Source organism: Peiella sedimenti (genome assembly GCF_030504955.1).
GTDB classification, from domain to species: Bacteria; Pseudomonadota; Alphaproteobacteria; order Caulobacterales; family Caulobacteraceae; genus Brevundimonas; species Brevundimonas sedimenti.
This window is the reverse complement of sequence record NZ_JAUKTR010000006.1, coordinates 107,529-214,796: the sequence shown is the minus strand read 5'-3', so window position 1 is coordinate 214,796 and position 107,268 is coordinate 107,529. Positions and strand designations below refer to the sequence as shown.

The 107,268-nt window shown below is 67.9% G+C and carries 130 protein-coding genes, 2 tRNA genes and 2 pseudogenes (2 of these 134 running past the window's edge); 59 read left to right on the top strand and 75 right to left on the bottom strand.

Going from position 1 to position 107,268, the window contains the following annotated elements; translation table 11 throughout:
* The 5 genes from Q0812_RS13650 to dnaG all read right to left on the bottom strand — a co-directional run.
* Positions 1–146: the beginning of a serine hydrolase domain-containing protein gene (locus Q0812_RS13650; RefSeq protein WP_302110905.1), read on the bottom strand. 1,405 nt of this gene lie to the left of the window's left edge; the window shows 146 of its 1,551 coding nt (coding positions 1–146); it begins with the start codon at positions 144–146; its stop codon lies off the left edge, out of view.
* Positions 147–268: 122 nt separating this feature from the next.
* The gene (locus Q0812_RS13645) at positions 269–1,627 is read right to left on the bottom strand and encodes a sensor histidine kinase (protein ID WP_302110904.1); all 1,359 of its coding nucleotides are present in this window, start codon (positions 1,625–1,627) and stop codon (positions 269–271) included.
* A complete protein-coding gene (locus Q0812_RS13640) occupies positions 1,621–2,307 on the bottom strand; it encodes a response regulator transcription factor (protein WP_302110903.1) in 687 nt (228 codons plus the stop codon). Before Q0812_RS13640 ends, Q0812_RS13645 begins: the two co-directional genes overlap by 7 nt.
* A 55-nt stretch (positions 2,308–2,362) precedes the next feature.
* Positions 2,363–4,294 carry an RNA polymerase sigma factor RpoD gene (gene rpoD / locus Q0812_RS13635; protein ID WP_302110902.1) on the bottom strand — a complete coding sequence of 644 codons (1,932 nt, stop codon included), beginning with the start codon at positions 4,292–4,294 and terminating at the stop codon, positions 2,363–2,365.
* Between the two features lie 67 nt (positions 4,295–4,361).
* A complete protein-coding gene (gene dnaG / locus Q0812_RS13630) occupies positions 4,362–6,197 on the bottom strand; it encodes a DNA primase (RefSeq protein WP_302110901.1) in 1,836 nt (611 codons plus the stop codon).
* Positions 6,198–6,426: 229 nt separating this feature from the next.
* Here dnaG and Q0812_RS13625 point away from each other — a divergent pair, with 229 nt between their 5' ends.
* Entirely contained in the window at positions 6,427–6,696 is a 270-nt protein-coding gene (locus Q0812_RS13625; RefSeq protein WP_302110900.1) for a hypothetical protein, read from the top strand.
* Here the strand turns inward: Q0812_RS13625 and Q0812_RS13620 are convergent.
* Positions 6,693–7,406 carry an HAD family hydrolase gene (locus tag Q0812_RS13620; protein ID WP_302110899.1) on the bottom strand — a complete coding sequence of 238 codons (714 nt, stop codon included), beginning with the start codon at positions 7,404–7,406 and terminating at the stop codon, positions 6,693–6,695. The genes Q0812_RS13625 and Q0812_RS13620 overlap by 4 nt on opposite strands.
* A gap of 71 nt (positions 7,407–7,477) precedes the next feature.
* Here Q0812_RS13620 and Q0812_RS13615 point away from each other — a divergent pair, with 71 nt between their 5' ends.
* The 5 genes from Q0812_RS13615 (at position 7,478) to Q0812_RS13595 (ending at position 13,203) form a co-directional block, all read left to right on the top strand.
* Entirely contained in the window at positions 7,478–8,194 is a 717-nt protein-coding gene (locus tag Q0812_RS13615) for an SDR family NAD(P)-dependent oxidoreductase (protein WP_302110898.1), read from the top strand.
* A 36-nt stretch (positions 8,195–8,230) separates the two neighbouring features.
* A complete protein-coding gene (locus tag Q0812_RS13610) occupies positions 8,231–9,238 on the top strand; it encodes an aromatic ring-hydroxylating oxygenase subunit alpha (RefSeq protein WP_302110897.1) in 1,008 nt (335 codons plus the stop codon).
* The gene (locus tag Q0812_RS13605; RefSeq protein WP_302110896.1) at positions 9,235–10,518 is read left to right on the top strand and encodes an amino acid permease; all 1,284 of its coding nucleotides are present in this window, start codon (positions 9,235–9,237) and stop codon (positions 10,516–10,518) included. The genes Q0812_RS13610 and Q0812_RS13605 overlap by 4 nt, the downstream gene beginning before the upstream one ends.
* A 42-nt stretch (positions 10,519–10,560) precedes the next feature.
* Complete coding sequence (gene carA / locus Q0812_RS13600; RefSeq protein ID WP_302110895.1) at positions 10,561–11,730, top strand: glutamine-hydrolyzing carbamoyl-phosphate synthase small subunit; 1,170 nt, start codon at positions 10,561–10,563, stop codon at positions 11,728–11,730.
* A gap of 111 nt (positions 11,731–11,841) precedes the next feature.
* Complete coding sequence (locus tag Q0812_RS13595) at positions 11,842–13,203, top strand: S41 family peptidase (RefSeq protein ID WP_302110894.1); 1,362 nt, start codon at positions 11,842–11,844, stop codon at positions 13,201–13,203.
* Here Q0812_RS13595 and Q0812_RS13590 read toward each other — a convergent pair.
* From Q0812_RS13590 to Q0812_RS13570, 5 genes are read right to left on the bottom strand one after another with little or no spacing between them, the layout of a single operon-like run.
* Complete coding sequence (locus Q0812_RS13590) at positions 13,200–13,700, bottom strand: hypothetical protein (RefSeq protein ID WP_302110893.1); 501 nt, start codon at positions 13,698–13,700, stop codon at positions 13,200–13,202. The genes Q0812_RS13595 and Q0812_RS13590 overlap by 4 nt on opposite strands.
* Positions 13,697–14,215, bottom strand: coding sequence for a hypothetical protein (locus Q0812_RS13585; RefSeq protein WP_302110892.1), 519 nt, complete (start codon positions 14,213–14,215; stop codon positions 13,697–13,699). The genes Q0812_RS13590 and Q0812_RS13585 overlap by 4 nt, the downstream gene beginning before the upstream one ends.
* A gap of 38 nt (positions 14,216–14,253) precedes the next feature.
* Positions 14,254–14,790 carry a YybH family protein gene (locus tag Q0812_RS13580; protein ID WP_302110891.1) on the bottom strand — a complete coding sequence of 179 codons (537 nt, stop codon included), beginning with the start codon at positions 14,788–14,790 and terminating at the stop codon, positions 14,254–14,256.
* The gene (locus Q0812_RS13575) at positions 14,787–15,152 is read right to left on the bottom strand and encodes a DUF1801 domain-containing protein (RefSeq protein WP_302110890.1); all 366 of its coding nucleotides are present in this window, start codon (positions 15,150–15,152) and stop codon (positions 14,787–14,789) included. Before Q0812_RS13575 ends, Q0812_RS13580 begins: the two co-directional genes overlap by 4 nt.
* Positions 15,153–15,162: 10 nt before the next feature.
* Complete coding sequence (locus Q0812_RS13570) at positions 15,163–15,717, bottom strand: hypothetical protein (RefSeq protein WP_302110889.1); 555 nt, start codon at positions 15,715–15,717, stop codon at positions 15,163–15,165.
* A 111-nt stretch (positions 15,718–15,828) separates the two neighbouring features.
* On the opposite strand from Q0812_RS13570, the gene Q0812_RS13565 reads away from it, so the two are divergent.
* The 6 genes from Q0812_RS13565 (at position 15,829) to Q0812_RS13540 (ending at position 22,195) form a co-directional block, all read left to right on the top strand.
* Positions 15,829–16,296, top strand: a complete 468-nt coding sequence (locus tag Q0812_RS13565; protein ID WP_302110888.1) for an Lrp/AsnC family transcriptional regulator — start codon at positions 15,829–15,831, stop codon at positions 16,294–16,296.
* A gap of 113 nt (positions 16,297–16,409) precedes the next feature.
* A complete protein-coding gene (carB, locus tag Q0812_RS13560; protein ID WP_302110887.1) occupies positions 16,410–19,709 on the top strand; it encodes a carbamoyl-phosphate synthase large subunit in 3,300 nt (1,099 codons plus the stop codon).
* 19 nt (positions 19,710–19,728) lie between these two features.
* Complete coding sequence (locus Q0812_RS13555) at positions 19,729–20,403, top strand: glutathione S-transferase family protein (RefSeq protein ID WP_302110886.1); 675 nt, start codon at positions 19,729–19,731, stop codon at positions 20,401–20,403.
* A gap of 36 nt (positions 20,404–20,439) precedes the next feature.
* Positions 20,440–20,634: a hypothetical protein gene (locus Q0812_RS13550; RefSeq protein WP_302110885.1), complete on the top strand. Its 195-nt coding sequence runs from the start codon at positions 20,440–20,442 to the stop codon at positions 20,632–20,634.
* 113 nt (positions 20,635–20,747) lie between these two features.
* The gene (greA, locus tag Q0812_RS13545; RefSeq protein WP_302110884.1) at positions 20,748–21,221 is read left to right on the top strand and encodes a transcription elongation factor GreA; all 474 of its coding nucleotides are present in this window, start codon (positions 20,748–20,750) and stop codon (positions 21,219–21,221) included.
* Positions 21,212–22,195 (top strand): mitochondrial fission ELM1 family protein, encoded by a 984-nt coding sequence (locus Q0812_RS13540; RefSeq protein ID WP_302110883.1) that lies wholly within the window; start codon positions 21,212–21,214, stop codon positions 22,193–22,195. Before greA ends, Q0812_RS13540 begins: the two co-directional genes overlap by 10 nt.
* Here Q0812_RS13540 and Q0812_RS13535 read toward each other — a convergent pair.
* The gene (locus Q0812_RS13535) at positions 22,192–22,446 is read right to left on the bottom strand and encodes a glycine zipper domain-containing protein (RefSeq protein WP_302110882.1); all 255 of its coding nucleotides are present in this window, start codon (positions 22,444–22,446) and stop codon (positions 22,192–22,194) included. The genes Q0812_RS13540 and Q0812_RS13535 overlap by 4 nt on opposite strands.
* A 77-nt stretch (positions 22,447–22,523) precedes the next feature.
* On the opposite strand from Q0812_RS13535, the gene trxB reads away from it, so the two are divergent.
* Positions 22,524–23,525, top strand: a complete 1,002-nt coding sequence (gene trxB, locus Q0812_RS13530; protein ID WP_302110881.1) for a thioredoxin-disulfide reductase — start codon at positions 22,524–22,526, stop codon at positions 23,523–23,525.
* On the opposite strand, the gene Q0812_RS13525 is transcribed toward trxB, so the two are convergent.
* From Q0812_RS13525 to Q0812_RS13510, 4 genes are all read right to left on the bottom strand, one after another.
* Positions 23,526–24,482 (bottom strand): aldo/keto reductase, encoded by a 957-nt coding sequence (locus Q0812_RS13525; RefSeq protein ID WP_302110880.1) that lies wholly within the window; start codon positions 24,480–24,482, stop codon positions 23,526–23,528. It lies immediately after the preceding gene.
* A 55-nt stretch (positions 24,483–24,537) separates the two neighbouring features.
* On the bottom strand, positions 24,538–24,945 hold the full coding sequence (locus Q0812_RS13520) for a response regulator (protein ID WP_302110879.1): 408 nt from the start codon (positions 24,943–24,945) through the stop codon (positions 24,538–24,540).
* A 10-nt stretch (positions 24,946–24,955) separates the two neighbouring features.
* The gene (locus Q0812_RS13515; RefSeq protein WP_302110878.1) at positions 24,956–26,887 is read right to left on the bottom strand and encodes a PAS domain-containing protein; all 1,932 of its coding nucleotides are present in this window, start codon (positions 26,885–26,887) and stop codon (positions 24,956–24,958) included.
* An 83-nt stretch (positions 26,888–26,970) separates the two neighbouring features.
* Positions 26,971–28,008 carry a cell wall hydrolase gene (locus tag Q0812_RS13510; RefSeq protein ID WP_302110877.1) on the bottom strand — a complete coding sequence of 346 codons (1,038 nt, stop codon included), beginning with the start codon at positions 28,006–28,008 and terminating at the stop codon, positions 26,971–26,973.
* Between the two features lie 240 nt (positions 28,009–28,248).
* Here Q0812_RS13510 and Q0812_RS13505 point away from each other — a divergent pair, with 240 nt between their 5' ends.
* The 9 genes from Q0812_RS13505 (at position 28,249) to Q0812_RS13465 (ending at position 38,002) form a co-directional block, all read left to right on the top strand.
* Positions 28,249–31,881, top strand: coding sequence for a PAS domain-containing protein (locus tag Q0812_RS13505; RefSeq protein WP_302110876.1), 3,633 nt, complete (start codon positions 28,249–28,251; stop codon positions 31,879–31,881).
* 92 nt (positions 31,882–31,973) lie between these two features.
* Complete coding sequence (gene nadA, locus Q0812_RS13500) at positions 31,974–33,047, top strand: quinolinate synthase NadA (protein ID WP_302110875.1); 1,074 nt, start codon at positions 31,974–31,976, stop codon at positions 33,045–33,047.
* Positions 33,044–34,540 carry an L-aspartate oxidase gene (locus Q0812_RS13495; RefSeq protein WP_302110874.1) on the top strand — a complete coding sequence of 499 codons (1,497 nt, stop codon included), beginning with the start codon at positions 33,044–33,046 and terminating at the stop codon, positions 34,538–34,540. The genes nadA and Q0812_RS13495 overlap by 4 nt, the downstream gene beginning before the upstream one ends.
* Positions 34,537–35,391 carry a carboxylating nicotinate-nucleotide diphosphorylase gene (gene nadC / locus Q0812_RS13490; protein WP_302110873.1) on the top strand — a complete coding sequence of 285 codons (855 nt, stop codon included), beginning with the start codon at positions 34,537–34,539 and terminating at the stop codon, positions 35,389–35,391. Before Q0812_RS13495 ends, nadC begins: the two co-directional genes overlap by 4 nt.
* 48 nt (positions 35,392–35,439) lie before the next feature.
* Positions 35,440–36,795: a hypothetical protein gene (locus tag Q0812_RS13485; RefSeq protein WP_302110872.1), complete on the top strand. Its 1,356-nt coding sequence runs from the start codon at positions 35,440–35,442 to the stop codon at positions 36,793–36,795.
* 64 nt (positions 36,796–36,859) lie between these two features.
* Positions 36,860–36,936, top strand: a tRNA-His gene (locus tag Q0812_RS13480).
* 122 nt (positions 36,937–37,058) lie between these two features.
* The gene (locus Q0812_RS13475; protein WP_302110871.1) at positions 37,059–37,310 is read left to right on the top strand and encodes a hypothetical protein; all 252 of its coding nucleotides are present in this window, start codon (positions 37,059–37,061) and stop codon (positions 37,308–37,310) included.
* Between the two features lie 59 nt (positions 37,311–37,369).
* Positions 37,370–37,558: a type II toxin-antitoxin system HicA family toxin gene (locus Q0812_RS13470; protein ID WP_302110870.1), complete on the top strand. Its 189-nt coding sequence runs from the start codon at positions 37,370–37,372 to the stop codon at positions 37,556–37,558.
* A gap of 18 nt (positions 37,559–37,576) precedes the next feature.
* On the top strand, positions 37,577–38,002 hold the full coding sequence (locus tag Q0812_RS13465) for a type II toxin-antitoxin system HicB family antitoxin (protein WP_302110869.1): 426 nt from the start codon (positions 37,577–37,579) through the stop codon (positions 38,000–38,002).
* Between the two features lie 66 nt (positions 38,003–38,068).
* Here the strand turns inward: Q0812_RS13465 and Q0812_RS13460 are convergent, their stop codons facing one another.
* The 39 genes from Q0812_RS13460 to Q0812_RS13270 form a co-directional block, all read right to left on the bottom strand.
* Entirely contained in the window at positions 38,069–38,395 is a 327-nt protein-coding gene (locus Q0812_RS13460; RefSeq protein WP_302110868.1) for a hypothetical protein, read from the bottom strand.
* Positions 38,295–38,618 (bottom strand): hypothetical protein, encoded by a 324-nt coding sequence (locus Q0812_RS13455; protein ID WP_302110867.1) that lies wholly within the window; start codon positions 38,616–38,618, stop codon positions 38,295–38,297. The genes Q0812_RS13460 and Q0812_RS13455 overlap by 101 nt, the downstream gene beginning before the upstream one ends.
* Complete coding sequence (locus Q0812_RS13450) at positions 38,615–39,193, bottom strand: glycoside hydrolase family 19 protein (protein WP_302110866.1); 579 nt, start codon at positions 39,191–39,193, stop codon at positions 38,615–38,617. The genes Q0812_RS13455 and Q0812_RS13450 overlap by 4 nt, the downstream gene beginning before the upstream one ends.
* Positions 39,194–39,221: 28 nt before the next feature.
* On the bottom strand, positions 39,222–39,503 hold the full coding sequence (locus Q0812_RS13445) for a hypothetical protein (protein ID WP_302110865.1): 282 nt from the start codon (positions 39,501–39,503) through the stop codon (positions 39,222–39,224).
* On the bottom strand, positions 39,500–39,922 hold the full coding sequence (locus Q0812_RS13440) for a hypothetical protein (RefSeq protein ID WP_302110864.1): 423 nt from the start codon (positions 39,920–39,922) through the stop codon (positions 39,500–39,502). Before Q0812_RS13440 ends, Q0812_RS13445 begins: the two co-directional genes overlap by 4 nt.
* Entirely contained in the window at positions 39,922–41,529 is a 1,608-nt protein-coding gene (locus Q0812_RS13435; protein WP_302110863.1) for a tail fiber domain-containing protein, read from the bottom strand. The genes Q0812_RS13440 and Q0812_RS13435 overlap by 1 nt, the downstream gene beginning before the upstream one ends.
* Positions 41,529–41,906, bottom strand: a complete 378-nt coding sequence (locus Q0812_RS13430; RefSeq protein WP_302110862.1) for a hypothetical protein — start codon at positions 41,904–41,906, stop codon at positions 41,529–41,531. The genes Q0812_RS13435 and Q0812_RS13430 overlap by 1 nt, the downstream gene beginning before the upstream one ends.
* A gap of 22 nt (positions 41,907–41,928) precedes the next feature.
* Complete coding sequence (locus tag Q0812_RS13425; RefSeq protein ID WP_302110861.1) at positions 41,929–44,736, bottom strand: phage tail protein; 2,808 nt, start codon at positions 44,734–44,736, stop codon at positions 41,929–41,931.
* Entirely contained in the window at positions 44,736–45,158 is a 423-nt protein-coding gene (locus Q0812_RS13420; RefSeq protein ID WP_302110860.1) for a DUF6950 family protein, read from the bottom strand. The genes Q0812_RS13425 and Q0812_RS13420 overlap by 1 nt, the downstream gene beginning before the upstream one ends.
* Positions 45,158–45,784: a hypothetical protein gene (locus tag Q0812_RS13415; protein WP_302110859.1), complete on the bottom strand. Its 627-nt coding sequence runs from the start codon at positions 45,782–45,784 to the stop codon at positions 45,158–45,160. The genes Q0812_RS13420 and Q0812_RS13415 overlap by 1 nt, the downstream gene beginning before the upstream one ends.
* Positions 45,784–46,392 (bottom strand): hypothetical protein, encoded by a 609-nt coding sequence (locus Q0812_RS13410; protein ID WP_302110858.1) that lies wholly within the window; start codon positions 46,390–46,392, stop codon positions 45,784–45,786. The genes Q0812_RS13415 and Q0812_RS13410 overlap by 1 nt, the downstream gene beginning before the upstream one ends.
* Complete coding sequence (locus tag Q0812_RS13405; protein WP_302110857.1) at positions 46,389–49,046, bottom strand: tape measure protein; 2,658 nt, start codon at positions 49,044–49,046, stop codon at positions 46,389–46,391. Before Q0812_RS13405 ends, Q0812_RS13410 begins: the two co-directional genes overlap by 4 nt.
* Before the next feature lie 221 nt (positions 49,047–49,267).
* Entirely contained in the window at positions 49,268–49,741 is a 474-nt protein-coding gene (locus tag Q0812_RS13400) for a hypothetical protein (RefSeq protein ID WP_302110856.1), read from the bottom strand.
* Positions 49,741–50,373, bottom strand: a complete 633-nt coding sequence (locus tag Q0812_RS13395; RefSeq protein WP_302110855.1) for a hypothetical protein — start codon at positions 50,371–50,373, stop codon at positions 49,741–49,743. Before Q0812_RS13395 ends, Q0812_RS13400 begins: the two co-directional genes overlap by 1 nt.
* Positions 50,373–50,780 carry a hypothetical protein gene (locus Q0812_RS13390; protein ID WP_302110854.1) on the bottom strand — a complete coding sequence of 136 codons (408 nt, stop codon included), beginning with the start codon at positions 50,778–50,780 and terminating at the stop codon, positions 50,373–50,375. The genes Q0812_RS13395 and Q0812_RS13390 overlap by 1 nt, the downstream gene beginning before the upstream one ends.
* 937 nt (positions 50,781–51,717) lie before the next feature.
* Positions 51,718–52,170 (bottom strand): gene transfer agent family protein, encoded by a 453-nt coding sequence (locus tag Q0812_RS13385; protein ID WP_302110853.1) that lies wholly within the window; start codon positions 52,168–52,170, stop codon positions 51,718–51,720.
* Positions 52,170–52,601 (bottom strand): phage tail tube protein, encoded by a 432-nt coding sequence (locus Q0812_RS13380; RefSeq protein WP_302110852.1) that lies wholly within the window; start codon positions 52,599–52,601, stop codon positions 52,170–52,172. Before Q0812_RS13380 ends, Q0812_RS13385 begins: the two co-directional genes overlap by 1 nt.
* 49 nt (positions 52,602–52,650) lie before the next feature.
* The gene (locus Q0812_RS13375) at positions 52,651–53,061 is read right to left on the bottom strand and encodes a DUF3168 domain-containing protein (protein WP_302110851.1); all 411 of its coding nucleotides are present in this window, start codon (positions 53,059–53,061) and stop codon (positions 52,651–52,653) included.
* Positions 53,058–53,474 carry an HK97-gp10 family putative phage morphogenesis protein gene (locus Q0812_RS13370; RefSeq protein WP_302110850.1) on the bottom strand — a complete coding sequence of 139 codons (417 nt, stop codon included), beginning with the start codon at positions 53,472–53,474 and terminating at the stop codon, positions 53,058–53,060. Before Q0812_RS13370 ends, Q0812_RS13375 begins: the two co-directional genes overlap by 4 nt.
* Entirely contained in the window at positions 53,467–53,823 is a 357-nt protein-coding gene (locus Q0812_RS13365; protein ID WP_302110849.1) for a head-tail adaptor protein, read from the bottom strand. Before Q0812_RS13365 ends, Q0812_RS13370 begins: the two co-directional genes overlap by 8 nt.
* Positions 53,810–54,013 carry a hypothetical protein gene (locus Q0812_RS13360; RefSeq protein ID WP_302110848.1) on the bottom strand — a complete coding sequence of 68 codons (204 nt, stop codon included), beginning with the start codon at positions 54,011–54,013 and terminating at the stop codon, positions 53,810–53,812. Before Q0812_RS13360 ends, Q0812_RS13365 begins: the two co-directional genes overlap by 14 nt.
* The gene (locus Q0812_RS13355) at positions 54,013–54,423 is read right to left on the bottom strand and encodes a hypothetical protein (RefSeq protein WP_302110847.1); all 411 of its coding nucleotides are present in this window, start codon (positions 54,421–54,423) and stop codon (positions 54,013–54,015) included. Before Q0812_RS13355 ends, Q0812_RS13360 begins: the two co-directional genes overlap by 1 nt.
* A 33-nt stretch (positions 54,424–54,456) precedes the next feature.
* Positions 54,457–55,005, bottom strand: coding sequence for a head-tail connector protein (locus Q0812_RS13350; protein WP_302110846.1), 549 nt, complete (start codon positions 55,003–55,005; stop codon positions 54,457–54,459).
* Position 55,006: 1 nt separating this feature from the next.
* Positions 55,007–55,351 carry a hypothetical protein gene (locus tag Q0812_RS13345; protein WP_302110845.1) on the bottom strand — a complete coding sequence of 115 codons (345 nt, stop codon included), beginning with the start codon at positions 55,349–55,351 and terminating at the stop codon, positions 55,007–55,009.
* Positions 55,352–55,534, bottom strand: a complete 183-nt coding sequence (locus Q0812_RS13340) for a hypothetical protein (RefSeq protein ID WP_302110844.1) — start codon at positions 55,532–55,534, stop codon at positions 55,352–55,354. It abuts the gene before it with no gap.
* A gap of 58 nt (positions 55,535–55,592) precedes the next feature.
* Positions 55,593–56,825, bottom strand: a complete 1,233-nt coding sequence (locus tag Q0812_RS13335; protein WP_302110843.1) for a phage major capsid protein — start codon at positions 56,823–56,825, stop codon at positions 55,593–55,595.
* Positions 56,826–56,858: 33 nt separating this feature from the next.
* Positions 56,859–57,518 (bottom strand): HK97 family phage prohead protease, encoded by a 660-nt coding sequence (locus Q0812_RS13330; RefSeq protein ID WP_302110842.1) that lies wholly within the window; start codon positions 57,516–57,518, stop codon positions 56,859–56,861.
* A 9-nt stretch (positions 57,519–57,527) separates the two neighbouring features.
* A complete protein-coding gene (locus Q0812_RS13325) occupies positions 57,528–58,742 on the bottom strand; it encodes a phage portal protein (protein WP_302110841.1) in 1,215 nt (404 codons plus the stop codon).
* The gene (locus Q0812_RS13320; RefSeq protein WP_302110840.1) at positions 58,739–60,556 is read right to left on the bottom strand and encodes a terminase large subunit; all 1,818 of its coding nucleotides are present in this window, start codon (positions 60,554–60,556) and stop codon (positions 58,739–58,741) included. The genes Q0812_RS13325 and Q0812_RS13320 overlap by 4 nt, the downstream gene beginning before the upstream one ends.
* Positions 60,507–60,767, bottom strand: coding sequence for a hypothetical protein (locus Q0812_RS13315; protein ID WP_302110839.1), 261 nt, complete (start codon positions 60,765–60,767; stop codon positions 60,507–60,509). The genes Q0812_RS13320 and Q0812_RS13315 overlap by 50 nt, the downstream gene beginning before the upstream one ends.
* Before the next feature lie 1,896 nt (positions 60,768–62,663).
* Positions 62,664–63,272 (bottom strand): transcription termination/antitermination protein NusG, encoded by a 609-nt coding sequence (nusG, locus tag Q0812_RS13310; RefSeq protein WP_302110838.1) that lies wholly within the window; start codon positions 63,270–63,272, stop codon positions 62,664–62,666.
* The gene (locus Q0812_RS13305; protein WP_302110837.1) at positions 63,269–63,808 is read right to left on the bottom strand and encodes a hypothetical protein; all 540 of its coding nucleotides are present in this window, start codon (positions 63,806–63,808) and stop codon (positions 63,269–63,271) included. The genes nusG and Q0812_RS13305 overlap by 4 nt, the downstream gene beginning before the upstream one ends.
* A gap of 164 nt (positions 63,809–63,972) precedes the next feature.
* Entirely contained in the window at positions 63,973–64,560 is a 588-nt protein-coding gene (locus tag Q0812_RS13300) for an MT-A70 family methyltransferase (RefSeq protein WP_302110836.1), read from the bottom strand.
* On the bottom strand, positions 64,557–65,966 hold the full coding sequence (locus tag Q0812_RS13295) for a replicative DNA helicase (RefSeq protein ID WP_302110835.1): 1,410 nt from the start codon (positions 65,964–65,966) through the stop codon (positions 64,557–64,559). The genes Q0812_RS13300 and Q0812_RS13295 overlap by 4 nt, the downstream gene beginning before the upstream one ends.
* Complete coding sequence (locus Q0812_RS13290; protein ID WP_302110834.1) at positions 65,963–66,208, bottom strand: hypothetical protein; 246 nt, start codon at positions 66,206–66,208, stop codon at positions 65,963–65,965. The genes Q0812_RS13295 and Q0812_RS13290 overlap by 4 nt, the downstream gene beginning before the upstream one ends.
* A complete protein-coding gene (locus tag Q0812_RS13285; protein ID WP_302110833.1) occupies positions 66,205–66,687 on the bottom strand; it encodes a GcrA family cell cycle regulator in 483 nt (160 codons plus the stop codon). Before Q0812_RS13285 ends, Q0812_RS13290 begins: the two co-directional genes overlap by 4 nt.
* The gene (locus tag Q0812_RS13280) at positions 66,687–66,872 is read right to left on the bottom strand and encodes a hypothetical protein (RefSeq protein WP_302110832.1); all 186 of its coding nucleotides are present in this window, start codon (positions 66,870–66,872) and stop codon (positions 66,687–66,689) included. Before Q0812_RS13280 ends, Q0812_RS13285 begins: the two co-directional genes overlap by 1 nt.
* Complete coding sequence (locus Q0812_RS13275; RefSeq protein WP_302110831.1) at positions 66,872–67,297, bottom strand: hypothetical protein; 426 nt, start codon at positions 67,295–67,297, stop codon at positions 66,872–66,874. Before Q0812_RS13275 ends, Q0812_RS13280 begins: the two co-directional genes overlap by 1 nt.
* 60 nt (positions 67,298–67,357) lie before the next feature.
* The gene (locus Q0812_RS13270) at positions 67,358–67,633 is read right to left on the bottom strand and encodes a hypothetical protein (RefSeq protein WP_302110830.1); all 276 of its coding nucleotides are present in this window, start codon (positions 67,631–67,633) and stop codon (positions 67,358–67,360) included.
* A gap of 59 nt (positions 67,634–67,692) precedes the next feature.
* Here Q0812_RS13270 and Q0812_RS13265 point away from each other — a divergent pair, with 59 nt between their 5' ends.
* From Q0812_RS13265 to Q0812_RS13240, 7 genes and pseudogenes are all read left to right on the top strand, one after another.
* The gene (locus Q0812_RS13265) at positions 67,693–67,938 is read left to right on the top strand and encodes a hypothetical protein (protein WP_302110829.1); all 246 of its coding nucleotides are present in this window, start codon (positions 67,693–67,695) and stop codon (positions 67,936–67,938) included.
* Between the two features lie 375 nt (positions 67,939–68,313).
* Positions 68,314–68,982: a helix-turn-helix domain-containing protein gene (locus Q0812_RS13260; RefSeq protein ID WP_302110828.1), complete on the top strand. Its 669-nt coding sequence runs from the start codon at positions 68,314–68,316 to the stop codon at positions 68,980–68,982.
* 202 nt (positions 68,983–69,184) lie between these two features.
* The gene (locus Q0812_RS13255; protein WP_302110827.1) at positions 69,185–69,559 is read left to right on the top strand and encodes a hypothetical protein; all 375 of its coding nucleotides are present in this window, start codon (positions 69,185–69,187) and stop codon (positions 69,557–69,559) included.
* 1 nt (position 69,560) lies between these two features.
* A pseudogene (locus Q0812_RS13795) lies at positions 69,561–69,650 on the top strand (hypothetical protein); the annotation flags it as partial.
* 87 nt (positions 69,651–69,737) lie between these two features.
* Complete coding sequence (locus Q0812_RS13250) at positions 69,738–70,112, top strand: thermonuclease family protein (RefSeq protein ID WP_302110826.1); 375 nt, start codon at positions 69,738–69,740, stop codon at positions 70,110–70,112.
* A gap of 143 nt (positions 70,113–70,255) precedes the next feature.
* Positions 70,256–70,567 carry a hypothetical protein gene (locus Q0812_RS13245; protein WP_302110825.1) on the top strand — a complete coding sequence of 104 codons (312 nt, stop codon included), beginning with the start codon at positions 70,256–70,258 and terminating at the stop codon, positions 70,565–70,567.
* 20 nt (positions 70,568–70,587) lie between these two features.
* Positions 70,588–70,782 carry a type II toxin-antitoxin system HicA family toxin gene (locus Q0812_RS13240; protein ID WP_302110824.1) on the top strand — a complete coding sequence of 65 codons (195 nt, stop codon included), beginning with the start codon at positions 70,588–70,590 and terminating at the stop codon, positions 70,780–70,782.
* A gap of 36 nt (positions 70,783–70,818) precedes the next feature.
* On the opposite strand, the gene Q0812_RS13235 is transcribed toward Q0812_RS13240, so the two are convergent.
* Positions 70,819–71,100 (bottom strand): HIRAN domain-containing protein, encoded by a 282-nt coding sequence (locus Q0812_RS13235; protein ID WP_302110823.1) that lies wholly within the window; start codon positions 71,098–71,100, stop codon positions 70,819–70,821.
* Positions 71,101–71,421: 321 nt separating this feature from the next.
* On the opposite strand from Q0812_RS13235, the gene Q0812_RS13230 reads away from it, so the two are divergent.
* The 18 genes and pseudogenes from Q0812_RS13230 to Q0812_RS13150 all read left to right on the top strand — a co-directional run bounded on the left by Q0812_RS13230 (position 71,422) and on the right by Q0812_RS13150 (position 81,382).
* On the top strand, positions 71,422–71,736 hold the full coding sequence (locus Q0812_RS13230) for a hypothetical protein (protein WP_302110822.1): 315 nt from the start codon (positions 71,422–71,424) through the stop codon (positions 71,734–71,736).
* Positions 71,736–71,942: a hypothetical protein gene (locus Q0812_RS13225; protein ID WP_302110821.1), complete on the top strand. Its 207-nt coding sequence runs from the start codon at positions 71,736–71,738 to the stop codon at positions 71,940–71,942. Before Q0812_RS13230 ends, Q0812_RS13225 begins: the two co-directional genes overlap by 1 nt.
* On the top strand, positions 71,942–72,679 hold the full coding sequence (locus tag Q0812_RS13220) for a bactofilin family protein (protein ID WP_302110820.1): 738 nt from the start codon (positions 71,942–71,944) through the stop codon (positions 72,677–72,679). The genes Q0812_RS13225 and Q0812_RS13220 overlap by 1 nt, the downstream gene beginning before the upstream one ends.
* Positions 72,679–72,864 carry a hypothetical protein gene (locus Q0812_RS13215; protein WP_302110819.1) on the top strand — a complete coding sequence of 62 codons (186 nt, stop codon included), beginning with the start codon at positions 72,679–72,681 and terminating at the stop codon, positions 72,862–72,864. The genes Q0812_RS13220 and Q0812_RS13215 overlap by 1 nt, the downstream gene beginning before the upstream one ends.
* Positions 72,864–73,088: a hypothetical protein gene (locus Q0812_RS13210; RefSeq protein ID WP_302110818.1), complete on the top strand. Its 225-nt coding sequence runs from the start codon at positions 72,864–72,866 to the stop codon at positions 73,086–73,088. The genes Q0812_RS13215 and Q0812_RS13210 overlap by 1 nt, the downstream gene beginning before the upstream one ends.
* Entirely contained in the window at positions 73,088–73,246 is a 159-nt protein-coding gene (locus Q0812_RS13205) for a hypothetical protein (protein ID WP_302110817.1), read from the top strand. The genes Q0812_RS13210 and Q0812_RS13205 overlap by 1 nt, the downstream gene beginning before the upstream one ends.
* Positions 73,247–73,429: 183 nt before the next feature.
* The gene (locus Q0812_RS13200; protein ID WP_302110816.1) at positions 73,430–74,191 is read left to right on the top strand and encodes an ERF family protein; all 762 of its coding nucleotides are present in this window, start codon (positions 73,430–73,432) and stop codon (positions 74,189–74,191) included.
* Positions 74,188–74,823, top strand: coding sequence for a lambda exonuclease family protein (locus Q0812_RS13195; RefSeq protein WP_302110815.1), 636 nt, complete (start codon positions 74,188–74,190; stop codon positions 74,821–74,823). Before Q0812_RS13200 ends, Q0812_RS13195 begins: the two co-directional genes overlap by 4 nt.
* Positions 74,820–75,170 (top strand): hypothetical protein, encoded by a 351-nt coding sequence (locus tag Q0812_RS13190; protein ID WP_302110814.1) that lies wholly within the window; start codon positions 74,820–74,822, stop codon positions 75,168–75,170. The genes Q0812_RS13195 and Q0812_RS13190 overlap by 4 nt, the downstream gene beginning before the upstream one ends.
* The gene (locus tag Q0812_RS13185) at positions 75,160–75,972 is read left to right on the top strand and encodes a Lar family restriction alleviation protein (protein WP_302110813.1); all 813 of its coding nucleotides are present in this window, start codon (positions 75,160–75,162) and stop codon (positions 75,970–75,972) included. The genes Q0812_RS13190 and Q0812_RS13185 overlap by 11 nt, the downstream gene beginning before the upstream one ends.
* A gap of 251 nt (positions 75,973–76,223) precedes the next feature.
* Positions 76,224–76,784 (top strand): hypothetical protein, encoded by a 561-nt coding sequence (locus Q0812_RS13180; RefSeq protein WP_302110812.1) that lies wholly within the window; start codon positions 76,224–76,226, stop codon positions 76,782–76,784.
* The gene (locus Q0812_RS13175; protein WP_302110811.1) at positions 76,781–77,206 is read left to right on the top strand and encodes a hypothetical protein; all 426 of its coding nucleotides are present in this window, start codon (positions 76,781–76,783) and stop codon (positions 77,204–77,206) included. The genes Q0812_RS13180 and Q0812_RS13175 overlap by 4 nt, the downstream gene beginning before the upstream one ends.
* Entirely contained in the window at positions 77,199–77,495 is a 297-nt protein-coding gene (locus Q0812_RS13170) for a hypothetical protein (protein WP_302110810.1), read from the top strand. Before Q0812_RS13175 ends, Q0812_RS13170 begins: the two co-directional genes overlap by 8 nt.
* A 1-nt stretch (position 77,496) precedes the next feature.
* Positions 77,497–78,174: a hypothetical protein gene (locus Q0812_RS13165; protein WP_302110809.1), complete on the top strand. Its 678-nt coding sequence runs from the start codon at positions 77,497–77,499 to the stop codon at positions 78,172–78,174.
* 564 nt (positions 78,175–78,738) lie between these two features.
* Positions 78,739–79,221 (top strand): annotated as a pseudogene (locus Q0812_RS13790) (DNA cytosine methyltransferase); the annotation flags it as partial.
* A 118-nt stretch (positions 79,222–79,339) separates the two neighbouring features.
* Entirely contained in the window at positions 79,340–79,930 is a 591-nt protein-coding gene (locus Q0812_RS13160; protein ID WP_302110808.1) for a hypothetical protein, read from the top strand.
* 31 nt (positions 79,931–79,961) lie between these two features.
* Positions 79,962–80,264, top strand: a complete 303-nt coding sequence (locus Q0812_RS13155) for a hypothetical protein (protein ID WP_302110807.1) — start codon at positions 79,962–79,964, stop codon at positions 80,262–80,264.
* A 14-nt stretch (positions 80,265–80,278) separates the two neighbouring features.
* A complete protein-coding gene (locus tag Q0812_RS13150) occupies positions 80,279–81,382 on the top strand; it encodes a tyrosine-type recombinase/integrase (RefSeq protein WP_302110806.1) in 1,104 nt (367 codons plus the stop codon).
* A gap of 143 nt (positions 81,383–81,525) precedes the next feature.
* On the opposite strand, the gene Q0812_RS13145 is transcribed toward Q0812_RS13150, so the two are convergent.
* The 15 genes from Q0812_RS13145 to Q0812_RS13075 all read right to left on the bottom strand — a co-directional run bounded on the left by Q0812_RS13145 (position 81,526) and on the right by Q0812_RS13075 (position 91,650).
* Positions 81,526–82,278, bottom strand: coding sequence for a M48 family metallopeptidase (locus Q0812_RS13145; RefSeq protein WP_302110805.1), 753 nt, complete (start codon positions 82,276–82,278; stop codon positions 81,526–81,528).
* A 125-nt stretch (positions 82,279–82,403) separates the two neighbouring features.
* Positions 82,404–83,153, bottom strand: a complete 750-nt coding sequence (locus tag Q0812_RS13140; RefSeq protein ID WP_302110804.1) for an energy transducer TonB — start codon at positions 83,151–83,153, stop codon at positions 82,404–82,406.
* Between the two features lie 20 nt (positions 83,154–83,173).
* Positions 83,174–83,608 carry a biopolymer transporter ExbD gene (locus Q0812_RS13135; RefSeq protein WP_302110803.1) on the bottom strand — a complete coding sequence of 145 codons (435 nt, stop codon included), beginning with the start codon at positions 83,606–83,608 and terminating at the stop codon, positions 83,174–83,176.
* Between the two features lie 5 nt (positions 83,609–83,613).
* Positions 83,614–84,516 carry a MotA/TolQ/ExbB proton channel family protein gene (locus tag Q0812_RS13130; RefSeq protein ID WP_302110802.1) on the bottom strand — a complete coding sequence of 301 codons (903 nt, stop codon included), beginning with the start codon at positions 84,514–84,516 and terminating at the stop codon, positions 83,614–83,616.
* Between the two features lie 299 nt (positions 84,517–84,815).
* Positions 84,816–84,891, bottom strand: a tRNA-Phe gene (locus Q0812_RS13125).
* Positions 84,892–84,964: 73 nt separating this feature from the next.
* Positions 84,965–85,132, bottom strand: coding sequence for a DNA gyrase inhibitor YacG (locus tag Q0812_RS13120; RefSeq protein WP_302110801.1), 168 nt, complete (start codon positions 85,130–85,132; stop codon positions 84,965–84,967).
* A gap of 3 nt (positions 85,133–85,135) precedes the next feature.
* The gene (locus tag Q0812_RS13115) at positions 85,136–86,179 is read right to left on the bottom strand and encodes a S1 domain-containing protein (RefSeq protein WP_302110800.1); all 1,044 of its coding nucleotides are present in this window, start codon (positions 86,177–86,179) and stop codon (positions 85,136–85,138) included.
* Positions 86,176–86,757 (bottom strand): Maf family protein, encoded by a 582-nt coding sequence (locus tag Q0812_RS13110; protein WP_302110799.1) that lies wholly within the window; start codon positions 86,755–86,757, stop codon positions 86,176–86,178. Before Q0812_RS13110 ends, Q0812_RS13115 begins: the two co-directional genes overlap by 4 nt.
* Positions 86,758–86,761: 4 nt before the next feature.
* Positions 86,762–86,980, bottom strand: a complete 219-nt coding sequence (gene infA, locus Q0812_RS13105) for a translation initiation factor IF-1 (protein WP_302110798.1) — start codon at positions 86,978–86,980, stop codon at positions 86,762–86,764.
* Between the two features lie 84 nt (positions 86,981–87,064).
* Positions 87,065–87,523 carry a UPF0262 family protein gene (locus Q0812_RS13100; protein ID WP_425281575.1) on the bottom strand — a complete coding sequence of 153 codons (459 nt, stop codon included), beginning with the start codon at positions 87,521–87,523 and terminating at the stop codon, positions 87,065–87,067.
* Positions 87,516–87,962: a DUF2948 family protein gene (locus tag Q0812_RS13095; RefSeq protein WP_302110796.1), complete on the bottom strand. Its 447-nt coding sequence runs from the start codon at positions 87,960–87,962 to the stop codon at positions 87,516–87,518. Before Q0812_RS13095 ends, Q0812_RS13100 begins: the two co-directional genes overlap by 8 nt.
* On the bottom strand, positions 87,959–89,254 hold the full coding sequence (gene murA, locus Q0812_RS13090; protein ID WP_302110795.1) for a UDP-N-acetylglucosamine 1-carboxyvinyltransferase: 1,296 nt from the start codon (positions 89,252–89,254) through the stop codon (positions 87,959–87,961). The genes Q0812_RS13095 and murA overlap by 4 nt, the downstream gene beginning before the upstream one ends.
* 62 nt (positions 89,255–89,316) lie before the next feature.
* Complete coding sequence (gene gatA, locus Q0812_RS13085) at positions 89,317–90,795, bottom strand: Asp-tRNA(Asn)/Glu-tRNA(Gln) amidotransferase subunit GatA (RefSeq protein ID WP_302110794.1); 1,479 nt, start codon at positions 90,793–90,795, stop codon at positions 89,317–89,319.
* A gap of 3 nt (positions 90,796–90,798) precedes the next feature.
* A complete protein-coding gene (gene gatC / locus Q0812_RS13080) occupies positions 90,799–91,086 on the bottom strand; it encodes an Asp-tRNA(Asn)/Glu-tRNA(Gln) amidotransferase subunit GatC (protein ID WP_302110793.1) in 288 nt (95 codons plus the stop codon).
* Positions 91,087–91,158: 72 nt separating this feature from the next.
* Positions 91,159–91,650, bottom strand: coding sequence for a hypothetical protein (locus tag Q0812_RS13075; RefSeq protein WP_302110792.1), 492 nt, complete (start codon positions 91,648–91,650; stop codon positions 91,159–91,161).
* A 73-nt stretch (positions 91,651–91,723) separates the two neighbouring features.
* Here Q0812_RS13075 and ruvX point away from each other — a divergent pair, with 73 nt between their 5' ends.
* The 6 genes from ruvX to dprA all read left to right on the top strand — a co-directional run bounded on the left by ruvX (position 91,724) and on the right by dprA (position 97,280).
* Positions 91,724–92,200, top strand: coding sequence for a Holliday junction resolvase RuvX (gene ruvX / locus Q0812_RS13070; protein ID WP_302110791.1), 477 nt, complete (start codon positions 91,724–91,726; stop codon positions 92,198–92,200).
* Positions 92,197–93,120, top strand: coding sequence for an AEC family transporter (locus Q0812_RS13065; protein ID WP_302110790.1), 924 nt, complete (start codon positions 92,197–92,199; stop codon positions 93,118–93,120). The genes ruvX and Q0812_RS13065 overlap by 4 nt, the downstream gene beginning before the upstream one ends.
* A gap of 72 nt (positions 93,121–93,192) precedes the next feature.
* Entirely contained in the window at positions 93,193–94,182 is a 990-nt protein-coding gene (locus tag Q0812_RS13060) for an aspartate carbamoyltransferase catalytic subunit (RefSeq protein ID WP_302110789.1), read from the top strand.
* On the top strand, positions 94,179–95,468 hold the full coding sequence (gene pyrC / locus Q0812_RS13055) for a dihydroorotase (protein ID WP_302110788.1): 1,290 nt from the start codon (positions 94,179–94,181) through the stop codon (positions 95,466–95,468). The genes Q0812_RS13060 and pyrC overlap by 4 nt, the downstream gene beginning before the upstream one ends.
* A 67-nt stretch (positions 95,469–95,535) precedes the next feature.
* Positions 95,536–96,192 (top strand): glycerol-3-phosphate 1-O-acyltransferase PlsY, encoded by a 657-nt coding sequence (plsY, locus tag Q0812_RS13050; protein WP_302110917.1) that lies wholly within the window; start codon positions 95,536–95,538, stop codon positions 96,190–96,192.
* Entirely contained in the window at positions 96,189–97,280 is a 1,092-nt protein-coding gene (gene dprA / locus Q0812_RS13045) for a DNA-processing protein DprA (protein WP_302110787.1), read from the top strand. Before plsY ends, dprA begins: the two co-directional genes overlap by 4 nt.
* Here dprA and Q0812_RS13040 read toward each other — a convergent pair.
* A complete protein-coding gene (locus Q0812_RS13040) occupies positions 97,266–97,442 on the bottom strand; it encodes a hypothetical protein (RefSeq protein ID WP_302110786.1) in 177 nt (58 codons plus the stop codon). The genes dprA and Q0812_RS13040 overlap by 15 nt on opposite strands.
* A gap of 153 nt (positions 97,443–97,595) precedes the next feature.
* Between Q0812_RS13040 and topA the strand changes: the two genes are divergently transcribed.
* A complete protein-coding gene (topA, locus tag Q0812_RS13035) occupies positions 97,596–100,184 on the top strand; it encodes a type I DNA topoisomerase (protein ID WP_302110785.1) in 2,589 nt (862 codons plus the stop codon).
* On the opposite strand, the gene mutY is transcribed toward topA, so the two are convergent.
* Positions 100,181–101,200: an A/G-specific adenine glycosylase gene (mutY, locus tag Q0812_RS13030; protein ID WP_302110784.1), complete on the bottom strand. Its 1,020-nt coding sequence runs from the start codon at positions 101,198–101,200 to the stop codon at positions 100,181–100,183. The genes topA and mutY overlap by 4 nt on opposite strands.
* A gap of 22 nt (positions 101,201–101,222) precedes the next feature.
* On the opposite strand from mutY, the gene Q0812_RS13025 reads away from it, so the two are divergent.
* From Q0812_RS13025 to Q0812_RS13005, 5 genes are all read left to right on the top strand, one after another.
* On the top strand, positions 101,223–101,768 hold the full coding sequence (locus tag Q0812_RS13025; RefSeq protein WP_302110783.1) for a DUF721 domain-containing protein: 546 nt from the start codon (positions 101,223–101,225) through the stop codon (positions 101,766–101,768).
* Between the two features lie 67 nt (positions 101,769–101,835).
* Positions 101,836–103,020 carry an MBL fold metallo-hydrolase gene (locus Q0812_RS13020; protein ID WP_302110782.1) on the top strand — a complete coding sequence of 395 codons (1,185 nt, stop codon included), beginning with the start codon at positions 101,836–101,838 and terminating at the stop codon, positions 103,018–103,020.
* 17 nt (positions 103,021–103,037) lie between these two features.
* The gene (locus Q0812_RS13015) at positions 103,038–103,631 is read left to right on the top strand and encodes a DNA-3-methyladenine glycosylase I (protein ID WP_302110781.1); all 594 of its coding nucleotides are present in this window, start codon (positions 103,038–103,040) and stop codon (positions 103,629–103,631) included.
* Positions 103,628–104,254, top strand: a complete 627-nt coding sequence (locus tag Q0812_RS13010) for a ribonuclease HII (protein ID WP_302110780.1) — start codon at positions 103,628–103,630, stop codon at positions 104,252–104,254. Before Q0812_RS13015 ends, Q0812_RS13010 begins: the two co-directional genes overlap by 4 nt.
* A gap of 44 nt (positions 104,255–104,298) precedes the next feature.
* A complete protein-coding gene (locus Q0812_RS13005; RefSeq protein ID WP_302110779.1) occupies positions 104,299–105,384 on the top strand; it encodes a PA0069 family radical SAM protein in 1,086 nt (361 codons plus the stop codon).
* A gap of 6 nt (positions 105,385–105,390) precedes the next feature.
* Here the strand turns inward: Q0812_RS13005 and guaA are convergent, their stop codons facing one another.
* Entirely contained in the window at positions 105,391–106,944 is a 1,554-nt protein-coding gene (guaA, locus tag Q0812_RS13000; protein WP_302110778.1) for a glutamine-hydrolyzing GMP synthase, read from the bottom strand.
* Positions 106,945–107,268, bottom strand: partial view of an RsmB/NOP family class I SAM-dependent RNA methyltransferase gene (locus tag Q0812_RS12995; RefSeq protein ID WP_302110777.1) — the end only. 930 nt of this gene lie beyond the right edge of the window; 324 of the gene's 1,254 nt are visible here — the last part of the coding sequence; its start codon lies off the right edge, out of view; it ends in the stop codon at positions 106,945–106,947.

Sequence of the window (107,268 nt, the reverse complement as noted above, 5' to 3'; positions counted from 1 at the left end):
GGGGTGCTCAGGTTGGGAGCGACGGGCGTCTGAGCGACCGCCGGAGCAGGCGGCGCGGCCTGGGCCGAGGCCGAGGCCGGGGCGGCGCAGATCAGGGCGGCGGCCACGAGGCCGGTTACGACGGAGGAGCACTGGGACTGGGACATTCGACGTTCACCTGTTTGAAGGCCCCGGCCGCGTTGAGCCAGGGAGAGGCGGCACGCTAGAACGCGCGCCTGTCGGCGACCTGACGCGGCGACGGCTTTCCCCGCCAGCTTGGCGACAGGCTTCAGCCTTTGCGGGCGCTTCCGCCGGTGGCGGCGCCCCCAGCCGGGAACTGCAGGCGGAATGTCGTCTGCCGACCTTCGCGCCGCCAACTGACCTCACCGCCCAGTCCGCGCATGATTTCGCGGGTCAGGTGCAGGCCCAGACCCGAGCCGGCCGCTTCCCCGCCCCGGGCGAAGGCCTCGAAAAGCCGGGGCTGGACCGCTTGAGACACTCCGGGCCCCTCGTCGCGAACCTCAAGGCCGGCCTCATCGACCACCACCCGGATTTCTCCGCGGCCGCCTGCGTGGGCGATGGCGTTGCCGACCAGATTTGTGATGGCCCGCTCTACGGCCACCGGATCTCCGAGAACCTCCACGGCACGGCCCGGCGTCTCCAGCTCCAGCTCGTAGCCGGCGTCCATGGCCACGGGGGCCAACGCCGCGGTGACGCTCCGGGCGGCCTCAGCCAGATCGAGCGGCCGCCGGTCGGTCGCCTGTAGCGACAGGCGCTCCAGGGCCAGCATCTGTTCCGTGACGCGGGTCAGGCGATCCACCTCCGCCCGCAGCGCCTCGCGCTCGGGGCCGGGCTCGCCCACGGAGTCGACGCGCAGGGACAGCACGGCCAGCGGCGTGCGCAGTTCGTGCGCTACGTTGGAGATCAGGCGCTTGCGACGGCCCAGCTCCGCCTCCAGGCGGTCAAGGGCCCCATTGAGTGCGCGGGCCAGAGGCTGAAGCTCCATCGGCGTGCGCATCTCGTCCAGGCGTCCGATCCCGTCGGGGCCGATCAAGGCCGCATCCTCGATCACAGGCCGCAGGGCGCGAGACAGGAGCGGTATGGCCAGGAGCACGGCGACTAGGCCCATCACCGCGAAGCCGGTCAGCAGGGCGAGGGCGGGACCCAGGGAAAATGTCCGCAGCACATCCATGCGCGTCACGGTGCTGGGGTCCACGCCGCCCACGGCCAGCAGGATCGTACGGCCCCCGATCCGCTCCTGGGCGATGACGGCGTTCGCAAGAAGCGTCCCCGCCCCTCCCCGGGCCTGCGCCTCTGACCCTGTCGCGGGCGCCAGTCCGAACAGAACCAGGGCGGGGTCCGGCGGCCTGCCCAGGACGATGGACTGTTCCCGGTCCGCTCCGACCAGCCAAAGGCCGGGATTGCGGGCGGCCAGCGAGGCGAAGGCGCCGTCTGTGGGCATGACCCACCGACCCTGCTCGAACCTCAGCTCCATGGCGGCCAGTTCCTGGCCCACATCCGCGCCGCCCTCAGCGGTCTTCCGGCCGGAAAGGATCCCGAGGCCGAGGCCGAGGAAGATCGCCAGCACATGGACCGCGATGAGGGCCGCTACGGCGCGCACCGCCAGGGACCGGGGCCACCTCAACACGGGCGCAACATGTAACCGACGCCGCGGATGGTGCGCAGCTCCACACCGGCGTCTTCGGCCTCAAGCCGGCGGCGCAGGCGCGAGACCTGGGTCTCAAGCGCATTGCCCGAGACCTCCTCGTCCAGTCCGTAGACTTCCGCTTCAAGGTGCGCCCGCTGCACCACCCGGCCCGATCTGCAGATCAGGACCTGCAGCAACGCCAGTTCGCGGCGCGGCAGGGGCAGCGGCTTGCCGGCCAGGCGCACGTCGCGCGTATGGGGATCGAAGCTCAGCCGGCCGGCCGCCACCAAGGCCGGGCCGCCCTCTTCGACGGGGCGGCGCCAGGCCGCCCGGACACGGGCATGCAGTTCCGCCACAGAGAAGGGCTTCACGAGGTAGTCGTCGGCGCCCGCGTCCAGGCCCTCGACCCGGTCGGCCACCTCGTCGCGCGCGGTGATGAACAGGATAGACGGACGGGGACTGCGTGAGCGCGCCGCCGCCACGAGGGTCAGGCCGTCGCCGTCGGGCAGGCCGCGATCCAGCAGGATGAGGCGATAGGCGCGCTGCAGGACCGCCTCGAAGGCGTCGGCCAGCGTTCGCACATGGTCGACCGGCCAACTGGCCTGGCCCAGCGCCGCCACCAGCGCCGCCGCCAGGGCCGGGTCGTCTTCCACCAGCAGGATGCGCGCGGCGTCGGTCACAGCTCACCCTAGCGCGGAAACCTGTCGCCGGCCTGACGTCAGGGATGACGCGGCGCTAGCTGTCCAGGAAGCTGCGCAGCTTTCGGCTGCGGCTGGGATGCTTAAGTTTGCGCAGAGCCTTGGCTTCAATCTGCCTGATACGCTCGCGAGTTACGCTGAACTGCTGACCCACTTCCTCAAGGGTGTGGTCGGTGTTCATGCCGATGCCGAAGCGCATGCGCAGCACCCGCTCCTCGCGCGGCGTCAGCGAGGCCAGCACGCGGGTGGTGGTCTCGCGCAGGTTCGACTGGATCGCCGCGTCGATGGGGAGGACGGCGTTCTTGTCCTCGATGAAGTCGCCCAGATGGCTGTCTTCCTCGTCGCCGATGGGCGTCTCGAGGCTGATCGGCTCCTTGGCGATCTTCAGGACCTTGCGCACCTTCTCCAGCGGCATGGCCAGCTTTTCGGCCAGCTCTTCCGGGGTCGGCTCGCGGCCGATCTCGTGCAGCATCTGGCGGCTGGTGCGGACGATCTTGTTGATCGTCTCGATCATGTGCACCGGGATGCGGATGGTGCGGGCCTGGTCGGCGATCGAGCGGGTGATCGCCTGCCGGATCCACCAGGTCGCATAGGTCGAGAACTTGTAGCCGCGGCGGTACTCGAACTTATCGACGGCCTTCATCAGGCCGATGTTGCCTTCCTGAATGAGATCAAGGAACTGTAGGCCGCGGTTGGTGTACTTCTTGGCGATGGAGATCACGAGGCGCAGGTTGGCCTCGACCATCTCCTTCTTGGCCTGACGGGCCTCGCGCTCGCCCTTCTGCACCGTCTGAACGATGCGCCGATAGTCGTCGATAGGCAGGCCGGCCTCGGTGGCGATGGTGGCCACATCCTGGCGGATGTCGGAAATCTGATTGGCTTCGTTCTCGCTGAACTTGGTCCAGCGCACGCCCAGGGCCTTCACGTCCTCGGGCCAGGCCGGATTCAACTCCTGGCCGAAGTACGCTTTCAGGAACTCAGGCCGCGAGATGCCGTAGCTGTCGGCCAGGCGCAGCAGGCGCCCTTCCGACTGCATCAGCCGCTTGTTGATGGCGTAGAGCTGCTCGACCAGGGCCTCGATGCGGGCGTTGTTCAGCTTGAGCGTCTTCAGGCGGCCCGAGATTTCGCCCGCCAGCGTCTCATAAGCCTTGCGGTCCTTCGGCGACAGGTCGGCGCCTTGCAGGCGCGCCTCGACCAGCTTGTCCTGCAGCTTGCGGAACTTGCCGAAGTCAGCGGCGACGGCGTCCAGCACCGCCATGACGCCTTCGCGTAGCTCGGCCTCCATGGCCGAGATGGAGAGGCCCGCCCCATCATCGAAGTCGTCGTCGTCAGACTCCTCGCCTTCCGCCTCGGCCTCCGCTTCGGCCGGCTCTTCCTCTTCGGCGGCCGCGCCTTCGCTGGGCTGCTCGCCGCCCTGGCCGCCGCCGTAGGTCTGCTCCAGGTCGATAATCTCGCGCAGCAGAATGCGGCCCTCGGCCAGCTCCTGACGCCAGACCATGATGGCCTCGAAGGTCAGGGCGCTCTCGCACAGGCCCCGGATCATGGTGTCGCGGCCGGCCTCAATGCGCTTGGCGATGGCGATTTCGCCTTCGCGGCTGAGCAGCTCGACGGTACCCATTTCGCGCAGGTACATGCGCACAGGATCGTCGGTGCGGTCGTAGGCCGGCTTGGACGGCTCGGCCGCCGGCAAGGCGTCTTCACGCGTGGCCAGCTCGCCGCCCTCCCCCTCTTCGGGGGCCTCGTCGGCCTCGACCACGTTCACGCCCATCTCGGACAGCATGGCCAAGGTGTCCTCGATGGCGTCGGGAGACACCTCCTCTGAGGGCAGCACCTTGTTCAGCTCGTCCATGGTGACGTAGCCGCGGGCCTTGGCCTGCTTGATGAACTTCTTGACCCCGGCGTCCGTCAGGTCCAGCAGCGGCCCGTCGGTCTGGGTCTCGGTCTCGGGGGTTTCGGCCTGTTGGCTCATCGCATCCTTCGTGTCGGTCGCCCGCCGCGACCGCTATGCAATTTTCGTGCGGGAAGCGGAGGGCCTCTTATGACCCGCCGTCGTCCCAGATGGTTCCCGCGCCGATCGCACGCTTCAGGGCGTCACGCTCGGCCTTGAGAGTGGGAAGAGCTCTGTAGCCGTCCGCGTCGGACTTCGAAGACTCAATGGCTTCCTCCAGAGCCGCAAGGCGGCTCAGAGCGTCGAACGCAAGCGACCATTGACCATGTGCGACGGCGAGGGGTCCGTCTGTGGCCAGGAAGGGCGCGCCGGATTTTACCGCCGCCTTCTCGACCTCACGCATCAGCACCTGATGGCCAGAGCCGGCCAGATGGCGACGAAGCATCGCGCTGTCAAGGGTTTCAGCGTCAAGGCGCAGGCGAACCAGCTCTGCGATCAGTTGATCCAGCCGCTCGTCCCCCAAGCCCGAACGGGTCAGGGTCTCCAACCGGTCGTCCAGCACCTCGGGATGATCAATCGCGTAAGAGACGATGGCGGCAGGCAGCGGTTCGAGCGCGGCCGTCAGCGCGGCCTGGGCGGCCTTGCCCTCTGTGGTCTGGCCCAGCTTGGGCGCGGGCGCGTTCCAGCCGCCCCTGCCCTGCGGACGGGATGCGCGCGGGAATGCCTGGTCGAAGCGCTCGAACAGGGCGGCTCGATACTGCTCGGCCAGGTCCGCGTCCTGCAGACGGCGGGCCGCCTCACGCAGGCGCTGCTTGAAACCCGCCCGTTGTTCCGGCGTGGCCAGGGGTTCGGCCTCGGCCTCCTTGCGGAACAGCATGTCGATCAGGGGGACAGTCTGGTCCACCGCCGCCCGCAGGGCCGCCGCCCCTTTGTCACGCAGCAGATCGTCGGGGTCCTGCCCTCCGCCCAACAGAGCGAACCGGAAGGATTTGCCGGGCTTCAGCTCCGGCAAGGCCCGGTCAATGGACCGGAACGCCGCGCGCAGCCCCGCGCCATCGCCATCGAAGCAAAGCGTCGGTTCGGGATGCAGACGCCAGAGCAGCCGCATCTGGTCCTCAGTCAGGGCCGTGCCCATCGGCGCCACGGCGGCGATGCCCGCACGTTGGCAGGCGATGACGTCCATGTAGCCCTCGACCACGACCAGGGGGGCCTCGCCCCCCCCGCCCAGCAGGCGACGCGCGTCAAACAGACCGTAAAGGTGCGAACCCTTGTGGAAGAGGCTGGTCTCCGGGCCGTTCAGGTACTTGGCGCGCGCATCCGGGTTCATGGCCCGCCCGCCGAAGGAGATCAGCCGCCCGCGGCCATCGGTGATGGGAAAGATGATGCGGTCGCGGAAACGGTCATAGGGCGCGCCGCCGTCCTCCGGCTCGATCAGCAGGCCCGCCTCCACCAGATCGGCCGGGCGGGCGCCGCGTTGCACTAAGGCGTCCTTCAGTCCCGTGCGGTCAGCCGAGGCATAGCCCAGGCGAAAGCGGCTCCACTGGTCCTCGGGCAGGCCCCGCCGGGTCAGATACTCGCGGGCGGCGCGCCCCGGGGGACGGCGCAGATTGGCTTCGAAGTACTTGGCGGCAAGATCGAGCCAGTCCTGCAGCCCCTGACGGCGCTCGGCTCGCTCGGCCTCCCGCGGATCCTCGGCCGGCAGTTGCATCCCGGCTTCGGCGGCGAGACGCTCGACCGCCTCGCGGAAGCTCAGGCGCTGGGTCTCCTGCAGAAACGAGATGACGTCGCCATGCTTGCCAGAGCTGAAGTCGTGGTAGAAGCCCTTGTCGTCATTGACGAAAAAGGACGGCGTCTTTTCCTTCGAGAAGGGCGATAGGCCAGCCCACTCGCGACCTTGGCGCTTCAGTTTCACGGTGCGGCCGATCACCTCCGAGGGCCGGAGGCGGCTTTTCAGTTCCTCGATGAAGCGGTCGTCAAATCGCACGGCCCTCTTCTATCCGCCGGCCGCCGTGGGCGCGAGCCTTGGCGCCGACCGTCCCCAGCCGCACGTTAACCCTTATGGCGCCTTAGCCATAATCCATGGAATATACGACGTAATTCCGCCGCTCGAAGGAACTATCCACAGGGCCTGTGGTTAACTACGTCCAGGAATGACGACACGCCCGGCCAGACTGCCCGCAGAAGCGAAGCATTCGGCCAAGAGACTGAAGACCATGTTCATTTCCCCTCTGAAAGAGAGCGCCGTCCTCCCCTCCGGCCCCGACCCCGTGGCCACACCAGGATCGCCGCGAATCGAGTCGCTGAGCGCCCGCGCCCTGCACGCGCGCCTGTTGTCGAACGCCGCCGCCCGGCGCCTCCGCGCCCTGGAGCGTGAGGCGGCCGAGCGGCTGGAAGACGCCCGCTACTGGAAATCAGCCTGCCCGGTGGCCCTGGCCAAGGCGGCGGCCCTGCGCGAGACGGACGCCTTCCCCGCCCTCCCCTAGCCGATCATTGCCGCCGCCTTCAGCCAGTCAGGGACCTGGCTGATCCGCTCAAGCGTGGCGTAGCGTGGATGATCCTGCGGCGGATCGGCCAGCTCATGCGCCCAGGTGATCTCATAGGGGATGTGGATCGCCCAGCTTCCAGCCTCCAGCGCCGGCAGCACGTCGGAACGCATGGAATTCCCGACCATGCAGGCGTGGGCCGGACCGGTTCCATGACGGCTGAACACCGCCCGATAGGTCGCCGCCGTCTTCTCGCTGACGATTTCCACCGCGGCGAACAGTTCGCCCAACCCTGAGGCGGCCAGCTTTCTCTCCTGATCCATCAGGTCGCCCTTGGTCACCAGCACGAGGCGGTAGTCCGCGGCCAGTTCCGTTAGAGTCTCGGTCACGCCCGGCAGCGGCTCGACCGGCTGGGACAGCATCTCGCGGCCCGCCGCCAGAATCTCGGCGATGACGCGCGGCGGGGCTTCGCCGTCGCACAGCTCCATGGCCGTCTCGATCATCGACAGGGTGAAGCCCTTTATGCCGTAGCCATAGAGCCGCAGATTCCGAGCCTCTGTCGCCGACAGACGCGCCTCCAGATCCTCGGGATCGGCGCGGTCCGACAGCAGTTCGCAGAAGCGCTGGTGCGTCAGGCGGAACAGCGTCTCGTTGTGCCAAAGGGTATCGTCGGCGTCCAAGCCAAGGGTCGTGATCAGAGTCGCACTCATGTCCCGGGCATACCCAGACCTGGAGCCGGCGCAACCCTGATCCGCGCACGCCCGGCTCACGTAGGGCGGCCATGAGCCTTTCAGTGGTGATTGGAGCAAGCGGCGGCATCGGCGGGGCGATGGCGGAACAGCTGATCGGGCGCGGACCGGTGCTGGCCCTCGCGCGCCGGCCGCCCAATCCAGCGCCTGGCATTGAGATCGGTCGCCTCGACCTGCTGGACGAGGCCAGCATCGCGGACGCTGCAGGTCAGGCGTCCGAAATGATCCAGCGGTTGGGCGTTTCCCTGGCGCGGGTCGTGATCGCCACAGGCGTCCTGCACAGCGGCCGGCGGCCGGAACGGTCCTGGCGGGAGTTGGATGAGGGCCACCTGCTCCGAGATTTCCGCATCAACTGCGTTGGGCCTGCGCTGGTGGCCAAGCACTTCCTGCCCCTGGTCGACCGTGATCAGCCGTTCGTGTTGGCGGCCCTGTCTGCGCGCGTGGGCAGCATTAGCGACAATCGGCTGGGCGGCTGGCACGCCTATCGCGCGTCCAAGGCCGCGCTGAACCAGATTCTCCGCACCCTGGCGGTAGAGGCGGCGCGGACGCTCCCGCAGGGCGTCATCGTCGGCCTGCATCCCGGCACGGTGAACACGCCGCTGTCCCAGCCCTTTCAACGCAGCGTCGCGCCCGAGAAGCTGTTCACGCCCGCGTTCGCCGCCGAGCGCCTGATCGCGGTGATGGACAGGCTGACGCCAGAGCGATCCGGGGGCTGCTATGCCTGGGACGGCCAACCCATCCCGGCCTAGTTGACCGGAGGCGTCTCGTGGCGCCACCTCAGCGCCATGCAGCGGACCCTTCCGGCACGGCTCTACGGCGACCCTGAGGCTTATGCCCGTGAACGCGTCCATGTCTTCGGGCGGGCCTGGCTCTTCCTGGGTCATGAGGCCGAGGCGCCGGAGCCCGGCGACTGGATCGCCGCCGATATCGCCGGACATCGTTTGATGGCCGTACGCGGCAAGGAGGGCGCGGTGCGCGCCTTCCACAACGTCTGCCGCCACCGCGCCGGACCGCTGGTCGAGGGCGAACGCGGAAACTGCGGCGCCGAGCTGACGTGCCGCTACCACGGATGGCGCTATGCGCTGGACGGGCGGCTGCGCGCCGCCGTCGGCTTTGGCCCCACCGAGGGTTTTGATCCGCGCGAGTTCGGCCTCATGGCGCTCAGGCTGGGGACCTGGCGTGGGCTCGTGTTCGTGACTCTTGATCCCGACGCGCCGCCCCTGGCCGAGACGGTGAAGCCCCTTGAGCGCCTGCTCACGGCAAAGGGGCTCGATCTTCCGTCGCCGGCGCTGCGCCGTAGTCACCGCATCGGCTGCGACTGGAAGGTCTACGCCGAGAATTATCTGGAGAGCTATCACATCGCGACCGTGCACCCCCAGATGGCGGCAGAGCTTTCGGACGCCGAGTACCTGGTCAGGGTCGAGGGGGATCTCGTGGTTCAGGAGGCCGTGGCCGATCTGGCCGACCGCGACACGCCCCAGGCTGGGGTGTGGGGCTGGCTGTGGCCGAACCTCGCCGTCAACGTCTATCGCGACGGCGCCATGGTCGAGCGTATGGTCCCCGATGGGCCGGGCCGCACACGCCTCGACTACCTTTTTCTCAACGACGGCGGCGAAGCGGCGCTGGGCGGGAGCCTGGCGGCCTCGGACCGTGTCACGGCGGAGGACGCCCTGATCTGCGAGGCGGTTCAGACCAACCTCAGCGCGGGCGCTTATGATACGGGGGTGCTCAGCCCCACTCATGAGGCCGCCGTCGCCTGGTTCCAGGCGCGGCTGGCGGAGATCCATCAATGACCGTGAAGAAGCTGGGCTGGGGTCTCGCTGGGCTCGTAGTAGCCGGCAACATGATCGGCTCGGGCCTCTACCTGCTGCCCGCTACGCTCGCGTCGACAGGCAGCTCCAGCCTCCTGGGCTGGCTGGTGGCGGGCTTCGGCGCCGTCATACTGGCCCTGGTTTTCGCCGCGCTTGGCCGCGCCATGCCAGGCGCGGACGGCCTGTCGGGCTTCGTCGAGCGCGGGCTGGGACGCTTCTTCGCCTTCCAGACGTCACTGGCCTTCTGGGCCGCCTGCCTGATCGGCAACGTGGCGGTGGCGGTGGCGGCGACAGGATACCTCGCCTTCTTCTTCCCGGCGCTGCGCACGCCGGTAGGCGGCACGCTCAGCAATCTGGCGCTCATCTGGTTGACCACCGGCGCCTACATTCTCGGCGCCCGCGTACTGGCCGGCCTGGCGGCTGGTGCGCTGCTGATCGGCCTGGCGCCGATCGCGGTGGCGGTCGTGGCGGGGGTGATCGCCTTCGACCCGGACCTGTTCGCCGCCTCGTGGAGCCCGTCCGGCCAACCCTTGACGCAAAGCGTGCCCGCGTCCCTCGCCCTGATCTTCTGGGCCTATCTGGGACTTGAGAGCGCTGCGGCCATCTCGGCCAAGGTCAAAAACCCCGCGAGGGACGTGGGCTTGGCGTCCATCTCAGGCGTCGCTCTGGCGACCGCCGTCTACGTGGCGGCCACGGCCGTTATCTTCGGGGTGATCCCCGTCGCCGACCTGGCGCGGTCTACAAGTCCCTACGCAGACCTGATCGCCCAGGTCTTCGGCGCCTCAATCGGCGCCATCGCCGCCGCCTGCGCGGTCATCAAGGCCACCGGCACCCTTGGGGGCTGGGTCATGCTGGGCGGCGAGACCGCCCGCGCCGGCGCGCGCCAGGGGTTCCTGCCCAGCGGCCTGGGCCACGGTGAGAAGACGCCCATCCAGACCCCGCTTCTGAACGCAGGCATCATGTCCATCGCCGCCATCGTCTCGGGCCAGCCGACGCTTGGCGAACAGTTCGGCCTCTTGATCGGCGTGACCTCTGTGCTGACGCTGGTGGTCTACGCCTTCTGTTGCGTTTCGCTGTGGCGTGGGTCTGCCCGTCCTGCGGACAAGGCGCTGGCTGCCCTTGGCCTCCTTTTCGCAATCGCCGCCGTAACGGCGGCCGCGTCAGGATACATTTGGCCCACGCTCGGGTTTTTCGCCCTGACCAGCGCCGCGTGGCTGTATGTCCGCAAGGTCCAGGTTGACCGCGCGAGCGCATCTCCCTAGCTACACGGCCGTTTGCCCGCCGCTCGCCCTGAAGGAGACGCCATGACGATCGAACTTCCCAAGGGCGTCACCGGCGTTCTGGTGCTGGCCGACGGCACGGTCTTTCCTGGGCACGGCTGCGGCGCGATCGGCCAGGCCGCGGGCGAGGTCTGCTTCAACACCGCCATGACGGGCTATCAGGAGATCCTGACCGACCCCTCCTACATGGCCCAGATCGTCACCTTCACCTTTCCGCACCAGGGCAATACCGGCACGAACGTCGAGGATATCGAACAGATCGGCGGCGCGGCCGAGACCGCGGCGCGGGGCGCCATCTTCCGCAGCCTGCCGACGCCGCCCGCGAACTGGCGGGCCGACTCAGACCTGAACGCCTGGATGAGCCGCCGGGGCGTCGTGGGGCTGGCGGGGATCGACACGCGCGCCCTGACCCGCCGCATCCGCGAGGCCGGCATGCCGCACGCGGTCATCGCCCATGATGCTCAGGGCGCCTTCGACATCCCCGCCCTGGCGGAACAGGCCCGCAGCTGGAGCGGCCTCAGTGGCCTCGACCTGGCCAAGGAGGCCACCACGCGCCAGACCTTCACCTGGGACGAGGGCCTGTGGGCCTGGCCCGAGGGCTACGCCAAGCCTGAGGATCGCCCCTTCGAGGTCGTGGTTATGGACTATGGGGTGAAACGCAACATCCTGCGCTCACTGGCTTCGACGGGGGCGCGGATCACCGTGGTGCCCGCCGATACCCCGGCCGAGGACGTGCTCGCCCGCAATCCCGACGGCGTGGTCCTGTCCAACGGCCCGGGCGACCCTGCCGCCACGGGCGAATACGCCGTGCCTGAGATCCGCAAGCTGATCGACAGCGGCAAGCCGGTTTTCGGCATCTGCCTGGGCCACCAGATGCTGGCCTTGGCCGTCGGCGCGCGCACCACGAAGATGGAGCAGGGCCATCATGGGGCCAATCATCCGGTCAAGGATCTGACGACCGGCAAGGTCGAGATCGTCTCCATGAACCACGGCTTCACCGTGGACCGCCACAGCCTGCCCGAGGCCGTACAGGAGACCCACGTCAGCCTGTTCGACGGCACCAACGCCGGCATCGCGCTGAAGGACCGGCCGGTGTTCAGCGTTCAGCACCATCCCGAGGCCAGCCCCGGCCCCAACGACAGCCACTATCTGTTCGAACGTTTCGCCGGGCTGATGAAGCAGGCGCGCGGATAGCCTTCACCGAACACTGAATGACCAAAGCGTAAGTTGACCCGACTTGCGCAAGGGCGGCCTGATCGCGCCCGCGCCGGGGGGAAATCGGCGCCTTCAGGGGAAGGTTCCGACATGTTGACCCGTCGCAGTCTGGCCGGCGTCGCCGGCGTCCTGTTCGCAACTGGGGCCTCCGATGCTGCCGGTGCCCAAGCCCAGCATCAGCCCCCGCCAGCCGGCCCACAGGCCCCTGGCGGCAGTCGGGCCGAAGAAGCCGCCAGCCTCCGCCGCTTCGCCGAGACCACTCATCCCCGTGGGCGCGAAGCCGTCGCCGACACAGCCTGGTTGGCGCACTGGAGCGCACTTGAAAGGAACGCTGGAGACCTTTCGGACGGCGCCTATGCGCTGGCGCTGCGTCGTGGTCTCGCCTGGTTCGCCGATGGCCACACCACGGTCCTGCCGCCCGAGTTCGCAGGCGTGCCCGACCCGCTGAAGGGCGGCGTCTTCGGCAAGCAGCTGCCGGCGCGGGCGCGCCCCTTTGCTGACGGCCTCTACATCACCTCGGCCACGGTCGAGTTCGAGGCGCTGAAAGGCCGAAAGATCACCGCCATCGGCGGCGAGGACGTCAACCACCTGCTGCGACGTTGGGCGGAAACCTGGTGCGGCAGCCCTGCCTGGGCGCGCAACTGGGCGGGCACGATGTTCACGCCTGCAGCCCTGGAGGGCATGGGCATCAACGCCAGCGGCGGCGTCGAGGTGCGAACCGATGCCGGCGCCGTGACCCTGCCGCTCCTGGCCGAGGCTGAGCGCACCGCCATCACCACGCCGCCCATGCCGCCTGAGGCGTGGCGCTCCGGAGGCGCGGTGAACTTCGTGCGCGACCTGCCGGATCGGGGCGCGCTCTACCTCGGCATGGACGCCCACAGCGAGGGGGACGACGCCATGCGTACATTCTCCCAGCAGGCGCTCGCGGCGATGGACTCAACCTCCGCCGCCCGCGTCGTGCTTGACCTGCGCCGCAACGGCGGCGGCGACAACTTCTGGGGCGAACCCTTGCGCAAGGCGCTGGAGCGGTCCCGCTTCAACCGGCCCGGCGGCCTCTACGTTCTGATCTCCCCAGCCACCTTTTCGGCCGCCCAGAACCTGGCCACCCGTCTCGAGCGTGAGACCTACGCCCTCTTCGGCGGCGAACCCACGGGCGGCGCGCCCAATCACTACGGCGACGCCCAGTTCTGGACGGGCGGCGTCACAGGCCTGATGGCCATGGTCTCGACGATCCCGTGGTTCGATTCCTATCCCATGGACCGACGCAACTGGATCATGCCGGACCAGATAATCCCCGCCACCTTCGCCGACTTCGTGGCGGGCCGTGATCCGGCGCTGGAGTGGGCGCTGACCCACACGACGGCGGCGCAAGCTGATGACTTGGCGCAGGATCGCGTGTTCTTCTTCGGCCGCGCCAGTCAGCGTGCGGCTTGGGCGCCCTTCTGGAGTTAGCGGAGAGGTCGGTACTCGAAATCGTACCGCAGCCGCCAGGTCGCACCGCCGTCATCAGAAAAGTCCGAGTGCTGCCGCACCGTGCCGTCCGGGTTCGCCGTGAAAGTCAGACGCACCAACCTCACGCCCCCCTGCGCCGTGGTCACGGGCTGGCGCGCCGTCATGGTCATGCGCCCACCCTCAAGGCCGCCGACGAAGTGGCGAACGGCGCCGGCCTGATCCATCCAGGTCTGATGCCACTGGCCGTCGCCACTCCAGAAGGCGTTCAGACTGCCCCCCTCAAAGCCCTCGCTGGACCAGTTCTCTCGCAGCACACAACCGCCGTACAGGCGCTCGATCAGGCTGTGCCCTGCGCGCTCGCCGGTGGTCCGGTCGAAGACCTCCCATTCGCCGATCCAGAAGTCGAACTGGCGATGTTCCGGCGCTTCGCAGGCCGAGGGCTGAGGCGTCTGCGCGACGGCTTGGCCGGCAAGCAGCGCGATAGCAGCCGCGATCACGCCGGCTCGCACGTTTCGGTCCCGATGTTGAAGGGGGCCTCGGGCCGGGCGAGATTCAGATATTCAACGACATAACCGCCATCCGCACGAGGTGTGTAGCGGGTTTCAAAACCCACCTCCTGCCCGCGCGCGTTCGTCTGTACGCCACGGAAGACCAGCGCCTCGCCGTTCCAGCCGCCCGTCTGGGAGACCACGCGATGGCCCTGGTTATCGAGCACATACCGATGCCAGGTCTGGGCGCCCGCCTCGTACGCGAACATCTCTTGGCCCCACATCGCGCCGAGCTCGGGCGCCTCGTAGGTGAAGGTGCGGCTCAGCCAGACGCCGCCTGGAGCCCAGCTCCCCGTCGCCTCCGCCGCCATCGGGACGCGTGCCCGACGGATGATGTACTCGAAGTTACAGACGCGTTGGCCGATGAGGAAATCCAGCCGCTCGTGAGCCGCCTCGCGATGCACCATGGGCAGGGGCGGCGGCTGCTGAGCCCGGACGGCGACGGCGAAAAGACACCCGGCCATAAGCGCGGCCAGGACTGTTGGAGCCCTCCGCTGTCTCATCATGGAACGCCGCCGCCATCCGATCGTAAGGGCTCCCTCCGATTGGGGGGGTCGTTCCAGATCATGTGAGTGAACCGCCAACCCTGTCCGGTTCGGCGCGCCACCATCAACACGTTGCCTTCGTTGAAGATGCGATGCGTGCTGGTGTCCCACACGAGGTTGAAGCGCCCATAGATCACCGCATGGTCACCCTCGCCGTCGATGCGCTCGATCTGGTGCTCATAGGTGACCAGACGCGTGGGAGGCGCGCCCGCTGGAAACCAGAACTGCTGGAGCTGCGCCCTGCCTCGGCGGGAAGCAAGTCCGTGGTGCGGAAGAAGGACGGCGTCATCGGTAAAGGCGCCCAGGACGCCCGCTTCGTTATTCGCCAGCCAGTCGCGCACATAGCCGTCATGCAGGTCCCGCAGAGCCGCCACATCTTCCGTGCCCAATCCATCCGTCTCGAAGGCCGCGAGCGCAGCCGCCGGCAGGACCTCGGCGAGCGACGGAGGAGTTGCGTAGGCCAGCAGCAGGGACAGAGCTAAGGCCCCGATCATGTCGCCGCCCCTGACCGCTGATCGCACCAAGCCCGCACCACTGCCGTGAGCTCATCCGCCCGCTCCGCCAGGGCCCAGGCCCCGGCGAACTTCATGGTCCGGGCCGCGCTTCCCTCACCCACGAGGTTTGGGAATTCCCCAGGGATCGATGCTCCCTCGTGGAAGACAAGGCTGACGTGCGCCTTCGAGCGGGGGTTAAAGCTCGCCAGATTGCCCCGGTACACGAAGGTCGGCGCCTTCCACTTCACAGCCTCATCTATGCGGGGGTCTGCCTCGAGGACCACCCGGCGGACCGCTTGCATCAAAGGCTTCAGCGGCGTGTCGTAAGCCGCGAACCAGTCATCGACGTCTTGGCTGGACATGTGAGTTCCGTCAACGCCGCCGGTATCGGACGACCCACTGGTCCTGCCAAGGATCGCTCTCTGCCGCCGTGGCGGGCTTGTTTTGCCAGCGCCAGGTGAAGCTGTCGGCCGTCACGTCCTGCCAGATCATGCGCTGGCGGGGCATGTTGTCCCGAGGTCGGATCGTCTCGAAGTAGAAGACATGATCCTGTCCCTCGACGGGGCCGCCCCTCAGGTCGAAATAGCCGCCCTGATCGTCCATCCAGGTCTGCCGCCATACGCCGCCGGCCGGCCGGTAGGTGGAGATTGAATGCCCCTTCAGCCCGGCGCCCTCGAAGTGCTCGGTGATGACGCAGTCGCCGTACTCGTCGCGCGTGACACGGTTCGACCCCGTACCTGCCGGAGTACCCGGCGACGCGTCCCATTCGGCGATCCAGTCGCCCACCCAGAAATCCAGGGTGCGGTATTCGGGCGCCGAACAGGGCGCCGCAGCAGGCGCGGGTGGTGGGCTCTGTGTCTGCGCCAGGGCGGAGCCTCCTGTGAATGCCAGGCCCGCGGCCAAGGCGATGCGGGTGAACAGGCGCATGTCATTCTCCTCCGCGAGAGCTGCTAAGCTAGACCGGCGCCACGAAATCGCATTGCAAAATTGCCCGAAATATCGGGAAGAAAGTCCGGCGCGGTGCGTCAGGATGAGCTTATGACCACAGACGAGCCCCTCGACCGCGCCGATCGCGCCCTGATGAACAGCTTGCAGGCCGACGCGGACCAGTCGTTGCAGGAAGTTGCCGACGCCTGTGGGCTTTCCACCGCGACGGCTCACCGCCGGATCAAGCGGCTGAAGGCCAAGGGCTATATTTCACGTACTGTAGCTCTCGCGGATCCGAAGCGTTCTGCCGCGCCCCAGACGGCGATCACAGAGGTGAAGATGGGTCATCTGGGCGAGCCGGCGCGGGCGGCGTTCCGCAAGGCCGTCGCGGAGACTCCCGAGGTCGTGCAGTGCTGGGGCGTGACTGGAGAGATCGACTACGTGCTGGTTCTGCAACTGCGCGATGTGGCGCACTACGAAGAGGTGGTGAACGGTTTGCTGAACGCCACCGGCGTGTCGACCTTTCGCTCCTACTTCGTGCTGCGCCGGGTCAAGTTCGAGACCGCCCTGCCCTTTTAGGCCGCCATCGCTTGCGCCCGCGCTCCGCCGTCTGTAAGCGAGCCGCTTAGCCCACAACACGCCTGCCCACCTGCGCGAAGTCTTCGCGCCGGGCCCTTCGCGCGCGAGAGACCATGCCCAAGCGTACCGACATCAAGTCCATCCTGATCATCGGCGCGGGACCCATCGTCATCGGCCAGGCGTGCGAGTTCGACTATTCGGGCGTTCAGGCCTGCAAGGCCCTGAAGGCCGAGGGGTACCGGATCATCCTGGTCAACTCGAACCCGGCCACCATCATGACCGACCCGGAGGTCGCCGACGCCACCTATGTCGAGCCGATCACGCCCGAGATGGTCGCCCGCGTCATCGAGAAGGAGCGGCCCGACGCGCTCTTGCCTACCATGGGCGGCCAGACGGCCCTGAACACCGCCCTCGCCTTGGAGCAGATGGGCGTGCTGGAGAAGTTCGGCGTCGAGATGATCGGCGCCCGGGCCGAGGTCATCGACAAGGCCGAGGACCGGCAGAAGTTTCGCGACGCCATGGACAAGCTGGGCCTGGAAAGCCCCCGCTCCAAGGCCATCCACCACGTCGACGAGGCCGAAGAGGCGCTGGCCTTCGTGGGCCTGCCGGCCATCATCCGGCCCAGCTTCACCCTGGCGGGCACCGGCGGCGGCATCGCCTACAATGTCGAGGAGTTCCGCGAGATCGTCGAGCGCGGCCTCGACCTGTCACCCACCACCGAGGTGCTGATCGAGGAGTCAGTGCTGGGCTGGAAGGAGTACGAGATGGAGGTGGTCCGCGACCGGGCGGACAACTGCATCATCGTCTGCTCCATCGAGAACATCGACCCGATGGGCGTCCACACGGGCGACTCGATCACCGTCGCCCCGGCCCTGACGCTGACCGACAAGGAATATCAGCGCATGCGCACGGGCTCGATCAACGTGCTGCGCGAGATCGGGGTCGAGACGGGCGGCTCCAATGTGCAGTGGGCCATCAATCCGAGGGACGGCCGCATGGTCGTCATCGAGATGAACCCGCGCGTGTCGCGCTCGTCAGCCCTGGCCTCCAAGGCGACGGGATTCCCCATCGCCAAGGTCGCCGCCCGTCTGGCCGTCGGCTACACGCTGGACGAGCTGGCCAACGACATCACCCAGACGACGCCCGCCAGCTTCGAGCCGGCCATCGACTATGTGGTCACCAAGATCCCGCGCTTCGCCTTTGAAAAGTATCCGGGCGCCGAGCCGACCCTGACCACCAGCATGAAGTCGGTGGGCGAGGTCATGGCCATCGGCCGCACCTTCCAGGAGTCTCTGCAGAAGGCCTTGCGGGGTCTGGAAACCGGCCTGACCGGGCTTAATGATGTCGAGATCGAAGGCGCCGGCGGCGACGAAGACCCCGCGGCGCTGCGTGGCGCCGTGCTGCGCGCGCTGGGTCAGCCGACGCCCGACCGCCTGCGGGTGATCGCCCAGGCCTTCCGTCATGGCCTGACCGTGGAGGAAGTGGCCGAGGCCTGCGCCTACGAGCCCTGGTTCCTGCGCCAGATCGAGGAGATCGTGCGGACCGAGGCCCGCCTGCGCGCCGACGGTCTGCCCAAGGACGCCGCCGCGCTGCGCACCATCAAGGCCATGGGCTTCTCCGATGCCCGCCTCGCTGAGCTGACCGGCTCAAGCGAAGGCGCGGTGCGCCGCGTGCGCCGGTCGATGGACGTGCGCCCCGTGTTCAAGCGCATCGACACCTGTGCGGCGGAGTTCGCCTCCGAGACCGCCTACATGTACTCGACCTACGAGACCGGCGTGTTCGGCCAGCCGCCCGAGTGCGAGGCCGAGCCCTCTGATCGCCAGAAGGCGATTATCTTGGGCGGGGGCCCTAACCGGATCGGCCAGGGCATCGAGTTCGACTACTGCTGCGTGCACGCGGCCTTCGCCTTCGACGAGATCGGCGTGGAGTCGATCATGGTCAACTGCAACCCCGAGACCGTCTCCACCGACTACGACACGTCCGACCGCCTCTATTTCGAGCCGCTGACGGCCGAGGACGTGCTGGAGCTCATCGACGTCGAACGCTCCAAAGGCGAGCTGCTGGGGGTCGTCGTCCAGTTCGGCGGCCAGACTCCGCTGAAGCTGTCCCATGCCCTGGAGGAGGACGGTGTGCCGGTGCTGGGCACCAGCGTCGATTCCATCGACCTGGCCGAGGACCGCGAACGCTTTCAGAAGATGCTGCAGGGCATCGGCCTGATGCAGCCGCCCAATGCGCTCGCCCGTAGCGCCCAGGAGGCCGCCGACAAGGCCGAGGAGGTCGGCTATCCGGTCGTGCTTCGCCCCTCCTACGTGCTGGGCGGGCGTGGCATGATGATCGTCCACGACCGCGAGCAGCTGGACCGCTACGTCCACGAGGCCATGCGGGTCTCGGGCGACGATCCGGTCCTGATCGACCACTACCTGAACCGCGCCACCGAGGTGGACGTGGACGCCATCTGCGACGGCGATCAGGTCTTCGTGGCCGGCGTGCTGGAGCACATCGAGGAGGCCGGAGTGCACTCGGGCGACAGCGCCTGTTCGCTGCCGCCCTTCTCGCTCAAGCCCGAGACCATCGCCGAGCTGAAGCGCCAGACCGAGCTGATGGCCAAGGCGCTGAAGGTGCGCGGCTTGATGAACGTGCAGTTCGCTATCGAAGAGCCGCAAGGGCCTGAGCCCCGCATCTTCGTGCTGGAGGTCAATCCCCGCGCCAGCCGCACCGTGCCGTTCGTGGCCAAGACGATCGGCCAGCCCGTGGCCGGCATCGCCGCCAAGGTGATGGCGGGACGGCCCCTGTCCGAGTTCGGTCTGACCGACCGGGCGCTCGACCACGTGGCGGTCAAGGAGGCGGTCTTCCCCTTCGCGCGCTTCGCAGGCGTCGACACCATCCTCGGGCCCGAGATGCGCTCCACCGGCGAGGTCATGGGGCTGGACTGGCGAAAGGACGGCGAGGCCGATCTGGGGCCGGCCTTCGCCCGCGCCTTCGCCAAGAGCCAGCTGGGCGGCGGCACCCGCCTGCCCGAAAGCGGCTGCCTGTTTGTCTCGGTCCGCGACGCGGACAAGGCGTTTATCCTGCCGGCGGTGAAGCTGATGATCGACCAGGGCTTCACCGTCCTCGCCACGGGCGGCACCTGCGCCTACCTGCGCGAGCAGGGGCTGGAGGTCGCGCATGTGAAGAAGGTGCTGGAGGGGCGGCCGCACATCGTGGACGCCATGAAGAACGGCGAGGTCCAGCTGGTCTTCAACACGACCGAGGGCAAGCAGGCCGTGGCCGACAGCTTCTCGATCCGGCGCAGCGCTTTGATGATGAAGATCCCCTACTACACCACCACAGCGGGCGCCCTGGCCGCGGCCCAGGCCATAGCCGCAGTGCGTTCGGCGCCGCTGGATGTGAAGCCACTGCAGGACTACGGTTGAGCGCCAAAGGAGCGGCGCGATGATCACCGTCCATCACCTTGAAGCCTCACGCTCGTTCCGCACCGTCTGGCTGCTGGAGGAGCTGGGCGTCCCCTACGAGCTGGTCCAGCACAGGCGCGACAAGCGCACCATTCGGGCCGGCGACGAGCTGAAGGCGGTCCATCCCCTGGGCAAGTCGCCGGTGATCGTGGATGGGCCGGTCGTCCTGCCAGAATCCGGCGCGATCCAGGAATATCTGTTGAACCGGCACGATCCGGAGCACCGCCTGCGCCCTCCGGTGATGGCGCCCGAACGCATCGCCTACGACTTCTGGACCCACTTCGCCGAGGGCTCGGCCATGGGTCCCCTGTTGATCAAGCTGATCGTGGCCCGCGCGCCCACACAGGCCGCCTGGCCGGTTCGCGGCATTGCGCGGAAGGTGCTGGAGAAGGTCGATCAGGCCACCGCCGAGCCGCAGCTGCGTTCCATCTTCAGCTATGTGGAAACCGAACTCGGCAGGCGGCCCTGGTTCGCAGGGGATCGCTTCACCGGGGCCGACATCATGATGAGCCTTCCCCTGCTGGCGGCCGTCACACGCTGGCGGAAACCCGACCAGCTGCCGCGCTCCGCCGACTTCCTGAAGCGCATCCGCGAACGGCCCGCCTTCCGAGCGGCCGAAGGGCGGGCCGGGAAATACAATCTGCCGGGCGGCTGAACCTCGGCTCAGGCCACGCGTTCAGCTTATATGAGCTTGAAATCCGTACACTTCCTCGCCAGCGGCGGCGCAGCGCTGCTTCTGTTCCTGGCGCTGGCCGCCGTCGGTGTGGCGCTGGGGGCCGCTCTGGTGAGCGCCTTGGCTGTGGCCCTGCTGGCTCTTGTGGGCTGGACGATCCTGCGGCGCAGGCTTCCCGCCCTGCGATCTCGCACCCGCGAAGGCGGCTCTTGAATCCCTCGCCCCCCCGTCCTATCCTTGAGTATGACCGACCGCCTCCGCCCGCGGTCGGTTTTTTAGTCCCCAAGCGTCCTTCCTAAATTCGGGCGAGCAAGAACAAATCGCACATGGAAAAAGTGCCGATGACGGCCGAGGGCTTTCGTGTCCTCGACGAAGAACTGAAGCGTTTGAAGACGGTGGAGCGGCCCAGCGTGATCGCCGCCATCTCCGAGGCTCGCTCGCACGGCGACCTGTCTGAGAACGCGGAGTACCACGCCGCCAAGGAGCGCCAGGGCTGGATTGAGGGCCAGATCGCCGAGATCGAGGACAAGATCAGCCGCGCCCAGGTCATTGACGTCTCAAAGCTGTCCGGCAGCCAGGTGAAGTTCGGCGCCACCGTCACCGTGGTCGACGAAGACACCGAGGAGGAGGGCCGCTATCAGATCGTCGGCGAGCACGAGGCCGACGTGAAGGCTGGCCGGATCTCCATCTCCTCGCCGATCGCGCGCGCCATGATCGGCAAGGAGACCGGCGACGTCGTCGAGGTGAACACCCCCGGCGGTGTGAAGGCCTACGAAATCCTCAAGGTCGAGTGGAAGTAGATCCTTCCAAGCCCCTGACCATCTGGGCCGTCTCCGACGGCCGCGCCGGCATCGAAAACCAGGTCCTTGGCCTGGCCCAGGCCATTGCGCGGCTGGCTCCGAGCGAAATCGCCGTCAAGCGCGTGGCGTGGAGGCGATGGGCTGACCGCCTGCCCTCCATGCTGAAGATCGCCCCACGCCGGATGCTCGCGAAGGGCTCGGACCCTCTTTCTCCGCCCTGGCCGGAGGTCTGGATCGCCGCCGGGCGGGCCACCCTGCCGCTTTCAATAAACGCGCGACGCTGGTCGCGTGGGCGAACCCTGGTGGTGCAACTTCAGGACCCGCGATGGCCGACCCGGCTGTTCGACATGGTGATCCCGCCCGAGCACGACGAGGTCGAGGGCGACAACGTCTTTCCGATCCTGGGCTCGCCCCATCGCGTGACCCCGGCTCGGCTGGATGAGGCGCGGGCCCGGTTCGCGCGCCTCGCCGCCCTGCCCTCGCCGCGCTGCGCCGTGCTGATCGGCGGGCGATCGAAAGTCTTCGACCTGAGCGACGCTCACGCGGCCGCCCTGGCGGACCAGATCGCTAGGGCGGTGGGTTCAGCCGGCGGATCGGCCATGGTCACCTTTTCACGCCGCACGCCACCCTCGGCGGCAGAGGCGCTGAGGGCCCGCCTGTCGTCCCTGGCGGGCGAGGTCTGGGACGGCGTGGGCGACAATCCCTACTTCGGCTACCTGGCCTACGCCGACCACATCCTGGTCACCGAGGATTCCACCAACATGGCCGTCGAGGCCGCCGCGACGCGCAAGCCCGTTCACATCCTTCCCCTCGAAGGCGGCGCGCCGCGCTTCGCCCGTCTGCATCAGGCGTTGGAGGCGCGTGGAGTCAGTCGCCGCTTCGAGGGAACATTGAACGCCTGGTCCTACGAGCCGCTTGATGAGACGGGACGCGCCGCCCGGGCCGTGCTCGAGGCCATGGCCGCGCGCGGTTAGTCGCCGCCGCCCTCTCCGCCACCCTCCCCATGCCCGTCCGCATGGGGACCATCGCCACCCTCGCCGGGCTTTCGCTTGGCCGCAGAGCTCTCCAGCGCCGCGCCGAGGCCGCCGCCGATGGCGAGGCCGACGCCCAGGCCCAGCGCCAGATTGTCCAGCGCGATCCCCAGGGCGGCGCCCACCGCCACGCCGACTCCCATGCTCATCGCCAAACCCTGACCTGGCTTGAGGCCCTTCTTTTCGTCGCTCATGGCGCCCTCCGATCGATCCCCAGCAGCCTAGCAGACACACGGTCGATTCCGCGCGGAATCGCGCCTATCTAGACGCCATGTCCGATCCTCGCCCCGTCCGCGTCGCCATCATCGGCTCAGGCCCCGCCGGCTGGACCGCCGCCATTTATGCGGCCCGCGCCCTGCTCAACCCGGTCATCATCACGGGCATGCAGCCCGGTGGGCAGCTGACCATCACCACCGATGTCGAGAACTATCCCGGCTTCGCCGACGTCATCCAGGGGCCGTGGCTGATGGAGCAGATGCAGAAGCAGGCCGAGCATGTTGGGACCGAGGTCATCAACGACCTGGTGACCAGCTGCGATCTGTCGGCCCGCCCCTACCGGCTGACGCTGGATTCCGGCCCGATTCTTCTGGCTGAGACAGTGATCATCTCGACCGGCGCCCAGGCGAAATGGCTGGGCTTGCCCTCCGAGCAGAAGTTCCGCGGCTTCGGGGTCTCGGCCTGCGCCACCTGCGACGGCTTCTTCTATCGCGGCAAGACGGTGGCGGTGGTGGGCGGCGGAAACACTGCCGTCGAGGAGGCCCTGTTCCTCACCAAATTCGCCGCCAAGGTCATCCTCATCCACCGCCGCGGCGAGTTCCGGGCCGAGCGGATCCTTCAGGACCGGCTGTTCGCCGAACCCAAGGTCGAGGTCATCTGGCATCATGAGGTCGATGAGGTCCTGGGCGCCGAGGACCCGCTCAGCGTCAGCGGCCTGCGCCTGAAAAACGTCGAGACTGGCGAGAGCCGGGTCATAGACGTGGATGGATTCTTCGTCGCTATCGGCCATGCCCCCTCGTCCGAGCTGTTCAAGGGTCAGCTGGAGATGAACGACGGCGGCTACTTGAAGGTGCGGCCCGGCTCGACGGCCACGGGCATCCCTGGCGTCTACGCCGCCGGGGACGTCACCGACGACATTTACCGTCAGGCGGTGACCGCGGCCGGCATGGGCTGCATGGCTGCGCTTGAGGCCGTGCGCTATCTGGCCGAGCAGGACCATGCCCGCGCCGGCGATCCCATCAGCCATCACGAGGCCGAGAAGATCGGCGTCTGGTGATCAGGCCCTGAGAGCGTCCAGCCACGCGACGGAGTCCGCTGACAGGCCGACCTCCAGGGCGCGGGCCAGCTCTTGAAGCTGGTCCTCGCTGGTGGCGCTGGCTATGGGCGCAGTCAGGCCCGGCCGGGTCAGCAACCAGGCCACAGCCGCCTGGCCGGGCGTGCAGCCCTCGGCTGCCGCCACCTCCCGCAGCGCGCCAAGCGCCTGAAGGTTCTCCGCGCTCATATAACGGCCCGCCCCGCCGGCGCGCGCCCGGCCCAGCAGGTCGGCTTCGCTTGAGTACTTGCCGGTCAGAAAGCCGGCCGCCAGGGCGTAGTAGCTGATGGCGCCCACATCGTTCGCTAGACAGGCGTCGCGTAGCGCCGGCTCAAACCCTTCCCTGTCGAGAAGATTGTAGCGCGGCTGCACCGACTCGTAGCGAGCAAGGCCGTTGGCGTCACTGACCTCAAGGGCTTCCGCCAACCGCTCGGCCGTAAAGTTGGAGCAACCGATCCAGCGCACCTTGCCGTCCCGCACAAGCCGGTCGAAGGCGGCCAGGGTCTCCTCCATCGGCGTCGTGGGATCATCGCTATGCGCCTGATAGAGGTCGATTCGCTCCACCCCCAGTCGGCGCAGGGACGCCTCGCATCCCTGGATGATGCGTTCGGCCTTCAGGTTCCCGCCCTCGGTCTTGCCGGCCGCCCACCCCACCTTGGTGAAGAGCAGCACGTCGTCGGCCCGGCCACGGCGCTTCAGCCAACGCCCGATCACGGCCTCGGACTCCCCGCCCGAGTGTCCCTCGACCCAGAAGGAGTAGACGTCAGCCGTGTCTATGGCGTTGAAGCCTGCGTCCACCCAGGCGTCGAGCAGGCGAAACGACGTCGCCTCATCCGCCGTCCAGCCGAAGACGTTGCCGCCGAAGACAATAGGGACGATCTGCAGATCGGTCCGGCCGAGCCGGCGCTTGTTCGCACGCATGGCGCAAGACTAGCGGCTGGGCCGCCGAGGACCAGCGGCGAAAGTTGCGGAAGTCTCAGCCGAAAGCCCGCAGCGCTTCGGGCGGACTGACGTTCTGGTCGCCCAGACGGCGGCGCAGCGCGTACTCCACGACCGACAGGATCGATTCCTCGTCGGTCGGCTTGGGCAGCACCCCGATGGTTCCGGCGATGCCCTCGCGCATCAGGCCGGGGTTGGCCGTGACATAGACCACAGTGGCGCCGTGCTCATTGGCCAGCTCGCGGCCGACTTCCATGCCTGTGGGCCCGTCAGCGAGGTGGATGTCCACCAGAGCCAGATCCAGTTGATTGGTGAGGGCGATTTCGCGCGCGGCGTCTGCGTCGGCGGCGATGCCGACGACAGAGTGGCCCTGGTCCGTCAGGAGCATCTCCAGCTCCATGGCGACCACCCACTCATCTTCCACGATCAGGATACGTGCAGACATAGGACCACGATCAACGAGAAAGCCTGGCCTGGGTTCCCAATGAAGACGCGGCGCGCCGGGGCCGCGACATCGCTGCCACAGGCAGGGTGACCAAGACCTTAAGCCCGTCTGTTTCCCATACCCGTTCCAGATCGCCACGCAGCTGGGCGACGACGCTGTGGCGGGCCAGCGTGCTTCCAAAACCTTCGCGCGACGGCTCGCCCGCGACCGGAGGCCCGCCTGTCTCTTTCCAGGTGATGTGAAGCTCCTCGCCATCGCGCCGGATTGTGATCCCGACGCACCCGTCAGGGGTCGACAGGGCTCCGTACTTGGCTGCGTTCGTCGCCAGTTCGTGGAAAAGCAGCGCCAGGGGCGTAGCCACCTGATCGTCGAACTCCACGTCGTCGCCCTCCAGGCGGACGCAGGCGGGCTCTCCCTCGCCACGCCGGTAGGGCTCGAACAGGGACATGAGGAAGGGCCGGAGCGTTGGTCCCGGTTGCATCTTGCTCGACACGCGGCTGTGTGGCCGCACGAACTCATGCGCCCGCGCCAGGGCGCCGATCCGCCGCTTCAGCGAACCGGCGAAGGCCTTGCCCTCGGGATGCTCGCGCGCGGACAGGCTGATCAGGGCGGACATCACCGCGAAGATGTTCTTGATGCGATGGCTGAGCTCATGACTGAGCAGTTCGCGCTGTTCCTCTCCCTGCTTCAGATCGTGGATGTCGGTGCAGGTGCCGAACCAGCGCCTGATCCGGCCATCCCCATCCCTCAGAGGCAAGGCGCGGCCCAGCGTCCAGCGAAACTCGCCGCTGTGATGCCGCAGGCGGTACTCGACCTCATAGGGATCGCCGGTTTCGAGCGAACGTCGCCACCGGCTCCACGCGCGCTCCTGGTCGTCGGGATGGAACATTTCCGCCCAGCCCTCGCCGTCCGTGGAGCCTTCGGCCATGCCGGTGAACTGGTACCAGCGCGCATTGAAGTAGTCGTGCAGGCCGTCCGGGGTCGTAGACCAGACCATCTGCGGCATGGCGTCAGCCAGGGCGCGGAAACGCGCCTCGCTATCGATCAGGCTCCGGGCCGTCTCCTCGAGTTCGGCCTCCATTTGCTTGCGCTCGGTGATGTCCACCACCACCCCGGGAAAGCGCAGCGGTTTCCCATCCTCGCCGATCAGCACCTCCCCGCGCGCCAGCACCCACCGCTCGCCGTAGGGGGAGATCACGCGATACTCGGCTTCATACCCACCGCCCGCGCGAAGAGACTCATTGATGATTCGGGCGACGCGGTCGCGATCCTCGGGATGGATCGCGTTCACGAACGTGGCCAGCGGCAGTCCCCGCGCCCCTTCCTCGGGATCAACGCCGAACATGCGCGCGAAACGCGCGTCGGTGATCACCTTGTCGCCCCGGACGTCCCAATCCCAAGCACCCACGACCTGAGACGCGGCCAGCGCCGACTCGAGGCGGCGGGCGTCCGCTTCTCGGTCCAGCGCCATGCGGCGGAGCTGCAGATGGTCCATCACCTGCCGCGCGAGAAGCTCAAGGTCCGACGCTTGCTGTGGCGTCAGCCCAGTCGGTCGAGGCTGCGTGTCGATGACGCAGAGGGTGCCCAGCCTCTGCCCTTCGGGCGTGACCAGGGGCGCCCCGGCGTAGAACCTCAGTCCGAAGTCTCCGGTGACCAAAGGATTGTCGGCGAACCTGGGGTCCTTGGCGGCGTCAGGCACCACCATGGTCTCGTCACTGAGAATGGCGTGGCGGCAGAAGGAGATTTCTCGCGGCGTCTCCCTGGCCTCTACGCCGACCCTGGCCTTGAACCACTGCCGGTCTTCGTCAACGAGGCTGACGAGCGCCCTCGGCGCGCTGCAAAGACGGGCCGCAAGCTTGGTGAGGTCGTCCAGTGCGGCCTCGGGCTCCGTATCGAGCACCTGATAATGGCGCAGGCTGGCTAGCCGAGCGGATTCAGCCACCCCTGTCGTGTCGTCCGCTGCATCCAAGCCCTGATCCCTTTCCCCCAAAGCCGCAGGCATAAAAGCGTGACAGCAGAAAGGGTTCAATCTGAACCCGAGGGCGCAGGCCGGTTCACCTCCTCGACCTCCAGCTCGGTGACCCCCGGCGGCGGGGGCGCGGCCTTCTCAAGCGCCGAAAGGCGGGCGTTGATCTCCGCCACCTCGTCCCGTGTCGGCAGGCGTCGGCCGCCCAGGCTGACGACCCCGACGGTCCGGGTCTGGCCATTGATCTGGACCGTACGCACCTCTTCGGCGGCCCCCGCCGATTCCAAGGCCTGGGCCGCCTCGACGGCCTCCATGACGCGGGGCCGGGCGAACCGCGCCTCGTCAATCACGGGCTCCGCCCCTGCATAGGGCTTGGAAAAGGCGGCCGTTTCGCCAGCCGCGCCCGGCCAGCGGTAAAAGATGTGGGCGCCGATCTGCGCCAGCTTCACAAGCGCCGGGCTCCACCAGGCGTAGACATAGTCGGCGTGATAGTGGGTCGCTGTCCCCACCTGGGCGGCCACGCGCCCGGCCAGGGCCTGCCGCGCCGTCTCCTCCGCTCGTCGCCAGGCCCAGTCCACCGGCGGCCGCGATAGGGCGCCGTCACAAGTAAAGCTGAACTGGCAGCCCGTGATGCGCTCAGCGCCCTGATAGACGACGCCGCAGATGCTGTTGGGATAGTTCTGGTCGCGCACCCGGTTCAGCACCACCTGGGCCACGGCCAGCCGCCCGGCCTCATCTTCCAGCGCCGCTTCGTAGTACACGGCCTGGGTGAGGCAGCGCAGAGCCCGCCTGCGGTCGGCCTCGCTGCGCGGCGCGAACCGGAACGGCGTCGCCGGCCGCACCATGTGGGACAGCGCGGGAATGGCGTCGTTCAGGCGCAGGGCGCGCGCGCCGTCCACCGTGGAATCCAGCAGCGAGGGCCGCCCCGCCAGGCTGATGCTTGTCCAGCCTGGGGTGAACACATCGATCGGCGTCAGTCCGGAAGCCCGCCGCAGCGCCGCTGCGACGCCGGAGGGCATGGCGACCATTTCGGCGGCCAGGTCCCGCGACGGCGCGAGCGTGACCCCCTCACCGCCGACCGCTGAAGCGCTCAGCACCACCGCCAGCGCCGCCCACGCGGGCCCAGGAAGCCTCCGGCGCAAATGGGTCCAGTATCGGCTAAGGTGACGGATGACGGGCTCCCGCGAGCGGCTGAGTCAGTTCACATGCCACCACAGGACTGTGGCGGCCAGAGGGACGCAACGAAAGCCGAGCTTGAGCGTTCCGGCAGATCGCAAGTCTCGTGCGAGGGGGAAGTTTTGAAGGGGAGGAAGGGGGCGCGCTTCAGTCTGGAGGCATTGGTACGGCGTCTGGCCCTGGCGCCGGAGCCGTCAGTGCTCTCAGCCGCCCTTACGGGTCTTGCTGCAGCTGCGACCGTTCTGCTCGTGCGTCTGGCCCTGACCCCTGTCCTGGGCGCGACGACCGGCTTCATCCTTTTCCTGCCTGCGGTGCTCGCTGTCGCCCTGTGGAAAGGCCGGATCGGCGGCCTGACCGCCCTCTTGGCCTCTGGTCTCCTGGCTTGGGGGACCGCCGTCTCCACCCAGGGCGCCGAGGCCGATTTCGCCAGGCTGGCGACGGGGCTGACGATCTTCATCGTCGTCGGCCTCGCGCTGGCCGAAATCGCCGTGGCCCTCCGACGCGACATGAGCGCGCTCAACGACAGCCTTGAAGCCGAGCGTCGCGCCCGCGCCGCCAAGTCCGAGACGGAGTCGCGTTTCAGCATGGCCCTGCAGGCCGGGCGGCTGGGCGCCTGGGAGTGGGATCTGGCCTCGGATCGCCTCGCCGTTTCCGACGGCTACCGTTCGAACTGGGGCGTCGAGGTCGAGGACGGCGTCGCCTATCTGGACCTGGCGTCAAAGGTGCATCCGGACGACCAGCCGGCGGTCATGGCGGCCCGGTCGCGGGCCCTGCTGGGCGAGCCCTACGAGGTCGAGTACCGGGTGCCCCAGCCCGACGGTTCCATCCGTTGGTGCGCCAGCGAAGGCCGCCCTCAGTACGACGCCTCTGGCCGGGTGACGAAGGTGCTCGGGGTCAACCGCGACATCACCCCCCAAAAGGTGGCGGAAGCCTCGCTGAGGGAAAGCGAACAGCGTTTCCGCCTGCTGAGCGAGGCCGCGCCGGTCATGCTCTGGATGAGCGGCCCGGAAGGCGAGTGCCAGCACCTGAACCGCGCCCTGCGGGCCTTTTGGGGCGTGTCGGATGACCTTTCGCTGTTCAGCTGGTCAGACACGCTTCATCCCGACGACGCCGGGATCGTCTGGCGCGCGACGGCCGCCGCCTTGGAGGCCGAGGCGGCCTTCTCCGTCGAAGCTCGGTATCGCCGGTACGACGGCGAGTGGCGCACGCTGACCACCGAAGCCCTTCCCCGTTTCGATGCCGACGGAGCGTTCCTGGGGATGATCGGCGTCAATGTTGACGTGACGGACGCCCGTCGCGCCGAGGCCGCGCTAAGGCATAGCGAAGCCCGATTCCGCGCCGTCGCCGACAACATCCCCCAGATCGCGTGGATGGCCGACGCCGACGGCGACATCTATTGGTTCAATGACCGCTGGTACGAGTTCATCGGAGCCGATCCCGCCGACGGAATGACTTGGGACTGGAATACGATTCTTCATCCCGATTATTGGGGGGTCACGCGAGAGCGCTTCTTCAGCAACGTCGCTGCAGGAGAACCGTGGGAAGACACCTTCCCGATGCGCTCCGCCGCAGGAGAGTGGCGCTGGTTCCTGTCCCGCGCCCGACCGATTCGCGATGAGTCAGGCGCCATCACCCAGTGGTTTGGGACCAACACCGACATCACCGACCTGCGCGAGGCGGAGCGCGTTTTGCGCGACGAGCAGTCCCGCAAGGACTTCCTCATCGGCCTGTCCGACCGCCTGCGCGAGGTTAGCGATCCTGACGACCTGATGCGCGTGGCGGCCGAGGCCGTGGGCGCGCACCTCGAGGCGGACCGCGCCGGCTTCGGCGAGGTCGACGAGGCGGAGGAGCGGCTGTCGATCCGCAACGCCTGGGCGCGCGACGGCGCCGCCGACCTGACCGGTCTGTGGACGATGCGGGATTTCGGGCCGCGACTGCTCGCCGACCTCAAGCGCGGCCGTCCCTTCGCTATCGCGGACGTGTGCAGGGACGCACGCACAAAGAGCCACGCCGACGCCTACGAACGCATCGGCGTGCGCGGCTTCCTCGGCGCGCCCCTGGTGCGCGGCAACCACCTCATCGCCCTCTTCTTCGTCCACACGAACGAACCCCGCGAGTGGACCGAGGCGGAGGCCCAACTGGTCCAGGAACTTGCAGCCCGCAAGTGGGCCGCGCTTGAACGGGCGCGCGCCCAGGCCGCCGTGCGGGAGAGCGAGGAGCGCTTCCGCGCGATAGCCAATAGCGCGCCGATCCTGATTTGGGTGACCAACGCCGACCGAACCCGGGCCTTCGTCAATGAGACCTATGTCCGCTTTCACGGCGGAACCTATGAGGACGCCCTGACGGCGGACTGGCGCGCCGCCCTGCACCCCGACGACATCGACCGCGTGATCCGTGAATCTCTGGCGGGGGAAGCCTCACGAAAGGCCTTCCCGCTCGAGGCTCGCTACCGGCGCCACGACGGCGAGTACCGCTGGCTGCGCTCCTACTCCCAGCCGCGCCTCGACCGGACGGGGGCTTTGGCGGGTTTTGTGGGCGTGGCATACGACATCACAGAGGCTAGGCAAGTCGAGCGCGACCTCACCCGCCTCAACGAACTTCTCGAAGAGCGCGTCGCCGCGGCGCTTGAAGAGAAGTCTCGCGCCGAAGAAGCCCTGGTCCACGCCCAGCGCATGGAGGCGGTCGGGCGCCTGACGGGCGGCGTGGCGCACGACTTCAACAATCTTCTGACGGTCGTCATCGGCGGCCTCGAGATGATCCTGAAATCACCCGAGGATACGGGTCGGCTAAAACGCTTGGGCGAAGCGGCGCTGTCGGCCGCCCGCCGTGGCGAGCAGTTGACGCACCAGCTTCTGGCCTTCTCGCGCAAGCAGGAGCTGAGACCTCAGGTTCTCAACCTGACCGCCCTGATACGCACCGGCGCGCCGCTGTTGAAGCGGGCCGTCGGCGAAGCGGTCGAGTTGCGTCTGCCGCGCACGCGCAAATCTCTGATGGCCAGCGTGGACGCAGGGCAGTTCGAGGCGGCCCTGCTGAACCTGATCGTGAATGCGCGCGACGCCACTCCGGGCGGCGGGCGAATCACCATTCGCTGCGAGGCCGCCAGTCTGGCCGAGGATCAGGTCCGAGGACTGCCCGCCGGCGATTTCGCTCGGGTCTCCGTGGAGGACACGGGCTCGGGCATCCCGCCCCATGTGCTGGACCGCATATTCGAGCCCTTCTTCACGACCAAGGATGTCGGCAAGGGCACGGGTCTGGGGCTATCGCAGGTCCACGGCTTCGCCCACCAGAGCGGCGGCGGGGTGGAGGTCAAGAGCGAGCCTGGCCGCGGGACCACCGTCTCGATCCTGTTGCCACTGCTCGAGGCGAGCGAAACAGCGGAGCCGGCGCCGCCCTCGCCTCGTGACCGCTCTCATCTGTCCGGCCGCACAGTGCTCCTGGTCGAGGACGACATGGCCGTGGGCGATATAGCGGCCGACCTTCTCCAGGGGCTCGGCCTCAAGGTCGAGCGGGCGGGCGATGCGGGCGAGGCTCTCTCGAAGCTGTCGCAGAGCGGCTTCGACCTCTTGATGACTGACATCATCATGCCGGGCGGCATGAACGGCGTGGCGCTCGCTCGAGAGGCCATCTCCCGCCGGCCCCGCTTGGCGGTGCTGCTGAGCTCGGGCTATCCCGGCGACAGCCTAGGCGACGCTCTGCAGGACGTTCCCTGGCCCCTGCTGCGCAAGCCTTACGACGAGGCCGAGCTGACCGAAGCCCTCACGGATGTGCTGACGAACGCAGCCTCGCCGAACTGATTTTGCCGGGCTGCGCTTGCACCGGCCGCCGAGAGGCCTATCTTACGTGAGACTTATGCTCATCTATAGCATAAGCGTAGGGAGCGACGACCATGGCGGACGGCGGGTTCACGGCGGCGGTCGAACGAGAGACCTCGGCAATCTGGGATAAGGTCAAGGAACGCGTCTCGCCTCTGGAATGGCGAGTGCACGCCCCCCTCATCGCCGAGATCAATGCGCTCAAGCGGGAGCGCAATGCGGTCATCCTGGCGCACAATTATATGACCCCGGAAATCTTCCACGGCGTCGGCGACTTCGTCGGGGATAGCCTCGGGTTGGCCCGTGAGGCGGCCGCGTGTGACGCTGCGGTGATTGTCCAGGCGGGCGTGCTCTTCATGGCCGAGACCTCCAAGGTGCTGGCGCCGGACAAGACGGTTCTCATCCCTGATCTGCGCGCCGGATGCAGCCTCGCCTCATCCATCACGGCGGCGGACGTCCGGCTGATCCGCCAGCGCCACCCCACCCTGCCCATCGTCGCCTATGTGAACACAACGGCCGAGGTGAAGGCCGAGGTCGACATCTGCTGCACCAGCGCCAACGCCGTGCAGGTGGTCGAGCACGCCGCCCGCGAATGGGGCGTCGATACCGTCATCCTGCTGCCGGATGAACACCTGTCACGCAACGTCGCGGCCCAGACGCGGGTGCGTATCCTGGCCTGGAAAGGCGCCTGCGAGGTCCATCAACGCTTCGACGCCCAGGATGTTCGCGACATGCGCGCCGCCTACCCTGACGCCGAGATTCTCGCCCACCCCGAATGCCCCGCCGACGTTCTGGCCGAGGCTGACTTCGCCGGTTCAACCGCCGCAATGGCGGACCACGTGGCCAGGAAAGGCGTGGGCCAGGTGGTGCTGCTGACCGAGTGCTCCATGGCCGACAATCTGATGGCCTCGGCGCCCGGCGTGCAGTTCCTCAAGCCCTGCAACCTGTGCCCGCACATGAAGCGGATCACCCTGGAAGGCATACGCGACTGCCTCGTGACCGGCCGCCATGAGGTGACTGTCGATCCGGGCGTGGCTGAACGCGCCAGGCTGGCTGTCCAGCGCATGATCGATCTGCCCACACCGCCGCAGGGTCGCGGCTATGCTCGCGAGCGACTGGGCGCGGCCGTCGACCTGTTATGGGCGTGACCACGCAGGCCGAGCGCCGCCGCTTCGACGGGATCGTCGTCGTCGGGGCTGGCCTCGCCGGCCTGTCCGCTGCCCTGTCGGCGGGGCCCTGCCCCGTCCTTCTGGTCTCGCCTGCACCGTTGGGTCAGGGTTGCGCCTCCGCTTGGGCCCAGGGTGGCGTCGCGGCCGCCGTGGGCGAAGACGACAGCCCCGCCCTCCATGCGGACGACACGCTCGCGGCGGGCGCTGGCCTCTGTGATCCGGAGGCCGTGCGGGATCTGGCCGCCTCGGCGCCGCAGGTGATCGAGCGCCTTCTCGCCCTGGGCGCTCCGTTCGATCGTGATGCGACGGGTCGGCTGCTGCAAAGCCTGGAGGCCGCGCACAGCCGCCCCCGAGTCGCTCGCATCGGCGGGGACGGCGCCGGCCTGAAGTTGACTGAGGTGGTGATGCGGGCCGTGCTCGCCGCCGCCCATGTCACCGTCCTGGAGAGCGCGACTCTAAGGGGTCTGATGACGGGACCAAACGGTGAGGTCCGCGGCGTCGTCCTGTCTCGGGGGCAGCGCGTCACCGAGATCGCGGCCCGGGCGGTCATCCTGGCCACGGGGGGCTTAGGCGGGCTTTACGCGGTGACCACCAACCCGCCTCAGCTGCAGGGGCATGGTCTGGCGGTGGCTGCGCGAGCAGGGGCCAAGGTGGCGGACGCCGAGTTCGTGCAGTTCCACCCCACCGCGCTCGACGTCGGCGCCGATCCAGCCCCGTTGCTGACGGAGGCCCTGCGCGGTGAAGGGGCCCGGCTGATCGGACGGGACGGCAGCGCCGTCATGGAGGGTGTCCATCCTCTCGGCGATCTGGCGCCGCGCGATGTGGTCGCCGCCGCCGTTCACACTCACGCCCACATGCATGGGCAGGTTTTCCTCGACGCCCGAGTGATTGGGTCCGAGTTCCCCAGCCGTTTCCCTGGCGTATTCGAAGCTTGCCGCCGCTTTGGTCTCGATCCGCGTGATGAGCCCCTCCCAGTCGCGCCGGCCGCGCACTATCACATGGGGGGCGTTCACGCCGACCTGCACGGTCGCACCAGCCTGGCGAACCTGTTCGCCGCGGGTGAGTGCGCCCGGACCGGCGTCCACGGCGCGAACCGGCTGGCGTCCAACGCCCTTTTGGAGGCCGCTCTGGCCGGTCATCGCGCCGGCCTGCTCGCCTCCGCGGCTTCCGAGGTCCCGGGCCGGATCGCGACGCGGGGCTATGGCTTGGACCTGCCCCCCCAGGCGCTCGCGCAACTTCGGCAGGGCATGAGTCGCCATGCCGGCGTTGTCCGCGACGAGGCGGGCCTGAACGAGCTGTTGGGCCTGATTGCGCGTCTTGAGTCTGGTCACCCCGACAGCCTGTCTCTGACAGCCGCTCGAATCCTTGCAGCGGCGGCTCTTGCGAGGCGGGAGAGTCGCGGGGCACACCTGCGCTCCGACGGTCCAGTCGCCCCAGTTCATTCGCCGCTCCAACCCAAGGCCGCCGCATGATCCCGCGCCCCGCCCCCCTGCCCGACTTCCTCATTGAGCCCGTGGTTCGCCTGGCGCTGGCGGAAGATCTGGCTTCCGCCGGAGACGTGACCACGGCCGCTTGTCTTCTGCGCGACCGTCATCAGTCTGTCCGCCTGACGGCCCGGACCGAGGGTGTCCTGGCCGGGCTGGATTGCGTGCGGATCGCCTTCCGCGCGCTCGATGCCGAGGTCAGGTTCGAGCCGCATAGGTCCGACGGCGACACGCTGGAGCCGGGCGCCGCGGTCGCCACCGTCAGCGGTTCGGCCAGGGCCATCCTGGCGGCCGAGCGCACGGCGTTGAACCTCGTTTGCCACCTCAGCGGCGTCGCCACTCTCACCCGCGCCTACGTGGACGCCGTGGCGGATCTGCCGGTGCGTATCGCCGATACCCGCAAGACCCTGCCGGGGCTGAGGGGGCTCCAGAAATACGCCGTCGCCTGCGGCGGCGGCCTCAACCACCGCCACAGTCTGGCTGACGCCATCCTCATCAAGGACAATCACATTGCGGCGTGTGGCGGGGCGGCCGCCGCTCTGCAGACCGCCCTGGAGCGACGGGGGCACCTGACGAGCGTCGAAATCGAGGTCGATGATCTGGATCAGCTGGGCGAGGTCATCGGCCTGGGCCCCGACGTCGTTCTGCTGGACAACTTCACCATCCCGGATCTGAAAAAGGCTGTCGATCTTGTGGCGGGCCGGGCGCGGATCGAGGCCTCGGGCGGCGTAAACCTACAGACTGTGCGGGCGGTGGCGGAGACTGGCGTCGACGTCATCTCGGTCGGCGCCCTCACCCACTCGGCGCCGGTTCTCGACCTGGGACTCGACGCGGCCTGATTCCGCAAGATCGACCGCGCATCCAACCTCAGTCCTGATAGCCTCTTGATGTCGAAGGGCGGTATCGTCCTCGCCGAACCACCGGGGGACACCGTCATGCATCTGGATCGTCGCAGCCTCTTCGCCGGCCTTGCCGGAGGATCCCTAGCCCTGACAGCGGGCGGCTCCCAGGCGCAGGAGCCGGCTCCGGCCCCGCCGGCTCCCCAGCCCGCCGCCCCGCCTGCGGTGCTTGGGCGCCTGACGGCCGCGGCGGAAGCCAACCGGCTGCGTCTCGATCACAACGACGGGGCCTTCTCGGGCCCGGCCTGGGACGCCCTTCTGTCAGAGGCGCGGGCCGCCAAACACTTCCTCCTCGGCGAAGAGCACGGCATCGCCGAGAACGCGCGTCTGGCCGGCCAGTTGTTCGAGGCGCTGGGCGGCGACGGGTACGACCATGCCGTGATCGAAACCTCCCCGCCCATGGCCGACGCGCTCGACGAGGCGGCAAAGGGAGGATTGGACGGCCTGCGCGCCTTCTTCGCTCAGCCGGGCAGCTTCGCGGCCTTCTTCACCATGCGCGAGGAGGCCGAATGGCTGGCCACGGCCCGCGCGTCCCGTCCCGGGGTGCGCCAGGTGCTCTGGGGTCTGGACTACGAGATGGGCGCGGACCGCCGCCTGATCGGCCAACTTGAGGAAATGCCCAAGCCGCCTGCCGCCCAGACCGCGCTTGAGACCCTGAAGCGCGCCTCAGCCGAGTCCTGGGCGCAGTTCGAGCAGACCCGCAACCCGCAGTTCATCTACGGCTTCAGCGGCGACCCGGCGCTGGTGCAGGCGGTGCAGGCCTCGTGGCCAGACGCGCCCGAGGCGGCCCAAGTGATCCTGACCACGCTCGAGCGCACCTTCGTGATCAATCGTGACTTCGGGGCCGGGCAGAACTGGCGCTCGAATCAGACCCGCAACGACCTGAACCGCGCTAACCTGCGTCGCTACTGGCGGGCGGCGCAGGCCGAGGGCCGGCGCCCCAAGCTGTTCTTCAAGTTCGGGGCCAGTCACATGGTCCGCGGCGTCAGCCACACAGAGACGTTCGACCTTGGGACCATGGTCGCGGAGATGGCCGACATGGACGAAGGCCGCGCCTTCCACCTCTTGGTTTTGCCCGGCCAGGGCGCTCGCACGGCGGTCTTTAACCCTTCAGCCTTCACCTACGAGCCGTCGGAACCGCGCGGCGACTACGCCGGCCCCCTCGGGCCGCTTGTCCGGGCGGCCTGGCCAGACGCCATGACCCTTATCGACCTGAGGCCGCTCAGGCCGTTGCTGAGCGCCGCCCAGGCCCGTCGCGTTGAGCGGGATCTGGCCCGGACAGTCCACGGCTTCGACGCCGTTCTGGTGATGTCAGGCTCCACGCCGTCCCAGAACCTGGTTTGAAGCTCAGACGCGCTTGATCGGACGGGGCGAGGCGGCTAAAAGCCGCCTCTCTGCATTTCGCAGCGCCGCCTTAGCTCAGTTGGTTAGAGCGCCAGATTGTGGCTCTGGAGGTCCCCCGTTCGAACCGGGGAGGCGGTACCATTCTAATACATTGCGATAGTTGGTGATTTCCTTCCGGCCCCCACCGGGGGCGAAATCGACTGTTACACCGTCGTTACACCTCGCGTTACACTTTCCCGTTCCCCCTGCGTTCTGGACCCGCCATGGGCGACTTCCCCACACTCGCGCACTGGACGGACCAGGGGATCGGGCTGGACATCTTCTGCGCCGCGCCCTGCCACCACCATGCCGGTATGACGGCTTCGGAGGCCCTGGCCGCCTTCGGGCCTGAAATGACCCTGGGCCAGATCGCCGCCCGCGTCCGCTGCTCCAAGTGCGGCCGCAAGGGCAAGGCCCAGGTCCGCTTCGGCATCGAGGACTATTATCGTGGGGTCGCGGGCGTGGGGCGGTGCTAGTGTGTATTTATGCGCATTATGTGTTGACGCCATCCCCATGAATGTGTATCACTACACACATGGACAGCAAGACGGTCATCAAGGCTCTGGAAAGAGACGGGTGGGTCCGGGTCGGCCAGACCGGCTCGCACATCCAGTTCAAGCACCCCGCCAAGCCGGGCCGGGTCACGGTCTCCCACCCCCGCAAGGACATTCCGGTCGGAACCCTTCGGTCGATAGAAAAGCAGAGCGGCCTCACCCTCCGGTGAGGCCCGAAAGGTCAGCAGATGGATAAGGTCTATTACGTCGCCGTTCTCGAACCCGCCTCGGGCAGCGAGTGGGGCGTCTATTTCCCCGATCTGCCCGGCTGCACGTCGGGCGGCGACAGCATGGAAGACGCGGTGCGCGAGGCAGGCGAGGCCCTGGCGCTCCACCTCTCCGGCATGAAGGAGGACGGGCTGGAGGCGCCCAAGCCGCGCGGCCTGCACGACTTCGGCCCCGAGGACGTTCACGGCGATCCGGAAGCCGTGGTGCTCGTGGCGGTGCCCGCCAATGCGCCTACCGAGCCGGAGCGCGCGGAACGCATCAACCTCACCATGAACCCCCGCCTCTTGGCCAGGATCGACGCCTACACCAACGCGGTCGGCATCTCGCGGTCGGCTTTCCTCGCCATGGCGGCGCGCCAAGCTCTTGTGCGCGAGCGAGCGCCATAGGCCCTGAAACGCAAAAAGGCCGCCCCTCCGGGGTGGAGAGGCGGCCCAAGCGGTCGGATTGTGCGTCTATCGTCGCCAGACGGCCCACCAGGGGCGCTCGATCCGCGCCCGGGTCTCCGCATCCCGGCGCTCGCAGGCGGCGATGATCTGATACCCCGTGCGCTTGTCGTCATTGGCACGGTTGAGCTGGACGGTCTCGGCGGTCCCGTACAGCTGCCAGTCCAGCGCCGGGTCGCCGCTGTTCCCGATCTCGGCGTGTGGCGTCTCCCGCGTCAGGATCGGCGCCGCAAGGTCACTGCATCCGGTCGCAATCGGTACGGTGCTGCAACCGGCAGAGCTGACGCCTAGCGACAGCATTCCGATCAGCAGGATCGGCTTGGCGGATGGCTTCATGGGCTTGCTCCAGTTCAACGGCGCCGGCGTCTCCCCGCGCCTCCAGTTCATTGATCTCGCGGATGGCCTCGACGGCGGACACGGTGCGGCCCTCGGCCATGGTCTGATCGTTTCGGGCCTCGCGGGCGTCCTTCCGGGCGCCGCACCAGGCCAGCAGCAGGATCACCGCCGCGACGGCGGCCGCCAGCATCAGGATCGTTCGGAGAGGAAGGATGCGGGTCACAGGATAATCTCCTTGGCCTTGGCCGTCCGCGACCTGCGATCTGCGAGGCCGTTCAGGCCGCCATTGATGCGCCGGGTGATGGCCTCCAGCTGGTCCGCATCGGCAAGGGTGTTCAGCCCCCGGTCGCTCCAGTAGAGGCAGCCGCACAGCAGGCCGATGGACGGGTGCGAGACGATCTCCGGGTGGGCCTCAAGGTCGATGCCCAGCAGCCGCCCGAAACGGCGGTAGTTGGCGCGACCCGTCAGCTGGATCGGGCCACGACCCTTGTATCGCCTGCCGTCGCCCGCAACGGTGTTGCCCAGGTCCGCGCGGCCCTCGTAGGCTTGGCCACTGGCGATCTCTTCCATATAGCGGAAGCCGCCACTTTCATGGGCGCACTGGCCCATGAAGTGCGCGAGCCTCAAGCCGCTGTCGAGGATGCCGTAGGTCCGGAAGTGGACCGCCGCCGCCATGCCCAGTTCGCCTGCGACCGACGGCGCGGCGCCCATCCGAGCAAACAGGGCCCGCATGGTATTGGGGCCGATCACCCCGTCAGCGGCCACGCCAAGGGCGGCCTGGAGCTTCTTCGCGTCCATGGCGATCTCCTTTCAGGTTGTGATGGGGTCAGGCGTCGGCCTGGGGCTCCCGGCGGCCGGCCTTGGTGTTTTCCCAGGCCTTGAAGCCGTACATGCCGCCGACGATCACGCCGATGGCGCCCAGCGCGATAGCGCCGTCTGTGCCGTTCTCGACCTTGTTGGCGATGATGATGGCGGCGATCGAGGCCGACAGCGACATGGAGATCAGGCAGAACGGTCGAGCCAGGTCGCCGACGAAGGCCTTGATTTGCTCCAGCGTGGTCACCGGCGGCTGCATCGGCGTGTCAGGCCGGGCGGCGGGCTTGGTCATTTCGCGTCTCCGCTCTTGGGTTTCATCACCGTGGCCTGACCGCCCTCCACCACCAGCAGGGCGCCGCGGGCCGTAGCCTCGGGGACGGTGATCCCGTTTCGGCGCAGGAGGGCTTCTAGGCTGTCCACCCTCTGGGCCATCTGGCGGTTCTCGCCCCGGCACTGCTCTTTGTCGGCTTCCAGGGCTTCGATGCGCTTGGCCTGCTCTTCAAGCTGGTGGCGAAGGTCGGACACCAGGCCCTCAGCGGTCTTGTTGAGCGCCATCTGCAGGGCAGCCGCGCCTTCGATCAGGGCGGCCTGGGCCGTGTCCGCGTCCGGCTTGCTCTTTAGGCGGGCCGACATGTACTGCCAGAACCCGACGATCAGACCGCCGATGCCGGCGCTGCCGAGCATCTCGATCAGCTGCGCGCGCTCCGGCATCAGGGAGCCTGAAGGGCGGCCAAGGCGTCCAGCGCGGCCTGGGCCTTCCGGTTCACGGCCTCGGTGCGGTAGCGGTCGAACTGGTCGAGACGCAGGCCAAGGCGGGTCTCGCCGGTCGGCTCCATGACCCGCTCCTCGACCTCGACGGTCTCCATGACGGGACGCCGCCACACAGCTTGCGCCTCACCGTTCATCACCGGCTCGCCCGCCTCATCGAACAGCGGCATTTCCTCGAACAGCGGCTCTTCGATCTCGCGCTCGATCGTGCGCTGGACCGCCTGTCCGTCGATGATTTCCACCACGGACTCAGAGGTGGCGATCGTCCGCACCTTCTGGCGCTGGACCTCGACCATCTTCGTGACCGGGGCCGAGATTTCGTCCTCGCAGAACAGGGCGTAGCGGCTGGGATCGAAGCCCGCCGCGATCAGCGCGTCCCGCACTGCCTGCGCCGTGGGGCCGTAGTGAATGCGGGCGTTCTCGGCCCCCTTGGCCGCGATGGCGTCGTTCCACTGGAACTGCACCAGCGGCACGGACAGGATGGCGTCGAAGAAGGCCTGAGGCGGGGCCTCAAGCAGGGTCTTTTCCCGTGCGTCCGACGTGTTGATGGTGCCGGTTCCACCGTAGTAGGTGTTGAAGCGAAGGCTTGCGGAGCCCATGTTCTGGGTGTTGTCGGCGCCCGGCGTGATGTGGCCGGCCGCGCGGGAAATCGTCAGGCAGGCGCCCCGGAACCCCCCGGCGTCGGTGTAGGCGAAGATGCGGAGGTCAGAGCCCGCGTTTGAGCCGGTTTCCGCCCCCGCGAGACCGATGCCCATCCGCAGAACCCCTGCGGCGTACATCGAGTAGTGCAGAGAGCCTCCGGCGATCACCACCTGGTCTGACCCGACCACTGGGCCTGTGGTGTCCAGCGCCTTGACGTGCAGGTGCGTAATCGGCGCCGTGATGCCGATGCCGACCTTGCCATTTGAAAGCCAGCGTGCGCGTTCCACGCCGCCCGTGGTCACGGCCAGGGTGTCGGCGCCGGGCGCGAAGAAGCCCGTGTTTGTGTCGCCGAACACCGCGCAACCCGGCCCAACAGCCGAACCGCTGCCGAACGTCAGGCCAGACGAAAAGCCCTGCTGAGCCAGCCAGGTGCTGGCGATGCCCAGCAGCGCCGTATAGCTGCCCGCCAGCCGCTTGATGTCCACGCTGGTGGTCCCCAGCGTCCCGCCGTGGGGGCTGAACACCTGCCAGGCCGTGTTGGCGTAAGTCGAGCCCGACTGGACCCCGATCACCAGGCCGGGCAGCTCGTGCCAGGCGTCCGCCCCGGTCCAGCGGGTCAGGGCCGATCCGGCGCCATTGAAGACCCAGACCCCGTTCTCGGCCGCCGCGCTCTGCGTCCACAGCAGAACCCGGTCGCCGCTGGCCAGGGTCACGCCGTCCAGGCTGGCCGGGGCCGACAGGATGTTGACGTTGGCCGTCGAGGCGGCGACCGCGCCGATGGTGCGGTTCTTGATCGCAAAGACCGCCTCGATGTCGCTGGCGGTCGTGGCCACCAGCCCCGCCTGACGGGCAATGTCCGCATCGCTGTAGCCGCGCGCGCCCACAAAGGTGAGGTTGAAGTCCGTCATCAGGCGACTCCGTCGAGTTGCAGTTCAAGGGGGCGGGAGCTGGTGCGGCCGTTAGGCCACGTGATCTTCAGGCTGCCGCGCAGCACCGCGCATCCGGTGTCGTCGGCGACCGTCGCCTTGGTCGTGGGGGAAATCACGACAGCCACCTGCCCCAGCATGGGGGGGCTCAGGATGCGGAAGCCCTCCACGTCCGTGGTCTGGAGGCTGAGCGTGAACTGAGTGGCGCCGTCGTCGTCATTCAGCTTGAAGGCGCAACTGATGGCGCTGACGCCGGTCAGGTCGGTAGCGTTCCCGTCCGCATCGGCGACGGTCATCACCCCCTCTGACCAGTCGTCCATGCGCAGGCAGACGCGCACCGCCGTGAAGCAACAGCTCATGGAAAGGCTCCGATTGTGGGGGTCAGCCGGGGTGGTAGACCGATAGGGCGTTGTTCAGGATGCCGGTCGAGGACGCGGCCGTGGCCAGCGCCGTCATGTTCGCGTGGGTGGCGTCCAGACGAAGGCGGAAGTTGTGCGTCTCGGGCACGCCCGGCGTCGTCACCGGCGGCAGCATGTGACCCGCCAGCGACACCTTATCCAGGATGACCGGGTCAGAGACGGTGCCGGCGTCGATGTCCCAGGAGTCGCTAGCGATCATGTCCCAGGTTCCGGGCGAGCCCTGGCGCTCGTGCTCGATGATGGCGCGAGCCGTGCCTGAAGCCCCCGCGTTGCTGATGCTGATGCCCGCAAAGACCTGCACCAGCCGCCCGTCGCAGGCGAGGGATGCCGAGGCAACGGTCGTGAAGCTGGTCGACAGGGCCGTGTTGCTGGCCAGCTTGCCGTAAGCCTGAACCGTGGCCTCGTCCTTCGTCGCCAGCGCGCCCGCCAGTCCGCCTGTACCGCTCACGCGCAGCAGCCCCGACGCGTCCGCCGCCGTTGACTTGAGGTTGCCGCTTGCATCTAGAGCCGTGGTGATCCGGCCGTCTGTCAGTTCCGCGGGTCGATTGCTGACGTTCGTGGACCAGTCCGCGCCATTGGTCGCCGAGAGAGAGCCAGTAAACAGCCCTCCACCGGAGCGCCGCAGGATGTTGGACGTGTCCGCCAGCGACGAGGGGATGGGCGTTTGCAGAACGCCAGAGCTGTTCAGTGCCGTCGGGATACGCCCGTCCGTGAGTTCAGTCGGACGGCCCGTGAGGTTCGTGGCCCAATTCGCCCCGTTGGTCGCGTTGGCGTCCCCGGTGAAGTCGATGCTTCCAGTAGAGCGATAGACCAGGTTCGAAGCGTTCCGGGCCGTGGCCGAGACCGTCGAGATCAGGTTGCCGGAACCATCGAGGCCAGCCGGAACGCGCCCGTCCGTCACCCAGCCCGGACGGCTTGTGATGTCGGTCCAGTCAGTGGGAACAAGCCCCCCGACCGTAACCGGGCCCAGCTCAAGCCACGCGCCCCAGACGCCGGACTGGTCTGACTGGTATCGGACCGCGCCCTCCCAGTCGCCGCCAGTGAGTAGCGGGACCGCGATTTCCTCCACGTTGGCGCCTGTTTGCGCAGCGGGTATCCAGTCCGCCGCCCCGTCAAGCCGGTAGGCGAACTGCACCGCAGCCGCCAGGGGGTTCGTCACCTCGCCGCTGAACACCAGCGCCGGCAAATCCCCCGTCCCCGCCGCCAAGCTCCAGTCTCCAGCGTCTGGCGCGGGGAAGGTGTAGCCCGGGACCACGGGGTCTGTCGGGTCCGTCACCGCGCCAGTGATCCCGCCCGCCCAGGCGTGCTTACTATCAGTCTCGGCCCGAACGCCCAGCGTCACAAGCCCGGTGCTGACATCGAAGTCCCGCGTCAGCACGATCATTTTGAGCCCGCCGATGACCTCTACATCATCGTCCACGGTGAAGCAGTCGCCCGGCGCCAGGTCACGGAGCCAGGGCATGCAGGGAATGGCCCCCGTCCAGCCCTCGCGGCTATCAGCCACGTCATAGGCCGCCAGGACCGCCGCCTGATCCAGATCCGTGACGAAGTGGTAGTCCACCTCGCGCGACCTGCGGCGCTCGCCGTCCTCGGTCAGGTAGATGTCTCGGCTTACCGCCTCCGCCGGGACCATATCCCAGTCGTGCGCCTCGGACCGATAGCGCGGAATGATGGTGTTCAGCCGCTCCAGCCGTCCCGGGTTGCGCGTGATCTCCACAGCGCCCGCGATGTCGTCTCGGGTCAGCGTCAGGAGGCTCACCTTCTCCGACGCGCGGATCATGCAGCCCTGACGGCCGCCCAGGCTACGCGGGGACGCCCCGGCCGCCTGAAGGAACGCCCTCAAGACCTGATCCTTGTCGTCGCCGGAGGTCGGGCGGCCAGCGCAGGTGAACTCCAGCGCGTCCGCGACGTTGGCCGCCTCGATGAAGTCATCGACGAGGATGTCGTCCCAAGGCGTCCCCAGGCCCAACGCCAGCGTGTCCTCATAGGGCCTGCCGTTGTTCGGCCCCATCCAGATGCCGATTTCCCACTTGAGCGCCCACAGGCCGGGGTTGGTCGAATACTCCCAGGTCGAGGGATCGTTCAGCCGGTGCGAGCCCGACCCGCCCGGATAGGTGCTGTCCTTCCGGGGGTCATAGCAGCGCATGCCCTTGAGGATCGCCTCGAACTCCGGTTCGCCCTGCGTCCAGACCTTCTGTTTGGCGTCGTGCCCGAACGTGACCATGTAGGAGGCCAGGCACGGCAGGCGGTGATTGCTGCCCCACTGGGGGATCGTCGCCGAACTGCGCAGGCCAGTCGGGCTGGCCAGGGCCGTGTCGGACCAGAGCCCCGTCTTGTAGGAAAACCAGAGCTTATCGTTGAACGGCGAGTTGGCCGCGCCGCCCACGCCGAAGGTGGCGACCGTGCCGTCTGCCTTGATCGTCTCGACTTCCTCGATCGGACCGACCGACCACACCCCGACGATGCCGCGGTACATCCTCTCAGGCCCGAAGGACTGCTTATAGACGACGTTTCCGGGAACCTTCATCCGACCGGCCAGGGCCGGGATCGGCGCATTCGGATCGGCTACCCAATCCGTGGCGATCACGCTGCTGGGAAGGCTGGGCTTCAGCAGCGCAGAGGACGCGGCCCCAAGAGCGCCATAGGCCGCAGCCTTGAGCAGGGCCGGCGCCAGTGCGCCCGCGAGGGTGCCCGGCACGCCGACCGCGACCAGACCCACCTTCGTGACGGAAATGATCGCTGCAGCGGCTGTGAGCGCAACCTGAGGCATTAGCCAAGCCTCCACGCAGTCACGAGAGCGCTGGGCTGCAAAATGGCGCCCACCCCATCAATGAAGCCCAAGGCGCGCCCATTGGTCAGCCGGACCACCAAGGCCCCCCCCCAGGTACCCTCGCCCTCCTGAGGCAGCAGCATGAGATCACCGGGCCATGCCGCCGCAGGCGCAATCTCGACCAACCCGTGAGCAGAGACCGCCTCCGGTAGCGTCGAAAACCCCGCGCGCTTGAGGGCGCGCAGTGCGCCCGTGGCCGTCGAATAGGCGCCCGCCTTGGTCAGCGAGACGGGCCGCCCCGCCTCGCGAAGCACGAAGGCCGCCAACCGAACACAGTCGGCCCTTCCCCACTCAAAGGGACGGCCTGAATACTTGTTCACCGCTGCTTGGGCGATGGCGACCCGCTCACCATACGAAAGCATCAGAACTGCTCCCGCTGGCTCCCGTTACGCCCGCCGCCTCCGCCGCCCGAACGGATGCCACTGCTGGGAGGGGCGCCGCCCCAGTAGTCGCGCTGCCGAACGCCCGTCACATGGTCCAGCCCCGCCGCCGTGGGGTCGATCGACCGCAGGAAGGCGGGCGACAGGTTCTGCCCCTCCTGCCCCTCCAGGGCGTAGTCGTCGGCCGTCACCACCTCAAGATCGACCTCGCGGGCGTCACCGAGGCGGATCGTGTCCGAGTTAAGGTAGCCGACCAGCACGCCGTCGGGGTCGCCCACGATCAGGCCGGTTTCACGGTCCACCGCGCCAAACCAGATCGTCACGCGGCTCAGCTGGGCCGCCGGATCTGTCAGAGCGAGAAGCGCGGCCTCCGTGGGGGGCTTCAGCGTGATCGAAACCGTCTTGGCCTCGCCCGTCTCGCCATCCGAAATCGTGCTGACCTCGCCAAGCGAGCCGTAGTCGTCATCCTCCGACAGGTAGTCGTCACCGTTGATTTCGATCTGACCGCCGTCGCAGAGCCGCAGCGTGAAGCCCGGATAAACGATTTCCACCGCATGCCAGCCCGTGCCGATGCCGGACTTGAAGGCGTCGATCACGTCCGCATGCATCAGGCGAACTCCTGGATCGTGAAGCGCAGGCCCGTGCTGTTCAGCCGGCCGAGGGTCCATTCCTGACCGCTGCCGATCAGTTTGCCCTCGATCCTCGGAGACAGGATTTCCACCGCATCCTCGTCTGCTGGGGAGCGGCGGACCATCGGCCAGATCGGCAGGTCAGCCGTGCCGTCCGCGGCGATGCGCGTGTCAGCGCGGCTCTGGTAGAGGTAGCGCCGCGTGCCGCCCGTGATCGTGACGGCCACCGATACGAACTGGCCCTTCTTGATCAGGAAGCCGGTCTTGCCGCCCTTGAGGCTCAGCGTCGTGCCCGTCTGGGCCCCGCCTTCCACCAGCACGGCGCCAGACCGCCCCCGGATCGAAAGTCCAGGCTGCGGCCAGGCCAGAGAGACACCCTCAGCCCAGCCCGCGTTCAGGTCGGCGATGAGCGCCATGCCGCAGTCGGCGTGCTTGATCGCCGGAACGTCCACATCGAGGGCCCAGCGGTCGCCCATCCGATTGATGCGGATGTCCGTTCCGCCGAAGCGCGACTCCAGGTCGTGGCCCTTGCTGATCAGCCGGGGCGTGTAGGTCGTGCCACGCGGCAGGGACTGGAGGTCGATCATCGCCCGCCCCTCCCCTTCATCCGCGATGCCTGTTTGCGCATGGACGCCGGGATCGTCGCCTTGGCGCCCTGATAGGCCGTGACCGCCATCTGCGCGCCCTCCGCCCGCAGCTGGGCCACCAGTTCACCCGCCAGCACCGAGCCCTCGGCATGGACGATGAAGGTCTGCTGCACGGCGCGCGCGCCTCCAGCGGCGCCCATCCCGTCGATGCGCGGGACGATCTTGCCCGACACATTGGGAACGAACAGCTCCGGCCGCTTCTCGCCGACGACGTAGGCCGACCCAGCCTGAACCGGACCGCCATTGGCTCGAAAACCACGGAACCCCCGGCCACCGCCAAGAACAGCAGCAATGGCCGACGCCCAGCCGCCGCCTCCGCCGCCCTGGCTCTGCATCAACTGCCGCCAGACCATGGACAACAGCTGCTCGACGCCATCCCAGGCTGCGTCTTTGAAGCGTCGGCCAGCCTCCTCCCAGATATTGTCCGAGCGGAGGATGTCTACGAAGCCCTTGGCGGCGGCTTGCGCTTCGTCGCGAAGCTCCCCCTCGGCCTCCGCCACGTCGAACCGATGCTGGTCTGCGACGGCTAGCGCCGCCCCCGCAACAGCTCCATAGCGTTCTGAGTACTCTGCGATGCGGCGAGCCAGTTCAGCTTCGCGCTCCAGCTTCCGCGCTCGGCGGTCGTCGCCGGCCAGGCGCGCCAGCTCCGCCTCCGTGTCGAGCATTCGACGGACAGACTCCTCCGCCGCGCGCTGCGCCTCCGCCAGCCGCTCCGCAGCCTCGACCCGCCGCTCAGCCATCTCAGCCGCCGTGGTAGCCGCGCGAACGCCTGCGACATGCTGGCGAGCCAGTTCCGCAGCGCCCTCGATCTCCAGCCGCTGAAGTTCCTCTGCGAGGCGATGAACCTCCATTTGGTCTTCCAGTGCGCGAATGGCTCGCTCGTCGCCCCGTGCACGCGCGAGGTCGAGCTGCATCTGTAGGCGCAGACGAATGCGGGCCGCCTCTATGTCCTCCTGACTACGGCGGCTCGACCTTCCATCGCTATCAGCGGGCGCCGCCGCCGCTGACCGCGCCGGCCGTTCGACGTCCTCCATGGCCTCTTGTAGTCGCTCCCACGCTCGGATCGCCTCATCTGCATCCTGTCGAGCTTGGACAGCCTGATTGATCTGGGTTTGCGCGATGCGAGAAGCCGCCTGATCTTGAATGCTGCTCGCATTCGAAAATGATCGCTCCCCGCTGCCCGCCCGGCGGCGCTGGGCAGATTGGATTGCCCTGTCAGCCTCGGTCCGTGCCTGCCTGGCCTCGTCGATCCTGCGCTGCGCGTTGACGCGCGCGTCGGCGATCCGCGCCGCCGTGACCTCTCGAAGCGCGGCCGCTTTACGGACAAGTTCCTCGCGCTCAGATGCTGAGGCGCTGCGGGCCCGGTTAACCGCTTCCGCGTAGTCAGCTATCGCCTGGTCCCCGGCTGTCGTGACCGCGTTCAGTTCGCGGGACGCCACGGCGCTCGCGCTAAAGTGCTGTCCCAAGAGAACTAGGCCCGCCGTCAAGCCAGCTATAAGGGTGACGATCAGCCCTATGGGATTGGCGGCCATCGCCATGTTCAGAGCGACCTGGGCCCGGGTCGCGCCTGTCATGCTGGCCGTCATGGCGATGTTGAAGGCCGTAAGGCGGGCCGTGTTCACACTAGTCACGGCCATCCGCACACCGGCGACCGCCAGGGCACCGGCATAACGAACACCAATCGCAGTCGCCAGGACTGTCAGCACCGGAATGAGCGTGTCCAGGTTATCTGCCAACCCCACAATCGCCTGTGCTAGCCGGTCGGTAGCCGAAAGCCCCTCGTTAGATCGGCCAATGTGACGGCCCAGCTCATTGTCGAGCCGCTGAAGGGCCTGACCGACCGTCATGGTGGTTCGGTCGAACTGCTCCTCGATCTGCTCGCCCGCCCCCAGCAGAGCGCGCACAATCACATCCGCGGTGATCCGCCCCTCTGCCCCCAGGCGCTTCAGCGCTCCGACGGAAACCCCCATGGAGCGGGCGATGATCTGAGCTACCTGTGGCGCCGACTCCCTGAGCGCCCTCAGTTCGTCGCCTTGGAGCACTCCAGAGGCTAGCGCTTGGGATAGTTGGAGCGCCGCCGAGGCGGCCTCTTGGCTTGAGGCGCCTGATGAGGCGAATGACTTGTTCAGCAGGCTCGTGAGCCGAAGAACCTCTCGCTGCGACAGGCCCAGTTCAGAGGTAGCCAGGGTAAGCCGCTGGTAGAGCGCCAAAGTGCCCGCAGTCGACGAGCGGCTGTCGTTAGCAACGTCGACGAGTTCTTCCTGGCGCCTCGCCAAGTCCTCTGTGGCCACGCCGGCGGCCGCCAAGGCGTTGCGCCCCGAGGTCCAGCTGTCGGCGTACTGAAGAACCTGCTGGGCGGAGAAGGCTCCAGCCAAGATCGGGGCCAGGCTGGCGATCTCCCGACGCAACCCATCGCCCAGGCTCGACCAGATGCGCGACGACGCCCGCTCCGTGTCCCGCTGCATCTGGGCCAGCATTCGCCGGTTCTGGGCCGTGGACTGGTCCAGCGAGCGGTTGACGCGCTTGAGCGCTTGCTCGAACTGCCGGGCGTTGGCCTCGATCCTGACCAACAACCTGTCTTCATTTGCTGGCATGGAGCCTCCGCCCAAAAGAGTGGGGCGGCTCCGAAGAACCGCCCCTGATGGCCTTGCGGGGGCCCGCCACGCCATGACACGCCTGACCTAGACATGCCTTGCCTGCCGCGCCTCACCATGCCCGGCCACGCCAGGCCAGAACCGGCCTTGCCTCGCCTTGCCTGCCATGCTCCGCCGAAGCGGCCCGAGGTTGTAGGTAACTCTCGGCGTAACCCTCGGGCTCAGGCCCGTTTCGTCTCGTCGATGGCCGAGAAGACCCTCGCGAACTCCACCAGTTCGGCATGGCGCTGGCGCCACGCCTCCAGTTCTTCCCACGCCCGACGCAACACCTGTGCGCGGAGATCTATATCGCTCAGCGCAACGACCGTGGACGTGTAGTGGCGCTGGCCCTTCTGCTCGACGTTGACGAAGGCCCGGAGGAGCTTCGATTCCTCCACGTTGGACCGCGACACGTCGATGACGATGGCCCTGATCAGGTCACCAGCCTGACTGAGCCGCCACTTCTCGGCCGCCTCGGCGTCCTCCCAGGTGAAGTGCGAGTGCAGGACGCTGTTCGCGCTCCGGGCCCGCTCGACCACGGCCTCCTGTGTCAGGGCGCCGCCGGACTGCTTGCGGATGTCCTCCAACTCCCGCCCGGCCTTCTCGGCGTCCAGGTTGATGCGCGACCCCGGCTTCCATGCATACCGGACGCCCATCAGCCCTCTCCATCACGGGCGACATGGAACCGGCCATACGGCCCGTCCCGTTCGGGGCGCCACTCCCCGACACCGACAGCAAAGCCGCCGGCCTCGAACAGCGACACCACCTGCTCGGCGCTCAGGACGTTGGCGTTGAACTTGACCAGCAGCTCCACCGACCAGGGCGAGAACTCGCCCCGGTAGCGGAGGTCCGCCGTGCCCATCCCGACGCGACAAACGTCCTCGCGCATCGACGGCGGCGGGCCGATAATCTCGACGAACTCCCCGCCCTCGATGTGAAAGGCTTGGCGCGCGGCAACCTTCGTCATGCCGCCCGTGCTGGTCACCGCCGTGACGGCGGCGGCCTTGAAGGCGATGGCCGGGAAGCCGAACTTGGCCCGCTCTACATCCGCCTCGGTCGGCTTCTCGGGCTTCTCGCTCAGCCAGTAGAGCGAGCCGCAGAAGTCCTCCCAGGGATCCTTGGCCTGACGGCCTGCCGTCGCCTTCTTCTGCTGCTTGTCCGCCATCGCGCGGAGCGCCTTTTCGCTCCATGCGTGGACGATCAAGGGGCTGTCGCCGATCAGCTTCACCTTGAGCGTTTGCAGGTTCAGCGGCGGCAGGTTGATCTCTGTGCTCTTCGCGGCGGCCATCAGAACGCCCCCGCAGTTAGGGCCTCGACCATCTGAATGGCCAGCCGGTGATTGGTCGGGCGCCGGGTGGAGTAATCGGAAAAGTATTCCCACTCAGGGTCGCCATGGTGGATTACGCGCACGGCCAGCGCTCGATACTTCGCGTTCTCGGGCGTGTTTGGCAGCGCCTCGATGGCCCTGAGGAATGCGGCCTCCCGACGCTCCCACTCGTCCACCAGCGCCTCGTCGCCTGATAGGTCGACTTCATCCTGCATCGCGCAGATGGCCCGGGCCTCGCCAACCGCATCCGACCAGCGCGCGTTTTCTGATGGCAGCGCCACCGCTATTGCGGGGACCGTGGCTAGCGCCGCCGCCCCTGCCCCGATGGCGAACAGACTCCGCCTTGTGTTACCTTGTGTGTAGGCCATGACCGTCTCCCTTCAGTCGGTTGTGGTTTAGGGCCGTTGCAAGGTTGCCCCCTTGCTTCGGCCCGCCTTTTTTCGTAACAGATATGACGATGACGTCAATACCTGCTACGAAAAAAAGAGGCCGTGGTCGTCCGCGGGTGGACGCCACCCAGCTCGGCGTCCGTGTTCCTCCACAACTGCTGGCCGCCCTTGACGCGTGGATTGAGGAACAACGCGAGCGTATCCCGTCTATCGAGATAAGCCGCCCCGAAGCCCTGCGTCGGCTCGCTGCCGACGCGCTCATTGGTATGGGGCTTCTGCCCCCCTCCGCGCACGATTAGCCCCGCTAGCCGCCGTAGACGTTCAACTCATCTGGCGGGCGCGACTCCCCTTCTTCACCCGCCGTGAAACGCCACCGGTTCCCGTTCTCACAGTCGACGAACACCTGCGGTGCTTCGGGGGGTGATGCCCTGTCCGACACTTCGGAAATCATGACCCGATCACACTCTGGCCTCATGGCCACGGTTCGCGCGGTCGCCTCGCGCAAGGACTGGATTTCACCGAGAACTCGCTCTGCTCCCCAGATTGCGTAAGTCCGTGGGTAACCCGCCCGGTCGTATGGCTCGAAAACATTCTCGTCGATATCGACCGGCACCTCCCGCGGGCTGACTATCGCGCGTTCGGTCCGCTGCGGCTCGCGCTCCGGTCCGCATGCCCCGAGGGCCAGGGCGGCAAATAGGGCTGTCTTCGCTGTTAATCGCATGGTCCACCTCCGAGAGAGCCAAAGGGTGTCTTCATGACGGAGACACCTTCGGACGGAGGCTAAGTCCCTATGGGGCGCTCGGCTAGGCACCCTCCCCCATCGCCTCGGCAACTGCCCGCTCGAACTCTTCGTCAGTGGGGGCCTTCGGCTTGGGCGGCGGGCTATTCGCCCGTCTCCAGCCGGCCACGGCGCGGGTCAGCCGCCAGACGTTCGTCTTCGCAACCGCTTCCGGGTCGAGCCCGAGGACCCCGCCGGCTTCGTAGAAGCGGGAGAACCTCCATCGTCCTCGGGGGAGGGGCTCGTCTCCCCCTTCATCTCCCCCGGCGGTTCATCCTCGTCACCTTCCGACCCCATCAGGGCCGCAGCGAGGATGGCCGACGCCAGGGCCTTGTGAGTGAACAGCGCACCCTCGCCGCAGTAGCGGTTGCGGAGCGCCAGGGCCTGCGTGGGCGGCATGCCGCCGCCGATAAGGCCAAGCCGGATAGTCTCGCGGATGTCGGCCACGAGCCAGGCGCCGGAGTAGATCCTTTGAAGGATGAACTCCGGGCCCGCATCGCACTTCTCTTGCAGCTCCTCCAACTCGCCGATGCGCAGCCGGAAGATGTGCTCGCCGTCACCAAAGGCGGCCTGATACTCGCCGGAAGGCATTAGGACTGCGTGATCGGGCCGTCGCTGACGAGCGTGATCGACGCCGTGGCCTTCTCCTTGCGCGTGCCGGTCATCGAGAACTCGGTCAGGCGGAAGGAGCCGGTCCAGGTGTTGCCGCCCGTCTTGTCGGTCTTCACCTTGACGTTCTTCGCATCGCCCGAGTTGAACCAGGTGAACCAGTCGTCGGCCGAGGCCACGTCCAGCATGCCGGAGCCGTTGATGGTGGCGCTCAGGCCGTCCGTTTCGCGGCTGACCCAGGCCGGCAGCGTCGGATCATCGCAGTCGGGGACCACGCTCTCGGTCGTGTTGGCCGAGAACTGGATGCCGCGCTCGGTATTGATGAGGCAGGGGTGGGTGTAGGTGCCGGACGAGCCGACCCATTCCACCTGGACCAACAGCGACTCGCCGTTGATGACGTCGACAGCAGCCATGGCTGTGCTCCTTCAGACTGAGGCCGCTGGGGCCGTTTCGGGAAGACCGTCAGGCCGTGGGGGCCAGGACGTACCGGAAGGTCAGACGCGACCGGATGGTGAGCCCGTCGGGGTCGCGGTTCGTAACCGCGCCCTCGCAGGCATGAATGATGATCTCAAAGCCCTCGACCGTAAGGGCCGCGTCCAGCTCCGCCATCAGCGCCGCGGCCCCCGCCTGCGCCTCCTGCATGCCGACAGCCTCCGACCAAACGTTGAGCTCGACGTAGACTTCGACGCCCTCATGGCACTGGTCCCCGGCGTCGATGGACTGCATTGGGCCGAAGGTGGCGTAGGGGGCCGTCGGCTCCTGCGGCGAGCGGTCGTACACGCGCGGCGGATCGCCAAGAACGGCCTTAACCGGCGTGGAAGCCCGCGTGGTGGCGATGATCGCTTTCTGTAGGGCCGCCTGGGCGTCGATCATCCCTTGGCCTCCTGGAGGCCCTTGCGGATGGCCTTGTTGATGTTCCGCCTGACCTTGGGCCGCTCGACCCGGACAGTCGGCCAGAAGAACGGCTCCGCCTGCATCTTCTTCGTGCCGTACTCGACCATGTGGGCGTAACGGACCTTTCCGTTCCCCGCCGTGATCTCCGCCGCCCCCTCGGGCACGATGTGCGAGCCGGAGGGATGCGAGTAGCTTGGCGTCTTTCGGCCCTCGGTCGTTACTGTGATGCTTTCCTTCAGGTCGCCGTCTTCGACGGGGACGACCGCACGCATCCGGTCCGCCACGCGGTTCGCCTCGCCCTCGACGGCTTGCCGGGTCTCGCGCTGAACTGCCTTGGGCATGTTCTCGAACCGGCGCTTAAGCCGCTCCACGCCCTCGATACGGCTAGCCATCAGGGGCCCCGCTCACAAGCTGGATCAGGATCCAGATGCGCCGCCCATCCATGTCCCCCGCGAAGGCGACGTTGAAGGCCTGGCCGGTCCGCGTATCAACCGCGCGGTCCCCCGGAACGATAGTGCGCGTCCCGCTGTCGGAGCGCACCCAGCAATCCCACGAGGCCCGGCCCTGGACACGCCCGGCCTGCACATCCTCGCCGCCCCTCGTGGGCGCCAGACTACAGGCGCGCTCCACGGCCAGGTCCTGCCAAGACCCGACGGCATTGCCGTAGTCGTTTATCGTGTTGACGCGCCGCTGGAACTTGACGCGCTGCCGGAGGTCGCCCGCTCCGTTAGGCTTCGGCATCGGCCTTCGCCTGGCGCTTGGGCGGCGCGATCTCTTCGGCCTTGCCTGCCCTCACGGCTTCCTCGCCACACCGGCGCGTCACCGTCGCCTCTTGCCCGGCTGCGAACGCCAGCGTGACCATCCGCCGGTCTGGAGGCGTCCAGTCGAACGCCTCTAGGAAGCGAACCCTCATCTCGTCGGCGCCGGCCATCAGAGCGCCACGCCAGACGACTGGAAGTTCACGTCGAGCACAGTCGTGCTCTTGGCGATGCCGATGATGCTCGGGTACTCGCCCGAAGCCAGATCGGCCACCGGGCAGATGCCGCCCGGCGTGTCAGACAGGTAGTAGGCCACGCCTGCGGTTAGCGCGGCCCCAATGGTGATGTCGCCGCCGCGGTGCACCGCCAGGGGCTGGCCAGCGCCGGCGCCATTCAGCGCAATACCCTGAGGCGCGCGAACGGCGGCCGTAGCGGAGTTGTTGTCCGCCAGCTTCCAGGTGTTGGCCGTGGTGTCCAGGTAGAGAACCTGGCCCGCCGTGACCGTGGCGCCGGCCGTGCCATGAACGATGCTGGCGTCGGAGCCCGCCAGAACACTGGCGGCCGTGATCGAAAGGTCGGCCATCGCCGCCTCCTATGGTTCGGGTTTTGCGGGAAATTATGCCCAGGTCCGATAGGGCGAGATCAGCATCTCGATGGTCGGCGACGGCTTCAGATCGCCCGCGATGCCGGTCTCCCTGTTTGCGTAGAGGTCGCCCAGGAGCAGCAGCGCCGCCGCCTTGATCGGGGCCGGCACTGTCGCGTAGCCGGCGGTGTAGGTGATGGTCACGGCCTCGCGCTGGGCTCGGACGCTCGGCCAGGACTGATCGGGAGCCAGGCGAACGCGGCCATCAGTCCCCAGCACATAGACAGCGCCGTCCAGCGTCTGGGTCGCCCCGTCGCCATCGACGTACTCGATGCTCGTGATGGCCGTGACGGGCGGCAGGGACAGGCGCATGCAGTCGGCGAACCAGTCCGCCGTCTCGCTGATGGTCTGCTCTCCTACCGCCCGCCCCAGCCACCCCTGAGGTCCGTCCAGGGCCCCGCAGGCGGCCGCGATCAGCGCCCCGATAAGAACGTCGTCGTCGTCGTGGTCCACGCGCAGATGGGCCTTCGCCTCGTCGAGAGAGAGGAATGGCTCTGGCGGCGTGACAACGACAGCGGCCATGTTACTCGGCCGCCGCGATTTCTTCGGTCCCGGCGCTCGTCGCCACGGCGGAAACGCCGGACTTCGTCGCCTTGACAGTGCACGACATCACCGCGCCGACATCGGCCGCGGCGAGGACGCGGGTGTTTGCGGCCGCGCCGATGATGGCCACGCCGTCTCGCCGCCACTGGTAGGTGTAGCTCGGCGACTTCGACCAGGTCCCCGAGGAACAGGTCAAGGTTTCGCCCTCGGTCGCCGTGCCGGTGATGGCCGGCAGTACGGAGTTCACCGGCAACTTCGACACGGCGTCGGCGGCGCGGCTCGCCGCCTGGCGGCCGGCGCGAGTGTAACGGGAGCCGCGGGCCATCTACGTGGCTTTCCGCTTCGGAGCGGCCTTGTTCTGGGTGGCGGAGAGCATCTTGTTCTGCGGATCCTCCTCGGCCTTGGCCTCGACCTCTTCGGAGGCCGGCGGCTTGCCGGCGATGCGGCGATCGATGGCGAGGTTCACGACGCCGTAGGTCGGCGGCTCGTAAGGCTTCTTGGCGGTCATTGCGTGGCTCCTGGCTGCTCGAAAGAGGGGGCGAGCTGAAGCCCGCCCCCGTCAGTCGTTACGAGGTCAGATCCGTGATCTGATCGGAGAAGTCGCCCTTCACGAAGGCCTCGGGGCGGTAGACCGCGAGGGCCAGACGCTCCTCGGCAAGGATCGTGACAAGGTTCTTCCGGAAGTTGTCGGAGTCCTCGGTGCTGATCTCGACCCGGGCGTCCTGACGGTCGAAGATCTGGGCGCCCATGTTGAACGAGCCCACCAGGAACTTGTCGAGCGTCATGGCCTGGGTGGCCACCACGGGCAGGCCCCAGAGCCGCGCGTCGGTGCGGTCCTGCGGATTGCCGATGATGTAGGCGCCGGCCGTGTCCTTCAGGACCTCGATCGAGGCCCAGTCGGTCGGGTGCATGACCACGCCGCTCGGCGGGAACTCCGCCAGGGCCGCTTGGAGCATGGCGATCCGGATCACGTCGATCTTGGTCGGCGAAGACACCACGGCGAGGTTGGCCGTCGAGGCCGTCGCCTGGGTGTAGATGCCGTTCAGATCGGTGCCGGTGCCGCCGCCGTTCAGCAGCTGGTCTTCCTCGACCAGCTTCAGGCCGTAGCGCAGGCGCCCGTCGATGTACGACTGCAGCATCGGCGCGTCGTCGAGGATCTGGCGAGTGGCCAGGACCCAGTGCGCGATGGTCGTGACCGAGGTGGTCACGATGTCGAACTTGATTTCCGACTGCGGCTTGGCCGTGCCGGCGGTCTCCGTGTGGGTGTCCGCGGCGTTGGTGAAGCCGGTTTCCTTGGGGTACTGGATCGACGCCTGCGACGTCCGGCCCGGCATGAGCAGGTCGCGGATGGTCAGGCGGCGCTGAACCGGGGCCAGGGGCGCAAGGCGCATCGGCTCCAGCAGGTCGCCGGCCGAGCCGTCTGCGTCGGTCGTCAGGCTGGAGATGATGGCCTTGGACTCCATCTCCATCCCGACGCGGCGACCGGCCTGCGGGTTGGCCATGAAGTTCTTGACCTCTTCATTCTCGATGAAGCGGTAGCCGGCCGACTTGCCCCGGTCGGGGTCGGCGTTGCCGCGGCGCGCCAGCTTCTGCTCGACCTCGTCCAGACGGGCCTTGGCCTCGTTCAGGCCGGTGATGGCCTGGTCAGCGAGCTCCTTGGCGGCCTCGGTCAGGGCTTCGCCCGCCTTGGTCTTGCCCAGCGCCTCTTCGGCGATGGCCTTCACTTCGTCGTGCTTGCGCTCGACGAGCGACTTCACCTCACCGACCAGCTGGTCGGCAGTCTTTTCGTTCTCTGCCATGGGATGATCTCCTGCTTGGCGTTTTCGGGAAAATCAGCCGGCCAGCGCAGCGTGCAGCTTGCGGAGGATGTCGGCCGCTTCGTCCGCCTTCGCCTCGGGATCCCCCCGAAGATGCGGCGTTGCCGAGGCCGCGATGGCGGCGGCCTTGGCCTTCGAGAACCCTGCGTCCCGCAGGAGCCCCTCGAACTCTCGGACAGTCGGCAGTTGGCCAGCGTCCAGAATGGATTTCACCGCCGTCACCGTGGCTCGGCGGTTGGCCGGGAAGTTCACCGGCGAGATTTCCCAGAGGTCCAGCTTCTCCAGCAGGCGGACACCCGGGCGCTTGGGGTCGTTCTTCTTCTCGACGACCTCGTAGCCGATCGACAGGCCGCGAACGGCCTTGCGCTTCATGGCGCGGTGCACACGCTGGCCGACCGGATCGTCGAGATCGACCTGGCCGCGGACCCACAGGCCCTTGCCGTCCTCGGCCATGTCCAGCCAGTTGCCGATCGGCAGCTCGCCGGCGTTATGGCCCCACAGCATCAGGGGCATGGTGCCCTGGCGCTTGTGACGCACCAGGCTCTCCGAGAAGGCGCCCGGCACGATGATGTCGCCATAGCTGTCCGGCTCGCCGCCGAACGTGCTCCCGTAGCCCTCGATCACGCCGGCGTCGTCGGCCGCCTTGATCTCGAGGCCGAAGTCTCTGTGAAACATCAGGGCCTCCTAAGCCTCTGGCGCCGGGAGCGCGGGCTGCTTGCCCGCCTCGGTGATCGGCACGTTCTGCATCTGCATCCGGGGCACGTCCCCGCCCTCGACCGGCGGCAGGTTCTCCAGCGCGCGGACCTCGTTGATCGTCATCGCCCCGATGCCGGTCATCTCGCGGTAGAACTCCGCCCGGCCCGTGCTGTCGGCCCGCAGCAGCCCTTCCAGGTTGAACTCGACGGTGATGCCCTGGGCCCGGTCCGCAGGGGTCAGGAGCTGCTTCTCGATGGCCTGCTCGATGCGCTTCAGGCGCCGGCGCAGGCTGAACTTCTGGAAGCCGAGGGTCTGCTCCTCCAGCCCCGTCCCCCAACTCGTCGTCTTCTCGGTGTGGCCGATCATGTGTGGCGGCACGCCGAACAGACGGGCGATCTCCTCGACGCTGAACGCCCGCGACTCCAGCATCTGGGCGTCTTCCGGGTTCATCGTCAGCGGGACGATCTCCATCCCGCCGTGCGAGATGAAGGGCCGCCCCGCGTTCATGGCCCCAGCGTAGCGAGCCCCCGTGTTCTGGGAGATCGCATCATACTGCTCGTCAGTCAGCCACTTGTCGGTCTTAAGCCCGACGTTCGTATGAATTCCGTTGGCGAACGTCTTTTGCGCGGCAGTATTCACTGCCGACGACAGACCGAATACTTGTCGGCCATAGGATAGCGTCGACAGTCCGCCGAGCGGCGATCCGCCGAAGCCCCGGACGTGGAACACGTCGTCCTGGGTGGCGACGTAGGACTTGCCGTCCTCGGTCCAGCGATACTCGAGGTCGCCGTTCTCCAGCCGGCGCACCGTCGGATCGCAGATCGGGACCAGCGCGACCACGCGGCCGCCCATGCGCTCGATCCGCGCGTGCATGTTGCCGCGCAGCTCCAGCGCCGCGACCCCGCCCTCCCAGAAGTCCATGGCGGTCTGGTCAGCGTTGGGGCTGTCGTGCAGGACCCGATACAGCGGGTGGTCCTTCGCCACCGTCCGGCGCCCTGAGGCGTCGGTCCGGTAGACCATCAGCGGCAGGCTGGCGATCGTGCCCGAAAGCAGGTTCACGCACGCCCAGGCCGCCGAAAGCGCGAGCACCGACGTCTCGTTGACCGGCATGCCCGCGTAGCTGTCCGTCCGAGGCCGCCCATCCACCGTCCGCAGGTTCACGCTGCGGGCGATGTAGTTCAGCGCCTTCCGCCAAATGCTCATGCCGGGACGCCAAGGCTGGCGAGATAGTCGTTCCATCCCGCCTCCTCACCTTCCGTCCCCACCGCCGCCCCCAGCGCCATGGCCAGGGCGATCGCGGCGTCGATCTTGTTCACCGACCGGGTCTTGGCCAGCCAGTGGTTTCCCCACTTGTCCTCTTCGACCACGGCGGACATCATCGCCGAGATCAGGACGGGGTTGCGTTTCAGTCGAATGCGGCCCTCAAGAAGGGCCTCCTCCAGCAGCCGGATCGAGCCCGGCATCCAGAGGCCGTCCTTGCCCTCGGCCAGCGGCTTACCCTTCTTGAGCCCGCCCTGCGGGTGCTCGGCGAATGTCAAGTTGAGGCCCAGATCTTCGACCTCTTCCTCGAAGCGCTTGAAGGCGTAGCGGTCGTAGGCGACCACCTGGACGTCGAATGCCTGGTCGTATTCCGCCAGCGTCTGGGCGACGTGCCGGTAGCTGATGCTCTCGCCCATCGGCGCGTGAAGGTGGCGCTCGCGCGCCCAGACCGAGTACGGCAGCTTGTCCTTCAGCTCGCGCGCCAACATCGTGTCGCCCGGCGTCCAGGCCTCGACCCAGGCGTCGAACGTGGGCTTGCCCTCGGCCGTCGTGCCCGTCCGGACCACGGCGCCGAGCGCGGTGATGTCTCGGTTCTGGGACAGGTCCAGGCCCAGCCAGACCTGCTCCCCGTGATGCTCCTCGATCTCGAAATCAGCCAGGCAGGGCTCCAGCGTAGCCCGGGTCATCCAGGCCGTGTCCGCGTCCGTCCAGACGCAGAAGTGGAGCCGCAGGATGCCGTTCAGCTGCCCCGGGATCGCCTTCGCCTGCGCGACCGTCTCGGCCAGGTACTCCTCGGTGATCGTCACGCCCAGCAGGGGGTTCGCCTTCGCCCAGCACGTCGGGTCATTCAGCGGGTCATCGCCCTCGTCGAGCGCGCAGACGTAACTGAAGGTGGTGTCGTCGATGACGTGGCCCAGGAAGGTCGGGTCCGTGACCGCGTCCACATTACCGGCGGCCACCTTGACCGCGTGCTCGTGCTCCTCCCAGGCCACCGAGTTCCGGTCCGAGCCGGAGTTGGTGATCATGAACAGCAGGGGCTGGCGCCGGAACTTGAAGCCTCGCTCCAGCATCTCGAGGATCTTCCGGTCCGGAAGCTCGTGCACCTCGTCCGCCAGGACGAAATACGGCCGGGGCCCAGACCCCGTCTTGCCCGTGTCTCTCGACACCGGCCGAAAGAACGACCCCGACGAGTGATGCGCGATGTTGAACTCGCGCCCGGGTCCGCCGGAGAACTCCAGCCGCTTGGCCAGCGCCGGCGACTGCTTCACCATCTTCACCGCGTCGGCGAAGAGGATCCCGGCCTGCTCTCGCTTGGCCGCCGCAGCGTAAATCTGCGCGCCCGCCTCGCCGTCCGACGCCAGGCCCTTGAGCCCGATCCCGCCCGCCAGCGGCGACTTCCCGTTGCCCTTGCCTTGCTCGATATAGGCCCGCCGGAACCGGCGCCGCCCATCCTCGCGCTTCCAGCCGAAGATCGAGCCGATGATGAACGCCTGGCTCTCGTGCAGCAGGAAGGGCTGGCCCTCGAACTGCCCCTCGCTCAGCTTCAGGACGTGCTCGAAGTACGCGAACGCCTCGTCCGCCGCCTCGTGGTCGAACCAGAGGCCGCGCGCCTCCCCGTGCTCCAGATCGTGCAGGTGACGCCGGCAGGCGTTCCGCACGTGCGGCCCCGCGATGACCTCGCCCGACAGGACTCGCTCGGCGTAGTCCCTAGTTCGGTCGGGCGAAGAAGCGGTCTGCAGGATCGCTGTCGTCTTCATCCGGATGGCTCACCTTCGTCTCGTCGACCGGCGTGGCCCCCAGCTTCGACAGGATCGCGCTGTAGGTCTGGATCTGGTTGACCCCCACATCGGCATCGTCCATCCGGACCCGCAGGATGCAGGCGACCCGCAGGAGCGGCCGGTGAGAGCTGTTCAGCCAAGGGAGTTCGCCCCGAAACTCCTCCCAGGCATCGCACTGCTCAGGCGTCATCTTCGCGTATGGCCCGCCAAGCGCCCTCGTCGCTTTCGACGTCTTCCGATCTCTGAACGTGCCGGGGTTCTTAAGCGCCGCTCCGGAAACTTCAGCCTTAGCTTGCGGCAGTCTGGGCCGAGCCATAAAACCTCATGTTCTCAATCTTGGATGTGCGAAGAGTGGACACGCGCCGGTCCGCTAGGCGAGGCCCGTGAGGTTGTTGGCCGCCCCCCCCCCCCGGGGTTCAGGCCGCTCGGCGCTCGTAACGCTGCTTGGTCGTGTTGTGGCAAGTCACGCAGAGGCTCTGGAACGGCCCTGTCCAGAACGCCTCTATGTCCCCTCTGTGCGGTTCCACATGATCGCACACCGTGGCGGCGGTCACTTGGCCGCCCTCCAGACAGAACCGACAGCTGGGCTCGGCCGCGAACTGCGCCTGTCTGATCCGGGCCCAGCGCGCGTACTTGTAAAGCGGCCTGGCGTCGTTCGGCCGCCGGCTGTCCGCCTTAGCCCGGCAGAACTTGGAGCAATACCGCTGCGTCGGGACATGGGGGACGTACGCGGTGTCGCACAGATCACAGGCCATGGTCGGCCGATCCCACTTGGGTAGGGCGTGCCAACGGTCCCGGTGATACGCCTTCAAGTGAGCGTCGCGGCACGGCGTGCACCGCTTGTGGAGGGCGCTCGGTAGGGTGAGGCCGCACCCGAGACAGGGCGGCGCGGCCTTCTTGGGCCGGGGGTACGCTGGGCGCTTCGGCACGCATGCCACGCAGCTCCGACGCGGCCTTCCTTTGCCCGCCTGGTGGAACGTCGCACCACATTGATTGCAGACGATGCTGCGGCCTATAGCGGGCTCAGCCACGTTCGACCCTCCTACGGTCGTCTGGTTAGGCCCGGCGTCGGTGTTAGCGCACCGCGTCGGGCCGAATGATTCTAGGCCGGTTCGGTTAGACAGGCCACCCGTCGACCCCACAGGCCTGGATGGGCAGCTTCCCCTGCTGTGCCCTTCTCTCTTCGGACTGCTTGACCCGGGAGTGGCAACGCCAGGGCTCGGCGTCACAGAGGGACTGAAGCTCGCCCTCCCAGAACAGCACGGGGTCTCCGTGGTGAGGGGTTAGGTGATCGGCTACGGTCGCGGCGGTGATGCGGCCTTGGGTCTTACACATGCGGCAGAGGGGCTCTGCCCTAAGCTGCTGGGCTCGTCTGCCGTTGGGTCCTGACCATCGGGCCAGCTTGTACCAGCCGCGATACGCTGCGGCCTCTGGGCTTCTCGCGTCTCTATCCCTTGGTCTAGCCACGTGCCGAAGCTCCGACATAGCCAATGAGTGGAGATGCGATATGTCCGGGTGTGACTGGCCTTGCCTGGTAGATGACCCGGGGGAACGGGCCGCGAGCTCCAGGGTGCTTTCTCAGCCTAAGGCCTGTCGGTTGATGCGCTGCCCTACGCCCGGTCAGGCCGCAGCGGGAAACAAGCTCGCCTTGAAGGGGGTCAATGCCTACTGGTTCTGCGAGGCCGGGCGCTACTCCGGCCGGTGGTCGCTTCGCTTGCGCGGGGCAGTCCGCTCGCAACCGCTGCCCTGAACGGTCAGCGTGTCTCCAGAGCGCGCGATCAGTCTCAACGCGCCAGCTTCCCACGCCGCTCGCAGAGCCGCCCGCCCATCCGGGGTGCGAGCGCGGCCACGAGGATCGTGGCAACTCCCCCAGACAGGCGAACCCTAGAACTTGGTCGCTCTTCCAGAAACTCAGGATTTTGGGCGCTGGCCTATCGGCTGGTCCCAAATCCCCGGCAGGCCCGGCCTCGCTGAGGCCCTCTTATCGGGAAGGGCGCATTCGCCCCAAGCCATGCCGCGCATCCAGCCGAAGGCTGAACGTAGCAGAGATAGTGCCTGCTTCGCTGAGCCTGCGCAAGGGGTTGTGTCATGCCGCGTTGGCCGTCGTCGTCACCAGCTCCAGGTCATCGACGTGAACCGGCACCTTCCACCGGAGCGCCTCATGGATCATTAGCTGCACCATGCCGCGACGGTCCACCTTCACGATGCAGCCGATCTGGTCCCGATAGGGCCCGTCGTTCGCCACCTTGACCACAGCGCCTGGGCGGTAGATGTCCCGCTTCCGGTCGGTCTCGTCGAACTCTCCCGAGGCCTGGCGCATCCTCAGCATGCCGACGAAGCCCGACGGAATCGTCCGGGCCTGGCCGCCCCAGCCGATCACACCGGCCACGCTTTCGGCCTGGAGCGCGAAATAGAGTGCCTGGCCTTCCTGGAGCCCCAGAAACATATACCCGGCGATCAAAGGGCTCTCGACGCGCTCCCTACCCTTGGTCAGGCGGTTGCGCTTCCACTCGGTTCGCGCCGGAAGCCACACCTCGAAACCGCGCTCCCTAAGCTGCGTGACAGCCTTCCGCTCGCCGCGAGGCTTCGACTTAGCCGCGTACCAGGTCAGGCCGTCGATGGCGCCAGGCTCCGGCAGGCTGAAATGATCGAGCTCGTGCGGAACGGCATCGTTGGCGGGGCGTCGAAGGATCACGCTGCGGCTCCTGTGGCTGGGCTGTGGTCGGTGCTGGGCTTCGGCCCCCAGCTGGCCTTCCACTCGCCGGTCTTGGCGAAATGGGCCTGGCGGTGCGCCTCCACCGCCGGGTCAACGGGGCCGGCAGGAGGCGGGTCGGGATCTGGCTCGACGAAGCTCGCCCAGCGGTCCGCCTCGATCAGCCGGTGGACGCCCTTGGCGTGGTCGCCCTGGTAGCTCGACGAGGCGTAGGCGGCCCTCAGCCCGGCCAGAACCCGGCCCGGATCGTGTCCCCGGCGCATGGCGGCGGTCAGGGCGCGGTCCAGGTCCGCACGGCTCGACCGTTCGCGGCCAAGGCGGGGGGTGGCGGACCAGATGGCGTCAAGTTCGGCCTTGGTCGGCTTCAGGGGCCTCAGCTTGGCGGCGGGCTCCGCTTCAGCGGGGGGACTATAGGGGGGCTCTTGGATAGGTTTGGTAGGAGAGGGGGTCTGGGGGAGAACCTCGGAAAGGGAAGGGTCCGCCTTGTCAGCGGAGTCCACCGGACGTCCACCGGACAAGGCCCGCTCCCTCCGCCTCCTATCGCGGTCATAGGCACGGCGCCTCTCCGCCACCGGGTCCGCGGCTGCGGGCAAGCTGGCTTCCATCTCTGCAATCGCCTGGATCAGGGCTTCGCCGGTAACCCCGGCGGCCATGAGGTGGCGAACAGCCGTAGCGATCACGCTCATGCGGCCACCTCGAACTTGTCCGTCTCATTGCCCCAGACGGTCCAGCCTGGGCGCGGTTGACGGGCGAAGATCTCCAGATACGGGCCGGCCACCAGTCGTTCGATGCGAGCGTGGGTCTCGTCGGGCTTGCGGCTGTGCTCTCGGCGTGCCGCCCAGATGACCTGGCGGACCCCGGCGGATAGCCGTTCCGGTGAGCCGCGACCGAACACCAGGGCGATCTCAGACTGCTGCCGGAACCAGTAGCCCATGCTGAGGTCGGAGATCGGCGGGTCACCGAACATCTCGAGTTGATCGGGACTCGTGGCTTTCACCCACACCGGCCCGATCGAGCGGTAGGTGAAGCCCCAGGCGCCGGCCAACTCCAGCGCCTGGGGCAGATGCGAGGAGATCACCCACATGATGAGCAGGCAGTCTTCCGCCGCAACCTCGGACACCGGCAGAGCTTTGAGCTCCTCCAGCGTCATTGTCGGATAAGGATCATCGGCCAGGGTCGGAACAGACTCCTCGCCGCTGTAAGTTTTGAAGGACCACGGCGGGTCCGCGAGGATGCAGCCGAAGGGCCCAGGCGGGAGAGGAGCGCTCATGCTCGCCCCCGATAGCTGGGCTCATAGGCCTCAAGCTGGTCGCGCACGGCGCTGCAGGCGATCTCGACGTGGGCGTGGAGGGTGCAGGTCGGGCCTGAGCGGTTCTTGGGCACGATCATCTCCAGCTCGTTTCGCTTGGAGACGGCCAAATGCTCGTCCTCAGGGTTCCCAGACTTCGACAGGTAGTAGGCGTCCCGGTAGAGCAGGATCACCAGGTCGGCGATCTGCTCGATGGATCCTGACCAGTTCAGGTCACCCATGGTCGGCCGCTTGTCCTGGCGGTTCTCAGGCCCGCGGTTAACCTGGGCCGCCGCCACGATGGGCGCACCGATCTGCTTGGCCGCGTCCTTCAGCCGGTCCACAGTGTCGGCGGCCTCGGCCGCCTTGCTGTCGCGGGCCTTGGTCGGCCTCACCAGCCCGATGTGGTCGATCATGATGGCGCCGGGCTTGATGCCCGCACGCTCCCAGGCCCTGACCTGACGGCGGGCCATGTTGATGATGTCGTCCAGCGTCCAGCCGCCGCGGTCGTTCACCGTGATGGGCAGGCTGGCCATCTGGCTGGCCGCGCTACGGGCGCGGTCGCGCTGCTCGCGTGTGCCGCGTCCCCTCAGGAGGTCCGCGAACTCCACATTACCCCCGTCGTTGTTGAAGGGCACGAGATCGCGGTCGTAGGCGAGGTCCGCCGTGACCCGGGCCTGCACCTCGCGCAGCGGCATTTCCAGCGAGAAGAACAGCACACCCCTGCCCTGCTGCGCGAACCCGCGCGCGAGCCCCGGCAGGACCACGGACTTGCCCATGGACGTGCGCCCGCCGACGATCCAGACGTGATCCGGCTGGATGCCGCCGGTGATACGGTCCAGACACTCCAGGCCGGTCGACAGGCCCCGGAACTGCCCGTCCCAGGCCGCCTCCAAGGTCTCCAGGGCGTTCAGGCCGACGGGCGACCCGACCGAACCCGACCCGCTACGGCGGGCGATGTCGGCAGCGCCAGCCTCGAGATAGGCCAGCACGTCCGAGGAAGAGCCCTCACGCTCACGCGCGGCCTGCGTCAGTTGGTCAATGGCCCGTCGCATGGCGGCGTCCGCCACAGCCTCAACGTGCCCGTCCAGCGAGCCCAGGTAGGCCCGGTCCAGAAGGTCGGCCAGAAAGCGCCCGCCGCCGAAGGCCGCGTAGGCTTCGTTCCCCGCGAGTCTCTGGTCCACCAGAGCCAGGTCCACGCCGCCCGAGCGGCGCAGGTCAGCCATCGTTTCCCACACCACACCCAGGATGGGTTCACCGAAGTGGTCGGGCCGCAGGCGCTCGAAGGCTTCTGCGGCATCCTCGCCATAGGCCAAGGCTATGCCGATAAGGGACAGCTCGCTTTCAGCGGCCGACCGGCCGGGCAGTCGCTCGACGGATGGGATCATCGCCCCGGCCCCATGGCTTGCAGCTCGCGGGCGATGGGCTCAACGCCCTCCAGCTCAGCGGCCAGGCCGCGCAACAGGTCCGACACCGCCATGGCGGGGCAATGGGCCTGGGCTTGCAGGGTCGCGGCCCTCAGGATCAGCCGGGCCACACGGGCTCGCTCGCCCGCGTCATCCCCCGCGATGCGGTGATGCAGCTGGGCAAGGTCGCTATGGATCTGGGTGTACTGGTCGGCGGGGCTCACGCGGCCTCCGCGAACGAACTGGCCGACATGACAGACAGGTGCTCTGCGCAGTACCCCCAGCCCGCCTGGACCGGATTGCAGCAGGAGCGCACGGCGCCACGCTCCCCAAGCGGGAAAGCGCATTCACCGCGCTCGCGGCTCTCCCACGGCTTGGCCATGGGGGACGCGATCTGCGTGAGCCGCTTGGGCCGGACCAGCACGGGCGCCCTGCGCCCGGCCTTCTCGGCTTCACGCATCTCGCGGGCCGTCTGGCGCTCTTTGGCCTTCCGTGCCGAGTTCGCCTGCTTGGCGTACATCAACCGGGCGGCGACCTCGGGATCACGGCGACAGCCCAGCCGGTTCAGCTTGCCTAAGACAGCGCAGCGAGAAACCCCAGCCCACCTATGCTCGCGGAGCAGGCCGCGCGCGATCTCGGAAGCCGACCAGCCCTCGCGCCACTTGGCGATGGCGTAGGACGTGCGCTCTTCGGTCCACGCCATCAGGCAGCCCTCCCCTTCATGGCCTCGGTCGTGATGACCTTGGCGGCCTCGCGGACGCGGTGGACGGCCTGGGTGTCGCCGCGGATCAGGGCGGCCTTCTCCACAGACGCCAGCATGTCCTGAAGCGTCGGCTGGGGCCGCTGGGGCTTCCTGCGGAACAGGGTCTGGATGGGGACGCCGAGCATCAGCTGGCGCTCCGGATCGAGCGGACGTTGCCGTCAGCGATGGCCTCGACGTCATCGACCTCTGCGTTCAGCTTGGAGACGGCCTCCTGGAAACGGACCACGGCCCCCGGCTTGCCGGCCAGAAGGTCCGTGCACAGGGGCAGCAGGGCGGCGGCGGCCTGAACAACCTCGTGGGTCTCGGTCAGAGCGTCCCCGGCGATGGGTGCCGACGGTCGGGCCTCAGCCAGGGTGGCGGAATAGATCGCCTGACCGCAATAGCCCTCCAGATCCGCGATCACGTCAGCGGGCATGAAGGCCGTCAGGCAGGCGTTCTGATAGTCGGAAAGGCTGGACTTGCCGACACGGCAGGCGGCGGCGGCTTCGTCCAGACCCCCGCAGGCGTCGATCAGTTCGCGGGCGAGACGGGCGTGTCGTCTGGCGTTCATGGTGCACCGTTTGTTCCGGGTGGATGTCGGGCTGACGGCCTGTCTCGGCCGCCATAGGGTTCAGGCGGCTGGAGGGTTGGTGTCGTGGTCGTTGACAGGTTCAGGGACAGAGGCGGGGCGCCGGGCGGCGAGGTCAAAAACCTCGGCCGCCGGGCGCGCGGTCAGGCCGTCGGCCTGCTGGATCGCCTTCATGAACGCGGCGGCGCGGTCGTGGTCGTATTCCGCCAGCGTGGTCATGACAGCGGACTTGCCGCCATGCTCCCACCACAGGCGCAGGCCAGCGATGACGGCGACGGTGACACGATCCACGAACCAGTCAGACAGGCGGCGGATCATGCGGCCCTCGCATTCGGCAGGGCCGGTGCTAGGCTGGCCCGGTCGAAGGGGGCTACGCCATGGACGACGACGACCGGCGCGCGGCGCACATCGCAGCGACCTCTCTGGTCGTGCAGGACTTGGTCGAGATCATGCATCAGCTGGCCCCCGATCTTGTGGAGGCGAAGCTTCGAGCGGCTCGGCTGTATGTTCAGGAGCTTGAGGCCGGGCGCCTTCAGAACGACCGGGTTGAGCAGCAGGCGCACCGGAACCGGCGCGATCTTCTTGAGCGAGGTGTCGCTCGAAGTCGCGAGACTGACGACTGATCCGTTCGAACAACTCGGGCAAGGGCGTCATGCCGCCTTCCCCTGGGGCGCGGTATCGTTGGCGACCGATACTGACGCGCCGATGCCCTTTCGTGCGGCAGCGGCTCCCGCCAGTTCGGCGACTGTAGCCACACCCAGCTCGGCGAGGAGGCTCCAATATTCACCCGGTATCGAGTCGGTCAGGACCCAACCACGGAGCCGCGATTGCAGGGTCGCCTCCTCAACCGACACGAACGGTTGGATTTGGCGCGCAAGTGCATGAGCACCCCCGGCGTCTCGGATCATCTGCGAATGTCTACGCATGGCCGAACGCTAGGTTTTCTGTCGCTCGCTGTCAACAGGACTTCTGTTGCCGCTGCAGATAGTGCTTGGGCCATGAGCACACCTGGGGAGCGGTTGCGCGAGAAGCGCCGAGAAATGGGGCTTAGCGCCGCCGATCTGGCAGCGCGCGTGGGCCGCTCCGAAGCCGCTGTGCGCAACCAGGAGAACGGGACCAACGGCATCCCAGCTGGCCTGGCGGTCAAGTACGCCGCGATCCTGGGAACAAGCGTCGGCTATCTGCTCGATGGCGTGGACCGCAAGCGGCGAGACGAGCGAGTCGTCCCGCGCTTCCTGCCGGTCCGCCACCGTGTCGCCGGCGGCCTCTGGTATGAGGTCGACGAGTTCGCCCAGGACTTCCCAGAGCCGCCACGGGCCATCGTGCCGGATGACCGCTATGCGGAGTGGCCGCAATGGTTGGAGTTGGTGCAGGGCGACAGCGTGGACAAGCGCATCGCTCCAGGCGGCTACGCCCACGTCGTTGACGCGATCGAGATGGGCTATAAGCCCAAGGAGGGCGATCTAGTGGTCGTCGAGCGGCGCCGATCTGGCGGCCAAATCCGCGAGCGGACCATCAAAGAGGTGAAGCTGAACGGGCGCGGGGTAGAGCTGTGGCCATGTTCGAATAACCCGAAGTGGTCCACGCCCGTTGTGCTCGGCGGCGACGACGAGGATGTTGAGGCTGAGATCGTGGGGAAAGTGATCGGTGCGTATGTCGGCTTCTAAAACTGCAGCCGCCAGCCTGGCGGCATTCTTGGCTGCCTGCGCTACGAGCCCAGCGCCGATGCATCTCGAGCGCTACGTCCCGGCCGTGACTGGATCCCCTTATGTGGGCCGCCCAATGGTAGAGGGTCGCGCACCGGCGCCGCCGTCCGCCGGCACAGTCACGCCACGTGTAGATCACCTCGCATCCCCTTCGTTTGCTAGCGTGATGCAGGCGGACCTATCCGACTTCCTAAACGCTGCCACTACCGGCGACGGTCCTATCGTTCGGGCCACCGTCCAGGAGGCGACGGTCTCGATCGAAACTAGCGGTTTGGATCATCTTCCGGTGGCCAGATTGGGCGCCCCCTTCCGCGGCCGCCCGTTCGTTGCGCGCGGACGCATCCTGTTCGAGGTAGAGGAAGGCGGTCGGGTCGTCCGCAGCGTAGTCTTCGAGGAAACAGCCGCTGTTGAGGGCAGCACCACTACCGACGAGCGCCGCGCGGCTTCGACGGCAGCGGCCATTGCCGAATGGCGACAGAAAGCCTTTGCTCGAATCGAGCGCGAGGTCTTGGCGCGGTATCTGAACCCGAGGGCCTGACTTGCTGATCTTCGCTCTAGCCGTAGCTCTACACCCGGGCCAGGTCGCGGCCGACGGCTGCCATCGAGAGCGAGCAACCGGCACTCGGCATTGCCACCCCGAACGGCTGAGGGATCGGCCGCGTGTTGGCCAGCGGGAACGGTCTGCTTCCCTCCCCTCGCCTGCTGGGCAGGCTGAGGTGGTCGATGGCGACACGATCCGCGTAGGCGGGGAGACCATCCGCCTGCACGGGATCGACGCCCCAGAGCTGCGGCAGACGTGCGGCGATGTGCCGTGCGGAGCCCGCTCGCGGGATCGGCTGGCAGCGATCATCGGCGGCCAGGCCGTGCAATGCGCCGGCAGGGAGCGGGACCGCTACCGCCGTCTCGTGGCGGTCTGCCGTGTCGCCGGTGTGGACATAGCCGGCCAGCTGGTCAGCGAGGGCTGGGCCCTGGCCTATGTGCGCTACAGCCGGGACTATCTGGCGGAAGAGACGCGGGCGCGGCGCCAGCGCCTCGGTATGTGGGCGACCGAGTTCGTGCCGCCGGAGGAATGGCGGCGCGGGGGGCGTTGAGGTTCGCGGCTTGTTCGCCGCACTCCGTCATCCCAAGTAGACGGGAACTCTAGCGGCCGTTGACAGCTTGAGCATGCATCTTGCAGGGTGTCAGCGGTCGTCTGGGGGGACGTGCCGCCCGACCAGGCGGATGGGAGACGATGATGCAGCGCATGCTTTGGTGTTTCGCGCACGGGTCCAATCGGACTGGGTGGGAGGCCGTGTGCGTTGACCTCGACATCGCCGTCGAGGCCCGCACGTTCGAGGCCGCTAAGGCCGCCCTGGAAAGCGCGATCTGTTCCTACGTCGAGGATGCCTTGCAGGAGGCGCCTGCTGATCGCGCTCGCCTGCTCCGTCGCCGTGCCCCTTGGTTCGTGCGGCTGGGCTGCTGGGCGAAACTCGCGTGGCATGCGGTGACAAACCGGCGCCGGGATGACGATCAGCGGGCCGGTTTCGACGTGCTTTGCCCCGCCTGAGCCTTAGCTATAAACAGGTCTTGGCTATTCTCGAGGCCCACGGCTTCAGCCTCAAGCGCCATGGGGCCACCAGCCATCGACGCTATGAGGCCGTCATCAATGGCCGCAAGCACTACGTCGATCTGTCCCCGCACTCGTGGACCGATGACGTGAAGCCCAAGACGCTGGCATCGATTATTCGCCAGAGCGGACTGCCGAAGAAGCTGTTCCGCTAAGCCACTTCAGACAGGTCGCCATCCGGCGCCAGGCGGCTAGGCGAACTCGATCTGGCCATAACGCGGCAGGCCAAGCCGGACGCCGAAGTGGCCCAGATCCCCGTCATCGTCGAAGCCGCCGTTGATCTTGGCCGCGCAGTGCACAGCGGCCTTTCGTCTATCCGCCGGGATGGCTGCTCGCAGGCGGGCAGCATCCTCTCTGCTAAGATAGCCAACCTTTCGCCCCCTGATCTCTACTCGGACGGCGTTGCTGTCGTAGGCGTTGTAATCCTCCAGGATGAGCAGCGCCTGGCACTCCAGATCGTGCCCCCCCTCCACGTGGTCTCCACATAGGCCTCGGAGTGCGTGCTGGTAATGGCTCTCGCCAACCGCTCCAGTCGGATATGACCCCTCCCGCCACACCACCCGCAACGGCGGCGGCGGCGGCGGCCGCTCCTTGGTCGTTCTGATTGGTGCTGGAGGCTCAGCCGCAGCCGGTCGCCCCGCAAACAGGTCCCGCAACCACTTCATTGACCGACCCTCCAATGGGTGGATTGGGCCAACCCCAGCCGAAAGAGTCCAGCCATCAGTACCGCTAGTTTTTCTGTTGACACCATTCGACAGAAAACCTAGCGTCTCCCCATACCGAGGGAGACGGTTATGCGAGATCAGCTTGAAGCTCTGGGCCTGAAGGACCCGACGACCTGGCGGTTCATGCCGGGCGCGGGGGGCGGCCCCTGCTATGACATTGGCCCGGCCCGCCAGACGGGCGAGGTGTTCTTTGAGCGGGTGAGCTCTGGGAACACCTGCTTCTGGTTCGACGCCAAGGGCTCGCGCTGGGCCGCGACGTTCCCCTGGGCTGGGAAGGCTGGCGATATCGTTGACCTTAGCGGCTTCGGCTATGTGGCCCGGCCCATCGCTCAGCCGGTGTATCGCTGTCCGCAGGACACCCCCGCACATGCGGAGGCCGCGTGATGCGCACCTACACCCTGACCCACGATCAGATGATGGACCTCTGGGCCGCCGTCCAGACGGGCAAGATGATGTGCGAGGAGGGCGCCGTTCTCTGGTCGTCCAGCCCAGCGCTGGTCGAAATCAACCAGAGGCGCGGCGCCCGGATCGGGGCCGCCGAGCGGACGGTCGAGGCCGTCATGGGCCCCCAGAACAAGGCGGCGGCGTGATGGCTAACACCAAATACGAGCTGCTGAAAGACGATACGGTCAAGTCCTTGGATGGGCGGACCCTCTATCGCATCCGCGCCTTGGCGGCCATCGCGACCTTCGGCATCGCCGCTGGCGATCTAGGCGGCTATGTCGAGGGCGAGGATAACCTTTCCGTCTACGGCGACGCGTGGGTCTCCGGCGACGCGTGGGTCTCCGGCGACGCGCGGGTCTACGGCGACGCGTGGGTCTCCGGCGACGCGTGGGTCTCCGGCGACGCGCGGGTCTACGGCAACGCGCGGGTCTACGGCAACGCGTGGGTCTCCGGCGACGCGTGGGTCTCCGGCGACGCGTGGGTCTCCGGCAACGCGCGGGTCTACGGCAACGCGCGGGTCTACGGCAACGCGCGGGTCTACGGCAACGCGCGGGTCTACGGCAACGCGTGGGTCTACGGCAACGCGCGGGTCTACGGCAACGCGTGGGTCTACGGCGACGCGCGGGTCTACGGCGACGCGCGGGTCTCCCCGATCAACGTCACCGGCCTGCGCTGGAACGTCACGATCATCGACGTCGAAATGACCATCGGTTGCCAGCATCACACGCTGGCGAAGTGGGAGAAGTTCGGCGCCCGCACGATCAAGGCCATGGACCCGGAGGCTCTAGACTTCTGGAAAGCGCACAAGAGCCTGTTGCTGGGCTTGGCCAAGGCGAATGGTCGTCCTGTCGCCACCCCCTCCCCTCAGAAGGATGAAGGCTGATGCTGAGCCAGATCCAGCGCAACCGGGGCCATGCCTTCGCGCCCCAGGCTTTCGAGATCGCACCCTACGGCGACGGCATCCGCACCCTACCCGAGCGGAAATGGAAGCTGGTCGGCATGACCCTTGAGCAGGCCAGCGCCAGCTACCGGCACCTCCTGGCCCAGCAGCAGAAGGACGCCGCCTGATGCTCCGCACCCTTCGCACTGACTGGCAGGTCGTCAAGGCTGACGGCCAGGCCATCTACACCTTCGACTGCCCCGAGCGGGCCAAGGCGTGGGCGAAGGCCTGCGGCGTCCCCGGCGTGACCGTCGAGGAGGTCCAGGTTCTGGCCCGGCGCATCTACCGGCCCCGTCCGGTCGCCGCCCGGCCCGACCCCTTCGCCATCCCGCCCATGCCGGTGAGGGCCTGATGGAAACGCTGACCCGGCAAGAGCGGGACGCCCACACCCGCGCCGCCAATGCGCGCGAGGGCCGGTCCAAGCTGGCCGCAGGCATCGGCCTGATCGTGTTCCTCACCATCGCTCTGGGCGCACCCCTCAGCGTCATTCTGTGGGGCCGGTTCTCGTGACCCCGCTCCCCGCCCCTTCGCCTCGCCCGTCTCCCTCCCCCCTGGGGCGGGGCGAGGTGTCGTCCCCGGCTGATGGCCCCCTATCCCCGGCCGGGGACGACTACCCCTTCACCGCAGAGCCCCGCTGCCTCTGGTGCAGCAAACCGCCCTGCCAGTCCTGCATCGAAACCGGAGCCTTCCGCCATGAGTGCTGAACCCATCCAAGGCGAACTTGTGGACGAGCCGCCAGCTGAGAGCCGCGCCGTCTCCCTGCCCGCCGCCGCCACGCCCATGGAGATGCTGAACGCCGCCGTCAGCCAGGGCGCCGGGGTGGACGTGCTGGAAAAGCTGCTGGCCCTGCAAGAGCGCTGGGAAGCCGGTCAGGCCCGCAAGGCCTTCGACGCCGCCGTGGCCGCCGCGAAGGGCGAAATCCCGCCCATCGTGAAGAACCGCGAGGTGGACTTCACCACCCAGAAGGGCCGGACCAACTACCGCCACGAGAGCCTGGACGAAATCGAACGCGTCGTCGCGCCGATCCTGACCCGCCACGGCCTGTCCTATCGCTTCCGGTCCAAGCAGGGCGAGGGGCGGCTGACGGTCACCTGCATCCTGTCGCACCGCGACGGCTATTTCGAGGAAACCGACCTCAGCGCCGGCAACGACACCTCCGGCAACAAGAACGACATTCAGGCCATCGGTTCGACCGCGACCTATCTCCAGCGATACACGCTCAAGCTGGCCTTGGGCCTGTCCACCACGACGGACGATGACGGCCGGGCGGCGGGCGAGAGCGCCGCCGTCTCTGCGGCGACTGCCGCCATTGAGGCCTGCGAGACGCTGGAGGCCCTGACCGCCTGGAAGGCCGCCAACGAGAGCGCGCTGAACGATCTGCCCACGCCCGAGGCCGACGCCATCGTGGCCGCGTTCAACGAGCGCCGCCGGGCCATCCGGGACGGCGCCCAATGACCGCCCACCTGATCCAGGGCTCCGACGAGTGGCATCAGGCCCGCCTGGGCAAGGTCACGGCCTCGCGCGTGGCCGACGTGATCGCCAGCACCAAGAGCGGCTGGGCCGCCTCACGCGCCAACTACGCCTCCGAGCTGATCTGCGAGCGCCTGACCGGGGCCCCGACCGCCACCTATCAGAACGACGCCATGCGCTGGGGAACCGAATGCGAGCCCGGCGCCCGTGAAGCCTACGCCTTCGAAACCGGCGCCATCGTCGATCTTGCGGGCTTCATCGACCACCCCACTGTCGAGATGGCCGGCGCCAGCCCTGACGGTCTGATCGAGGCCGATGGACTGGTGGAAATCAAGTGCCCCCAGACGGCCACGCATCTGGCCACGCTGCGGAGCCAGAAGATCCCCGGCCGCCACGTCACCCAGATGGCCTGGCAGATGGCCTGCACGGGCCGCAGCTGGTGCGATTACGTCTCCTATGACCCGCGCCTGCCCGCGCATCTGCGGCTTTTCGTGAAGCGCGTCCACGCCGACGACTGCGGCATTCCCGCGCTCGAGGCCCAGGTCCGCCAGTTCATCGCCGAAGAGGTGGACGCGGTGATCGGCGCGCTCGATCAGCTCTACGCGAGGGCGGCATGACCACGCCCCTGCCCTGCACCTTCATGGGCGATCACTTCGCCATCGGCAAAGGCTGGGTGAAGCGCGCTAACGAGGAATACGGCCTCGGAGAGGTGGTCTCGCTGATCCCGCACGAGGGCCGGTCTCAGGCATCGCATCGGCACTACTTCGCCTCGGTCGCCGAGGCGTGGCTGAACCTGCCGGAGAACCTGGCCGAGCGCTTCGCCACCTCCGAACACCTCCGCAAGTACGCCCTGATCCAGACCGGCCACCGGGACGAGCGGACCATGGTCTGTTCCTCCAAGGCCGAGGCCCAGCGGCTGGCCGCCATCAGCAACGCCACACTGGAGGCCCGCCATGACGGTTGAACTGAAACCCTGCCCGTTCTGTCGGGGTGAGGCGCGACACGCTCAACGAAATCCGGTGGCGCGGGCGCTGCATCACGTCCAGTGCGACGACTGCGACGCATCACAGGCAGGCTCTTTAAGCCCGGAAGCCGCTGCAGCCGCCTGGAACTCCCGCCCCGAGGCTGAACCCGCCCCGGCGGGGGAGGTGGAGGCCATCGTCCGGCGCTGGGCCAACTGGATAGTCGACGAGAGCGCCGACTACGATGATGTTGACCATGCTGCGGGCAAGCGGAAGGTTCTTGGTGAGCGCGACCTAATCCTTGCCGCCCTCACCGCCCATCCCGCCCCGGCGGGGGAGGTGGGGATGCGCGACGAGACGATCTCGGAGCACATCGCGCGCGACATGCGCGAGGGCCGGTTTCCCCAGCGGTCGGAGCGCCAGCAAGTGCCCCTCTACACCGCCCCTCCGGCCATAGGGCTGACGAAGGAGGAGGTGGTGCAAGAGTTGCGCGATGCCCTTCGGCTCCAGAACCCCGACATGACCGAGGAGAGCAGCGAGACCGTGTGGTTGTCGGGCGGGGCAACACCGCAATCGGCGGGCTGCATCATCAACGTGGCGGACCTGGCAGACGCCATCCTCTCCCGTCTCCCCGCTTCTCCTGGGGGTGGGGACGCCGCTCGCATAGAGGCGCTGGAGGACTTCATTGCGGAGATCGCGTCCATCACGCCGACTCCGGTGACGCGCGCCCTGACGGCTGACGAGTGCCTACTGAACGCTCTGATCTCGAAGGCCGCCGCCCTGAACGGAGGCTCCGATGGGTGAGGAGCGGAGACCCGCTGCCTCTCGGGTTCGGTGCCCGAAGTGCCGCTCTAAGACCCTGGCCCTCACAGAGACGGGCGAATGGGGCTCAACCTTCTACGTCACTGACGGACGCCTAGATCGCGGCCAGGGCTTTCATGAGCCGGGCTGCATCTTCCGCGTCGATGCTCAGTGCGCGCTCTGCGACCACACCTGGAAGGTCCGGGGTGCCGTCCAGATTACCGACTGCGTGATCGAGGACCAGGAGTCTGACCATGCCTGACCCCACCACAGCCGAGGGGCTGGAGACAGTGGGCCACGTCACCTACGGCCCGCAAGGCGGCCCAATGATTTCGCCCGTGCCTCGCGCCCGCTGGCCCAATGCCTTCGAGGTCGTCCGCCGCTCCGACGCAGATCAAGCCATCCGGGCGCTGGAGGCTGAGAGGGATGAGGCTCGGGCCGAGCTAGCGCAGCTTCGTGAGGACGCCGACCGCTGGTTCATCCGCATGGCGGCCATCCGCGAGGCTGCCGGGATCGGGGCCACACCCATGCTGGCCGAGGTGCCCGACGCAATCCGGGCCGTGCGGGTGGCGCTGGAGGCCAAACTGGCAGCGGCGGAGGCCGAGCTTGTCGAGATGGAGCGGCGAGAACTTCTCCCGCTCTGGGCCTTGATCCGGGCGGCAGGCGGTGAGGTGCGGGTATCCCGCGACGTGTTGCAAGACGCCGGTCCTGACATTGAGGTCGAGCGATTTGCCGATCCCATGACAGGCGACACCCTGTTTCGCGCAGGCTTCCGCCAGACCCTCGCCACTATAGCAGACGGGGGTGGGAAGTGAGCAGCTGGGAAAGCGGCTTGGAGATCACGGGTCCGCCCGCGCGCCGCCTGAAGGTTCGGGTGCGCGGCGGATATGCCTCGTTCAGCGCCCCCGCTGGCGTGTCAGACGCCGAGGCCTTGGCCGACTGGCGTAGGATGGAGCTGGCCATTGCGAAGGGCCGGTCACGCAAGACCGTGAGCATCGGCGGTCCCCCTCGCGCATACAGGGCGCAATGGTCTTGTGACGGCTATCATTACCGATACGACGCCACCTTCCCTCGCCGCTGGACCGCCTGGGCCGCCCGAAACGTGGCATCGCACCTCTGCATGTGGGCGAACCAGCTCTGGCGCGCCACCGGAGGCCGCTATCTCGTCAACGCGCACATGGCCGAGGTTGATCGCGCCATAGCCGACTACCTGGCCAAGGAACCCGCCGATGCCTGAGACCACCCCCATGGATAGCGCCATAGAACAGGCGGCTGCGGAGGCAATCGAGCGCGCGATCCTCGAATGGCTGGCCCCATATAAGCAGGAGTATCGCCGCGTTCCTCACGACCGGCTGCGCGATCTGATCGCCCAAGCCCTCTCCTCCGCCGGGCTGCTGAAGGAGGGGAAGTATTGTGTATGCGCTGGTCCGACAAGCCGCCCCACCATGGCTCGCGGCCTTGACAGAGATAGCATCGAGACGGCGGCAAAGGCTTACGGCTCACTCGCCGCCAGGAAGGAGGCGTAGCATGGGGGAGATAACCACTGTCCTGCCAGAACGCGCCTTGGACGCCTTGGCGGACGGCCTCGTCAGGATAACCGCCGCGATTGATGAAATCGCCCCCGCAAGGGTCGCGCATGGTTTCCTCGGCGGCGAACACGGCTACGGCGGTCACTGGAACAGCGACGTTTTCATGATGCGCCCGTTCTGCTGGTGCGAGCGCGACGAATGCCCCTGGTGCATGGGCTGTAACTGCCCGCCGGAGAGCACGCACTTTTACGTAGATGGTGTTGAGGTCTCCTCGTGTGAATGGGGAGATTTCTTCGACCGCGAAACTTATCAAAAACTCAGCGGCGGAGCCATCAAATCATTCGCGGACAGCCTTGGTGAGGGGGCTAAACGCTACTATACTCACGATCAGTGGATGCGAGCTGCGGATGTGGCCAACTCCCGGCGCAGCGAGACACACGATCCGGTTTGCGCCTATTGCGTGGGCGGCCTCCATGATGATGTCGGCTTTGCGCCTGGAAAGGGTGCGCCGAACTTCTGGCACAAGCCGACCGGTTTGAGGGTCTGGTGGTATAAATACATCGGGCGCAGCCAAGAGGCCCTTGCCCCGAAGGGCGTCAAGGTCGAGGCAATCATCTCCGAATGCTTGGCCGACATCCGCAAGCTCCCCACCCCTACAGGAGGGCGGGATGGGTAGGGAGACCGCTCAGCCGAGGGAATGCGAGTGGTGTGGGTTCATGTTCCGCGAACAGCGGGGTCGCCCATATCGCTTCTGCTCAAAAAGCTGCGCGGCGAAGTCGCGCGAAGCAGGGCGCCCAAGGCCTGAGAAGGCCTGTGCTCACTGCGGCACGCTCTTTTGGATGAACATCGGGGCCAAGCGCTGGGCAGCAACGCGATTTTGTTCTCGCCCGTGTGCAGCGGCTGGCGTTCCACGACCTGCCCGTAAACGAGAAATTCCAGTCAACCACAGGCGGGCGCGAGCGCTTCTGGCCGCCGCTATCACGCACAAAGAGACGACCCACTCCGCACAATATATCAGGGATGCGCTGGGATATGGGCCTGCCGACCTGCGGCGGCACCTGGAAGAACAGTTCCTTCCCGGCATGAGCTGGGCCAATCGCAGCCGGCGCGGGTGGCACATCGATCACATCCGGCCTGTGGCCGCATTTCGGGCCGAGGCCGGGCCGCGAGAGATCAATGCGCTGACAAATCTTCGGCCGCTGTGGGCCCGGGACAATCTCACCCGAAAGCGGAAGGCCGCATGACCGATGTGGATCTATGTTCCGACTTGCACGGCATCTCTCTCTGCACCGGAGGCGGAGGCCTCGATCTCGGCCTCGAACTGGCGCTTCCTGGCCTTAGAACGGTTTGCATGGTCGAGAGGGAGGCTTACGCTTGCGCGACATTGGTTCGCGCGATGGAAGAAGGCCGACTGGCTCCGTCGCCTATTTGGACAGATGCCACCACCTTCCGAGGCCGCCCTTGGCGTGGAGCGGTGGATTTCGTCTTTGGCGGCATACCGTGCCAGCCCCATAGCCTTGCTGGGCGAAAGCAGGGCAGTCACGACCCCCGCGACCTCTGGAGCCACACCCGACGCATCGTCGTCCAGTCCGGCGCCTGGCTCGTGCTCATCGAGAACGTCGCCGGGATGTTCAGCGCCGGGGCCGACGAGATCGCCGGGGCAGAGCGGGTCCGACGAGACCTTCGGCGACTGGGTTTCCAGGTTGAGGGCGGACTATTCAGCGCGGCTGAGGTCGGCGCGCCGCACGAGCGCCAGCGGGTCTTCATCGTCGGCGTGGCCGACCGCCACGACGAACATGGTCACGGGCGCGGGAACGGAAGGGCGCGAGGGCGGGCTGAACTTGCAGACGGCCGAGGCGCTGGGGCCCACGGCGTCGGCGCGGGACTGGAAGGGCGCGAACGACGTGCTTCACGACCGCGGGACGAAGGGCCCGCCCTTGAACGAGTTTGCGAAGGTCTGGTCCACCCCAGCCGTGGCGGACGTGCAGGGCGGCAGGAAGGCTCGATCGGGGGAGCGGGGCGCGGAGCTGCTGCTGAACGGGCAGGCAGCTCAGGTGAGCGCCTGGGCGACTCCGAACGCCCGGGACCACTTCCCGGCGCACACTGCGGAATACATCGCCTCCAAGAAGGCGCTGGGCCACGGCATGTCGATCCTGACCGATCAGGTGGAACACGGCTTCCACTATGGCCGCCTCGCCCCAACGACTTCGACGGATGGCGAGCCTACCTCGCCCAGCGGCCGGAAGCTGAACCCGCTTTTTGTCGAGGCCCTGATGGGCTGGCCCCCTGGCTGGACGCTGCCGAGCGGGACCGCATCGACCGGCTACGAATGCTCGGAAACGGCGTGGTCCCACTGGTGGCGGGCCATGCGCTCCGAACTCTTCTCCATCGCCTTGCGCCCCGCTCCGCCCGCGCAAGTGAGCTTGTTCTGATGATCGAGGCCCAGGACATCGGAGCCGCCGCATGACCCCCGCTGTCGAGAGGGTGCTGCCGAACTGGCCGGCTTTGCTCGACTGCGAGACGGCGGCCGCCTACTGCTCCATGTCCGATGAAACCTTCAAGGCGTTCGCCGCGGCGCGGGGCGTCCGTCCCGTTGAGACCGGCCATCGGCTGCTGCGCTGGCGCCGGGTGGATCTGGATCGCATGATTGACAGCCTCCCCGCCAGGGTGAAGGGTCCGGCCAACGATGGCGGCCAGGTCGACTTGCGCGACCCCGCCGAGGAAGCCCTCCGCATGGTCCAGAGACGGGCCGGGAGGCGCGGGTGACGACCGGAGGGGATATGCGCCACGTCCAGCGCATCGTGCGGCCGAACGGCGATGTCCACCTCTACTTCCGCAAGAAGGGCTGCCCATCGCACCGGCTCAAGGCCGGATGGGGCACAGTCGAGCTCGAGGCCGAGGTCGAGGCCCTGTTGAAAACCTACGCGCCGCAGAAGCCTATCGCCGGGACCATCCGGGCCGCCATCATCGAGTATGAGCGCGCCGATCTGCCCGGCCTGGCCGAGTCCACCCAGTACGAGTACCGGCTGATCCTCAAGGAGTTCTACCAGGACCTGGGCGCCCTGCCGGCCTCCACGATCACGCCGGCCTTCCTGCTGAAGCTCCGGGACGCCTGGGCCACCAGAGGGCACAGGGCGGCCAATGTCCGGCTCCAGGTGCTCAAGAACGTCTGCTGGCGCCCCATGGTGGCCGGATTGATCCAGGGCGACCCCTTCGCCACGGTTGGACAGGTCCGGCGCCCGGCAGACGCGCCGGAGCCGCACCCGATCTGGCCGGAAGGCGTGTTCTCAACTGTGCTGGACGCCGCGCTGGAGCAGCGCCGGTTCGGCCTCGCTCGCGCCATCTCCATAGCCCGCTATACCGGGGCCCGCCGCGAGGACATCGCGCGCATCCCGCGCACGGCCCGCCAGAACGGCCGGTTTAGCTTCCTCTCCGGCAAACGAAAGGTCCCGGTCGACATCGCGGAGGATCCGCGTCTGTCCGCCATCCTGGACGCCACGCCGGCCACACAGCCCCTGTCGGAATGGCAGCGGACCCGCACCGCGGCCAAGCGCCGGACCGAGACGACCGCCATCACCCTGGCGTTCAATATGGACGGGCGGCCCTACACCGCCGATGGGCTCTCCCAAGAGCTGGAGAAGCTTATCCAGGCCCTCCGCAAAGCCGAGAAGATCGACGGCGCTGACTATGGGTTCCACGGGCTCCGTCACACACGCGGGGTCGAGCTCGCCTTGGCGGGATGCACCGACGCCGAGGGCGCCGCCCAGCTGGGCCACCGCAGCCCCAACAGCTTCGCTCGCTACCGCCGCATGGCCGACCGGGTTCGTCTTGGCGAAGCCGCTTCGGAGAAGGTCGCGCGCCTTCAGGAGCGGCGTTCCTCCTGACCTCCCGAGTATAGGCAAGCCGGGAAAGCCGTTACACCGCCGCCCGAGATAGTCCTTTCGGATCAATACTGCTCTTCAGATTGTGGCTCTGGAGGTCCCCCGTTCGAACCGGGGAGGCGGTACCATTCTCCAACGGCATCAGACTAGGCCAGCCCACGCTCCTGCAGGATGCGCTGGATGTTGGCGATGCGCGTCGAATCCGACGGATGGGTCGACATGAACTCCGGCGCCGCGGCTCCCCCTCTAGAGGCCATGGCCTGCCAGAGGATGACCGCCTGACGGGCGTCATAACCGGCTCGAGCCATGTAATCGATACCCAGCCGGTCCGCCTCAAGTTCCTGCTGGCGCGAGTGCGGTAGCAGCAGGCCATACTGACCCAGCACCGAGCCTAGCTGGCCCACGGTCTGCCCCCGCGAGCCGGCCGCGCCCTGTGCGACGCCGATGGCCGTCTGGGTCAGGGCGGTGCGCGAATAGCGTTCGGCGGTGTGGCGGGCGACGACGTGGCCGACCTCGTGGCCGATGACGGCGGCGAGCTGATCGTCGTTGGCGGCCAGCGACAGCAGGCCGGTGGTCACGCCGATCTGCCCGCCCGGCAGAACGAAGGCGTTGGGCTGCTCCTCACGGAACACGGCGTACTGCCACTGGCGGTCAGTCAGGCCGGCCGCCGTGACGATGCGCTGGCCGACGCGCTGGAGGCGTGCATTCAGGGCGGCGTCCCGGACCACCGTCTGGGTGTTCATCGCCTGGGCCCAGGCCTGGTTCGAAGCCTGAATCAGGGCGCTGTCATCGACGATCAGCACCTGATTGCGGCCGAGGGCCTCGTTGTAGGCGCAGGCCGAGGTCATCAGGCCCGCGGCCAGGGCGGCGGCGGTGACGAGGCGGGCGACAGGCTTCATTGCGCTCTCCGGGCTTGGCGTGGGTCGGTCGCATAACGCAGGACCGAGGCTAGCGGATGCGTGGCCATAAGAAAAACGCCCCGGAGGCGGACCTCCGGGGCGTCATCTTTCACTCGGATCGAGGATCACTCGTCAGGCACATCCCAGCGGAGCGTAATGTCCACTTGGGCGCCGCCGACCGGTGCGCCGTCCCGCGTACGGGGACGCATGCGGAAGCGGCTGGAAGCGCGAACGGTCGCCTGGCCGAAGCCTTGGCCCGATGGGTTCTCGCTGATCACCGAGCAACCGCTCACCGAACCATTCTCCTGAACGGTGCAGCGGATGGTGGCGCTGCCGCTCACACCGCGCTCAAGAGCGCGCGGCGGGAAGAAGCGAGCCAGATCATCCCCGCTCGGGCGGCGCGCCCAGTCCGGGTTGGTGATCACCGAAGGCCGCGGCGGAGCCGGCGGGGCCGGCGGCGGCGGCGGTCCGGGGACGATCACCGGCGGACCCTGATACTCGACGCGGTCCTCCTTCTTGGTCGCCTCGATCTGCACCACGGCCGGGGGCGGCGGCGCATTCTGGACGATCACCGGCTCACGCACCTGCAGCTTGGGCGGCGGGGGCTGGTCCGGCGGAGGCGGAGGCGGCGGCGGAGGCGGCGGCGGAGGCGGCGGGGGAACCACCAGCTCCACGTCCACGGCGTCGTCCTCGAAGTCGAAGGGAGTCAGCTCGAACTTCGCGCTGGCCAGATACAGGAAAAGGCCGACGTGAAGCGCGATGATGAAGGCGATGATCCCGATGAAGACCGGAATCGACACCCCGAAGATCTTTCCCTTCTTGCGACGGGGCGGATCCAGGATCGGGTCGCGGTGGTGGACAGTTTGGTCAGTCATGACTGGCTTGCTGCCCCCTCCTAGGTTGACTGGTCTTCACCCACCAGGGCGACGGAGTAGAAGCCGTTGTCCTGAAGAGCGTTCATGACCTGCATGAAATCGCCGTAGCGGGTCTGCTGGTCGGCACGAATGTAGATGCGCTCCTCGGCGGGATTGCGGCGGCCGATCTGGCCGGTCAGTTCCTCGCCCAGGGACATGACGTCCGTGCGGAAGTCGCCCACGAACACATCGCCGTCACTCTGGATGGAGATGTAGATCGGTTTGGGCGGGTTCTGTTGCGGCGGCGCGACAGCGCGCGGCAGTTTCACCTCCACCGACACGGTGGCGAGCGGAGCCGCCACCATGAAGATGATGAGCAGGACGAGCATGACGTCCACGAACGGCGTGACGTTGATCTCGCTGTTCTGCTCAATGGCGTACTTACCGCCGCCCGAGCCAGAAAGCTTGGCTCCCATAGGGCTTAGGCTCCCTTGTCGAGCTGCCGCGAGATGGCGTTCATCAGCTCAGCGTTGAAGCCGTCCGAGCGCACGCCGTAGGCCGAGATGCGGGTCTGGAAGTAGTTATAGAAGATAACCGCGGGGATGGCGGCGAACAGACCGATGCCGGTGGCCAGCAGGGCCTCGGCGATGCCGGGGGCCACGACGGCCAGGTTGGTCGTGTTCGACTCGGCGATGCCGATGAACGAGTTCATGATCCCGTAGACGGTGCCGAACAGACCGATGAACGGACCGGACGAACCGACCGAGGCCAGGAACATCTGACCGCCCGACAGGCGCTTGGCCAGACCCGACTGCACGGCGGCCACGGCGGCCTGGGCGCGCGTCAGGGTGGTGTCGCGGTGGGCGCCGCCGACGGCGAGACCCGCCTGACGGGACAGCTCGACTTCCTCGGTGGCGGCCGCGGCCATGTCGGCCAGCGGGTTGCCTTCGAACTCGTCAGACACCGCGATGCGGCGCATGTCGGCGATCGAGCGGGCGCCGCGGAAGGCTTCCAGGAAGCGGTCGCTGGTGCGGTTCAGGCCGCCGAACTCGAACAGCTTCAGCAGCAGCAGGATCCACGAGAAGATCGACGCCAGCACCAGGCCGATCATCACGACCTTAACGACCGGGTGCGCGACCATGAACATGGAGATGGGCGTCAGGCTGCCGCCATGGCCGCCGCCGGCGGCTTCAGCGACGGACGCGGGGTCTTCTTCAGTGGCGGCCGGGGCCGGGGTCTCGGCCGCGGGGGCCGGAGCGGCGGTGGCGGTCGCCTCGGCCGGAGCCGGGGTGGTCCCATCCTGCGCCAGGGCGGGCGCGCTGACCATAAGCGCCGCGGCGCCGGCCATGGCGAGAAGGATGTTGGTCTTTTTGACTTGGAGCATCTGTGGCCAATTCCTAGTTGGTCTGATCGGCTGGGACCGGGCGACGAAGAGTCAGGTTGGGTTCCATCCCCGGTTAAATACGTTGGCGTGCGGCACGTTCCCGAGAGGGACGCATCAGCACGTTTCGAACGGTTCGCAAGAAACCGGACCGAACCCCTTTGGAGAAGCCTTGCATTAGCGTCAAGGGCCGTCTTCTGCTTTTCCCGCCGTAGGCGAAAGCAGGAATGTCGCAACATGCGCTCGGCGACGAAATCCACCTCTCGCGCGGTGAAATGACGATCGTCGTTCTGCGGAGATGATGGTGCCCGGGGGCGGATTCGAACCACCGACACGCGGATTTTCAATCCGCTGCTCTACCAACTGAGCTACCCGGGCCCAGGCGCGCCGTCTGGGGCGCGCCGGAGGGAGGCGGCTCTATAGGCGAGGCCCGAGCCGCTTGTCCAGCGCCTCAATCGCTCTCGTCTTCATCCTCCGCGAGCCGAGAAGCCGGAGCCCCGGGCACCGCATAGCGGCCCGACAGCCAGCGGTTCAGGTCCACGTCGGCGCACCGCTTCGAGCAGAAGGGTTGGTACTGCGGGACAGTCTCGGCCCGGCGGCAGATCGGACAGGTCGCCATGGCTCAGGCCTCCTCCACGCTCGCTCGTCCTGGGCCCCGACTCGGATCGGGCTGAACCAAGGCTCTGGGCCCCAGTCTAGCGGCCAGGGGCGTGGCGCGTTCCGCTTCCTCCGGCGAACAGACCAGGGTCAGACGCGGCGCCGCCCGATCCGACAGGAGGGCGTGCCGCAACAGGCGCACCGCCCCGATGGCGCGGGTCTCCAGCGAGGGTCGCCCGCCCTCAAGTAATCTTTCCTCGATCGGGGTGCGGCGCCACGGCAGGGCCAGCTGCAGCACCCCGAAGCGGCTGAGCGGCCCCATCACGGCCTCATCGCCTGCGAAGGCCGCTCTGGCCTGTTCGGTCAGCTTCGCGCCGTCAAAGCCGGTCCCGGCCAGGTCGATGGCCACGGTCCCGCCCCAGCCCTTCAATCGGATCAGCCGGGCCGCCTGGAGCAGGCCTTGCCTATTCGCCTCAGCTCGGGCTCGACGCGGGTCGCGACCGGCCACAGGCGCGTGATCGATATCGACCGCCACGAGGGCGCGGGTCCGTTGCACCGCCAGATCCAGCCCCCATTCGGCGAAGATGTCGCCTTGGCCCAGCGCCTCCTCCTCAGCGTCCCAGCTCGCCTGGATGGCCGCCACGCCCGTGATGGGCTCCACCCGCGGCGCCGTAATGGCCATCTGGTCGCAGATCGATGGGCCGGAAGACAGCAGCCGCGCCGGACCCTCCGCAGGCCCGATCAGGCGCAGGACCGGCCCCTTGCGCTCGCGGGGCTCGGCCGAAACCTCGACCTCCACGAAAGCGCCCACGGGCGGGGCTTTCGCCTTGCCTAGAGGAAGAAAGCCGAAGGGCGCCCCCACCCCAAGATCGACAAAGGCCGCTCCCAAGCCGGACTGCACCTCGGCGACCCGTCCGACGCTACGCGCGCCCAAACGGTGCGCGGGCACGTCCGTTTCGCGCTCGATCAGCAGGCGTTCAAAGCGGCCATCCCGCGCGATGACCAGCCGGGTTTCGCCCGGCGTCTCGTCCAGGAAGACCTCGATCTCGCTCCCAGAGATACTGCTCACGGGCGCCAGCCCAGGCCCTCCAACAGGAGGCGCGTCTCATAAAGCGGCAATCCGACGATCGCGGTGTAGCTGCCTGTAATTCCTCTGACGAACCCGCCGGCGAGTCCCTGAACCTTGTAGGCGCCCGCCGCTCCCTCCCACTGACCGGAAGCGAGGTACCCGGCCCGCTCCTCATCAGAGAGGCGTTTGAAGGCGACCCGAGCCTCGGCGATGCGGCTGGCCGTCCGACCGTCCGGCGCCCGCACGGCGACGCCGGTCAGCACCACGTGATTGCGCCCGGACAGCAGGTCCAGCATCCGCCCGGCCTCTTCGGCGTCGGCGGGTTTGCCCAGGATGCGGCGGCCCACGGCCACCACGGTGTCGGACCCCAACACATAGGCGTCGGGCTGAGCGGCTGCGCCCGCCCTCGCCTTGCCTTCGGCCAGACGCAAGACCAGGCGCTTTGGCGTCTCGCCCTTCAGCGGGGTCTCGTCAATGTCTTGCGGAGCAGTGTGGTCCGGCCGAACGCCGATCTGGGCCAGCAGCTCCAGACGGCGGGGGCTGGCGCTGGCCAGCACCAGAGGCGCGCGCGCGCCCACGGCCTTACTTGAAGCGATAGGTGATGCGGCCCTTGGTCAGGTCGTAGGGCGTCATCTCGACCAGAACCTTGTCGCCGGCCAGCACGCGGATGCGATTCTTGCGCATCTTGCCGGCGGTGTGGGCGATGATCTCGTGCTTGTTCTCAAGCTCCACGCGAAACGTCGCGTTGGGCAGCAGTTCAATGACCGTGCCGGGAAACTCGAGCAGTTCTTCCTTAGCCATGCAGCCTCGTCAGGTGGGCGGCCAGACGGGCCGCCGGGAATTCGGCGCGCTTAATGCACCAAAAGCTTCGCGCCGTCGATGGGTTCAAGCCTTGGCGTTCAGAGCGCACAGCAGGGTGAAGAAGCGCCGCCCCGTCTCCAGGTCCATGTCCAGCTTGCCGGACAGGCGCTCGCACAGGGTGCGGCCCGCCTCGTCGTGCAGGCCGCGGCGGCCCATGTCCAGCGCTTCGATCTGGCTGGGCGAAGCCCCATGCACCGCCTGCACATGGCTGTCGCAGATCATCAGATAGTCCCGCATCAGTCCCTTCAGCGGTGTCAGAGAGATCAGGTGCCCGCGCCTGGCTCCCAGGCCCTCGACCTCTACCGCGAGACGGCTTTCCCGGAGCGACAGGTTCAGTCGCCAAGGCCCCTCGCCCGCCCCTGGCGCCTTCAGGCGGCCGTTCTCGACCAGGTCCTTGGCGGCGACCGTCCACTCGTCGCGCGAAGCAGCCGGGAATGATTCCGCGTCCACCTCCACGGCGGCGATGGTGGCGGCGTCAGCCATCGATGTCGGCGCCATGGTCGGGAACGCCACGGGCCGGCCAGCCGCCCGTCAGGTCGGCCAGAACCGCGTCCACGCACTCGACCTGGGCCTCCAGATCCGCCCCGCCGGCGAAACGGAACCCCAAGACGCCGCCGGGTCCGTCGATTTCGGGGCGGAAGGTCAACGCCAGCAGTTGCAGCACCGCGCGACGGTCGCGGGTCAGTCCCCTGGACCTGACCCCCAGCACGCCGCCCAGTTGAAGCCCGCTGCGCACCCGTTCGCGCTCGCGGCCGGCCTCACGGCGCAACCGATTGAAAGCGAAGGTCAGCCGCCGCCCCTTTGCCTCCAGCAGGATGTCGCGGCGCAGGCATACCGCGTCCTGCAAGGCGGCCGAGATCAACTCCAGATCTCCGGCGTCCTGGGCCAGCAGATGCAGCCCCGTATCTTGGGCCCCGCTCATTCGGCGGCCGCCTCCACGGAGCCGTCGCCATCGCCCTCTTCGCGCCAGATGCGCGCGCCGCAGGCGGCCAGCTTCTCCTCCAGGCGCTCGAAGCCGCGATCCAGATGATAGACGCGGCTGATCTCGGTGCGGCCCTCGGCAGCGAGCCCCGCGATGACCAGGCTGACCGACGCCCTCAGGTCCGTGGCCATCACCGGCGCGCCGTGCAGAGCCTCCACGCCCGTCACCCGCGCCTCGCCGCCGTGGACGGCGATGCGCGCGCCCAGGCGGGACAGCTCGGGAGCGTGCATGAAGCGGTTCTCGAAAATGGTCTCGCGGATAACGCTCTCGCCCTCGGCCAGAGTCATCACGGCCATGAACTGGGCCTGCACGTCGGTTGGGAACCCCGGATAGACCTCAGTGGTCACATCCACGGCCTTTAGCCGCGTAGACGGATCGCGGCGGATAGTGACCGAGGCCTCGCCTTCCTCCACCTCGACCCCCGCCTCGCGCAGCTTGGCGATCAGGGCCTGAAGCGTATCGACGCGCACCCTGTCGACCACCACCTCGCCGCCGGTCATGGCCGCGACGCAGGCGAAGGTGCCGGCCTCGATGCGATCCGGGATCACGGACCAGTCCGCGCCCGACAGGCGCTTCACCCCCTCGATGATCAGGGTGTCGGTATCGATGCCGCTGATCTTTGCGCCCATGGCGTTCAGGCAGTGGGCCAGGTCGCCGATCTCGGGCTCGCGCGCGGCGTTTCTCAGCACCGTCGTCCCCCTGGCCAGCACCGCCGACAGCAGGGCGTGCTCGGTCGCCCCGACGGAGACGAAGGGGAAGGTGATCTCGGCGCCTTTCAGGCCGCGCGGGGCTGTGGCGTAGACATAGCCCTCGTGCATCTCCAGGTTGGCCCCCAGCGCCTCCAGCGCCTGGAGGTGCAGGTCCACCGGTCGGGCGCCGATGGCGCATCCGCCCGGCAGCGACACCTTGGCGTGGCCCATGCGCGCCAGCAGCGGCCCCAGCACGTTGAATGAGGCGCGCATCTTGCGCACCAAGGCGTAGGGGGCGAAGGCGCTGGACACGTCGTGCCCGTCCAGGATCATCACGTCGGCCTCGCGCGTGACCTTCACGCCCAGCCGCTGCAGCAGCACCGTCAGAAAGCGCGTGTCCGCCAGGTCCGGCATGTTGCGCAGCGTCAGCGGCTGCTCGGTCAGCAGGCAGGCGACCATCAGCTTGATGGCCGAGTTCTTGGCCCCGCTGACCGGCAGGGTTCCCTTCAGGGCGGCCCCGCCCTCGATGACGATACGATCCATGGACGTCCCAGCAGCGGCCCTACGCACGGCCGCAACGGCGTTCTAGTGCGGCTCTGAGCCTCTCACCACCACTTTTCCGGCCGCGCCGTGAAGCCCGCCGCCTGCTCCAGGGCCGCGGCGGCGCTGAACATGGTCGCTTCGTCCAGCGCGCGGCCGATCACCTGCAGGCCCAGCGGCAGGCCCCCGGCGTCCAGACCCGCCGGCACTGAAACGCCGGGCAGACCCGCCAGATTGGCCGTTACCGTGAAGACGTCGTTCAGATACATGGTGATGGGGTCGATCTGCTTGTCGCCGATGGCGAAAGCCGCCGACGGCGTCGAGGGCGTCAGCACCACGTCGCAGGCCTTCCAGGCCTCGTCGAAGTCCTGGGCGATGCGGCGGCGCACCTTCAGCGCCCGCACATAGAAGGCGTCGTAGAAACCCGCCGACAGCACATAGGCCCCGATGGTCAGGCGCCGCTGCACTTCCTTGCCGAAACCCTCGGCGCGGGTCTTCTCGTAAAGGTCGCCCAGCGACTTCGCCCCCTCGGCGCGATGACCGAAGCGCATGCCGTCGTAGCGGGCCAGGTTCGAAGAGGCCTCGGCCGGCGCGACGATATAGTAGGCCGGCAGGGCGTATTTGGTGTGCGGCAGGCTGATGGGCACGATCTCGGCGCCCGCATCCTTCAGCCAGGCCTGTCCCTGCTCCCACAGGTTCAGTATCTCGGCCGGCATGCCGTCCATGACGTATTCGGCCGGCACCCCGACGCGCAGACCCTTGACCGACTTGCCCACGGCCGCCGTCCAGTCGGGCGTCTCCACCTCCAGGCTAGTGGAGTCCTTCTCGTCGAACGAGCACATGGAGCGCAGCAGAAGGGCCGCATCCTCGACGGTCTTGGCGATGGGCCCGGCCTGATCCAGCGAGCTGGCGAAGGCCACCATGCCGTAGCGGCTGGCGCGGCCGTAGGTCGGCTTGACCCCCACCGTGCCGGTGAAGGCGGCGGGCTGGCGGATCGAGCCGCCCGTATCAGAGGCCGTGGCCGCCAGGCACAGGTCGGCCGCCACCGCGCTGGCCGAACCGCCCGAGCTGCCGCCGGGCGTCAGATCCGCGTTCGAGGCCTTGGACTTCCACGGGTTCACCACCGGCCCGAAGGCGCTGGTTTCGTTGGACGAACCCATGGCGAACTCGTCCATGTTCAGCTTGCCCAGCATGACCGCCCCGTCGCGCCACAGATTGGCGGTGACGGTGCTCTCATAGGGCGGCACGAAGCCGCGCAGCATGTTGGATCCGGCCGTGGTCTGGACGCCGTCCGTGCAGAACAGGTCCTTGATCCCCAGCGGCGCGCCTTCCAGCGCTCCGGCCTCGCCCGAGGCGATGCGGGCGTCGGAGGCGCGCGCCATCTCCAGCGCCCTGTCGGCAGTCACCTCGACATAGGCGTTCAGGCGCGGATTGGCGGCTTCGATGTTGGCCAGGAACGCCTGGGTCAGCTCGGCCGAAGAAAACGCCTTGGACTTCAGGCCGTCCAGCGCGGCCTTCAACGTCAGGGAGGTCAGGTCGCTCATGGCTTACTCGACCACCTTGGGCACGACGAAGAAGCCGTCGGCCGCCTTGGGGGCGTTCGACAGCACCGCCTCGACCTTGGCGCCGTCGGTCACCACGTCATCGCGCAGGCGCAGCGGCTGCTCCACGTTGGAGGTCATGGGCTCCACACCCTCCACATCCACCTCGTTCAGCTGCTCGATCCAGGCCAGGATGCCGTTCAGCTCCTGGGCCATGGGCTCCAGGCGCTCCTCGGGCAGGGCGATGCGCGCCAGATGCGCGGCCTTCTTCACGGTGGCGGAATCGACGGCCATCAGGCCCTCCAGACGAACGGACGAAGCCGGGGGATTAAAGGGGCTGAGGCGCTTTCACAAGCCGCCGCCCCATCAGCGCGCGGGCGTCACCTCGACCCGCGCCGGCGGACGGTCTTCCGGCCCCTTCGTCCAGGCGACGATCAGGCGGACAGGACGCGTCGTGATCTCGCCGCTGGTTTGATCGACGCTGCTCTGGCGAGCCTCCAGCTCGACACGGCCCGGGCCCTCACCCGCCACCGTCCAGGACTCGAAGTCGCCCAGGCGAAACACCCGCCAGCCCTCGGCCGGGCTCTCGTAGAAGGCGATGTAGGTGTAGAGGCCGTTGACCGCCGGATCTCCGCCCGCCGTTCCGAACACCTTGGCCCCCTGCCCCTCCAGCTCGTGCAGCTGCACGACCGAGGCGGCCCATTGCAGGGTAGGTTCGATCTCGGGATCGACGCTATCGGTCGGCCCGGCGGCCTGGAAGGGCTGCGACGGCGCCAGACTTGGCCGCGCCGCGCTCTGCTGCGCGGGCTCGCAGCCTGCAAGCAACAGCCCTGCCGCAAGCAATGTCGCGCAACGCATGTTGAGGCCTCCCGCAGCGTCCGGAGCGATAATCGCCTTTGACAGCGGTGGTGACCAGCCCTACCGCCGCGCCATGGCCGTTGTCGAACTCGCCGATCTGCCCGCCGCCTGCCCGCCGAATACGCCGTTCGTGGGCCTGGACCTGGGCGAAAAGACCATCGGGGTGGCGGTCAGCGACCTGACCCGCACCATCGCCAGTCCCGCCCAGCTGATCCGCAAGACCAAGTTCACCGACGACGCCAAGGCCCTGTTCCGCCTGATGGATGAGCGAGGCGCCACAGGCGTGGTCATCGGCCTTCCCCTGAACATGGACGGTTCCGAAGGTCCTCGCGCTCAATCCTGCCGCGCCTTCGGCCGAAACCTGCAGCGCCTGCGCGACGTGCCGGTGGCCTTCTGGGACGAGCGCCTGTCCACCAGCGCCGTGGAGCGGTTCCTGATCGAAGACCTCGATCTGAATCGCAAGCGCCGCGCCAATGTGATCGATCGCACCGCCGCCGCCTTCATTCTTCAGGGCGCGCTGGACCGGCTGAAGGCGGGGTTCAGCGCGTGACCGCCATTCTGTTGGGCGTGGCGCCGGTTTTCGGCCTGATCGCCCTGGGCTGGGCTCTCAAGGCGCGCCGCTTCCTGATGGACGAAGCCTGGCGACCCATCGAAAGGCTCGTCTATTTCGTCCTTTATCCCGGCTTCTTGATCCCGACCATCTGGAACGCCGACTTCTCGGGTTTGGCGGCGGGTCCCGTCGGTCTGGCTTCAGTCAGCGCGGTTGGGATCGTCGCCCTGGCTGCAGTCCTGCTGAAGCCCCTGATCCGCCTGCCGGACGCCAGCTTCACCAGTGTGTTTCAGGGCGTGATCCGCTGGAACGCCTTCGTCTTCCTGCCCGTGGCCTTATCGGTCTTCGGACGCGACGGTGCGGCCCTGGGCGCTGTGGTCGTCGGCTCCTTGATCCCTTTCATCAACATCCTCTGCGTGCTGGTGCTGTCGCGCTGGGGCGAAGGCCAGGCCGGGGTCGCCCCCCGCGCCCTGGCGCGTTCCCTCGCCACCAACCCGGTGTTCATGTCCTGCGTGGTGGGTCTGGCCCTGAACCTGCTCAATGTTCCCAGGATCCCGGGCGTGTTCGAGGCTCTGCAGATGCTCGGCGCCGCCGGGGTGCCGCTGGGTCTGATCGTCGCCGGCTCGGGCCTCAGCTTCCGGGGTCTTGCGCTCAGGCCGGTGACGCTGGCTAGCGTCACGGCGGTGAAGATGCTGGCCCTACCGGTGCTTATGTTCCTGCTGGCGGGCCTCTATGGAGGCGACCGCGTGGCTCAGGGCGTAGCCCTGCTTTGCGGCTGCGCGCCGGGCGCCGCCGCCTCCTATGTCCTTGCTCGCCAGATGGGCGGCGATGCGCCCCTGATGGCGGGCATCACGGCGGCGACCACGCTGGCGGCCGCGGCGGTCATGCCGTTGATGCTGATCCTCTTCGGCTACGGCTGAGCGCCCTAGGGCCGTAACCTTGAGGACCATCGCCTTGAGACCCGGCGCGCATCGGCCTATAGCGGGGCTTTGATGACCAGCTCCGACGCCGTCACAGATCTGATCCGCGCGCGGCTGTTCCCATTTCCGCACTCGCATTTCCTGTCGGCCGGCCAGCTGAACACGCCGGACGCGCTGGCCCTGCTCGACCTTGCGGACGCCATGGTGGGCCTCAGCCGCCAGGCCGCCAAGAAGACGGACCTGCTCAAGGGCCGGACCCTCATCAACCTCTTCTTCGAGAACTCGACCCGCACCCAGGCCTCGTTCGAGCTGGCCGCCAAGCGGCTGGGCGCGGACACCATGAACATGAACCCGCGCACCTCTTCGGTCGCCAAGGGCGAGACCCTGATCGACACGGCGGTGACGCTGAACGCTATGCAGCCGGACCTGCTGGTCATCCGCCACTCGTCCTCGGGCGCGGCCGATCTGCTGGCCCGTAAGGTGGCGTGCGCCGTGGTCAACGCCGGGGACGGCGGGCATGAGCATCCGACCCAGGCCCTCCTCGACGCCCTGACCCTGAAGCGGACCTTCGGCGACGTCAGCGGCCTGACCGTCGCCATCTGCGGCGACGTGCTGCACAGCCGCGTAGCGCGCTCGAACGTCGCCCTGCTGAACACCCTCGGCGCCCGCGTTCGGCTGGTGGGACCGCCGACACTTATGCCGGCCGACGCGGACCGCTGGGGCGCCTCGGTCCACCATGACATGGACGAGGGGCTGGCCGGAGCGGACGTGGTCATGATGTTGCGCCTGCAGCTTGAGCGGATGTCCGGCGCCTTCGTCCCGTCCAGCCGCGAGTATTTCCGTTTCTGGGGCCTGGACGCCGCGCGCCTCGCCAAGGCCGCCCCGGGCGCCAGGGTCATGCATCCCGGACCCATGAACCGGGGGGTCGAGATCGACTCGGACATCGCCGACGACCCCGCCGTCAGCCTGATCCAGGACCAGGTCGAGATGGGCGTGGCCGCGCGCATGGCCGTCCTGGCCTCGCTGGCCGCGCGGGTCGACAACGAAGGGGCTCGCCGATGAGCCCCCGCCCCCTCGCCCTCACCGGCGCCCGTCTGATCGATCCGGCCGAGGGCCGCGACGGTCCCGGTTGGCTGCTGGTCAAGGATGGTCGCATCGCCGATCTCGGCGCGGGCGAGGCTGCTTCCCTCCCTGACGAAGCCGAGCGCATCGACTGCAGCGGGGCCGTGCTGGCCCCCGGCCTGATCGACCTGCGCGTCAAGACCGGCGAGCCCGGGGCCGAACACCGCGAGACCCTGGAAAGCGCGGCCCAGGCCGCCGCCGCCGGGGGCGTGACCACCATCGTCCTTCAACCCGATACCGACCCGCCCGTGGACCAGCCGGCCATGGTCGACTTCCTGGCCCGACGCGCGCGCGACCTGAACCTCGTCAACGTGCTGACGGCGGGTGCGGCCACCCAGGGGCTCAGGGGCGAGCGCATGGCCGAGATCGGCCTCATGGCCGAGGCGGGCGCCGCCTATTTCACCGACGCCGACCAGGTCATCACCGATTCCCAGGTGCTCAGGCGCGTGCTGGCCTATGCCGGAGGGTTCAACGCCCTGGTCGCCCACCGACCGGCTGATCCCTGGCTGACGCGCGGCGCCTGCGCCACCGAGGGGGAACTGGCCGCACGCATGGGCCTGCCCGGCGCCCCCGCCGCCGCCGAGCGCATCGGGCTGGAGCGCGACCTGGTGCTGGCCGAGCTGACCGGCGGGCGGCTGCTGGCCGACCAGATCACCACCGGCGCCGCCCTGGAAGCCGTGGAGCGCGCCCTGGCGCGCGGGGTCGAGGCGTCCGTCAGCGTCGGCATCGCTCACCTGTGCTTCAACGAGCTGGATATCGGCGACTACCGCACCTTTTTCCGTCTCAATCCGCCCCTGCGCGCCGAGGATGACCGCCGCGCCCTGATCGAGGCCCTGCGCGACGGCCGCATCGACGTGGTGACGTCCGCCCACACGCCCGCCCCGGCCGAGGACAAGCGCCTGCCCTTCAGCGAGGCCTTGCCCGGTGTCGTGGGCCTCGAGACACTGCTCTCAGCGTTGGTGGGTCTCCATCATGAAGAGGGCGTCGATCTGATCGACGCGCTACGCCCGGTCACCTGCGGCCCCGCGGAATTGCTGGGACTGCCGTCCGGTCGCCTGGCCGAGGGCGCGCCCGCCGACCTGGTGCTGTTCGATCCAAACGCCCCGCGCCGCTTCGACGCCGCCCAGTTGCGCTCGCGCTCGAAGAACTCGCCCTTCGATGGGCGCACCCTGCAGGGCGTCGTGCGCCGAACCATGGTGGGCGGCCGCATCATCCATCAGGCCTAGCCGCCCGACGCGTGCTACACACGCTTTTCGGGAATCGCGTGAGGGGAACGCCGTGACCTTCGACTCCATGGCCTATGAGAATCCGGCCCTTTGGACCGGCATCGTGGCCGCCGTCTCCTATCTGATCGGCGCCATCCCCTTCGGCGTGATGATCACCAAGGCCGCGGGCCTGGGCGACGTGCGCAAAATCGGCTCGGGCAATATCGGCGCGACAAACGTGCTGCGCACGGGCCGAAAGGACCTGGCCCTGGCCACCCTGATCCTCGACGGCGGCAAAGGCGCCTTCGCCGTCCTGGCGACCATGCTGATCTTCAGCGACCTGGGATTCAGAACCCAGCTGGCCGCCGTGGCCGGCGCAGCCGCCTTTGTCGGTCACCTGTTCCCGGTCTGGCTGGGCTTCAAGGGCGGCAAGGGGGTGGCCACCTTCTTCGGCGTGCTCCTGGCTATGGCCTGGCCGGTGGGCGTCGCGGCCGGCGCAGTCTGGATCCTGATGGCTGTTCTGATGCGCTACTCGTCCCTGTCGGCCCTGACGGCGGCCGCGGCGGCGCCCCTCATCGCCTGGGCCATGGGTACGCCCTGGGCCGCGCCGCCGCTGGTCAGCGACTGGCGACCTGTGGCCATGCTGGCCGCCTTCATGGCCGTGCTGATCTACATCCGCCATGCCGCCAACATCGGGCGGCTTCTCAAGGGCGAAGAGCCCCGCATCGGCGCGAACAAGGGGTGAGCGGGGTTGATCCCGAGCGGCTGGCCCGCCTGACCTTGGCGCGCGCCGAGCGCGTCGGGCCAGTCGCCTTCCGCCAGCTGATCCGCCGCTTCGGCTCGGGCGTCGAAGCGCTGAAGGCCCTGCCCGATCTGGCGCGCAAGGCCGGGGCCGCCGCCTATCGCCTGCCCGATCCCGCGCGCATCCAGGACGAGATCACACGGGGTCAGGCGTTGAACGCTCACCTGCTGCTGCTGGGCGATCCCGACTTTCCACCCATGCTGGCCGCCGTCGATCCGCCGCCCCCGATCCTTTGGGCGCTGGGCGATCCCACGCACCTGTCGAGCCGGGCCGTCGCCGTGGTCGGCGCGCGCGTCGCCTCGGCCGCCGGTCAGCGGTTCGCCCGCCAGCTCTCCGCCGACCTGGCCCAGGCGGGTCTGATGGTCGTCTCGGGCATGGCGCGCGGCATCGACGGCGCCGCCCACGAGGGCGCGCTGGGCGCGGGCCGGGCGACCGTGGCCGTGCTGGCGGGCGGCGTCGACGACGTCTATCCGCCCGAACACCGCGATCTTTACGGCCGCATCGCCCAGCAGGGCTGCATTCTTTCGGAAAGCCCGCCGGGCGCACGCGCCCAGGCCCGGGACTTCCCCCGCCGCAACCGCATCATCTCCGGGCTGTCCCGGGCCGTGGTCGTGGTCGAGGCCGAGCTGCGCTCGGGCTCCCTGATCACCGCCCGCCTGGCCGCCGAGCAAGGGCGCGAGGTTCTGGCGGTGCCCGGCTCTCCGCTCGATCCGCGCGCACGCGGCGTCAATGACCTTATCCGCCAGGGCGCCACCCTGTGTGAAGGCGCCGACGACGTGCTGAACGTGCTGAGCGGGCTTCGCGCCCTGCCGGCCGCCTCGGTCATCGAGGACGAGGGCGCGGACTTCGAGGCGGACGAGGCCCTGCGCGAACAGGTCGCGGCCCTGCTTTCGCCGACGGCTGTCGCTCGCGATGAGATCGTCCGCGCGCTCGGCGCCCCTTCCGCGGCTGTCCTGGCTGCGCTGGTCGAGTTGTCCCTGGCCGGCCGAGCGCAGCTTCTGCCCGGCGGTATGGTCTCAGCTATCGAATGACCGATCCCTGCCGGCGTAATCGCTGGCGAGGCTCAGAAGTTCGCTGAGGTGGGTTTCCCCCTCCTGGCGAGCCATTTCGGCGAGCTGCCTCGCCATGTCGGCCACATAGGCCAGAATCGCCGCCCCCTCCGCGGGGGCGAGTCGCTGGCCTTCGCCATCCATTCCTGTGATCCTCGATGAGTCAGCCAAGGTCGAACTCCCGACATCCAACCTTGGGTTTAGTCCACGCGCGTTAAGATTGTAAAGCCGGACGCCGTTGACACGGCCCCGTGCGCGCCCCCACTTTCCGCGCCCCTCTTCCAGCAGATCGGCCCCATGAACGTCGTCGTCGTCGAGAGCCCGGCCAAGGCCAAGACCATCAACAAATACCTGGGTTCCGACTTCAAGGTGCTGGCCTCCTACGGCCATATCCGCGATCTGCCGCCCAAGGACGGATCGGTGAAGCCGGACGAAGGCTTCGCCATGGAGTGGGAGCTCGACCCCAAGGCGGCCAAGCGCGTCGCTGAAATCGCCGAGGCTCTAAAGGGCGCCGATCGCCTGATCCTGGCCACCGACCCCGACCGCGAGGGCGAGGCGATCAGCTGGCACGTGCTCGAGGTCCTGAACCGCAAGCGCGCGCTCAAGGGCGCCGACGTCCAGCGCGTCACCTTCAACGCCATCACCAAGCAGGCCGTGCAGCAGGCCATGGCCGCCCCGCGCCAGATCGACATGGAGCTGGTCGAGGCCTACCTGGCTCGCCGCGCGCTCGACTATCTGGTGGGCTTCACCCTGTCCCCGGTGCTGTGGCGCAAGCTGCCCGGCGCCCGCTCGGCCGGGCGGGTCCAGTCCGTGGCCTTGCGGATCGTCGTGGACCGCGAACTCGAGATCGAGCGCTTCCGCGCTCAGGAATACTGGTCGGTCGAGGCGGACCTCATGGCGAACAGCCCGCCCTTCACAGCGCGGCTGGTCAAGCACGAGGGCAAGCGCGTCCAGCGGCTGGACATCAAGGATGAAGCCACCGCCCAGGCGGCCCGGGCCGCGATCCAGGCTTCGCCCCTCACCATCCGCTCGGTCGAGAAGAAGCCTGTAAAGCGCTCGCCGCCCCCGCCCTTCACCACCTCGACCCTGCAGCAGGAGGCGGCCCGCAAGCTCGGCTTCACGGCCCAGCGCACCATGCAGGCGGCCCAGAAGCTTTACGAGGGCGTGGACGACCAGGGCGGCCTGATCACCTACATGCGGACCGACGGCGTCTTCGTCAGCCCGGAGGGGATCGCCGACACACGCAAGGCCATCGCCGACCGTTTCGGGCCGGCCTACGTCCCGGCTGAGCCGCGCCACTACAAGGCCAAGGCCAAGAACGCCCAGGAGGCGCACGAGGCGATCCGCCCCACCAGCATGGCCTGCCACCCGGACACGCTGCGCCTCGATGCCGACCTGGCCCGCCTCTACGACCTGATCTGGAAGCGCATGATCGCCAGCCAGATGGAGCAGGCGCGGCTGGACCGCACCACCGTCGACATCGAGACCGCCGACGGCCGCACGGCCCTGCGCGCCACCGGTCAGGTGGTGGTCTTCGACGGCTTCCTCGCCGCCTATGAGGAGGGCCGCGATGACCGTCAGACCAGCCACGACGACGAGGACGAGACCACTCGGCTCCCGGCCCTGAGCGAAGGCGCCTCAGCCTCAGTCCAGGCCATTCGCACGGAGCAGCACTTCACCGAGCCGCCGCCGCGCTATTCCGAAGCCACCCTGGTCAAGCGACTGGAAGAACTCGGCATCGGCCGGCCTTCCACCTACGCCTCGATCCTGACCACCCTGCGCGACCGGGGCTACGTCCGCATGGACAAGAACCGTTTCGTGCCCGAGGACACCGGACGGCTGGTCACGGCCTTCCTCGAGCAGTTCTTCAGCCGCTGGGTCGAATACGACTTCACCGCCGGGCTTGAGGCTCAGCTGGATGAGGTGTCCGAAGGCGACCTCGACTGGAAGGTGCTGCTCGAACGGTTCTGGAGTCAGTTCAAGCCCGCCACCGACGGCGTCATCGCCCGCCAGGGCGTCATCGACGAGCTGGACGAGGCCATCGGACCCTTCCTGTTTCCCGACAAGGGCGACGGCTCTGATCCGCGCCGCTGTCCGGCCTGCGGCTCGGGCCGTCTTCACCTGAAGGCCAGCTTCAAGATGAAGTCGTCCTTCATCGGCTGCTCCAACTATCCGGAGTGCCGCTACACGCGCGGCTTCGGCGGCGACGCCACGGACGCCGGCGCGGCCCAGGACCGCGAATTGGGCGCCGACCCCGCCACGGGCAGGCTGGTTCAGCTGAAGATCGGCCGCTTCGGCCCCTACATCGAAATGGAGGGGGATGACGGCAAACCGAAGCGCTCTTCCCTGCCCAAGGGCTGGTCTCCCGAAGCGCTGACCTTGGGTCAGGCCGTGCGCCTGTTGTCCCTGCCGCGAGAGGTGGGCGTGCACCCCGAAGACGGCCAGCCGATTACGGCGGGCCTCGGCCGTTACGGCCCCTTCGTTCAGCACGCAGGAACCTACGCCAACGTCGAGGACATCGATCAGGTGTTTGAGATCGGCCTCAACCGGGCGGTGGCCCTGCTGGCCGAGAAGCGCGCGGGGCGACCCGGCGGGCGCGGCGCCTCGCAGTCGGCTCTGAAGGATCTGGGCGCCCATCCCGAGACCGGCGAGCCCATCAAGGTCATGGCCGGCCGCTTCGGCCCCTATGTGAAGTGCGGCAAGGTCAACGCCACCCTGCCCAAGGGGGTGGACCCGGCCGAACTGACCCTGGAACAGGCTCTCCCCCTGATCGCCGCCAAGGCGGGCAAGGGGTCGACCAAAAAGGCCGCCGCGAAGAAGGCGCCGGCCAAGAAGGCTCCCGCTAAGAAGGCTCCAGCCAAGAAGGCGGCCAAGGCCAAGACCTAGCGCTCTGGGCGCGTCAGCCGCACGGCCTTGAGAAACACGCTGGGAAGTCCGGCGGCGTCCTCATCCCAGATGAGGCTGTCGGCGAGCCCCTCGGCGGTCATGACCCGCAGGGTCAGGTGGAAGTGGGTGAAGACGTGCTCGACCTCGCCCACGGCCCGCCAGGCAGCGGCGATCGGCGGCTCGGCCTCGACCGGCGCGTCCAACCACTCGCTGGTCGGCAGACCCAGCATCCCGCCGAGCAAGCCCTGGGGCGGCCGCCGCATCAGCCCGATGCGGCCCTGCCCGTCTCGCAGCACCCATACCGTGCCATATCGACGGGGCCGCGCGGCCTTCCTCAGACGCAGGGGATAGCGATCCGGCTCGCCCTGCCTGAAGGCTTCGCAGTCCACGGCCACGGGACATCGGTCGCACAGGGGCGCCCTCGGACGGCAGATGGTCGCCCCCAGGTCCATCAGCGCCTGGGCCCAATCGCCGGGCCGGTCCGCGGCGACCAGACCGCCGGCCAGATGCTTCAGCTCGGGCTTGGCGCCAGGCAGCGGCGTCTCGACCGCATGGAGGCGCGCCACGACCCGCTCCACATTGCCGTCGACCACATTGGCGGGCCGGTCAAAGGCGATCGCCGCCACCGCCGCCGCCGTATAGGGCCCCACCCCGGGCAGGCGCAGCAATCCGTCCTCGGTGTCTGGAAAGACCCCGCCATGATCCGCGGCGACCGCTCGCGCCGTCTTCAGCAGGTTGCGCGCCCGGGCGTAGTAACCGAGGCCCGCCCAGGCCGACATGACCTCGGCGTCCTCGGCCGCCGTCAGGGTCTCTACGGTCGGCCAGCGGCGCGTGAACTCTAGAAAATAGGGCATGGCGTGCGGCACGGTGGTCTGCTGCAGCATCACCTCGGACAGCCACACACGGTACGGATCAGGCCGCATCCCCGAGCGTGGCGGCGTCCGCCAGGGCAGCGCCCGCGCCTCGCGGTCGTACCAGTCCAGCAGGCGTCGTCGGAAGGGCGCGACCTTGATCATCAGGCGCGGTATACAGGCTTTCGTGAAGCGAAGACTGCCCACAGAGGCCGAGGCCGCCGAAATCCTTCAGCGCCGGCGCACCCTGCCCCAGCGCCGCCCGGCGCCGCGTGCGGGCCGTGCCCTGGCCAAGCTGATCCGCACGCTGGACGGCCGCTTCGGCCAGGGCGTGTCGGGACTGGAGGCGCGCTGGCTAGAGATCCTGGGCGATGCGCCGCTCGCCAATGTCTGCCGCCCGGAACGGCTGATGAAGTCCAAGTCCGGCGGAGCGACGCTGGAGCTGCGGGTCGTCGGTGCGGCCGCGGGCCTGGTCCAACATCGCTCGGCCGAGATCATCGAGCGGGTGAACCTGTTCCTCGGCGCGGGCGCCGTCGATCGCCTGCGCATCGTTCAGGGACCGGTGAAGCCCCTGGCCGCAAAGACCGCCCCCCCACGCCGCAAACCTCCGCTCGATGCGGGCGCCGAGGCCGAACTGACCCGGGCGACCGAAACAGTGCCGGATGAGCCCTTGCGCGAGGCCCTGCTTCGCCTCGGGCGAGGGGCGCTTCGAGGCGACCGCCGCGCGCCTTAGATTTTCTTGAGTTGCCCCCCGACTCCTCCCTCGCCAGCGTCTTCGCAGAACGACGAGGAGCCTGACCTTGCGCAAGATCATGTTGGCCGCGGCCGTGGCCGCCACGGTGCTTCACGGGCCCGCCCGCAGCCACGACCTTTCGGTGCAGCCCGCAGAGGCGCCCGCCGCCCAGCCGCTTCCCATCGCCCCGAACGTGGAAGGCTCACTGCCGACCCCTGAAGACGGCTATTTCCAGGTTCCTGAGCAGGTGACCGAGGGCGTCTGGCTGCTGCGGCAGCCGCGTTTCCAGGTCCAGCCCATCGGCAACGTGGCCGTCATCGAACAGGCCGACGGCCTGGTGCTGGTGGACTCCGGCGGCTCCCCCGGCGCCGGTCGTCGCATCGTCGATATGGTGCGCGAAATCAGTCCCAAGCCGGTGAAGGCGGTCGTCATCACCCACTGGCATGGCGACCATCCGCAAGGCCTGTCCGCCATCCTCGAAGCCTGGCCGAACGCCCGCACCATCGCCACGGTGCAGACGCAAACGCACCTGGTCACGCCCGCCACCATGAACACGCCGGGCGCGCCAGACCCCGCGCGCAACGCCGCCTTCCAGCAGCAAATCCAGGGCTTTGTCGGCTATATCCGCCAGATGGGCGCCAATGCCCGCACCGACTACGGACGCGCCAACTGGGCCGCGGGGGAGCGGCTGATGAATCAGTACGCCCTCGACATGGACGGCGCCCTCACCCTGCCCGTGCAGGAGGGCGTCGCCGACCGGCTGGTGATCGATGACGCCGAGCGTCCGGTGGAGGTGCTCTATCTGGGCCGGGCCAACACCGACGGCGACGCCGTCATCTGGCTGCCCCGCCAGCGCATCGTCGCCGCCGGCGACATTGTCGTGCATCCCTTCCCCTACGGCTTCGGCAGCTATCCGGGCGAGTGGATCGAGACTTTCGGCCGCCTGAAGGCGCTGGGCTTCGAGACGCTGATCCCCGGCCACGGGCCGGTGCTGCAGGGGACCGCCTATGTGGATCAGGTCATCGCCGCGCTTGAGGACGTACGCGCCCAGGTGACGCCGCTGGCCGAGGCCGGCGTGCCGCTTGATCAGATCATGTCGCGGACAGACTTCTCGGCCCAGCGCACCGGCTTCGTCGGCGAAGATCCGTGGCAGACACGCTGGTTCAACGACTTCTGGCTGCAGCCCATCGTCACCGCCGCCTATCGGGAGGCGCGCGGCGAGCCCATCATCCAGAGCCTTAACCCGGGCTGATCGGCTAGGGTTAGCCGATGATCGAATCGGCTGAACCCCATCGCTGCGCCTGGTGCGGGACCGACCCGCTCTACGTCGCCTATCACGACCAGGAATGGGGGGTGCCCGAGTTCGACTCCCGCGCCCTGTGGGAAAAGCTGGTGCTCGACGGCTTTCAGGCCGGCCTGGCCTGGATCACGATCCTTCGGAAACGCGAGGCCTTCCGCGCCGCCTTCGACCGCTTCGATCCTGAGAAGGTGGCCCGCTACGGCGAGGCGGACATCTCGCGCCTGCTGGCCGACCCCGGCATCGTGCGCTCCCGCGCCAAGATCGACGCCGCTGTCCGCGGCGCTCAGGTCTATCTCGACATGCGGGACAAGGGCCGGGACTTCTCGGCCTTCTGTTGGGACTTCGTGGACGGCCGGCCGATCCAGAACCGCCTCATGAGCATGGCCGACATCCCTGCCAGGACCGACCTTTCGGAGAAATTCTCGAAGGCGCTCAAGGCCGAGGGCTTCAACTTCTGCGGCCCGGTGATCGTCTACGCCTGGATGCAGGCCTGCGGCATGGTGAACGACCACCTGGTTCCCTGCTTCCGGCACGAGGCCGTGCGCGCTATGGCCGACACATGACCGCCCGCCCCACTTTCAAGCTGGAGAAGACCTGCCTCCAGCCCGTCTGCGGCGTGGACGAGGCCGGACGCGGGCCCTGGGCCGGGCCGGTCTTCGCCGCCGCCGTCATCCTCGCGCCGCGCAAGGTGCCCAAGGGGCTGAACGATTCCAAAAAGCTGACGGCGCTCCAGCGCGAGGCCCTCGAGGCCGAGATCAGGGACCGGGCGGTCTGCTATTCCGTCGCCTTCGCCACAGTGGAGGAGATCGAGAGCCACAACATTCTCCAGGCCACCGGCCTGGCCATGCGCAGAGCGGTCGAGGGCCTCTCCGTAAGACCCGCCTTCGCCCTCGTGGACGGGAACTACCGCTTCGCCCTGCCCTGCGAGATCCGGCCCGTGATCGGCGGCGACGCCCTGTCCGCCTCCATCGCCGCCGCCTCGATCCTGGCCAAGGTGGCGCGCGACCGGGTGATGATCGAGCTGGACGGCGCCTATCCCGGCTACGGCTTCGCCGACCACAAGGGCTATCATGCCCCCGCCCATGTGGAGGCCCTCAAGCGGCTCGGGCCCTGCCCCATTCACCGCCGTTCCTTCGCCCCCATCCGGGCGCTGCTGGAGGCAGAGTTCAGCCCCGCAGCGGAATAGATGTTCTTTCTTTGTTCCGTTTGGCGGTATAGGCTGGCCCGGCCATGCCCGCCACCCCGCCCCCCAGCTTGAAAGGCCGAGGCGCCCGCTCCAACGCGACCGGGCGCTACGAGAAACAGGTCCGCGAGACCTTCGACGACGGCTGGGAGCCGTCCGAACCGGACCAGCCGCCGACGCCGCTGAAGACCGAGCTTCAACCAGACCGCTCGCGCACCATCATCGCCCGGAATGACAGCCCGGACATCGGGTTTGAACGTTCAATCAACCCTTATCGAGGTTGCGAGCACGGCTGCACCTACTGCTACGCCCGGCCGGGCCACGCCTATCTGGGCCTCTCACCGGGCTTGGACTTCGAAACCCGCCTGTTCTTCAAGGCTGACGCCCCACGGCTGCTGCAGAAGGAGTTGTCGAGAAAGGGCTACAGGCCCGAGCGCATCCATATCGGCGGCGTCACCGACCCCTACCAGCCCATCGAGCGAAAACTTAAGATCACGCGACAGGTGCTTGAGGTGCTTGAACGTTTCAACCACCCGTTCAGCATCATTACGAAGTCTGACCTGGTCACTCGCGATGTGGACATCATCGGGCGGATGGCCGCGCGCGACCTCGCGGGCACCTACATATCGGTGACGACCCTGGACCGTTCCCTCGCCCGGGCGATGGAGCCTCGCGCCGCCACGCCGGCCAGGCGGATCGCAGCCATCCGGGCCCTCGCTGAGGCCGGGGTGCCCGTCGGCGTTGGCTTTGCTCCCGTGATTCCGGGCCTCAACGACCACGAGCTTGAAGCGGTTCTGGAGGCCGCCGCCGAGGCGGGCGCGCGCTCAGCCATGTACGTGACCCTGCGCCTGCCGCTGGAGATCAAGGACCTGTTCCAGGAATGGCTGGCCGAGGCGCGGCCCGACCGGGCGGCGCGCGTCATGTCCCTGATCCGCCAGTCGCGCGGCGGCAAGGACTACGACGCCCAGTGGGGCAGCCGCATGAAGGGGACCGGCCCGGTCGCCGACCTGGTCGGCGCGCGCTTCGCGGCCGCCTGCAAGCGCCTGGGCCTGAACCGGGAGCCGCGCACCGTCGATCTGACCCAGTTCAGAGTCCCGGGCGCCTTCAGCGCCCAGATGGACCTGTTCGCCTGAGCGGTCCTATTCCCACTCGATCGTTCCGGGGGGCTTGGAGGTCACGTCGTAGACGACGCGGTTCACGCCCCGCACCTCGTTGACGATGCGGGTCGCGGTGCGGCCCAGCACGTCCCAGGGAAACTCGAAGAAGTCAGCCGTCATGCCGTCGGTCGAGCTGACGGCGCGCAAGGCCAGCACCTTTTCATAGGTGCGGGCGTCGCCCATGACGCCAACAGTCTTCACAGGCAGCAACACGGCGAAGGCCTGCCAGATCTGGTCGTAGAGGCCAGCCTTGCGGATCTCCTCCAGGTAGATGGCGTCGGCCTCTTGGAGGGTCGCCACGGCCTCGGGCGTGATCTCGCCGGGGATGCGGATGGCCAGGCCCGGCCCCGGGAACGGATGGCGACCCACGAAGGCCTCGGTCAGGCCCAGTTCACGGCCCAGCGCCCTAACCTCGTCCTTGAACAGTTCGCGCAGGGGCTCGACCAGCTTCAGCTTCATGAAGTCGGGCAGGCCGCCGACATTGTGGTGGCTTTTGATCACGGCCGACGGCCCGCCCGTGGCCGACACGCTCTCGATCACGTCGGGATAGAGGGTGCCCTGGGCCAGATACTCGGCGCCTTCGATCTTGGCGGCCTCGCGGTCGAAGACCTCGATGAAGACCCGGCCGATGGTCTTGCGCTTGGTCTCAGGGTCGCTGGTCCCGGCCAGCTGGCCGAGAAATTCCTTCGAAGCATCAACGTGGACCAGCGGGATATTGTAGTGTTCACGGAAGAGTTCGGTGACCTGTCTGGCCTCGTCCTTGCGCAGCAGGCCGGTGTCCACGAAGACGCAGGTCAGCTGGTCGCCGATGGCCTCGTGGATCAGCACCGCGGCGACTGAGGAGTCGACGCCGCCCGACAGGCCGCAGATGACCCGCGCGGAGCCCACCTGTTCCCGTATCTGGGCGATTTTCTCGTCGCGATAGGCCGCCATGGTCCAGTCGCCCTTCAGCCCGGCGATGCCGAAGAGGAAGTTGCGATAGATCTCGGCGCCGCGCGGGGTGTGATGCACCTCGGGGTGGAACTGGACGGCGTAAATCTTCCGCGCCTCGTCGGCGATGGCGGCGAATGGCGCGCCGGCGGAGGTGGCTACGACGCGGAAGCCCTCCGGAATGGCGGTGACGCGGTCGCCGTGGCTCATCCACACCGGCTCGCGATGATCGACGGCGCCGATGCCGGCGAACAGCGGCGTCTCCTCGGCGATGACAATCTCGGCGCGGCCGAACTCGCGGTGGTGGCCGCCCTCCACCTTTCCGCCCAACACGTCGCAGAGCAGTTGCTGGCCGTAACAGATGGCCAGCATCGGCACGCCGTAGTCGAAAAGCTTGCGGCCGATGCGCGGGCTGTCGGGCTCCAGCACGCTGGCCGGCCCACCCGAAAGGATGATGGCCCTGGGCTGGAAGGCGTCGACCAGCGCCTCCGCCTTATCGAAGGGATGAATCTCGCAGTAGACGTTCGCCTCGCGCAGGCGCCGGGCGATCAGCTGCGTCACCTGGCTGCCGAAATCGACGATCAGGACCTTCTCGTGGTCGGTCATTCAGGCGGTCCTTTCGTAGAGAGCGGCGAAGAAGCCGTCCGTATTCGTCGAGGCGGGCGAAAGGCGCAGGCGGGCGCGCCGGGCGTTCGGATTGTCCAGCGGAACGGGCGTGAACTCGGGATGGGCCGCCTCGAAGGCGTCGGCGCTGGCCTCGTTCTCGGCGCTCAACATCGAGCAGGTGACGTAGATCAGCCGCCCGCCCGGTCGGACCAGCCTGGCCGCCTGGCCCAGGATGCGCACCTGCAGCGCGTGCAGCCGCTGGACCTCCTCGGCCGTCAGCCGCCAGGCGTCTTCGGGGCGGCGCCGCCAGGTGCCGGAGCCGGA

Excerpts from the sequence above, each read along its gene's own strand:
- Q0812_RS13190 (WP_302110814.1), top strand. The coding sequence starts at position 74,820 with ATGACCACGCCCCTGCCCTGCACCTTCATGGGCGATCACTTCGCCATC.
- greA (WP_302110884.1), top strand. The coding sequence starts at position 20,748 with ATGGAAAAAGTGCCGATGACGGCCGAGGGCTTTCGTGTCCTCGACGAA.
- Q0812_RS13365 (WP_302110849.1), bottom strand. The coding sequence starts at position 53,823 with ATGCCGAAGCCTAACGGAGCGGGCGACCTCCGGCAGCGCGTCAAGTTC.
- gatA (WP_302110794.1), bottom strand. The coding sequence starts at position 90,795 with ATGAGCGACCTGACCTCCCTGACGTTGAAGGCCGCGCTGGACGGCCTG.
- infA (WP_302110798.1), bottom strand. The coding sequence starts at position 86,980 with ATGGCTAAGGAAGAACTGCTCGAGTTTCCCGGCACGGTCATTGAACTG.
- Q0812_RS13605 (WP_302110896.1), top strand. The coding sequence starts at position 9,235 with ATGACCGTGAAGAAGCTGGGCTGGGGTCTCGCTGGGCTCGTAGTAGCC.
- Q0812_RS13435 (WP_302110863.1), bottom strand. The coding sequence starts at position 41,529 with ATGACGGACTTCAACCTCACCTTTGTGGGCGCGCGCGGCTACAGCGAT.
- Q0812_RS13075 (WP_302110792.1), bottom strand. The coding sequence starts at position 91,650 with ATGCGTTGCGCGACATTGCTTGCGGCAGGGCTGTTGCTTGCAGGCTGC.
- Q0812_RS13350 (WP_302110846.1), bottom strand. The coding sequence starts at position 55,005 with ATGGCCGCTGTCGTTGTCACGCCGCCAGAGCCATTCCTCTCTCTCGAC.
- Q0812_RS13355 (WP_302110847.1), bottom strand. The coding sequence starts at position 54,423 with ATGGCCGACCTTTCGATCACGGCCGCCAGTGTTCTGGCGGGCTCCGAC.
- Q0812_RS13260 (WP_302110828.1), top strand. The coding sequence starts at position 68,314 with ATGAGCACACCTGGGGAGCGGTTGCGCGAGAAGCGCCGAGAAATGGGG.
- Q0812_RS13430 (WP_302110862.1), bottom strand. The coding sequence starts at position 41,906 with ATGAGCTGTTGCTTCACGGCGGTGCGCGTCTGCCTGCGCATGGACGAC.
- Q0812_RS13620 (WP_302110899.1), bottom strand. The coding sequence starts at position 7,406 with ATGAGTGCGACTCTGATCACGACCCTTGGCTTGGACGCCGACGATACC.
- Q0812_RS13285 (WP_302110833.1), bottom strand. The coding sequence starts at position 66,687 with ATGGCGTGGACCGAAGAGCGCACGTCCTACGCCATCGCCAAGTGGCGC.
- Q0812_RS13570 (WP_302110889.1), bottom strand. The coding sequence starts at position 15,717 with ATGCGCCTGTTCACCCGCATCGCCTTGGCCGCGGGCCTGGCATTCACA.
- Q0812_RS13470 (WP_302110870.1), top strand. The coding sequence starts at position 37,370 with ATGGACAGCAAGACGGTCATCAAGGCTCTGGAAAGAGACGGGTGGGTC.
- Q0812_RS13220 (WP_302110820.1), top strand. The coding sequence starts at position 71,942 with ATGGCTAACACCAAATACGAGCTGCTGAAAGACGATACGGTCAAGTCC.
- Q0812_RS13380 (WP_302110852.1), bottom strand. The coding sequence starts at position 52,601 with ATGGCTGCTGTCGACGTCATCAACGGCGAGTCGCTGTTGGTCCAGGTG.
- mutY (WP_302110784.1), bottom strand. The coding sequence starts at position 101,200 with ATGATCAAGGTCGCGCCCTTCCGACGACGCCTGCTGGACTGGTACGAC.
- Q0812_RS13185 (WP_302110813.1), top strand. The coding sequence starts at position 75,160 with ATGACGGTTGAACTGAAACCCTGCCCGTTCTGTCGGGGTGAGGCGCGA.
- Q0812_RS13375 (WP_302110851.1), bottom strand. The coding sequence starts at position 53,061 with ATGATCGACGCCCAGGCGGCCCTACAGAAAGCGATCATCGCCACCACG.
- Q0812_RS13130 (WP_302110802.1), bottom strand. The coding sequence starts at position 84,516 with ATGCTCCAAGTCAAAAAGACCAACATCCTTCTCGCCATGGCCGGCGCC.
- Q0812_RS13400 (WP_302110856.1), bottom strand. The coding sequence starts at position 49,741 with ATGGGCGTCCGGTATGCATGGAAGCCGGGGTCGCGCATCAACCTGGAC.
- topA (WP_302110785.1), top strand. The coding sequence starts at position 97,596 with ATGAACGTCGTCGTCGTCGAGAGCCCGGCCAAGGCCAAGACCATCAAC.
- Q0812_RS13195 (WP_302110815.1), top strand. The coding sequence starts at position 74,188 with ATGACCGCCCACCTGATCCAGGGCTCCGACGAGTGGCATCAGGCCCGC.
- Q0812_RS13370 (WP_302110850.1), bottom strand. The coding sequence starts at position 53,474 with ATGGCTAGCCGTATCGAGGGCGTGGAGCGGCTTAAGCGCCGGTTCGAG.
- Q0812_RS13420 (WP_302110860.1), bottom strand. The coding sequence starts at position 45,158 with ATGCTTTCGTATGGTGAGCGGGTCGCCATCGCCCAAGCAGCGGTGAAC.
- Q0812_RS13180 (WP_302110812.1), top strand. The coding sequence starts at position 76,224 with ATGCCTGACCCCACCACAGCCGAGGGGCTGGAGACAGTGGGCCACGTC.
- Q0812_RS13450 (WP_302110866.1), bottom strand. The coding sequence starts at position 39,193 with ATGGACGCGAAGAAGCTCCAGGCCGCCCTTGGCGTGGCCGCTGACGGG.
- Q0812_RS13095 (WP_302110796.1), bottom strand. The coding sequence starts at position 87,962 with ATGAGCGGGGCCCAAGATACGGGGCTGCATCTGCTGGCCCAGGACGCC.
- guaA (WP_302110778.1), bottom strand. The coding sequence starts at position 106,944 with ATGACCGACCACGAGAAGGTCCTGATCGTCGATTTCGGCAGCCAGGTG.
- Q0812_RS13445 (WP_302110865.1), bottom strand. The coding sequence starts at position 39,503 with ATGACCAAGCCCGCCGCCCGGCCTGACACGCCGATGCAGCCGCCGGTG.
- Q0812_RS13230 (WP_302110822.1), top strand. The coding sequence starts at position 71,422 with ATGCGAGATCAGCTTGAAGCTCTGGGCCTGAAGGACCCGACGACCTGG.
- Q0812_RS13465 (WP_302110869.1), top strand. The coding sequence starts at position 37,577 with ATGGATAAGGTCTATTACGTCGCCGTTCTCGAACCCGCCTCGGGCAGC.
- Q0812_RS13575 (WP_302110890.1), bottom strand. The coding sequence starts at position 15,152 with ATGTCCAGCCAAGACGTCGATGACTGGTTCGCGGCTTACGACACGCCG.
- Q0812_RS13425 (WP_302110861.1), bottom strand. The coding sequence starts at position 44,736 with ATGCCTCAGGTTGCGCTCACAGCCGCTGCAGCGATCATTTCCGTCACG.
- gatC (WP_302110793.1), bottom strand. The coding sequence starts at position 91,086 with ATGGCCGTCGATTCCGCCACCGTGAAGAAGGCCGCGCATCTGGCGCGC.
- Q0812_RS13165 (WP_302110809.1), top strand. The coding sequence starts at position 77,497 with ATGGGGGAGATAACCACTGTCCTGCCAGAACGCGCCTTGGACGCCTTG.
- Q0812_RS13580 (WP_302110891.1), bottom strand. The coding sequence starts at position 14,790 with ATGATCGGGGCCTTAGCTCTGTCCCTGCTGCTGGCCTACGCAACTCCT.
- Q0812_RS13625 (WP_302110900.1), top strand. The coding sequence starts at position 6,427 with ATGTTCATTTCCCCTCTGAAAGAGAGCGCCGTCCTCCCCTCCGGCCCC.
- trxB (WP_302110881.1), top strand. The coding sequence starts at position 22,524 with ATGTCCGATCCTCGCCCCGTCCGCGTCGCCATCATCGGCTCAGGCCCC.
- Q0812_RS13215 (WP_302110819.1), top strand. The coding sequence starts at position 72,679 with ATGCTGAGCCAGATCCAGCGCAACCGGGGCCATGCCTTCGCGCCCCAG.
- Q0812_RS13320 (WP_302110840.1), bottom strand. The coding sequence starts at position 60,556 with ATGAAGACGACAGCGATCCTGCAGACCGCTTCTTCGCCCGACCGAACT.
- ruvX (WP_302110791.1), top strand. The coding sequence starts at position 91,724 with ATGGCCGTTGTCGAACTCGCCGATCTGCCCGCCGCCTGCCCGCCGAAT.
- Q0812_RS13315 (WP_302110839.1), bottom strand. The coding sequence starts at position 60,767 with ATGACGCCTGAGCAGTGCGATGCCTGGGAGGAGTTTCGGGGCGAACTC.
- Q0812_RS13330 (WP_302110842.1), bottom strand. The coding sequence starts at position 57,518 with ATGTTTCACAGAGACTTCGGCCTCGAGATCAAGGCGGCCGACGACGCC.
- Q0812_RS13385 (WP_302110853.1), bottom strand. The coding sequence starts at position 52,170 with ATGCCTTCCGGCGAGTATCAGGCCGCCTTTGGTGACGGCGAGCACATC.
- Q0812_RS13120 (WP_302110801.1), bottom strand. The coding sequence starts at position 85,132 with ATGGCGACCTGTCCGATCTGCCGCCGGGCCGAGACTGTCCCGCAGTAC.
- Q0812_RS13535 (WP_302110882.1), bottom strand. The coding sequence starts at position 22,446 with ATGAGCGACGAAAAGAAGGGCCTCAAGCCAGGTCAGGGTTTGGCGATG.
- nadA (WP_302110875.1), top strand. The coding sequence starts at position 31,974 with ATGGCGGACGGCGGGTTCACGGCGGCGGTCGAACGAGAGACCTCGGCA.
- Q0812_RS13410 (WP_302110858.1), bottom strand. The coding sequence starts at position 46,392 with ATGATCGACCTCCAGTCCCTGCCGCGTGGCACGACCTACACGCCCCGG.
- Q0812_RS13390 (WP_302110854.1), bottom strand. The coding sequence starts at position 50,780 with ATGGCCTACACACAAGGTAACACAAGGCGGAGTCTGTTCGCCATCGGG.
- Q0812_RS13145 (WP_302110805.1), bottom strand. The coding sequence starts at position 82,278 with ATGAAGCCTGTCGCCCGCCTCGTCACCGCCGCCGCCCTGGCCGCGGGC.
- nadC (WP_302110873.1), top strand. The coding sequence starts at position 34,537 with ATGATCCCGCGCCCCGCCCCCCTGCCCGACTTCCTCATTGAGCCCGTG.
- Q0812_RS13555 (WP_302110886.1), top strand. The coding sequence starts at position 19,729 with ATGATCACCGTCCATCACCTTGAAGCCTCACGCTCGTTCCGCACCGTC.
- Q0812_RS13170 (WP_302110810.1), top strand. The coding sequence starts at position 77,199 with ATGCCTGAGACCACCCCCATGGATAGCGCCATAGAACAGGCGGCTGCG.
- Q0812_RS13150 (WP_302110806.1), top strand. The coding sequence starts at position 80,279 with ATGCGCCACGTCCAGCGCATCGTGCGGCCGAACGGCGATGTCCACCTC.
- Q0812_RS13475 (WP_302110871.1), top strand. The coding sequence starts at position 37,059 with ATGGGCGACTTCCCCACACTCGCGCACTGGACGGACCAGGGGATCGGG.
- Q0812_RS13270 (WP_302110830.1), bottom strand. The coding sequence starts at position 67,633 with ATGATCCGCCGCCTGTCTGACTGGTTCGTGGATCGTGTCACCGTCGCC.
- Q0812_RS13325 (WP_302110841.1), bottom strand. The coding sequence starts at position 58,742 with ATGAGCATTTGGCGGAAGGCGCTGAACTACATCGCCCGCAGCGTGAAC.
- Q0812_RS13585 (WP_302110892.1), bottom strand. The coding sequence starts at position 14,215 with ATGGCCGGGTGTCTTTTCGCCGTCGCCGTCCGGGCTCAGCAGCCGCCG.
- Q0812_RS13345 (WP_302110845.1), bottom strand. The coding sequence starts at position 55,351 with ATGGCCCGCGGCTCCCGTTACACTCGCGCCGGCCGCCAGGCGGCGAGC.
- Q0812_RS13415 (WP_302110859.1), bottom strand. The coding sequence starts at position 45,784 with ATGCATGCGGACGTGATCGACGCCTTCAAGTCCGGCATCGGCACGGGC.
- Q0812_RS13060 (WP_302110789.1), top strand. The coding sequence starts at position 93,193 with ATGACCAGCTCCGACGCCGTCACAGATCTGATCCGCGCGCGGCTGTTC.
- Q0812_RS13610 (WP_302110897.1), top strand. The coding sequence starts at position 8,231 with ATGCAGCGGACCCTTCCGGCACGGCTCTACGGCGACCCTGAGGCTTAT.
- Q0812_RS13155 (WP_302110807.1), top strand. The coding sequence starts at position 79,962 with ATGACCCCCGCTGTCGAGAGGGTGCTGCCGAACTGGCCGGCTTTGCTC.
- Q0812_RS13525 (WP_302110880.1), bottom strand. The coding sequence starts at position 24,482 with ATGCGTGCGAACAAGCGCCGGCTCGGCCGGACCGATCTGCAGATCGTC.
- carB (WP_302110887.1), top strand. The coding sequence starts at position 16,410 with ATGCCCAAGCGTACCGACATCAAGTCCATCCTGATCATCGGCGCGGGA.
- Q0812_RS13100 (WP_425281575.1), bottom strand. The coding sequence starts at position 87,523 with ATGGCTGACGCCGCCACCATCGCCGCCGTGGAGGTGGACGCGGAATCA.
- Q0812_RS13210 (WP_302110818.1), top strand. The coding sequence starts at position 72,864 with ATGCTCCGCACCCTTCGCACTGACTGGCAGGTCGTCAAGGCTGACGGC.
- Q0812_RS13140 (WP_302110804.1), bottom strand. The coding sequence starts at position 83,153 with ATGACTGACCAAACTGTCCACCACCGCGACCCGATCCTGGATCCGCCC.
- Q0812_RS13265 (WP_302110829.1), top strand. The coding sequence starts at position 67,693 with ATGGACGACGACGACCGGCGCGCGGCGCACATCGCAGCGACCTCTCTG.
- Q0812_RS13595 (WP_302110894.1), top strand. The coding sequence starts at position 11,842 with ATGTTGACCCGTCGCAGTCTGGCCGGCGTCGCCGGCGTCCTGTTCGCA.
- Q0812_RS13245 (WP_302110825.1), top strand. The coding sequence starts at position 70,256 with ATGCAGCGCATGCTTTGGTGTTTCGCGCACGGGTCCAATCGGACTGGG.
- Q0812_RS13225 (WP_302110821.1), top strand. The coding sequence starts at position 71,736 with ATGCGCACCTACACCCTGACCCACGATCAGATGATGGACCTCTGGGCC.
- Q0812_RS13615 (WP_302110898.1), top strand. The coding sequence starts at position 7,478 with ATGAGCCTTTCAGTGGTGATTGGAGCAAGCGGCGGCATCGGCGGGGCG.
- Q0812_RS13205 (WP_302110817.1), top strand. The coding sequence starts at position 73,088 with ATGGAAACGCTGACCCGGCAAGAGCGGGACGCCCACACCCGCGCCGCC.
- rpoD (WP_302110902.1), bottom strand. The coding sequence starts at position 4,294 with ATGAGCCAACAGGCCGAAACCCCCGAGACCGAGACCCAGACCGACGGG.
- Q0812_RS13135 (WP_302110803.1), bottom strand. The coding sequence starts at position 83,608 with ATGGGAGCCAAGCTTTCTGGCTCGGGCGGCGGTAAGTACGCCATTGAG.
- Q0812_RS13010 (WP_302110780.1), top strand. The coding sequence starts at position 103,628 with ATGACCGCCCGCCCCACTTTCAAGCTGGAGAAGACCTGCCTCCAGCCC.
- Q0812_RS13565 (WP_302110888.1), top strand. The coding sequence starts at position 15,829 with ATGACCACAGACGAGCCCCTCGACCGCGCCGATCGCGCCCTGATGAAC.
- Q0812_RS13405 (WP_302110857.1), bottom strand. The coding sequence starts at position 49,046 with ATGCCAGCAAATGAAGACAGGTTGTTGGTCAGGATCGAGGCCAACGCC.
- Q0812_RS13360 (WP_302110848.1), bottom strand. The coding sequence starts at position 54,013 with ATGGCCGGCGCCGACGAGATGAGGGTTCGCTTCCTAGAGGCGTTCGAC.
- Q0812_RS13015 (WP_302110781.1), top strand. The coding sequence starts at position 103,038 with ATGATCGAATCGGCTGAACCCCATCGCTGCGCCTGGTGCGGGACCGAC.
- Q0812_RS13335 (WP_302110843.1), bottom strand. The coding sequence starts at position 56,825 with ATGGCAGAGAACGAAAAGACTGCCGACCAGCTGGTCGGTGAGGTGAAG.
- pyrC (WP_302110788.1), top strand. The coding sequence starts at position 94,179 with ATGAGCCCCCGCCCCCTCGCCCTCACCGGCGCCCGTCTGATCGATCCG.
- Q0812_RS13040 (WP_302110786.1), bottom strand. The coding sequence starts at position 97,442 with ATGGATGGCGAAGGCCAGCGACTCGCCCCCGCGGAGGGGGCGGCGATT.
- Q0812_RS13520 (WP_302110879.1), bottom strand. The coding sequence starts at position 24,945 with ATGTCTGCACGTATCCTGATCGTGGAAGATGAGTGGGTGGTCGCCATG.
- Q0812_RS13005 (WP_302110779.1), top strand. The coding sequence starts at position 104,299 with ATGCCCGCCACCCCGCCCCCCAGCTTGAAAGGCCGAGGCGCCCGCTCC.
- Q0812_RS13280 (WP_302110832.1), bottom strand. The coding sequence starts at position 66,872 with ATGCTCGGCGTCCCCATCCAGACCCTGTTCCGCAGGAAGCCCCAGCGG.
- Q0812_RS13275 (WP_302110831.1), bottom strand. The coding sequence starts at position 67,297 with ATGAACGCCAGACGACACGCCCGTCTCGCCCGCGAACTGATCGACGCC.
- Q0812_RS13460 (WP_302110868.1), bottom strand. The coding sequence starts at position 38,395 with ATGAAGCCATCCGCCAAGCCGATCCTGCTGATCGGAATGCTGTCGCTA.
- Q0812_RS13395 (WP_302110855.1), bottom strand. The coding sequence starts at position 50,373 with ATGGCCGCCGCGAAGAGCACAGAGATCAACCTGCCGCCGCTGAACCTG.
- Q0812_RS13485 (WP_302110872.1), top strand. The coding sequence starts at position 35,440 with ATGTCGAAGGGCGGTATCGTCCTCGCCGAACCACCGGGGGACACCGTC.
- Q0812_RS13200 (WP_302110816.1), top strand. The coding sequence starts at position 73,430 with ATGAGTGCTGAACCCATCCAAGGCGAACTTGTGGACGAGCCGCCAGCT.
- Q0812_RS13440 (WP_302110864.1), bottom strand. The coding sequence starts at position 39,922 with ATGCCGGAGCGCGCGCAGCTGATCGAGATGCTCGGCAGCGCCGGCATC.
- Q0812_RS13295 (WP_302110835.1), bottom strand. The coding sequence starts at position 65,966 with ATGATCCCATCCGTCGAGCGACTGCCCGGCCGGTCGGCCGCTGAAAGC.
- Q0812_RS13340 (WP_302110844.1), bottom strand. The coding sequence starts at position 55,534 with ATGACCGCCAAGAAGCCTTACGAGCCGCCGACCTACGGCGTCGTGAAC.
- Q0812_RS13300 (WP_302110836.1), bottom strand. The coding sequence starts at position 64,560 with ATGAGCGCTCCTCTCCCGCCTGGGCCCTTCGGCTGCATCCTCGCGGAC.
- carA (WP_302110895.1), top strand. The coding sequence starts at position 10,561 with ATGACGATCGAACTTCCCAAGGGCGTCACCGGCGTTCTGGTGCTGGCC.
- murA (WP_302110795.1), bottom strand. The coding sequence starts at position 89,254 with ATGGATCGTATCGTCATCGAGGGCGGGGCCGCCCTGAAGGGAACCCTG.
- plsY (WP_302110917.1), top strand. The coding sequence starts at position 95,536 with ATGGCCTATGAGAATCCGGCCCTTTGGACCGGCATCGTGGCCGCCGTC.